Source organism: Agriterribacter sp. (assembly GCF_035497235.1).
Taxonomy (GTDB): domain Bacteria; phylum Bacteroidota; class Bacteroidia; order Chitinophagales; family Chitinophagaceae; genus Agriterribacter.
The window spans coordinates 1-115,343 of record NZ_DATJEB010000052.1; the positions used below are offsets into that span (position 1 = coordinate 1).

The following is a 115,343-nucleotide window of genomic DNA, read 5'->3' on the forward strand; positions in this document are numbered from 1 at the left end:
AACCCGGAGGTTTGGCAGTTTCACTGGAAGAAAGTCCGCTGTAATATTTTTCTTCATTGGTGCGGTTAGCTGTTTCCATGGTAGCGGCAGGGTACTGGTCGTCTTTTTGTTCTTCGGTCAATACCATCCGCACATTGCCCAGGTGATCTTTTATAAAATAATCATAGGCAAACCCCGTAAGCAGGTTTGAATTTACGGGGTCGGTATAGAGTGCTCTTATCCGTCCTTCTTCATGATTCACCAATTGCAGCTTGTCTTTACAGTCTAACGGGTTAAGAGTGCTCAGGTCATAGTCCTTTGTTTCATAAATAAAGCTGCCCAAATAAGTGGTGGTGGTGGTAAGCTTGCTGCTGTAACTGCTGCCCATATAGGGAACGGTGGCACTGTTTTCTACTACTTTTTTGGCAAGCGTGGTACCGGAGGCTTCCCGGAAGAATTCTATATTGCCTTTGTTGTTGGCGAACGTTACCGTATAAGGCAGGTTAATGGTGGTATGATGTACAATGCTGCTGATGCCTTTGTTGAGGTCTTTGGTAATGCTGCCGTTGCCGTTATAGCCGTAATCATCTGTGGTATTGGCGCCATCTGTAAAATCGCCCAGCCCGCTGCCGGGGTCTGCGGCTGCATAATCCTTTACCTTCGAAAGCTTGGTGCTGACACCATTTTCATATGTGTACTCCAGGTCATCTATCAATGCCGAACCCGTGGGCTTGTATCCATAGCGTTTGAGCCGCACAATATTACCAATCGCATCGTATTCATTAATTTCTTCTGTAAAATCCAGCCCTGCTGTTGTTTTGTCGAAGAGGGCCGATTGGGCGCTTCCTGACACATATTGCCCGAAGTTTCCTTTGGTGAACCGGTTAAGGGCATCGTAGCTGAAATCGTATTTGCGCCGCTGACCATCGCCTGCCGACTTCCACAGCACAGCGCTGATATTGCCGTTGTATTGTTTGCCATTAAAGCTGCCCAGGCTCACATCTTTGTCGTAGCCCAGTTCCTGGGCAAAGTACCGGTCGGCATCGTTATTATCTATGTACTCCCTATTGATGCCGGTCAGCCAGCCGCGGACATTATAGCTGTACTCAAGGTTGGCCAGGGCTTCCGTAGTATAGTTCCCGTTGTTATCTTTTTTAAGGCCTATTTTCTTTTTGGCTAATTGGCCCAGGGCATCATATTCATTGACCGCAATAGTGGTCCAGGGTGTGGGGAGGTCGCCAACACTGACCAGGCTGTTGCTGATTTTTTTACGGGTGGTGACCAGCCGGCCCAGGTCATCATATATCATATCGGTTACTACTACACTGCTTTGGGCGGGCGTACCGGCTTTTTGATGTTTTTGGATGATCCTTAGTGGCTGACCTGCCCAGTTGTATTGCGTAGTGGTTATATCTATGCCTCCGCTGTAGTTCGTGCCTTTTACCTGTATAAGCCTTCCTTTGTCATCGTAAAAATTAAGGCTGTATAAAAACTGGCTGAAGCCTATAACTACCGACTTTGTCCAGGTTACCATGCCCCTGGTTTGATTGGAGGCGGTTACAGGCTGTGCGTATTCGGGGCTGGCATTGTAAGTGGTATGAATATAATCCCCTGTAAGCCAGGTATTGTCGAATGCTGTGGTAAGTCCGGTGGGTAATGTGCCAATGCCATCAAAATTATCATAACCCGTGGTAATGCGCTCCGCCCAGTCGGATGAAGCGGGAGCAGAAGCAAAGGGATAACTTGTGCTTTGGGCAGCCTCTGTTAAAAGTGTGGTAAAAGGTTTATTAAGATAGGAGTGTTTGAGAGAACCATTTATTATCGGTCGGTTGAGCTCATCGTATAAGGTTACCATCCAGATGGGCGCTGATATCTCCCGGTTACGGCCATCCTGGGTCATCACCAGCCGGTCGCGGGCGTCATATACCATATACACCGGGTCGGCTCCGGGTACTTTTTTCATGATCATACGGTTGCGCTGATCGTATTCATAGCGGAAGCAGAGCCTCGTTAACGTTGATGTGCCATTGAGCACCCAGTTGGTTTTGATAAAATCTACCCCCTTGGGTTGTATCACGCAGCGCAGGTTACCCAGGTCGTCATAAATATAATAGGTACATATCCAGTTGGCATAACCCGTTCCCGCTCCATCATCGGCGGTTGCATTATCAGTCTGTACTTTTTTGAGTATTACTTTGCCTTCCTTGTCCTTAAATTCAATGACCTGTTTGTCATGCTCATCTATACTGATGGTTTTATACAGTTCCCCTGCGGGGTAAGCGCCCGGGCTGGCATAGCCGCCAAAGCTACCCTGTGCCGCATCGGTTACATTCCATATCCTAACCCCATCGGTGGTGGTGTTGACATAGTATTTGATATTTATACCATGCCTGCCGGCTTCGTTGACAGCCCCTTCACTTCCCACCCACGCGGCGCCGGGCGCATAGGTATTATCAATACGGTTCAGCGGTGAAGGCTCAAAATTGGTTTTACTGTAGGCCCAGTTCAGATTGTTTGTTCCTACATGGGTTTCTCCTGTCTGACCGGCAAGCTGCGTATTGTAAAAATCGACTTGTTGGGTAAAAGGAGTAAGCTTAAAATTACCATCATTTTTAGTAGCGTCATTTGCCGTGGATGCAAAGGGCAGGTATTTGATGGTCTCCCGTCCGAAGGCATCGTATACTACCGGGCTGATCATATCAACAGGACTGTTACCCGTAACCATTGAGCCTTCTTTTACAACGGTCTGCAAGGGTCTGCCCAGCCCGTCAAAGTATTGAGTAGCCTGCTGCACATCGCGCAACGGGCGGGTTATAAGATTATTAGCATCCTGCTCCGGCGCACGGGCATCCCAGGTGCGGATGTAGTTGACCTTGATGGTGGAAGAATTGTAAGGATCGGGAAGCGGGCTTTGAGCACACAATACAACAGGGAGTATGGCATATAGTGCAATCGTTAAAAGCTGCACCGGGCGTTTGTGATATAAAATGATTTTCATAAAAGCGCTTCTGGGTTAAGATGGTTGACGTTCTTCAATGATAAAATCCTTGTTATATTGTTATTCCTTTATTTTTCGGGTCATGGCTTTCCGTATGGCTGAGGCCGGCAACTGTTTTTCATGTATCCCATACAGTACACCATTCTCACTGATCATGAACACCTGCCCATCCTTTTCTACATCCCGGTTAAAATGGCCATTCGCGGACAGATCAGTTAACCATTGTAACAGGACATGCTGATCTGTTTTGCTTTCCTTTTTTACCTTTCCCGGTTTACTGACAATAACCCCTTTTTTCTCTAAAGCTGAAAACAGGGTGATGAGCTTGTTTGAGCTGAAGACGTTTTTATCTGCACTAAGGTCAATGGCTGGAATAATGATCACTTTTGTAATTACCTGGTCTGCTTTGATAATGGAATCTGTAATGGATAGATGCCTGATATCTGGATTGGTGCCATCGGTTATAAAAACAAGCACTCTTTGTCCTTTAAATGATGACATGCTAATAGTGTTCCCTTCGAGGCTTTCAAAACTGATATTATAAAAGGAACTGTCAAACAGAAAAAACGTCCTGATAAAAATTATATATAGTAGTATTTGCATGGTAATGGGTTTTAATTAATCTCTACCGTTGCCGTTCCGCTGATGGGGATATTGTTAAAATTAACCGGTATACTGCTCGTCTGGGAGTAGCTGTTGATATAATAAGTGTGTGTACCTGCTGCAGACATATCTACCCTATAGGTGCCGGCCGGTATAGGTCCAAATGTTGTGGAACTATACGGATCAATGTTATAGAAGTAGGATACATGCGAGCAATTGTCGGTAAAAGTTACTGAAGCGCTTGAAAAGGATGTATTGGTAACAGAAATGTTTGCATTTGATGGTGCAGTGCAGGTGCCGTTGGCATTGGCATAAGCCTGCCCGTTTGTATTTACGTCATTTTGAGCAAGCGCATCAGCCTCTGTTTGGGTTTGAGCGGTATATCTTCCCTCCGGAACAGTATAGGTAACCGCAGATCCTATATCGCAACCGCTGCACGCTTTGCTGAACACACCGCTTTTGGCGGCACTTGGATAACTAAGGCAACCCTCGGGTTGTCCGGCATAATTATAACATAGCTTTTTAATGATATTTTTATCCTGGTCCCTTACCAGCGCCAGCCTTCCAAAACCATCGTATTCATAGTATGTTATCCTGTTATTCACATCGCACTGGCTGGTCATGCCGATCAATGGTTCGTAAGTGTAGGTGGTTATCAGAGCGCTGGCGGGATAAAGCCTCAGCTCATCAATGTTGCCGCTGCCGCTGATAGTAGCTGTGTTTTGAGCACTGATCTTATGCTCGTAATACTTCCAGCCATTTACGGTTCTACCGCTGATGGGGTAGCCCGTTATTGTTCCCGAAATGGTAAGCGTAGGTAAACCGGTTGGTCTCCAGTAGGAAATAATATAAGTTGTTGCACTGTTGATTGATTTGGTGATGTTGCCTGAAGAAAGATCATATATTTTTTTGCCGGTAGGCGCAGTAACATCAGGAGCAGGCGAGCCGGAATACGTCCAGTTGCCTTTGCCATCGGATTCAAAGGAGGTGTAGGCGATGTCGGCAACATCTGCATTTGTTGCTTCCGTAACAGAATATGTGCTGTTGTAATCCCATATGAAGCTTTGCGTTACATCGTTGGTTTTTTGTTGTTGAAGGATATTGCCGGTGTTGTCAAAGTTGAGAAACTCAGTTATCTTCTCTATAAGATTTGTTTTGATTTGCTCATAGATCTCATGTTGAGTTACAATTTTAGAATTTTGCAACTTATATGCTATTAAAACTTTTCTCTTTAAAGTGTTATTCAAAAATTCCTCGCTCTGCACATTAGCTAAAATATTCCTTGATACCATAGAATCTAATGCCTCAGAGGCTGTAGAAGAAAGCGGAGTACTTGCATGAATGATGCTTTTGTCTAGTGGAGTTCTGTTTAACAGCACTAAAGAATCTCCTTTGCTGCCGTAGCGTACTGTTCGCGTTGGTTCTAAATAGTCGGTGTTAGTATAGTAAAAAAGGGTAACAGTCTTTACAGAATCGGTTCCGGAGTATTGAATATTCTCCGATTTATACAATTTTTTATCACCAGATTCAATATAATAAAATCCAAATTGATAATTAGGATAAATGTCTGTTAAGGAATAATTTACTATATATTCAGACATATCATTGGATCCTTGTGAAGAATAGCAATATCTTCTCAATCTGAGACCGCGTATCTCCTCTTTTTTAAAATCAAGATATGTATTCCTTAAGCGTTGGACTTCAGTATAACTTCCGTTTTGTTCTCTTTTATAATCAACCTTTTCAATCAACTTTCCAAAGCTCCATCCATTATGTTTATCCAGATATAAGTTATAGGTATTGTCCTCGCTATTTTGAGGACTGTAGATCCCATGTGTAGGATTTTGGTAATTGTATTTATAGACGGTCTTACCTATGTTATTGGTAGGATCGCGTGTATACTCCGTAACCTGTTCATAACATACCGGACTGGATAATGCGCCTTGAAGCTCAGTTGAGAATCGTGCATTATAGGAAGTGCCTCTATAACTGGTGGGTTGAAATATTTCGTCAACTGAAACATATAGGTTGCTAAAAGAAAAATGCGGCAACTGTCCCACTTTTAACACAGCAATTCCATATCCATTTTCACCTATTCCATATTTGTAGGACTTAAAGCCAATTAGCGTGTCGTTGTTATAATTGGAAATCTTTGTTATTCTTAATCCTCCAGCATCTTTCACCCCATTATCATAATATTTATTCAACTCATATTCAAATTTGGTTTTTCCTCCTGTGGGGTATCGGATGCTTTCCAGCATATAGTTCTTTGTGTGTAACTCCGAAGGAGACCGATTCGCATTCGGACCTCCAATTGAATACGTATATGTCCCTGCCGTTGTACCCTGAATAGTGATATTCATCGAAGGAAGAATACTGGAATAAGTTGATTGATTGTAGAACCCCCACCAGTCTGTCATTTTCTCAATTTCAGCATTATTAGGTAACGAAAGATTGTTGTAGTAAGTAAATAGATATTTTTGGCTGCTATCCGTCTCAGAGCCATTAAGAATTTTAAGTGAATCCAGTTTTACAAAATTTGTAAAATTGTCATATCGTGAAGAGCTGAAACTGAATACCTTTATGGGCGTAGTTACGACTTCCGGATATACTTTTATTTTCAAAAGTTTGCTTTTATCCGTATTGTATTCAAATGAAACGCGCCCATTCTTAAATTTTATTTCGTTGATTACCATTATATCACTTAGCTGCATACCGTAGGTGGAGTAAGAATTTTCAACAGAGGCAGATAGTGTTAAATCTTTTGCCACAATCTTATCTCCAACCGCTCGCTTGGACTCTACTGAACTTTGAACGTAATTAAAACTAACAGTATCGCTTCGGTCGCTCGAAATGATTTCGGTTAGCAACCAGCTTGAAACAAATCCTCTCACAGTACCGCCTTGACTAGTTTGGGATAATTCGTGATACTCCGTTCCATTCCTAAGCGATTTGCCAAATCGGAAAATGGTTCCTTCCTCATTAATGATTGTAAAGGCAATAAATTTATCCCCTGTACTGTTTTTCTCATAAGTGATTTTTAATGGTCTGTATGTGGTAGTAAGGGGTGTTTTGACAGGAGTAGAATTTTTTAACACAAAATTCCCTGCATCGGTACTCACATCGAAAGAGAATAAATCATATTCTGTATCCTTAGCTCCTTCATCAATACTCTTTAGATATTCGTAGTCTGAATAATTGTCAAATCCAACTCTTTGAGCAAACCCATTTGGAAAAGTGGCTTGGTCATCCGGCGCGCCATAAACAGTTCTTGTTAACCGGCCTCCTGCTTTTAAAGTCCAGGCTACTCCTACACTTCCATTAAACATAGTTGGCTTAAACCCTGATGGGTGATTTTGTAACTCGATAGGCAAAGTAATGCGAGGCGTTTTAATTTCATACAGTGGTATCTTAATGTCAGGAATGCCAGTAAAATGCCCAATAGGATATTCTCCATATTTCTGCATTTCCATTGCTGCCGGAGAAGGGTATCCTACTTTTATTAAACTTGCGTTTATCTGGGCTTTCGTATCATTGATACTAACAAGCAGAAAGAATGCAATAAGAACTAAAACAGAAATTGATGCCTCACTCTTTTTCATTATTTCGATTTGATATGGTGTACGTTTTCTAAAAATTATACCCCACTCTCCACACAAAAGCATCGGTTGGTGGTGTATGTTGTTAATTGTCGGAATCACGGATTTGCCGGATTAAAAGATTTCACTGAATTGTTTTGTTATCTCAATCCGTGTAATCCTTTCATCTGTAATTCAGGCTTATTCTACATTACAACTCTTTTAAATTCCATGCTCTTACTTCCGAAATTGATCAATAGCCCCACTTCCAGACGATACGTTTTCAAATAATTTAGCGCCTGTGCCAGATGCACATCATCCAAAACCGTTACCGCTTTTAATTCCACCAGCACCTTTCCTTCTACCACAAAATCTGCTCTTCTTGTTCCGATTGCTTCTTTTAATTCCTTGTAATAAATGGGCTGCTCTATTTCTCTGGCAAATACCAAACCTGCCACTTTCATTTCATACGCAAGTGCACGCTGATAAATCACTTCCTGAAAACCATTCCCTAAAAATTTGTGCACTTCAAATGCAGATCCTATGATCTTTTCTGTTATATCGGCGTATTTCAATTTTTCCATAGTCGTTTGCTTTTATTGTTAGCCTCTTCTCTGTGTCATTCGTGTAATCCTTTCATCCGTGATGCAGACATTCTTTCTAAAAATTATACCCCACTCTCCACACAAAAGCATCGGTTGGGGGGGTATGTTGTTTGTGCAAAAAATCATAGAGTATCTGCATATTGCCTTTGAGCTTTTTGCCAATCTTGTATTTCCTGCTTATGCCTGCCAGTGCACTCCTGTTCCAGTTGCTGTAGTTCTTAAAAACAGCCAGACTTTCCACGGGCTTCAGGTAGTTCAGTTCTGCACCTGCGGTTAACCATATATTGCCTCTTGCTTTCCAATCCACAAAAAAGCGCATACCCACACCTTCGCCGGTTAGTTTAATGTGCTTCCAGTTCTTTCCCCAGCCAGCCTTTCCAGAAATTCCTATGCCCACCACACTTTTGTCATTGATCTTATATCCAATGGTTGCGGCAATATCCGTTGTGACCGGGAAGTAATTGTTACTGCGCTGCGACTGAAGACTGCTGCCGTATTCGAGACGCTGGAGAAAAGTTTTTGTTTTTTGCTGGTTCGGTTTAAAGTCGGGCATACTCATATCATCTCCCGGACTTATGCCCAGCTCGCTGAATTTATCTTTGAGCTTTGCCATTTCACCCTGCGCCTGCTGCAATTGCCGGGCAAACGCTTGTTGCCCGTTTTGCCCGCCTGCTGCAATTCTTTGTTGTGCAACCTGCATTACCTGGCTGCGGGTGGGAAGCGAAGGATCTAAAGCCGCCGTTATTCCCGGAGCAGGGATCGGTGCAAATATGCCTGCCAGCATAGAATGTTTGCTCATGAACTTTTTGAAAGCCGGCAGGGTTTGAAGCGTAGCCAATACTTTTTTAAACAGCTTATCCGGGTCATTTAAAGTTTCCCGGTATTCCTGCACCTGCCTTCCGTAATAGTAAACTTCATGTTGATATTTGCTCAGGTGCTTAGTAATGCTTTTGGGCAGGTTGGTATAGCTGCTCAACAGGGTTTTGAGCTGTTCCTGCCGTTGCTGCACATAACGCTTGATCTCATCTGCCTGCTGCAATTTGTTTTGCAGTTGCTTTACCTGCTGCAGGGAACTGCCTAATTTCTCCTGAATGTCTTTTGATTTGGAGACTATATTCTTTGCATCTTTTAAAAAGCCTAACGAGCCCTGAAGAGAATCTAAGTAGGGGAGGTACTGACCCGAAAAAGCCTTGTCCAACTTTCCGTTGGCGGCATTGAGCTTTTGGGAAAGCTGCTCATAGGCTGCTTTGCTATCGCCTAATATTTCTTTGGCTCGTGATGAATCTAATTTTTTAAGCTTCCGGAAAATCTTTTTTTCCTGTTTGGATAAGCTGTTTAAATATTTATCAGATTGGCGGGTGAGTTGTTTATCTAAGCCTTCTACTTTTTTATCAACGCTGCTGATGTATTTGCCGGGGATTTGAACAACGCTGTTGCTTATGCTATCCTGGGCGTATAACCCAATAGTAAAGACTAAAAGCAAAATGGATAAGGTAAGCCTCATATCGGCGTAAAGGTTTAAGGGATGGCACCGTAGTACAAACCGAATGTAGAAAAGTTTTTAACATAAGATAACACTGCCAGAAAATCTATTACAACGTAAAGGCATTGGCTATTTTAACTAACCCATTGATTATGAAAGATTTTTTGGGAAAAGTCAATGCCCTGCATTTTAAAATACCGTTGTTTATAGGAGAAAAAACGTTGTTTTAACGGTAGTAAAACACCGTTTTTTAACGGTAGCAAAATACCGTTAAAAGACGGTAGCGGGATATATTGAAGGGAAGTAGCTTGCCTGCAGCGGGACAAAATAAATGATTGTACTGCCACCGGCCTGCCGTTGGCGATATGCGCACCGCCCGCTTTCATTGGCAATACGATATTGTGAAATACGCCCCTACCCCTGCACTGTCTCATAATTTATCGGTATTTTGGAAACAATTCATCTAATAACACTGAATGACACCGAATGTTCAATCTATCACCCATTCGCCGCTTACGTGGAAAGAAGAGCTGCCCCCGGACTTCCCGGGTGTGCGGCTGCCGGGTGGTAAAGCGTATGCCGCAACGGGACGTTTTGGATCGGTTTGCATTCAGCTTTACCAGGCAGGTGATTTTATTTTCGGTTATGCAGTGCTGAGCACGAAAGAACATTTTGTTTTAAAAAACAAGCCTTACGGTAAAGGACTTTACCTGCAAATTATTTTAGATGGTGATCTTGTATTGGAAACCGGCGATACAAAGAGAAAGTTTACGGAAGGACAATGGATAGTGACCAAAGGCATCCCGGAAACCAGGACAATACCGGATAAGGAAAAATTTACTGCGCTTTTTACCGCCTGGTATAGTGCGGATTTTTATACAGATATACTGCGCTATTTTCCAAAGATAAGCCGGGAACTGGCGGAATTACCTGAGGGTAACATGCTTGTGGAAACCCCGCAATATATGGAACATGCTACAAGGGAACTGGTGGAAAAAATTCTGCGGTGTCGCTACCCCAAAGCATGGCTGGCCCCTTATTTCAGGTTCCGGGCCGGCGACCTTTTATTCAGCTACCTGGTGGCCATCAGCCTGTATAACCCGGTAAACGCGCCGTATACGCCTGAAGAGAAAGAAAAAGCGTATTACGCGGAACGCCTCATAACAAAAGATATATCTGCCCACTACCTTATTCCGCAATTGGCAAAAATAACCGGCATGAATGAGTATCGTTTTAAGATGGTTTTTAAAATGGTTTTTGGAAAAGGACCCTACGAATACCTGAGGGAAAAACGGTTAGAAAGGGCAATTGAATTATTAGACCTTGGCAAATCGGTAAAATACACGGCTATTGAAACGGGCTGGCGCACAGAAGACCTTACCCATGCCTATAACGCGCGTTTTGGTACCACGCCGGGCAGGAAGCGAAAACGGAAGTAACCGGGGCTCAACCATCCTCCCGAATACCGTATAACTATTCCCGAAAAGCGGATGGATGCATTTGCATGGTTAAAGAAGTAGTTGGAACTTAGCATTGCACAATGGTAATAAATCTCTCCGGTTAATGATAAAGCAAATGATAACCGTTGTGGCATATCCAACCCGGTCAACTTTTTAATCATTATTCCTGTTCCCCCGTTTCAGCTTGCTGAAAAAAGCGATGCTGAAATGCTGAAAACAGCGCTTTAAGCTGTATCCCTGTTACTAATCATTTTATTGCAATAATCATATCGCTGTGTCCCGGCCAGGCTGCAGCGGCAGGAAGGAAGCTGAAAACCTGTAACAGAGTAAGCCTTATCTTTTTATCAAAGCAATGCATAAGGGCATTGCGTTGTATACCCAATTCATTAACTGACTTAAAGTTTTTATTGCTTTTTGAGATTATAAAAGCATACTTTTTTATGCGTAAAATGAAATTGATATTGCCCATTCTGGGAGTATTCGCGATAGTAGTATTTGCATTCGGGAACAAGGCGTTTCCTAAAAAAAATACGGAGATAGAAAAAACGTATAGTAACGAAAAATTTGCTGATACTTATTTTGTATTTAATGGTACATCTACAACACAGTACACTGATTCAACAAAATGGACACGTCATGAAACTAATCCATCTGTTTCATGTGATGGAGGTTCGCTAGCATGTAAGATTAAATCCGCCACAATTTCTACAAAATCTGGTTTAGTAACTTATATTGGTTCGAACGGAATCAATGGTAGTTCTATTACTGTAATGGAGCAAAAACCTTAAGCAGGCTTACCCTTTAACAAGGTGGTTATCAAAACGCCACCTTGTTGACCATCTGTTATCTAGGGTTTTGAGGCATCCCTGACCTTGCTATTATGTCTTCTGGTATCGCAAGTGCGTATCGCAGATCATTAGGAGAGAGAGCATAAATCTTTCCGTGAACTACTCTTTTCAACTCAATATTCCAATCTTCTTTATTGAGACGTTTGATATCCATCCAGCGAAGTTCCCGATATATAAGTTCTTTTCTTCTTTCAACAAGAATAGTATCAATGGCTACCTGTGTACTGAGAATAGGGATGGGAGTAAATGTTCCTTGCCTATACCTATGTTCCAACAAGTAGTTTAAGTCTTCTATGGCCTTCGCTGGATTTCCATTCCTAGCAAAACACTCAGCACGTGTCAAATACATTTCGTCAGACGCTAATCCGGTAAATGGTGCCCTACTTTTATTATAACTGCCTTTAAAACCAATATTATTATTTCCATCATCAGTAAAAAAAAGTGTCCTTCTCCAATCACCATTGCCAAAACTTTTATATAAGGAAGTATCAATATTCCCATAGTACACGGGCCGGGGTGATGCCATCCTACAGAAATACACTGTTTCCTTATTAAACTGGGGAATAGGGTAAAAGCTGTTGGTATCGGGTATATCAACATTAAAGTCCATTAGCTCTGGATATAGCTGCAGACATGAATCAGCATATTTACCAGCATTCACATAATCACGCATAGACAAATAACAGCGGGACAAATAGCCATATGCTGCCGCCCTAGAAGGGCGAAGTGTATGGAGGGGTGTTTCAGGCAATAAGGCTACCGCAATTTTTAAGTCAGTAATAATCTGATCATAGCTTTGTTGAAGAGTAGCTCTTACAGACTGTTCATTAAAATCCGGAGTCAATCTCAATGGTATTCCCAAGTCAGTTTCCGCACTGGAGTGGTCATACGCCAAGCACCAGACCCAAGCCAATTCAAGATTGAATTTTGCTCTTAAAAAATGAGCCTGACCTCGAATGTTATCATAATCTGCCGTATTATTCGGCGTTTTCAGTATTGTGTTGATATTGAAAAGAACGGTGTTTGCCCGATAAATAACATTAAAGCAATTTGCCCATGCATTTGTTTGGAATACTGAAAAAGGTGGTATAACATTGTAATCCTTCCATATATATTGATTACGATCATATTCATCCAAACCTTCCCATATGTCCTCAGTCAAATAATAATTATCTGCGCTCACTTCCCCTGCACCTGGATCTACAAAGTTTATCTGGCTTGATGCATCAAGCAGGCTCTGTAAATCAATTAAGTTGGTGATTACTACTAATTTTTTATCCGTTGTTACCTCAAGATATTTTTTACAAGATGATACTATAAGAAGAATACAAACAGATAGTATATACATTGATAATCGTTGCATTTGCTGTAATTTAAATAGCTTAAAATATTGCCCTTATCCCAAAACAATAGGTTTTTCCAAGGAGGATTGAATTGTCTGAAAAATCCGGATCAATCTGTTTTTTATTAGCCCGCCACATTATCCCAACATTACTCATGAATGCATAACATTGTAGTTGTTGCATTCCTAAATATTTCACCAAACTGTTTTTTAGGCTATAAGTAATATTGACATATTGCAGCCGTAGGTGATCGCCCTTTTCTACCAGTACCTTAGAACCGTTATAAAAATCATCTCTACTCAGAACTGCCGGATACTTTAAGGAAGGAACAGATGTATGCAGCTCATCTCCTGGATTTTGCCAACGCCGCTCAAAATCCGAATGCCCTGCATACGAACTGAAAAGACTACTATAGTATATTGAAGATATTCGGAAGTAATATCCTATTTTATATGTAACCTGAAAAGAAAGAGAGATACCTTTAAAAGTAAACGTATTACCCATATTGCCGAAAAACTTAGGCATTATGCTTCCACTATAGTAAAGATCATTTATCGTTGAATTCCCTCCTGTAAGTGCGTTATAATCGGATGAAATTTCCTTTTCTACGAAACCCTGCGGGTCTCCATTCTGAGGGTTCAGACCGGCCCATTGATATGAAAACATGGCGTACACGGACTTGCCTTCCAGTCCGGAGATACTCAATAATCCATTTCTTGTTATATAATTTCGTGCTTGAAGATTTATTATGTAGTACTTCACTATTTTATCGCTGTAGAGATTTAAGTTGACATTAGTTGTCCATTGAAGCTGACCAGTTGTATTAATGGAGGTAAGGTCAATGTCCATACCCCCAGCCTTCATAGAAGCAACATTTTTTATTACTATATCCGGTCCTAATCCTGCCGAGTAATCTATTGGAACAAGTCCATATAAGTCGTTACCCCGTTTTGCATAATATTCAACACTCCCAAAAACTCTTCCCTGAATAGTTCTAAAATCCAACCCAATATTTGTTATTCCAACTTTCTCCCATCTCAGGTCAGGATTATAAAAATTCGCTACTTTTGCAATTGGAGTATTTAAGTACTGATTGGTACCATCATATTGAATAGTCACTACGCCGGTCATCGAAGGATCCACATTCCCACTAAAACCATAAGTAGCTCTTAGTTTCAGGTACGGAAGGAATGAAAATTTATAAAATCTTTCTTTAGATATTTCCCAACCTGCTCCTGCCGACCATAAGGGTCTCCATTTATTATTGGTAGATACGCCAAAAAGATTAGAAGCATCCCTGCGAGCGCTACCGGAAACAGTGTACCTGTCAAGGTAAGTATATGCCGCATTTCCGTAAAAAGAAACAAACCGGTTCATGGTTTCATTAATAGAAATACCATCGGGAATAAAACTTCCCCAGCCAGTAATAAAAGTGGGCTTTACATTACTATAATCAACCGGTGTATAGGTGAGTATATCATTGTTGTAACCATAGATAGTGTTGCCATTGGATTTATTTACGATCTGCCGGGTTTCGGTCCCGGCAATTGCGGTAATGGCATGCTTGCCCCACCGGTTGTCATAATTGAGCTGCCCTCTGAAGTTGTGTGATGTAACGGAGCTATGAGATAACCCCAGCATCGCACCCGGGGGAACGCCGTAAGTGGCCGCGCCATCATTAATTTGTGTGAAGGTATTAATAAGATTGCGGGCATAATAGCTCTCCATATCATGCAAAGATTGCCCGTTAACCTGCTGCTGTTCGTATTGGCATTTAACATCCGCAGAAAACCCCTTCAGGAAGCTATACCTGACACCGATATTAAGCAAAATATCCTGCAGTTTTGATTCGCTGCGACTGTGCTTATAGTCTTCCGTGGGATGATATTTCCAGTCAAGCAGTTGACTCTCTCCCACTGTGTCAATATAGGGTTGGCGGTAAAAATCAAGCGGCTCATTTAATGAAGTATAAGGTGGAAGGGCAGAATAACCCGGCTGCTGAATAGCATAATAATCCGGCCGGCCGCTGGTGCTTTTGCTCTGCGTAAAGTAAATGCCCGCATTCAATTGCAAACCTTTCAGCGGCACAAAGGTATTTTCGGAGCTAATGTTTATACGATCATAGCCGGCTGAAAGCTCCGACAGATTTTTATCAAACCCCGCAGCAAAAGCATAGGCAATGTGCTCAGCACCTCCCCTCACATTTAATGCATATTGCTGATTCACTGCCTTTCGGTACAGGTAACGGTTAAAATCATCTCTTACGTCTCTTGTGCGCAGCGCATTGATCTTTGCAGCGGCCGCGGCAGGGTCTGTCAGTCCGTCTCTTTCCGCAATCAGAGTTTCTACTACTGGAGAAAGTGGCGGTCGTGTAAAATCGTTCTCCCTCCCGCTATAAAACCCTTTTTCAAACAGTATCTTTTCCACGTCAATAAAATCACTTGCCGACATCTGCTTGAGGTAACCCAGGTTGGGCTTTTGAGCGATGGATATATTGCTGTTCAGCTCCAACCGTAACGGCTGGTTGAATTTTCCTTTTTTAGTAGTGATCACGATCACGCCATTACCGGCCCTTGCTCCCCATATAGATGCTGCAGCCGCATCTTTAAGAATGGTAATGGATTCAATATTGTTGGGATTGATATTATTCAGGTCACCCGCGTAAGGGAAGTTGTCCACAATGATCAGCGGATCTTTAGGGCCTTTGATTGTGCTTAAGCCACGGATGCTCATTTGACCTCCGGCATTGATCTTCCGGTTTACCGATAATCCATTGGCAATATATTCCAGCCTGCTCAGCACATCCGTTCCCACCTGCTCGTTGAAAAGCTTATTATCAATAAATGTAAACGATCCGGTTGCCCTTTCCTTAGGCAGTTGCTGGAAGCCGGTGTTTAGCTCAATATTCACATTGCCCAGTTCACTAACATTTGCCCGCAAACGCAGCAAAATTATCTTCTCTCCTTCCATTTGATATTCACGCGGGAAATAGCCAATGCTGCTCACCACAAGTATAACATTAGCGTTTACCCGTTCTAAGAAAAACTCGCCCTTTTCATTGGTAATGGTTGTACGGTTGGCGCCCTTAACCGTAACTGTTGCGCCTGCCAGCGGCTCGCCGTTCTCCTCCGTAACTTTTCCTTTTATATTAACCAGGGTATCGGGCTTAATGGCATCGGGGGGGTGGAACTTTCTTTTCACGATGATGTACCTGCCTGAAATGGCATAAGTAAGCGGTTGCTCACTAAAGCAATAATTCAATACGGCTTCAACCGGCGCTTCATTAACAGACAGGCTTACCGCTTTGCTTTCCAGCAATTCCTCTTTTGTATAAATAAAACGGTAATCGCTTTGTTTGCTGATTTCCTGGAATACTTTTTCCAGGGAAGCGTGTTCCAGGTTAAGCGTTAGAGTTTGAGCGGCTGGATGGCTCCATACCTGCAGGCAGGCTACGGTTGTAAGCAGTATCACCATTTTCATGATCAGTATGATTTTCCTGTTAATACCATACCTAATGGGCAATAAACGAGCAGCATCAGCATGGATGTTGCCGGGAATGCTGAATTCCATATCTTTGAACTGTTTTGGTTTAATTAATACATTTATTTCCTGCAAGGGAACAATCCGCACAGATTGTGTTATTAATTGACCCAATTTCATTTACCGCTTCGTCCGCAAAACGAAGCGGTTTTTTGGGCCTCCATAGCATGTATTATATCATCGGCAATTTTTTAAGGGTTTACAATAATGGTTTTGTCTTGTACGGTAAAATGCACCCTGTCAGTCATTTCCAGCAATTGAAAAAGTTTTGACACCGGTACATTTCTTTCTATTTCTGCATTAAAATGGTAATTTACTTTTCCTGCGTAGCTGATGTCCACATTGTACCACCGGCCTACCTGGCGCATGATGGTTTCTATTGATGCATTATTAAAATCAAACCACCCGTTCTTCCAAGCCAATACTTCTTCGGTATTGATGTTATTGGCTACACTTAGTTTCCCGTCTTTGTCAACTTGTGCCTGTTGACCTGGTTTTAAAATTGCTGATCGGCCATTGTTCTGCGAAATTTTTACACTGCCTTCTAGCAGGGTTATTTTCATACCCGCTTCATCATCGTACGCATTCACATTAAAATGGGTGCCCAAAACCTCCGTGGTCGTTTGATTGGCAGACACAATGAATTTCTTGTTTGCGTAATGCTTCACTTCAAAATAGGCTTCACCGGTTACCTCTACTGTTCTTCTTTGCGAACCGGCGAAGGCCGTTGGATAGGTAATGCTGCTTGCCGCGTTAAGCCAAACCATTGAGCCGTCTGGTAAAACCAGCCGGTACTGTCCGCCTTTGGGGGTGGTTAAGGTATGCCATTCTTCTTTGCTGCTGTTTCCTTCATATAGTAGTTGTCCCCCGGCATTGGTTACCTGCACGTTTCCGGCCTGCACAATATTCTTTTGTGTGCTGTCTAATGCAATCGTTCTTCCATCGGCAAGCGTAAGCGTGGCTTTATCGCCACCGGGTTTAAGGTCTGGTTTTTCACTAATTATATGTTTGGGTAATGGTGGTGTATTTGTATACCGGAATACCATAAATAAAGCAGCTATCAGTAGTATGGTGGCGGCAGTTGCATATAAAAACACGCTGCTTTTACGAACAGTTTTTCGCATTTGTTCTGCTCTTATTTTTTGCTTCAGCTTTTCTATGGCGGCCTCACTATCAAAAACGTGGCGCTGCTTCAGGCTGTCTTCTATGTTTTTTTCATCCGTTAACCTGGCAAACAGGCGCATATTATCATCGCTGGCGCATATCCAGTCGTCTAACTCATCTTTCTCTTCTTCCGTAAGCGTACTGCGAATGTACCCTGCTATTAGCCGGGCGGTGCGGTAGGCGCCTTCAAAATCATCCTTATTGATATGGGGTTCGTTTTTCATTTCAGTAAGATAAAAATATTTTGGCGTAGCATCACCGCTCCTTTTGTATAAGGATACAAAAAGAGAAGAAAAGGACTAACGGATAAGTAAAAATTTGTAAAAAAATACCGGTTTGCCTGTACATCTACGATTTTACGCCTGTGGGCGTGTGTTGTCAACCGGGGATAGGTGACGCTCAAGCTATAATGCTCCTGAAGAGATTGGCAACCTCGCAATTTATCAGCTTCCCTGCACAGCAATAACGAGAATGAGCAGCGCAGCAGGTGAGATCATACTCCGCAGAAGGGTGATCCCGTTTTTTTTATGCGATTTTATGGTGGATACCGCAAGCTTCATTTCCTGTGCGGTTTCGGCAACTGTTTTACCTTCAATATACAATTTGGTGAACACTATGCTGCTTTGGGGCGGCAGCTTTTTAATGGCGGTATACAATTCTTCTATTACTTCGGCTTGAATAATCTTTTCCAGCACACACGATTCTGTTATATCTTCAGCCTGTACCCTGTTCCATTCCTGTTCGGCGCCGCGTTGCTGCACTTCCAGCCATCGCAGGCAGGCGTTGCGGACAGCGGTATAGCAATAGCTTTTCAGGGCTGCCGCATGTTCCATGGCATTTCTTTTCTCCCAAACCTTCAGCAATGATTCGCTCACAATATCTTCCGCGGCAGCGGTATCATGAACAAAACGAGTGGCAAAATAACAAAGCATAGAAAAGTTATTTTTAAAAAACTCTTCTAAAAGATGAATATCCTTATTCGGAAATTTAGTAGTATTTAAAAATCTCCCGGCCATAGCAATAATCCTAAAGATAATAAATAATGACGAATACGTCATTGTTAAAGCGTTGCCTACTTCCCACCTTCATTCACGAATGGCACAGCTTAGAGATAAAATATTACTTAAAAGGATTGCAATTGTAATAAAAGAACTCCGTGAAAACGAAGGACTCACCCAGGAAGCTGTGTACAATGATACCAATATTCATATTGGCCGGATTGAAACAGCGAAGGCAAACCTGAGCGTTAGCACCTTATCCGCCATATGTAAGTATTTTAAAATTTCCTTGTCAGATTTTCTCAAAAAAGCAGAAAGGTTGTAAAATCTATCAGCACAAAAGGTTGATTATGGCTGTACATGTGCGTACCATATTATATACATTTCGGACTCACCGCAATTGGTCTCAGCAGGAGGTTGCCGGTGAACTGGAGATATCTCCGGGTGAATATGAAGCCATTGAAGCCGGAGCAGAAAACGTAGATAATGATATAGCGCAAAAGCTTTCTCAATTATATAATGCACCTTCTGCGTTGTTTTTCCCGAACAATTCATCTTCTCACATTAATTTTGAATATACGCATACCACGCTTAACAGCAGCAATGCCTATGTGCATAACCTGTACCAGAATGACATCCGGGTAGTTGAAATGCTAATGACAGCCAAGGAGGACGAAATTAAGTTCCTGAAAAAAGAAATCAAACGGCTTCAGGATCAGAACAGTCAATTATTAGTCCGCTTACTGGGATCGGAATAAGCGTTATATCCCGCCAAAACTTTTTTTTGCAAAATGAGCCGACAATATCCACACTATTTGAATGATTATTTACAGCGCGTACAGCTTATACCATTATTTTCTTCCTAAAGCTTTAATCAACTCTTTATTCTGCTGGCGCAGGTATTCAATCTCTTCCTTAAGTGAATTAATTTCAGACATATTCCCGGGCTGCCGGTAATCATTTTCAACCTGATTAAGATACGCGATATTAGAATTGTCGAATTTAGGCTGATGGAATGTAATAACAGGTATTGCCTCAGACAGCAAATCACCAATACCAACATTATAAAATTCCGCCAATTTCTGCGCCTGTTCAGCAGTAAGGCTTTTGGGATCACGCTCCAGGCGGCTATAGGTATTTTGACTTATGCCCAGCACATCTGCAATTTCTTCCTGCTTGTAGCCTTTTACTTCTCTTAATATTTTTAAAGTGGTGGTTGCCATATAAAATTATTGGATAAAGATATAAAAAAACGAATACGTCAACCAGGATAAAATATTTAACTGTTTGACAGCACCGGTTCCTAACAACCGGCAACCACAGGATAACAGCCTTAAATTACGGATACAAAATCCTTTATTAAATTTTTGTAATCAGGCAATTGGCGCCATCTTCGTTTTCCGCAATACAGGTCTGCACAAACCATCATCCCCGTTCTTCCGCATACCGGGGGCATTACGCTACTTTTTCAACTTAATTAACTATGCCAGTTAAATTTATATGGGGTATGGCATGCCTGCTGTGCAGCAGCCTGTATGCTCAAACCTTACGCCCGCTTCAATTAAATGAAACCATTCCCGTTGTTCAATATACCTATGCTTTTAATGATATGGTGGGTGCCGCCCTCCTTCCCGATAACAGCGGCAGGCTTACCATCCTCGATTTCTGGGCCACCTGGTGCAGCTCCTGCATTAAAGCTTTCCCCAAAATGGAAACGCTTCAGGATGAATTTAAAGACAGGTTGCAGGTGGTACTGGTCAACACCAGGAATTCGGGAGATGATACGATAAAGGTCAACCGCTTTTTTAAAAAATGGCAAGAACGAACCGGAAAGCCCCTACGCCTGCGTTCGGTGGTGAACGACAGCATATTTGGCGCGCTGTTCCCGCATAACCTTATTCCGCATTATGTATGGATCAACAGTACTGGCAAAGTGATCGCTACCACTTCCGCCGAACAGGTTACTGCTGCCAGTATAAGGGCGGTGCTTGATGGTGTGGAAGTAGCCTTTCCGATGAAAAGAGACCAGGACAGAGATAGACCTTTGTTTACCAATACTGATTTGCCTGTTGGGCAGATGCTTCGGTATTCGATATTGCTGAAAGGAAGATTTGACGGGCTGGGCAGCGGCAATCGCCTGCATCGAACGGGTAATCTACTACACGGTCATGCCATTACCAACACACCACTGGTAGAAATGTATAAAACAATTTTCCGGGAGATGTTCAGGGAGTTTACCAATAACAAACTCATGCTTGATGTAAAAGACCCTAGCCTATTGATTGCTCCACCACCCAGCGAACAGCGCGATAAATGGAACAGAGTAAATATGTACAGCCTTGATGTAATTGTGCCGGTAAATCAATCAGACAGTCTTTATCCTTATATGTTGCATGAATTGAACCGTTATTCAGAGTATTATGGTCAAATGGAAAAAAGAAAGCTTACCTGTATGGCATTGGTTTCTACTGACAAAAACAATAAACTTAAAACCAAGGGTGGAAAAACAGAAAGCAGGCTGTTTAGTGAAGACAATCCTTATTTAAAAAATGCTGAGATCCGCTATCTTATATCAAGGCTGAACAATTGCCCCGCGATAACGTTGCCTGTGCTCAATGAAACCGGGTACACGGGTAATGTTGATATTGATTTCCTCGATGGGTTCACCGACATTAAAAAGATACGCAAAAGACTTCAGCAGTTTGGACTGGATCTACAGGAAGCAGAACGAACGATAGAGGTGTTTGTGATAAAGGATAAGTGAGCGGTGAATTCAGTAAAGTACCTGAGAGCTTTTGAGTCGAGGCGAAGTCTTCATATAAAGGACATGTGTGCTGCTACGACTCCTCCGGGTCTCGCCGGGGGCTCAGCTTGCACGGGATAACAAAATTATTAAGGCCCGTCGGAACAATAAAATACCAGTATCATGTAACCAAACAGCCCGGATATTTTACCCGGGCTGTTTGACAAAGCTTTACTATATCTTTCAACTCTTATTGCTTGATCAATTTTATTACACGCACATGTTTTCTTCCAACTATTAATTGTATTGTGTAATACCCAGCAGGCAGATTAGCTATATTTATAACTCTACTCATAGGGCTTTCCCCATCCTTATTGAAAAATTGTTGTGATAGTCTTTGTCCCTGCATATTACGCAGGGTTAAACTTGACCATCCCTTTTCCCTGCCTGTGATCCATACCTTAACTTGATTATTTGCTGGATTAGGACTAAGTGTTATGTCAAGTGAAGTATTCGATGTATCAGGTTTGGGAATAGTAGTATTGTTTCCTGTTTTTTGCATTATCCTTGGGGAGTATGGGATTCTCGTGTATGACAACATCCATTCGTATACATTAACGCTGTCCATTTTGAAAGAAGGATCGTAAGTTCGTGTCCATGAATCACGACCATACAGTCCACCGCTGTCGAGAATGTTTAGTTTCGCAAGAGGAGTGGGGTTGTGTGAATTCACATAATTTGTTATTGTCTTTAATGTAGACGGTTGAGATGTAGTTGTATCGTTATAATTACCGAGTATCCATAATGGCAGGTTTGAAGCAGCTATGACTGCTGCTCTCGGACTAAATGGACTAACGATATTTGGACTAACCAAAAGCATTGCTGCTAAACGATCTGCGTAGTTCAAAGAATCTCCTGCATATTGCCAGGCAAATTTTCCTCCCATGCTCAATGCGGTAAGATATATTCTTTGGGTATCAACTCTATATTTGGTGATACATGAGTCAATTAAGGCTTTAATTTGATTCGAATTAATGGCTCCCGCCCCACTTTTAAGTTGGGGAGAAATTACTATAAATGAGAACTTTTCTCCGTTTACCTCAACACTGGCAGGAAATGTTCCATTTGCTATACGCTCTGGTAAAGTGGTGCCGCTTTCATTATTCAGTATTCTGGGTAACTGTGCAAGAGACCCATCTCCAAGAGCTGCCGAACCGTGAATAAATATCAGAAGTGGGAATTTCTTACTGCTATCCTTATTATAGAGTACGGGCAATGACTCATAATATCCTCCAATATTGCTGTGAATATTTTGTACTACAGGTGTTTGGGTTTGCGTACTGATTACAACAGTATCTTTCGCTGTCGTAGCATTGGTATGTGTAACAGTTAATTCAAACGTATAAGTACCGGCAGTGATTCCGGTAATGGTAGTTATTGGATTTGTTGCCGAAACAATAGTGCAGGAGGGACCGGAAAGCTTTACCCAACTGTAACCTGAAATTCTTCCACTTCTTGCCATGGATTTTTCTCCGCTAAGCGTAATCGTACTGTCCTGAGGTAAGGTAATTGCCTGGTCCTGACCTGCATTTGCTATCAGTTTCCTGTTAGTATACTGAAGCATCCATTGATATACATTTAACCCCCGTACACTATCAATGATATTTACAGGATTATACGCCTTAGTCCACGCATCATGGCCGGATGCATTAAAAATAGTTAATTTAGCCAGCGGAGAGGGTGGCGTACTGGCACTATTTAATAAATTTACAAGATTAATGGACCTGCTGGATGGCACTGTTGGATCTGAAATATTGTGAATAGCCCAGGTGGGAAGGTTTGATGCAGCCACCCTGTTTGCTTCACTTTGTGTTGCTGTTGCAGCCTGGGAAACTAATACTACAGCAGCGAGGCTATCGGCAGTTGTTGTTGCTGCCGATGCTTCGTACCAACTCATTCTACCACCAAAACTTAACCCTGTTAAATAAATACGTTCTTCATCAATCCTGTATAGAGCTTTACAGCGATTGATTAAAGCTGCAATAGCACGGTTAATAACAGGAACCGATGTTTGATTATTTGTTACCGAAGAACTTATCTGTGGTGAAATAACAATAAAGGAGTATTCTTTTTCATCCATTAAGAATGAAGCAGGGAAATTTCCTTCATTAATTAATTTAGGTACGCCGCTAGTTAAAAGCTTTGGAAGGACAGACGAAGATCCATTACCTTTTTCACCAGCTCCGTGTAAAAAAATGATGAGAGGAAATTTTCTAGTTGTATCTATGTTGTAATTAACAGGTAAAGATTCATAATAACCTCCTATTGCGCTGTCTAAATAAGGAGACAATGGCGCATATCTTGGCGTTTGAGTTTGTTGCGAATATGAATAGGATGATAATAAAGTGCAGGAAATGAAAATTAAATAATTCGATACCCTAAAGCGAATCAGAGGATAAAAAAAGTGTCTCATAAATTTGAATTGATAAGGTTATAAAAAGTATTAATATCAAAACGGTTTTCGTTATCCGCGGTATTTCTTCCAGAAAAATCTTGTGAGCGGAAGAGGAGCATTGCGGGTTATCAGAGGGACGAAATATTAAGGTGAATAAATATAATACTTTTTTAAGCAATATGATCTTTAATGCTTAGAAGTTCTTTAAGATCAGCTTTTAAATGCTGTGCTGAGCTATTTCACGGCAATCTCAACTGTACATCTTTTTTATTTCATGCGGCGCGGCCTGGTCTTTACGGAAATAACATGCACGCTGCTATGGCACGTTCACCCATCCGATCGTAGTGAAAACAGACTCCTCCTTCATCAGAGTGACTGATAGAAAAATAAAAGTTCGACAATGTTGTTGTACTCAGTATTGATTCTACAGCTTGTTACGCTGAAGTATGAATCGTCTGCCTGTAGTAACATAGTATAATTTGTTCTTTATGGTTTTAAGCACACAATAGCACTCAACCCTTCTTTGCGCTTTGTACTCATTCAAGATTGGCTTACCTGCTAAAGCTGTACACCAACGACATACCTGCTTCATGATTTTGATAATAAGGTGTTATCAATGTATTAACGGCCTTATGCTTAAGCAGGTTTCTTTTAATAATGGGGTATATCCAGTAGCATACTTTGGCTGACAGCATACCGATACCGCGCCGGGTAAAATAATCCTGAACCAATGCCGGTTATTATACATCCGTAAAATGGCTGTTGCGGTAGCCGGGCAGCAGGGTTTGCACCAGCTTAACGAGTTCCTTTTCATCGTATCGTGAAATAAAGGAAGGCGCTTCACCGGCATCCTGGCTGTTGGCATCGAATGTTGCTACCACCTATAGTTTCGATGATTTGTTACATAAATAAGATATACATCCTCTAAAAATGGTTGGGCAACTCCTGCCTTTTCAGAACAATAGTTTAGCTACAAGATTGCGTACAAACACTGAAGACATTCTGAATCAAACCCTAAAATGAACAGCAACAGGAAAGATACTTATAGCTGTTTCGCGTTAGTTCCGTTTTTTCCATGTATATCATAAGATAAAAAGGCTTTGGATGTTTCATATTGTGCATCACAGCGATGCTGTGGTAGATGTGTCTACAATATTTAGGGAACATCCCGGAGAAAATATTATCCGCCTGGGTTTTACCCTGCTATGGGTTTTTCTGAGATGATACCAACACCTTCCTGCCGCTGCTTAAGCTTCCATTTGGCCGCTACGGGAAAACGCGTACAAGTGAATGGTGAAATTGTTATTCTTTTTTTAGCGCCTTACCCGGGCAAGTATGATAGGCGCCTTTTGGAAAAACCAATATAGCAGATTTGTAATTACGGCAGGCTTTGATTGCCTGTTGAATACACTTGGTAACATCAGGCGTACTATCAGGCACTTCTCCAAAATGAGCTATGGAAACTTTTTGCTGCGCCGGTAAATAATTACAACAGCCCGGCAACAGCAGGAAAAAGAATACAGGCTGGTTTTTCCATTTTATTTTTTTATTAGTTTTTCATTTTCATACACTCCTTCATACGTTTTCTTCCCGGGAATATTCAGTTTAAAATGCACATCCCATTCTTTTGGCCAGGCAGGCAGCAATATAATATTTTCATCTTCATATTGCAGCAACATTCTCTGCAGCGCTATCATTGCTACACTACCGTGGCATTGATCCGGTGTCCAGTCATAATTAGGGCCCCAGAATGCGGGGAAGCGAAAATTTTCATCATAAGTGGAAAAGCTTTCCACAATCATTTTTTTAGCTTCTTTCGTTAACCCCAGGTAAGCCGACTGTATGGAATTTTGCTGCCAGCCTCCGTTTTCAAAATGTACTTTCGATGTAAAGGTTCTTTTGGCCATATCCAAACCAGGCTTGCCTAATCCATAAACCCTGTAAGGAAATACTGCATACATTTCAGGATTTTCTACATTGGCTTTGTTGCTGTATTCATGAGCAGGCGCCAACAGGGGTTTTCCTTCAATTGTGCGAAGCGGAACTGAAGGAAGATCATTAATCAAATTTTTCCACTCCACTCTTCTTTCACTGTTTACAAATAGCGCTGGCAATGCCAGCATTTTTTCAGCCACCTTACGGATACCCACTATCTCAGGCAACGGATTCACCGCTGTGTGATAAGTTTCAAGTGAATGAGAAGGATCAAACAATATTTTGCCATCGCTGCCCCGCTTCCAGTGCTGGTTATAAAAGGTGAGTATCTCCGATACAAAAGGAATTAAAGTATCCTCAGCGAACGCATTGCTTTTGGTGAAGGAATAATAATCGGCCATCATCAGCGAAAGCTCTAACCCGCTTTGCCAGTAATACCGGATATAGGGATTGTTGGTATATCCATCGGGCACACTGTCCCGGTTACAACCGTAATCGCTGTCGGCGTAGGTGCCCCAGAAATTCATGGTCTCTGGAAAAAACGCCCCATCGTGGTTATAATATTTTTTAGTGGCTGCTTTTCGCAGTGGCAAAGCCTCCATATACATGTTAAACAAAGGCCGCATCAAATCAAAATCGCCGGAGGCAATCATGCTCCAATACGGTAATCTTGTATTCTGCCACCAGTAACATCCTCCCCAGTTACGAAAATCGGCATCGTATCCGCTGTACTGGCCTTTTCGATTATAGGTATCTGTGGTAAAAATGCTTCCGTTGAACTTAATGGGCGAATGACCCCGCCCGGAACAGGCATTAATGAACCGCTGAAGAATGTATCCCTGTGTTACGATTTGAGCTTCTTTATCAGCAGCCGCATCTTTCGATGAAATAAAAACGTAAGAACGATCCCAAAAATCTTTCCACCATTTTTTATGTGCAGCCATCCGCTTTTGCATATTCATTACCTGTATAAATGATGCCTGATTTTCCACCTGTTGCCGCCAACTATCAACCGTACCCGTTTGTGTAAGCGGGAAAACCTGTATCTGCAAATTTTTAGCAGCATTGCCGCTTACCAATACCGTATCGGAAAGATTGCGCAAACCCGTGCCCGCAACCATCACACCATAATTGCGGTGCAGGAGCGGGTCGGCCATTCCATTTTTAAAACCGGAAAGCGACTGTACCCTCAGCCCTTCTTCAAAAATAGAATAGGTATTGTGATGAAGAGACAAAATTTTATTTCGATTTCCTTCGATAATCATATCGGCATCCTGGAAAACATCTTCCCGGCAATCTTTCGACCACTGATTGGGACCTAATCCCCAAACCGAATTTCCCTCCTGGCCCGGAATGGGACGTTTTTCTTTTCTCCAGTTTTCATAAGTCACTTTTACCTGCACGGGTGTTTTGCTGGTAATACCGGTCTGTATCACGGGGTGATTGGCATCTATCCAAAACCGGATTTTGGTATCGCCGTAGCTTACAAGTATTTCTCCATTTTCCAGTTTCAATTCCTGTGAAAATGTTTTTTCATTGTAAGGGTTGGGCGTAAGGGATACCACCACTTTACCGAGTTTCAGCAGGCGGCCTATTTCGCTCCATGCATCGGTCTTCGAAATATAAAACGCCAGGTCGCCGTTTTTCTCTACCCACACATTAGCGCCAATATCGCCGTTGCCGATAGGCATGGAGCCTTGTGCATTAACGCCGGGAGTAGTCCAGCGAACATTGTAATCGTTTAGTTTACTTTTCTGTGCTGATAACAATTGCGGAATGAACAAGGCGCTCAGCATTATCAGGAAAAAGGAGTTTTTTACTTTCATATCAATGAGATTAATCAATTAAAGAATCTGAAACTATCCAGCAGTATATCCTGGCGGAATACAAAAAATATTGTATGAACGCCTGTAACAGGTTTTATGTTTGCCTGGATTTCTCCGGCGTTAATGCTGCCTATCAGCTCTCCGTCTGGAGCGTTCAAACGTATTTCAAACAAAACTTTTCCGCCCATACCAGGGTTAGCCGGTGTTACGCTGCATAGAAACTTACTGAATCCTTTCTTCCCAAAATCAATATTCTCATATTTTGCCCAGGCACCCCACTTCATTTTATAAATTCCGGTGGAACCCGAAGAACGCAAATCTTTCATCCGGTTGTAATCCTCGGCCTGTATCAGCGAACCGGCATCAATAGGTAATTGCGTTTCAAAGGGAAAACCGGGAAGCAAACCGATACTGTCATAATTGACAGAAGAAAAACCAATAGCAGCAACAGGCGAATTGGCTTTAAAGCGATAATCTTTATAAGTAATATTCCATTGTTCATTTTTTTTATCGAATAAGGGGTCGGCTCCTACAGAATGAATATCCCATCCATATTTTTTTATTGTATCCAACTGACGGTAGCCGGGATAAATAAGATTAGAATCCACTTGTGCAAATACTTTTTGATTACTCACCATTTGCTCATTGAAGGCATTTTTATAATATCCGTGGAAACTTTTTCCAAATGAATTTTTATCCACATCATACAGCATCTCGCCGGAATGATAAAAGATGTTCTTCCGCATAATGTTGTTCATTGCCGGTTCTGCATAAGGCGTCATAGTAGCCGCCCTGCCAATGGCATTGTCTGCAAAAATATTATTTGATACCTCTTGCTGTATGGACTTTACCATGACGGCTCCTGTTGCCATTCCTCCCTTCAGTTCAAAAACAATGTTGTTTTTTAGTGTAACGAAATCGCTGGCATCATCTGTAAAAAGGCCGTGCGCCCAGCCGTCCCAGTCCACACTCTGGTCAATATCATGAATAGCATTATTATCCCATACATTTCCACTTCCGCCTCCCCAGGATTCTATGGCACCAAAATCGAAACTGCTGCGGCATACATTGTAAATTTCATTAAAACCTATATAATTATTGCGGCAGTGAATAACATCGTAATGATTACTGTAGTTAAATCCTTTTCCAAAAAGTTGCGGGTTGGCAACAAGGATACTGTTGCAAATACCTTTGTAAGAAATTCCATAACGGGGCATATCCCTGATTACATTGTGCGTAATGCGGTTGTCGCCACTTTGAAAAAGCTGGATGCCGCAACCTCCACCAACAGAAATACCGCACTGGAAAATATAATTGTTAGAGAAATTATGCTGCTTGTTAATATATGCATTCACGCCATCTGCCCCGCCTTCGCCAGGCATATAACTGTTGGCATAAATACCGCAAAAACCGGCATAAGAAATACGACAGCCCCATACTGTACAGGATTCACTTTTGTTGTTGATATAAACAGCACTGTGCCCTGCCCCGTTGATGTCGCAATACTTTATGGAAATATTTTTAGCGTTTTCAATATAGATCAATCCTTCCTGCAAATGCGTTGGCATGGTGGCATGTTTCTCACCTTCAAAAATGCGCCAGGCATTGGTAAAGTTTGAACCGCAGAAATATAAATTTTCAAATGAAAGGTTTTGTATCAATTCCCTTGTTGAACGTCCTTTTACTTCAATGACTCTTTCGGTTGCAGGGGCAAGTATTAAACGCCTGTTGATGTCAGACCTGGAAGAGGGATAATAATAAACGGAATCGTTTTTTACACACCATTCATTTTCTGCATCTAACAATTCCGGTACACCCTGTATGTAAACCCGGCCGTTAAGCCCTCCAAAATTTTTTGAACCGGGATCAACAGTAAGCAGCAGTTTGTCTTTATTAAAATCTTCAACAGCTCTCAACTCGGCAAACCAGTTGCTGCCAATCCAGCCATAAATCTGCGCATTGGAGAAATCGTAATTCTTCCAGTATGCGGGTACTTGTAAACTGGTATTGCTAACCGTTTTTAATCCTTTCCCAAATCCTTCGCCGGCGTTCGGATAGCGGGCAAGTACAGCACTTTGTCCATTATCAAAAAGGCGGTAAAATTTTTTTCCCAGCAACTGCCGGGGAAGCTTTGCCCGGTAAATATTGCCTTTATATTTCCGCCAGTCTGAAATAGGAATACCTCCATTGATAATGGCTTTTTCATTTTGATACCCGGCATATTTTACCATCGCATTCGCCGCTCCATCACGGTCATCGAATGCGATGGTCTTGTCTGCAAAATAATTACCGCCTCTCAGAAACACCGTAATATGGCCTGCCGAATTTTTTGATAAGATTATCCTGACAGCATCTCTTGCCTTTTCAATGGTTCGGAAAGGTTTTGCTATTGTACCTGCATTGGCATCATTACCGTTGGAGGAAACGAAATACTCAATTGACTGAGCCTGCACGGCCATGGGGCTTAACATGAAAAGCGGTAATAAAAAAACTATCGCTCTCCCGATCTTATTTAATTGTAGTAACATAGTCATAACTTATTTGAGCATTATTTATTCTAATCGAACAACGGAAGCTTTTCTTTTAACACGCTATGGCATACCAGACAAACAATTCAATAACCTGTAAATACCCGTTGTTATAAACCCAATTCATAGTTTTTGTTCCTTACTTTAATGCCGGCAGTTTAACGGTTTTTGTTTCTCCTGCTTTTACCTGCACCAGCGGGCAACGGGAAATAAATCCCTGCGGATAGCTTTTTGCAGGATTATTGTCTATAAATACCCGCACAGAAGCATCAAACTTTGTAGGGTTGGTAACAATCAGGTGCTCTCCAGACAGTTTTGCCTGCACATGATCAAAAGTCACTATTTCTTTTTTTGCAGGATTAATGTAGATGCCGGGTATCTCTGCAACCGTAAGCATAGCGGCTACCTGCGCCCATGTGTTACCATAAAAAATATTGCCAATATCTTCTTTCCCTTCCCAGTCGCTCAGATTCACCCTTTCATTAATCCATCCTACATGCTGATCCTTAATAGGCCGGTCGGCACGGGCAATGTATTGCATGATATTATGCGCCACATCGTAAAGCATGCCGAGATATAATTTATTACCTGTAGCGCGGTACAGTTTTAACAGGCAATCACCCGATGCCGTACAAATCCCCGGCCCGCCATGCTTGTTTTGCGTATTGGCCCATACGGCTCCGGTAGTTTTCATATCCAATTGTCCAAACAAAGCAGCAGATGGAAATTGATAATCGTATGTTACCATCCATGTGGAACATAACCCGGCTGCATCTTCGGCATATTTTAGCCATTCTTTTTCTTTAGTGATTTCGTAAAGCGTTACAAACGACTCAAGCATGGCAAAAGCAGATTCGGCATCGTTGTTTTGCAGAATTTCCCCTGGTCCGCCGCAGGAAATGCCTTTCACCGTAAAGTTGTTGTAATAATAACGCGCCGCTTCTTTTGCCACTGCCAGCCATTGCTGCTTATTTTCAAATTTTGATGCCAATGCCAGACCGGCTATTGCCATTGCAGCGCTATTGCTTCCGCCTACTTTAATTTCACCGGTTTCAATATCCACAAACTGGCCAAACTGGTGATATTCGTTCCACAACTTTATAAAAGCATCTGCCTGTTTTTGCAAAGGGGCTTTCCAGTCAGCCGGCATCTGCCAGTTGCGGTTTTTGTTTTTTTGTGAAAAAGCATATTTGTATACAAAATAAAGTGCATCGGCATTTTTGCGCAACAGGTGCAGGTTATCGGGATGTGGAGTTCCAAAACAATCGCTCACCCAATTCTTTCCATCGCCACAGCCATAGAACAAACCGCTTTTTGACTGGGTTTGCGTTAATATTTTTTGATAGTTTTTGTAGGCTCTCCCTGCGGAGCTATCACTGCCTGTTTCGCTGAGCGGCAAGGTCACCATTAATCCGCCCACCCAGCCAAGCTGCCAGTGCATGTTGATACTTTCCCCGCCCAATGTATAAATACTGTCTTTCGCATCCCACCACTCGTTCTCCTGCCTTTCCATCAACTCAAAAGCCTTGCTGAACGGAAGCTGGTCCACACGGGTTTGTGTGCCATAAGCCTTGCGGATGCTTAGGAATTTATTATTTAAATCTTTGGGTGAAGAAAGATCGTTGAATGTGTACACTTTGTAACGGATCGTAACCTTCTCTCCCGTTTTTAAATCTGCACCTGTTTCATTTGATGGAGACAGGTTAGTCATAGAATAATACAGTTTTCTTACAGAAGGGGCGGCAATTGTAAACACGGCTTCGGTACGGCTTTCATTTTCTTTAAACACAAAAACACTGTTGCCCAGTTCCGTTGCCTGCTCTGTGAGTATCCAGATACCTTTTTTCGTTTTGGGAAAATAAATACCGATGGCGGGGGTTGACATATCGCCGGTATTCAAATCCATCCTTGATTCGCCCGCATATTTATTTAAACGGGGAACGTTAGTAATGGTTACAGGAAGATGCTTGTTATAATCTTTTGATTTAAATAATGGCGCATACGGATAGTTGAGTACATCAAAACGATTGCCATTGTAAGCCGCAGAAGGCACAATGACATAGTTATCCGTTGACCAGTTATTAAATAAAAAGCTGATAGCCGCCCCTGCTTTTACAGCATTTCCTTTTGTTACATGAAAAGAATAAACCGATTCATTGCCCATTGCAGTACCGCTGCTTCTTTTACATTCCCATTCGGCGCCATCGAATGAAACAACGGAACGATTGTTTTGAAACTGAAATAATTGTTGCCTCACCGGGTTGCTGCCATTATACCTGAACACCCCGGCACTAACGGTTATGCCTATTGCCGGATTTTGTCCAAAAGACTGAAATGTAATCAGCATTCCTATGGCAAAAATCTGTATTTTATTCATAAAGTTTTATTTGAGTATTTATAGATGGAACAAGATTGTGAATCTTCAAAGCCAGGATTTCAGGGTTCTTTAAAAATAGGTGGATCTGGTGCATCAAAATGGGTGGCCGGTTTCAACGGTTCTTCCAAAGGAACACCTGTTTTCTTTTGTCGTGAAGGGGAATAGTTTTTTATCATCACGAAAAATTTTGTACAACCAATCAGGAAATAGTTTGAAACTCAAAAATGGTGGTTGCCTGATACAACTCCCCCGGCAGCAAAACCACATTCGGAAAATGAGCATGGTTGGGCGCATCGGGAAAAGCCTGTGTTTCCAGTGCAATAGCGCCGTGTTGCCGATAAAGCTTTCCCTGTGCGCCTGTCAGTGTTCCATCCCACCAGTTGGCAGTATAAATATGAACGCCGGGACTGTTTGAATAAACCTTCAACACCCGCCCGGATGAAGGATCTGACAACGCTGCTGCGCAAGCCAAATTTCCGTTTTTCGTGTTCAATACAAAATCATGGTCGTACCCTATATCTTCTGCAAGCTGCCCGATATGCTCTCCGATTCTTTTGGGCAATATAAAATCAAACACCGTATCCTTTACAGGGGCGATTTCTCCCGTAGGAATATTATTTGAATTTTTAACAAGATAGCCATCGGCGAATATCTGCAACCGGTGGTTGATTATGCTTCCATCGTCAAAACCGGAAAGATTAAAATAAGTGTGATTGGTAAGGTTCACAATCGTAGGCATATCCGTTTCGGCAAAAAAGAAAATGCACAGACCCGCATGATCCAGTAAATATTTCACCGTTACTTTCAGGTTTCCCGGATAGCCTTCTTCGCCATCCTTACTCAGATAAAATAATTCCACGCCAACTTTATCGTTTTCGCTAATGATCGCTTTTATTTCCCAAAGCTGTCTGTGAAATCCTCCCGGTCCTCCGTGCAGGTGGTTCAGCCCATCGTTGATGGACAATTGGTATTCCCTGCCATTGAGATAAAATTTGCCATTCGCAATGCGGTTGGCAAACCTGCCAATGAAGCAGCCAATGTAAGGATGATTGCTGAGATAAGGTTGCAGCGAAGAAAATCCGGCTGTAATATTTTTTTTGTTTCCCGAAACATCAGGTGTATCAATGGAAACGATCGTTGCACCGTAATTTGTAATGGTTACATCAACAACGCCATTGCTCATACAGATGAGCGAAGCAATGCCTTGCTGTGTTTTTCCAAATGCAGTAACATCAATATTAAATTTATTCATGCTTATAAGATATTAAAACGAACGGTGCTATTGATTCATAATTTCTTAAGGAACCGTAGCCTTCCTGCTTCATATAAGGCAACACTTCCCGGCTGCATAAGACAGGCGCCCTGAGACTTACGCTTAATACTTCATCAACGACTAACAAAGTCAGTAATTTCCTGCTCGTTTCGTATATCAACCATCTTACTGAACACCGCTGTTCCATGGCGCTTCAATTGAAGAGCGGTTTGGGCGAGGGTTATTCCATTGATATCACAGATGGCCAGTTTTGAACCATGCTGTGCCATTGCTTCGGCAATTCCCCGGCCGATACCTTCCCCGGCTCCTGTTACAATCGTTTTTTTATTCAATAATTTTTTCATCACACAGGAAGCTTGTAAATATTATTTCCATTTCCGAAGGACTTAACCCTTTGTATGGGATTATGTATATATGTACAAACAAATATAAGACATCTGAAACAAAGTCATAACCGCAAAAACTAAAAAATCCAAGCCCTAAACAAACACCGGCAATCGCCTGCAGGTATGTGGCGGCAGTAATACCCGGTGTTCCGGCATAGTCAGCCATTTCACCGGCAAAGCTATAGTTGTATACAGCAGTTGACTGAAAATACAACCATCCTTTACCGAAAAGACGCATTCGAAATTAGGCAGCCTGTTTTAATAAAAATATACAAACCGATACAAAAGATAGACTATCCTGTAGTTGATTTTTTAAAATTCTACCTTAATGGTACTCATGCCAAAGGGCAAAAGCGAAATATCTTCTATAATTTGTTTACCCGGGTTTTCTTCTGTATCGCATTGGTAAACAGCTTTAGGATTGCTGGTTGAAAAATCCAGCTTTACTGTTTCTGCTTTATCTGACAATGAACGCAGCCGCAATATAACTGCTTTGCTTTCATCTGTTGATTTCAAAATTGTTACTACCACTTTATCATTGTCAATATTAACAAAAGGAGAAAGCTTTGGATCTTTATTGGCCATCACATGTACCAATGGCTGTGCCTGCTCCATACCAAAGCGATTGGCCGCAGCCGCATCATAAGTGCCATGCGGCATAATGCGGTAACGAAAATCAACCGGGCCTTCCTGTGTTAAAGGAAAATTGGTATGCCAGTGATTGTTCATCACCCAGGAATAAACAGAGGAAGAAGGTTCTGTTTTTTGTACCCATGGTCCTTTGCTTCCCCAGCCTAATGCAATATTGGCTGTCATCTTTCCATATTCAAACAAAGGCGCATCTAAGGAGCACCATGTTACGCCCTGTTTATCGTTCGATACATCGAGCCAGCGCTGTAAAGCAATCCAGTTGCGGTTCCCCTGCGGCCACTGATCTTTATCTATCTCCATCACTCCCCAGGGTATATCTACCCTGGTTTTTGCATGGGGAATATTAAAGCCAAAACCAAAATGAATTCCATCTTTGGCCGGTAATGGCAGTTTATCCACTGTATTCTTAATCTCTACCCAGGGTTGCCCAGCAACGAGGCGGATTACCCGGCTCACAGACCGTACACCCCTGCCCTGCGATTGTATTTTCATTTCCACCAGCAGCGGGCCGTTTTCAGTTACCGTTACCTTAATGTTGCTATCTGCCACCGGTGCATCTATATTGGCAGGAAGCCAGTAAAAAGCATTCAATCCATTTGTTTTTTCATCGGCATAATTGTAGCCTGTTTTCAGGTTGATTAATTGAGTAATATTTCCCGTAGCCGCATTGACCGTCACTTTCAGCAATCCGTTTTCAAGCGTTGTTTGATTTACCTTACAAACTGAGGTAACATTGCTATTACCCTTTACAACCCTGAAATGCTTTGAAGCCAATGCAGGAATACCGCCCGCCCAAAAAACAAGTTCGCCGGTGCTTAATCGCTGCGAAGGCATTTCAGCGCCCAGTTCATCCGTCACTTTATCGCCCCAACTGCTCTCCAGTTTGTTGAGTGTGATAAGTCCTCCATGGTTCCAGGAATTGGTATTGAACACGGCCACTCCGCCGGCGGAAGGCCCGCCTGCAGGACCTAAGGCTCCATCCGATTTATCAGTGGCGGGCGCCAGGGCATCATCGTACAATGTTTGCGAACGTTCATCAGCCTGGTGGAAATAATCTTTTTTTACTTTAAAGATCGCATCAAGGAAATAAGGTTCCGCAGGGTTTTCATTGCACTAGGTATGTTCTGATCCTAATGCGATATAGCGCCAGGCCTCATCAAATTCTTCTCTTGGAATACTGCGGTGAGGATTAAGCATGGTCCATAATTTTTCGGCCTGTATTAACCGCTCTTTGGAATTACGATTCATGGCTGTTAAACCGGCGGCGGTGCCGAGGCCATCGGTCCAGTATTCGGTATAGTCGCCCTTTACAACCGGAAGCTGTTCGCCATAATTGGTTTCGATATACTGCATAATTTCTCTTCCGCCGGAAATGATAATTTTGGGATATGCATATTTTTCATTCCAGTCTTTCACAGCATAAGGTATATCCGCATCTATAGGATTGTTATCCCAAAGCGACCAGGACAAAGCCATAAAATCATAAGGATACTTTTCCTTTTCCATCTGCACTAACTTATCGGTAAAGTTTACGTTGGCGCTTCCCGTTTTAATAACGGCAGGCACTTTCAGCGGATCCCGCTGTCCAAACCAGGGGCGGCCTGTGGCGCCGCCTTTATTCATGCTGCCGCTGTTGGCATAACTACCCGGCTGAAAGAAAAGTACTTTGGATTTACCATCAGGCCCCAGCCACCAAAAAGGAAAGCGGTCAATGTTTTTATGCGCATTGCCCGCCCTGTCGGTATTGGGCCAGGCTATCACATAGCGGATTCCCTGCTGCGCCAATACCGGCACTATCCCCCAACTAATGCCGGGAATATCAAACTGCTGAAAAACATCAATGGGTGTGCCACTCAACTGTTGCAGTTTTCTGCTGAACTTAAAAGCATGAAACAATTCCTCATCGGCACATACGCTGGTATTCAGGTTCAGGTAACTGGCATCAATACTTAAGCGGTCATCCTTAATCGCCCGGATAATTTTCTCTCTTTGCTGCGGTTGTGTATTCCACAAACGCTCCACCGGCCAGGTTACTTCAGGGTTCCATTTAAACCTCGCACCTTCAGGAAAATGCCTGGTTTCTTCTGCCAGTTTGATTCCTTCAAGCACATTGGTTTTGTGGAGTATCTCTACATTTTTATGCGTATTGGTGTAACCAATGTCCACATGCGAATGATTGTAGAGATAGATAGTCCAATACCGCATCGGGGAAACTATAAAAGATTTTTTTATTTTTGTTTTGCCAACATTAAGGTTTATCGTTACCAGTGTTTCCTTTTCAACTCCCACTCCACCCGGCAATAACACCGTAGCAACCGTATCACCGGTAGCAGATGGTACAATTTCAGTTGATTCCTTAAACCCTTTCCCGCTTAGTTCGGCTTTTGCTTTCTGAAGAAGTTTATCGCCTGAAAATTGAATTAAAACTTCACGACCGGGTTTACCATCGGCCCGATAACGATATACAGGTTGTGGTATGCATTGGATGTTTTGTATAGCTAACTGGCAAAAACTATCAACAGATGCTGTCATTAAAACCGTTAACAGTAACAGCAATTTAAACAAGGTACTCATATTGACAAGGATGAAATTTGGGGTTAAAAAAATATTTGGTGCTATTCTAAAACAGGCTTTCTAAATCTTTTGCAATATTATACTAAAACGTTACTTCGTTAACAGGAGCTCCAATACTTCCAGCGTTTTGCCCTTTGTTTCCGGCACTTTCCATTTGAGATAAACAAAATAGACGGCGCATAAAGCCGCAAAAATAAGGAGGGCGGCAGCTACGCCCAGGGGTGCATTCCAAATTGTCGCCTTACTTTGCTTCATGTGGGCGGTGAAGACACTGCCCCGGCTGGTGACAATTTGGAATGCATCCGCGATATTATATTCCGGCTAATCAAATATATATTTGGAGACCAGGAAAATAAAACTTCCCGGAGAAATGCAGAATTATTTGGAGACCTGGTTATAGAAAACAACGGTTTGAAATACCATTACAATTACCAAACAATGTATCATATCATGAAAAGTAAACTGATCCTTTTATTTCTATTATCTTTTTGTACCAGTTATGAAAGTTATTCAAGAGAATACCACGTATCAGTTAATGGCAGCGATAGTTATATTGGCACAGTTGAGAAACCATTCCGCACTATAAATTTTGCTGCACAGGTTGCCGTGCCGGGAGACACCATCACCGTTCATGCAGGTATATACAGAGAATGGATTAATCCCAAAAATGGGGGTACAGGCAATGATAAGCGTATTACTTATCGTGCTGCTCCCGGTGAAAAAGTTGAACTAAAAGGTTCAGAAACTATTACGGGATGGAAAGAAATGCAGAAAGGAATATGGCAAGTGTCTCTGCCCAACTCTTTTTTTGAAGAGTATAACGCCTGTAATGATTTGGTGTATGGCGACTGGTGCGATAATTTCAGTAAAGTGCACACCGCCGATCTGTTTATCAATGGAAAGTCTTTATACGAAACCGACAGTCTTGAAAAAGTGATGAGGCCCGTGCCGTTTGAAAAAACAAGGGATAAGGAAGGCTCATTATATAAATGGCATTGCAAAGTAAATGGCGACAGCACTACACTCTACGCCAATTTTCAAAACCTGAATCCTACAAAAGCATTAACGGAGCTCAGTATTCGTAAAACGGTTTTTTATCCCGAAAAAACAGGTATCAATTATCTTACCATCCAGGGATTTGACATCAGCCAGGCAGCCACACAATGGGGCGCGCCTACTGCCGGTCAAATTGGCATGATTGCCACCCACTGGAACAAAGGATGGATCATTGAAAACAATACGATACATGACAGCAAATGTTCTGGAATTACACTGGGCAAAGAAAGAGGCACGGGTCAGGATGTGTGGTCAAAAGACCCAAGCTACGATGGTTCATTGCATTACATTGAAGTTACCTTCAGGGTATTAAGAAACGGATGGAATAAAGAAAACATCGGTTCACATATTGTACGAAACAATACCATTTACAATTGCGGGCAAACTGGCATTTGTGGAAGCTTTGGGGCCGCATTCAGTCTTATTCAGCACAATCACATTTACAACATACATCAGAAAAAACAATTTTCCGGTGCAGAACTGGCAGGCATCAAACTTCACGCAGCTATTGATGTGGTGTTGGAAAATAACCGCATTCATGATGCTGGCGCATTCGGCTTCTGGATGGACTGGATGGCGCAGGGTACCAGGATTTCTAAAAACTTATTATACCGTAACGACTGGCAGGACATGTTTTTTGAAGTGGACCACGGGCCTTACCTCGTGGACAATAACATTATGCTCTCGGACCAAAGCCTTGCCACGCAATCGGAAGGTGGCGCATTTGTACACAATCTTTTTGCAGGCAGTATGATCGTATGGTCGGACCCCAGCCGCTTTACGCCTTACCATTTACCACATAGCACAGCTATAGCCGGACTGGCCACTGTAGTAGCAGGCGATGACCGTTATTACAATAATGTATTTGTGGGCAAAGGCAATGATACTGTCAAATACAAAAATCAAAAGTTTGGAATGCTGGTGTATAACAAAGATCCCAACGTCCCAAAAACAAAATCGCACACCAATCTCAGTGACCGATGGCCTGTATGGATTAACAACAACGTGTACAGCCATGGCGCACAACCCTGGAATGAAGAAAAGGACTTTATACAGGAAGACAATTTCGACCCCGGATTGCAATTACTCGAAGAAGGCGCCAATGTTTATCTGCAGTTTATTTCAGACGAAAACCTGCCTTCCATGAATACCCAATTAATCACAACCGCTGTATTGGGAAAAACCAAACTGCCTAAAGCGGTTTATGAAAACCCGGACGGCACGGCGCTCAGCATTGATACGGACATTACAGGAAAGAAAAGAAATGCTGCACAACCCACACCGGGGCCCATTGAAAACCCGGGAAACGGGGTAGTGAAAATTAAAGTGTGGTGATAAAGATACCCAACATAGAAACGCCCGTATCTCCCGGGTCTGCAGTTGGAGGAGTGTTGATTATTAATACGACCAAAGCTGAAGTAGCCCGTTTGCTCACCATAGCCGGGCAGCCACCTAAAGTATTGAGTAGTGCAGCTATAGTGGGGCAGAAAGGGCTGTTCAGTTATTTGAAAGCGCTTATGATGAACATGCGCATCGCCTGGCAGCATTATATACATTTGGAGAAAAGCCGGTTTCTTTTATTCATTAATAAATACAAACGCATACAATGACAGCATTTATTAATCATCATCAAATTCCTTTACTCGCCGAAACGGATATACTGGTAATAGGCGCAGGTTCGGCTGGTTGTGTAGCTGCGTTAGCTGCAAGACAAAGCCGGAAATACGAGGTAATGCTGGTTGAACGGTACGGTTTTCCCGGCGGCACATCTACCCAGATGCTCGATACATTTTATGGTTTTTTCACCCCCGGGGAAACATCCAAAAAAATTGTGGCAGGTTTAGCGGATACGATTGTAAATACACTGAATGAAACTGGGGATATTTTTTTGCGTCCCAATACTTACGGAGCGGGAACTGGCGTCAATTATAACCCGGAGCGTTTAAAATATGTGTGGGATCAAAAAATCATGGAAGCCGGTATCCGTTTTTTGCTGCATACTACTTTGGTTGACGTGGTAAAGGAAGAGGCAGAAAAACAGAGTTGCATTTTCTGGAATAAAAGTGGGTTTTATAAAGTTAAAGCCAAAAGAGTTATTGATGCTTCCGGCGATGCTGATTTTTGTCATTTGGGAGGATTTTCTTATGAAGTTGCCGGTGAGTCAGCGCCTGCTCAAAGCATGACTACTACTTTCAGGATGAGCAATGTAAACTTAGAAAAATTTGAACAGACCGGCGGTAAAAAAATGATGAATGAAAAAATGAAAACCGCTTTTGAAACAGGAAGCTATGCATTGCCCCGGAAAGAAGGGTCGGCTCATGAAATGTGCCAAAAAGGATGTATATCCACAGTGGCGGTGAAAGTAGGCGGTTTAAATGCATTAAATGCGGAGGAGCTCACCCAGGCTGAGATAGAGGGGCGCAAACAGGCATTCGTTTTCGAGGAGTTTTTTAGAAACGAAGTTCCGGGGTATGAAGCATCAAAGATTATCGGGCTTTCACACCAGATTGGGGTTCGGGAAACCAGGCGTGTATACGGTGAATACCGCCTCAATAAGGATGATTGTCTGTCTGGCAACATTTTCCCTGACAGCATTTTTCTATGTGGGGCGCCTATTGAAGATCATCGAAAGGCCAAAAACGGGGAAAGTGAAACGTTCTGGCAATACATTCCTGACAATGGAGTATACGGAGTTCCCTATGGAACAATTGTGCCTAAAGGGAGCGAATTGGCCTGGGTGGCAGGCCGTTGTTTTTCTGCTACGCATGATGCCCATGCCTCATGCCGCTCAATGGCCCAAACGATGAGTATGGGACAGGCTGCGGGACTTGCCGCTGTACTTTCCCTGGATGAAGACATGGCTGCTCATACCCTTGAGATTTCTAAATTACAATCCAAACTGCTACAAACCGGAACCATCCTGGAGGTTCCTCAAACTTTGGCAGATACAAGCAGAAATGGCTGGAGAAATAATTTCAGGTAAAGCAATCTTTGATCATCATTCAGCCAGAAGCGATGGTTGAAAGCCATAAGTAATCTGGTGCTATGTTAATCGTGAAACGTCAGATGTTAAACGTGAAAATCTCATGTCTCACCTCTCCCGTCTCACAATTGTTTGCGGTATAATAGTCTTAACTTAACATTAAATATGCAATCAACTAATATTCCATTTGTACGTACTGTTCTGAGAGATATTTCTCCTGCTGAAATGGGACTGACCTATGCTCATGAACATATTGTTATTGAGGAAAGTTATCCTACCCTGCAAAATCCTTTGTTCCTTTTGAACGATGTAGATAAAATTTCGGAGGAGTTAAAAAACTTTTACGAAACAGGGGGACGAACGATAGTTGACACCATGCCCGCCGATTGCGGCCGTAATGTACTCAAACTGGCTGAAATTTCCCGCAGGACAGGTGTAAACATTATAGCACCTACCGGCATTCATCTTGAAAAGTATTACTTACCCAATCACTGGCGATATTCTTATACCGAAGAACAATTGACCCGTTTATTTATAGATGATGTAATGATTGGAATTGACGCCAATGATTATAACGGTCCCTTTGTTAACCGCACCACGCATAAAGCCGGTATGATCAAACTGGCCACCGGTGATGAAAAGATTACTGCCCACCAGGAGAAAATATTTCATGCGGTAGTGAACACCCACCTGGAAACCGGCGTGCCTATTTTAACCCATTCCAATTTTGGCAAACATGCCATTGACCAGGTGAATATATTTGAAAGGCTGGGCGCTCATTTAGCGCATGTGGTGATTTCACATGTTGATCGCTGCGAGGATATTGAATACAACCGGGCCTTACTTGAAACCGGCGTAAAAGTAGAATACGACAGTGCTTTCAGATGGAAAGAAAAAGAGAACCGGACCTACAAACTACTGCAAGCTTTATTGCCTGACTTTCCTGATCAGATAACGATGGGAATGGATGCCGCTAAAAGCAGCTATTGGTTATCTTACGGCGGCAAGCCCGGATTGAATTTTTTGCTCACTACCTTTAAAGATGATCTCCAAAAGATGGGCTTGGGCGAGTATTACGAAAATATTTTTTTTAAAAACCCGGCGCAGTTGTATTCATTTTCTTAATAACAACACTAAAAGGGATATTAAGAAATGCTACGGAAGAAAGCCTGAATCATGAGAAATACATCTGCTATTCATATTTAAAGATGAGCCTGTCTTTAAAAGGTTGGTATAGAAGATATGCTACTAATATCTTTTTAAAAGCCACGAATATACGAATGTGCCTTTGGTACAATGGGTTATTAAATTCGGGCATAGATTTTTCGACAAAACGGTGGCAGGTAGAACTAATGTTTAAGACATGAACCGGGGTACCCAACCGCTTTTCAGTGATATGCCAGCATCATGGCATAAATACAAACCACCGCTGGCTTTTAGCAGGTATGGTTACCCGTAAGTTCGTTGTTGTGCCGTTTAACGTTATTTTTTTAGCCGCCCCGTCATTTTCACTTATAGTAGCCCGGTTTTTTAACCCGGTATAATACAGGTCTACCTTTATTTCCCTGGTAATGGGTTCGTTCAACGGGTTATATATCATTAGCAAGCCTTTTTCTTTACCATGCGGATCGGCATGCAGTATGGCATCATAATCCCTTCCATCGGGCCTGCGCAGATGAATAATATCGGCGTCTAATATCCGCCTGTGCTTCTTATAAAAATCAACCCATTTTTTTACCAGGGTCTTGGTTTGAGGCGCATCATATAATTGCGGGCCACGGTAACAGGCCTGCACACCCGCTCCAAACAAATTGGCCAAACGCTGTTCATAATGCGGGAGGTGTTCTTTCAATGGTTCTATAGTAGCCGCAGCACCTCCGCCATGATACTGTACCAATGGCACAAACATCCAGCCCATAGAAGGTGCTTTTTCCCAGGTGCCATCGTATATATTCTGACGCTCAATAACTTCCTGCAGTTCCCGCGGCAATGACCAGTTCGTTTCGCGATAGCCCATAGCTATTTTGGTGCTGCCGTTTAAAAAATACCAGTCGGGCACATTAAGGTAAATGCCTTTGCTCCTGCACCATTGGTAAAATTCCTGTACTTCCCTGAACTGTTTCCAGCGCGAATCTTCCAGGCCTCTGTGACCCGGATGATCAGTGGAAGCACAAACATCACCCGGATAAGAGCCATCATGTTCCAGCAGATCCTGCCCCGTAGTTTCATAAAAACGGTACAGTTTTTTAAAATAATCCTGTCCCCATTTGCTTTCTAAGCAGGGTGAGCTGCCAAATGCAGGCTTCATGCCTTCGGGCATTACCACATCGTTTGCTGCGTTGATGGAACGGCTGGCCAACAACGAATATCCGCCAAGGGCCACGCCTTTTGATTTCGCGTACTCCTTCAGCGCTTTCATACGCTGCAGGTTGTGCTGCGAAGTATCTTCAATATTAAATCCGCTGCCAAAAGTCATGATCACCATTTCAAACCCTACTTCCGCGCATTGATCTATTGCTTTTTTAACAGGCTCATCCGCAGCGCTGCTTACATGCATGATGACGGGATTTTCGGTTACCCACGGTGCGATGGTCCGGTATAGCTTTCTTTCGCTTAATCCTCTCCGCTCCCTGTCGTAGCTGTCGTATACCAGCTCCCACAGCCGCATGCTCTCAAAAGATTCTCCCATAGCCAGCTCCTGCCCCATCCCGGTTTTGGGCATGCACACCAGCAGTGAAGGGGTTTGCAGTGCATAGTTTACCTGGGTGGTGTAGGAAGAATCGGTTTGCCATTCTACGCAGGCGTTTTGCGCCGCATTGGGCGACATGGAGCCAAACGCAAAATCACTTTCTGTAAATATAGGGGGCAGTTCCCAGCGCTCTTTATGTTCTACCGCGCTTTCTGCCTCTGTTACTGCCAGGTGCTCGCTTTTTATATTATTTACTATAATTTCCTGCTTGCTGTTGTTTTCCACACTCACCCATTTGCTCAGCAGGGGTAATCCATCGTATAACTCGTAATGCACTTTTACGGTGAGTCCGCTCAGAAAATCAAAATCCGCATGCGTTTCGCCGGATTCGCCCAACAGCAATACCTGCTCTATTTTACTGCGCCCCGTTGCCCCGGCTTCACCACGTACCATTTTGCCACCGCGGGGATCAGTCTTACCCACACGGATATGCGCAGGCATATTTGCATAGGGCAATTCAGTAAGTGTTGTATAGTTTTTACCATCGGCTGATATGCTGCATATCATTTTGCCGGTAGCCAGCAGCACTTTCAAATAATAAGATTTGCCGGGGTCAAAGCCTTCGAAGCTTTGGCTTTTACCTTCATGAAATATTCCAAATTTTTTGTTGCGGGGAGAAAGATAGAATTTGGATGATTTTTCCTCTTCAAACTGGAGCGCAATACCAGGACCATACCCGCTGCTTTGATCCGTGCCTGTATTCAGCTTGCATATGATCACTCTTGTGCCGGCAGGTAAAGGCTGTTCGCCAAACACCACTGCATTAGCAGGCGCCATTATTTCGCCGGCCTTACCTTCGTTATTAAAAGCATTTGCGGCTGCATTGATCGTAACGATATTCCAATTGGGCGACAGTGTAATAAAATCATCTTTCATTAAAACTTCTCTTTGGGCATCACCCGCATTCAGGTTTTGAAAATTGCGGATAACGGCTTCATCGGCTTTGTAGGTAAAGGCAACCTCTGTTCCTTTGGGCGGCCATGGCAGTTGCTGCGATGACCATTCGGTACGGCGGTTCCATTCAAAACGTGCTTTGATGGGAGATGTGGCGTATGATACCAGCTTTAAACTGTAAGGGTCGGCTTTCATTTCAGGTATCCATTCGGGTAAGAGATAGTTGCCAATAGGCTGACCTGTTAACCCGCCCGCTTTTATTTCATGGCCGTTTATCCACAATACCGCTTCAGGCGATACCGCCCGAACCAGCGCTTCATTGGTAACTAAATTATCCAGCCCTATGGTTGCACCGTTAGGCGTCATGGTAAAAGTTCTTGTTATTAGTCCGTTGCTCAGCGCCATATGGCCTTCGGGTGTTTTGTATACCGCGGATTGCCGGCCGGCATTACTTACCAGCCAGTCGGCTTTGCTGCGTAGTTGCGCTTTGTTATACAGTGGAAGGGTATCAACACGAATAGGCTGTGCATCCACATTGAAACACGAACAAGCGGCAATCAGGAACAATACATATCTGAGCATATTTACATTTGATTTCGTGTATAAATGCTGAAAAGCTTCTGTTGCTCTTGCGGCTTAATGAACAAATTAGGTAATTTTTCTTGTCTGACCATAGCCTATGCCAAACGGGAAGGTATTACGCTCATTATTCATGATTTATTTTCGTTTACCCGTTATCGTAAGTATTAAAATTAAGCCCCAAAACAAAATATACCTGTATCATCTGCGTTTCGGTTACAATCTTAACGTTTAATTTAATTATCATGAAAAAAAATCTCGTATCCATTATTGCGTTTATGCTGTTAACCTTAGGGATGATTGCATGTAAAAAAGACAACACCGAATCCGTGGACCCTGAAAAACAAAATGAAGAAATAAAAACGGCTCTTACCGGCAAATGGCAAAGAGAGCATCTTTCGGTTAAGGGGTATAAAGACGGGCAACTCATCGAAGAAAACATTACCAATGAAGTAATACTTACAGAACTGCAAAAAGAAATTCCTTACTATTTCGAATTTACAAAAAACAAATTCATTCTTATTGGCTTAGATGGGGATGGCCCCAAGGAACAGTCTTATACCGTGGATGCTAAAACACACACTATTGTTTTAACTGATGACAGTAAAGAAGAAATTACAGAAGATGACATTACACGCATCAGGTATGAATTATCAAAAAACAACAATGAACTTATTATAATAGTGATTTTTGAGGAGGATTTTGGAAATTATAATACCCTGCATGTTACTGTAAAGCTAAAAAGAGTTTCGGCGTTCGGCTAATTATATATATCCTCTCATCCAGAAATTACCGCAGATGTGCAGATTATATCTGCGCATCTGCGGCTAAAAATCCAGGGTATATCCTTATGTTTTGCTGCCATGCAGCCCGGTTAATCTGGAATGCACCTCATTGCCATCCTTTAGCCCGCTTTTCAATATCTTCCCTGTCAGTGATTAAAAATTCTATTTTATATAGAGGAGACCGGATAAAACACCGGCATCCTATTTAGCCTGTACTTTTTCTGTACCATCCAAAAGCTTAAGCGTTATTTTCACTTTTATATCGGCGCTTTCCGTAAATGTGCCGTCAAACAATAAATGATGATTGCCTTCTGATAGTTCGGGTAGTGCCTGGGTTAAAACCACTTTCTTAACAAATTTGCCTTTCTGATCGTATAATGTGGCAGTATCCGAGTGATCAATAACCAGGCTTTGCCCGGCTTTTAAGTTTAAGGGCGGCTGTATCCGCAGGGAGTTATCCAGCTCAATAACCGGGTTGCTGATTTCTCCTTTATCACCCGCGGCCAGCAATACCAATTGTACATTTTGCTTACCTGTTTTATTTTCAAAAGTCCATTCAGACGAAGTGGGTTCGCCCGGTTGTAATACTTTGGGAAGATGTTCGAAAGTGATTTTTTTATACCGGTACATTTTCCAGGCATTGCTGCCGTCCCTTTGCAAGTGCACATCATTTTCCGGAATCTTCAGCCATTGCTTCTGGGCCGGTGAAAATGCATTTTTTTGTTGTGCCTCCGTCCAGCTATTCACCTGCTCAACGATTTCGTGAATAAAAGGGTTGTTCTTTACCGCGTCATAACGTACTACCAGTGCATAGCCCGCATGATAGCCTGCCGCTCTTGCCAGCATCCAGTCCACATCTTCCGGTTTTGTTTGGCTGGTAATTAAAAACCAGCCCAGCATATTAGGCATATAATTATTTTCATAATACACCTGGTTGTCTATGCGGTAATCTGACTGGCTTTCGCGGAAACCGCCATACCAGGGCTCTCCCCAGTTCAGGTAATCATTCATGTGCCAGAAATAATGACCAGACCTGCTTGATCCAAAAACAACAGGATGTTTTATTGCCTTATACACATCTTCCGCAAAACCCTCCAGCGACAGGTTGCCCATGCCGGTAGCATAGGTTCCTTCATGCCCGTCAAAGTCTAATTGATCAGCCCCGGTATCATTAATAAAACGGGCGATGTTTCCGGCGATTTCTTTTTGCAATATCCAGTCGGGGAAAAAAACTTTATAGGGATGATCTATCAGCCTGCTCACCGCCGCGCCTTTAGGATGGTTTGATTTTTGTGTGCCAAAAGCTCCGCGCACACAGTCCAGCAACTGATAAGGTGCATTGTTAGAAACCGCTCTGAAACGAATGATTTCATCTCCAATACGAATGCTGTTCAGATCGCTTCGCATTTCAAAATATGCAGGCGACAGAATATTTATTACGGTTGCATGCTCATCAATAGCTTCCTGCAAAAGGCTGCTTCCTGCAGTTGCCAGGTGCGGATGAGGTTTGGGAGTTACATACGCATCGTTTGTAGTAATGAAAGTAGTAAGGGTGTGAAACCCAAGCCGCAGGTCCAATGCATGCGCTTTCTGCACACATTTGGCAAAGCCTTTTATGCCATTGGGGAATAATTTTTTGTCCAGTTCAAAGTTACCCCAGGTGCTAAAAGGCCCTTCATGATATATGCCTTCAAGCCCCATGCTTTTAGCGTAACGCAGCAGGGTATCAATAGTCTCCTCGGAAAAAGAGGTGATCATATAGGGACGTCCTGTAAGTGCCGATTGCCTGATCCATTCCTTCTTCCACAATGGATGAGGTAATCCTTCTGTCTGTTCAATGGCAGATATGATGGAAAGCACATCCGAAGGCTTACCGCCAAAAATGGCGATGGCAGAGCCTTCCGGCTTACCTTCAGGTATTCCTTTCACCGGAACATTTTTCCAACTGTTCCATACGGTAATCACACGATCACGGGAACGATTAACCGTAAATGCCTGCAAAGCCGAACCAAAATCCTTTTTAACCGCTGTAGTTCCCCTTTCATACACGGCGCCTTCGTCATTAACCAGTTCGCCACCGGTAGTTTTTGTGTTAAGCGCCAGCATGCCGATAGCAAACGCAGAGGAACGAACAACGCCAACGGTATTACCAATAGTGCCGGCAAGTGAAGTATTGAAAGGCCCCCAAATAACCGCATCGGCCTCCTTACTTATTTCAATCAATTCAAAACGAAGAAATGCTTTTTTAGAAGTTACGCTGATTTTTGCCATTTGTTTGTCCGGGTAATGCAACGCGATAGTATTTTTAGTAAAAACGGCAGCCAGGGGTTTATAGCGTTTCCCTTCTTTTACCAATTGCAATAATACACCTGTACTATCCCTGGGCGCCAGGTTTTTACCTGCGGGTAACGATTCCATCGAAGTGATATTTCCCTTACCATCTATAGAAACAGAAAGCGCTCCGGATGAAAATTTTTGCTGGGCAAACAACAGGTTTACGCTAATGATCAGCAAGCCGGAGATGATCATCTTTTTTACACAGGTGCTATACATATTCCTTCATTTATTTTTTTGACATACTGTCTATCCATAATAATCTTCTGTGCCTGTTCCAAAATGCGTAGGAAATTTTTTATCCCATGCTTCATCCATCAGTGGCAGGGACTGCATGACCGGAAATAACTTTCCCTGATAGCAGGAAGTGTTTTCACCATCAAGATCAATATTAATGGTTTGCGCATTGCCCGTTGCATAATGTACTACTATAACAGCACAGATAAAAAACTTCAGATGTCTCATATCCATTACTGGTTTTCCTTAACAACAATCATATATCCTTTTTTACCTGGAATACTTACTGAACTCAATGATTGCAGCGGCTGTTCATCCTGGAAATCTTTTACAAAGGGTATACTGATCGTGCATTTGGATGGATCATAACCAAGCGCACTCCAATCTATGATCACTGAACTCACCTGGTCTTCTTTACTCCAGTTGGCTACCGCAATAATGCTTTCTTTATTTCCTTTAAATACAGATGCTTTGATGTGCTCATTGTTGGTAGTAACCGCACAGGTTTTATCCCAATAGCCGGTCAGTTCCTTTTCTTCAAAGTTGTGCTGATCCCAGAACTTCCATAATTCATCCGGCGTATTGCCTGTCCAGCCCGCTCGGTTGGTGATGCCGTATACCATTCCCCGCCATGGATTTCCTCCGCCTTCCAGCATTTGCCCGGGCAAGCCAAAAGGGATACCCGACACTTCAACCAGCCAATGATCGGGCAGGCGGTTATAATCTCTTCCTTCGCCTATCCATACCAGGTCGAAATAGGGAAGCAGGTCCATATACAGGTTCAAACAGTTGGCATACCCGGCCCACTTATTAAAATGATTCCAGCTATGCAAATCCATCCTGCCTTCCGGGCGGTACTGGTCAATCAGTTTCCTTGCGCGGCGCAATGTAAACCGGTCGAGCGCTGCATCATCAATGTACACACCATCAATTTTCAAATTTTTCAGCATCCAGTCAAGCCCGCCTATATAAAAATTATTCAGCCTGCTGTTGGGTGTAGTAATAACAGAAAGATCCAGTTCTCCTTTAAATTTTCCTTCTTTCACAACATTGTACCATGCGGGAATATATTTCTCCCTGAGGTTTTTAATGAGCCATTCATTGGGCCCCTTGGGATGCAATGCTTCTGTACGACTGGCATTGCCCGGGCCGGGAAACAGCACCTCCCCGTTCAAACTGTAAAAAGCCTGAAACTCGGGAATGTTTTTAGTGAGCTCACGGGTGGTATAATACAGTTTCAGCCGCTGTTTTTCTTCATGCGCCTTATCAACCAAAGCTTTTAATTCCGCAGTATTTTCATCTAAGTATGGATAATTAATAAAAGGATAGATGTTTTCGGCATGATGGATATTGACGATATTGGCGCCTGCTTTTTTAGCCTTTTCAATTTTACTGAATGCATCCGTTCCCCCGCCGTGAAAATATCTGTCGCCATATTTTACTTCATTGCTGATCGTTCTGAAAGGAGTGATCAATAATTCAAAGTCATAATTTAATATACTGCCTGTGGCCATCTGGCGGTTTCCTGAATAGGCATTGATCCATACCGCATTATCTTTTTCATCTACATACACACCGCCTTTGTTGTGATTGCCCCATGACGGGGGAAGATGTAATTGTCCAAACTTGTAGTAAATATTAACCAACGGCAGGGTATAATTCTCCGCTTTTAGCTTAAGCCTCAGTCCGCCATTAACTGCTCCAAGCCATAAAGCGTCCTGGTTTTTTGTGGTATCCCACTGCCATTGCCAGGAAGCGGGACGCAAGCCACCTTCGCGGTTCAGCCCCATCATATACTCAGCTTTTTCTTTATTTACCGGTACTTCCAGGCGAATATCCCTGATCTTCAAAGGCTTCAGCGCTTTTAATGCGAGCCTGTAATCCACAAAGCCATCGAACTCAAGTTTGCCCGAGCAAATCAATTCACATTCGGCCGAGCTGTTTTTTACCTGCCACGCTATATACCCGGGAGCCTGTGCTGTAAACTGCAATGGACCGGGTTGCAAAGCGATGGTATCACCATTTTCCTTTTCAATTACAAAGCGGAATGCTTCGCTAAGTATGGGCTCGCCTTTTTGTGCTATGCTTTGATTGGAAGCGGTGAAATAACTGGCAATTGCCGCCGGCAAACCATTGGCAGCAATATCCACCGACCGTCCTAAAATATGCAGCGTATTGCCTTGACGGCTAACGGGATTGTATCCTTTGGTAACCTCATCATTAATACCGAGTGTACTATTCAGCCAGTACATCCGCGATAAGCGTTTGCCCTCGTTGAAGCCGTGATCTTCCACCACCTCACCATCAATCTCCAACTGTATTTTTATCGTTTGCGCTTTATTGTTAGCCGATACCGTTGCAGTACCATAATAGGTTCCTTTTGCTATGCCCGAAAGATCCATGCCAATCCACAAAGGCTGTACCTTATCTTTTTGAATAGCTATCTTTTTTGTAAACGGATTTCCGAGGTAATCAATGCCACCCGCGTTAAAGCAACTCACCTTCCGGGAAGAAATTGTTTTCCCATTTTTGGTTTTCAGATCGGAAAAACGGAGTTGTATGTTTTTCAACTCATTTTTTATGGCCCATACGCCCACCTGGTAAACAAAGTATTCACCCGGCTGCGCCTGTAAAACGAAGTCATTTTTTGAAGAGTTCTTTTCCAACCACGATACCTCCAAAGAATCATTCCACCTGATGGGATGTTCTCTTGTTTCGGGAAAAATGTAAAACGGCTGCTTGGATAACGCCGTATATGTTTTTGCTGCGGTTTCCGCTGAAATGTAATTTTCCGTTCCGGATTGGCTATAAACGCTTACGCTAATGAATAGCGAAAGGCATAAAAAAATATTTCTCATCTTATATAGTATTCATTATTTTACTATGACAGCTATATTTTCTGAAGACGGTTCATTAACATTACCTGAGCAGAGTTATTTAGTTTCTTTTAGCCGGCGTGAGATGCCTTTAAGACATTCAAGATGTGATGTTTCTATACTACCGTCTCTAAACAAGCATACATCAATGCTCACAACACCACCATTCGCATTACATTTACGGATGTAATCCGCCATAAAATCAGGAGTATACCGCAAACCCGGTGCGGCCCACTCATTACCCAGGTAAGACAAAATATGCCACTGCACACCATCGCGCCAGCGGGAAAGCGGCACTTCACCAAACTTGTTCTGCTCACCCGTAGTATAATCATCTTCCGGCGTTGATGAGTTGGAGCTTGTCATTTTAGGGTTGTTCAATGCAATGATCCTTTTTGCATTGCCTGCCCGGAGACCTTTTGCGAGGATAGCCCACTTTTCTTTGTTGTACCCAATATATTCATAACATCCATCTGTCCACCATCCCGCCACTTTATCCTTATAACGTTCGCCATATTCCGCTGCTACGTTCGCCCATTGCTGCACATAATGTTCGGAAACCTTCTCCGTATAGCCCATAGCTTTAGCGGCTTTTTCATCATCACGCGGGCCATCACCCGTCCAGTACAGCATTAATTTAATACCCCTTTTATGGAGCGATGTATACAGGTCTTCCACCAGGTCGCGCTTAGCACAGGCCTCACCCGGTTTATACCCGGTTATTTTATCGAAGGTTTTATTCGGTGCTATAAGGTGACGGGTTCTTTGCATCATGGTAAAGATTACATACGAGGCACCTGTGGATTGTATTTGCGCTGCAAATTTTTCCGTATCAAATTCATTCACGCAGGCATCCCAACCGGTTGTGCCATCCATGGCATTAATACGGTTACCCGCACACTGCACACTATACAGGTAATGTACAAAAACGCCCCAGCCGGCTGCTTTAAACCAATCTGTATTACCCGCTCTTTCAGCAGGAATTTTACTGCTGGTTTCAGGCAGGGTATCTTTTAATGATGCCAAATGTTGTACGTAACCGTCATTAACAGCCATAGATTGCATGTCTATAGTTGATACATCCTGTTTTTTAGTTGAAAAAAGGAACAGGGCCAAGAATGGTATGTATAGGGCAGGCAAGTAAATTCTCATTATTATTCGCATGATGCACAATAAGCGAAAATACCAATTTTAGCGGACAGCCGGTTTTTAATCAACTGCTATTTTGGGGATAACCCCGGCACAAAAGCAAAGGGAAGTCAGCATAATTCGGAACGGTATATACAGAAATTCAATACCTGCAATCATATAGCGGTAATACTGTTTGTAGCATTTGAAATGCTACTATTCCATCAGAGAAGTAATAGTGAGCCTATTACCCAATGCCCGCAAGCTTTCTCATTTGGGGTTACTATATTGGGTAAAATGCAGTACTTTTTTCAAAGCTAACTGATAATGATTGCTGACTTTAAAGGTATAAGAATTTAAAAGGCGCATTTGCGTTTTTCTTTTTCGGTTGCGCAAAAAATACCAAAAGGCACACGAAAACCATACCTGCAGGATGTGCAGGGATTACTGCCCGTTTTCGTGTGCCTTCCGCGATGTAACTTTTTCACTACGGCAAGGCTGATAGTAACTATTACTCAAATAAAATCACTATTTGTAAAGTATTTTCACGTGGGGAGTACAATGCCATCGGTCCAGTTTTCACTATACATTAGGTTAGTAATATTACCCGCACTATTTGCTATTCGTTTGCCCTTGCAAAAACGCCATGTATTTTTCTAAATATTCTTTAGGTGGCGTATGCCACTCCGCGGTTCTGCTTACATTGGTACGCAGACAGTGATAGACAAACTCGTATAATATGTTTACTATTTTTGGATTGGGGATTAAAGCTCCATCTTCTCCCGTAACAAATGCCCCCCTGCTCCCGGTTTTAACGGCTTTTGCTATCTCAAGCATGGCATAGTATACCGGAAGGCGTGCAGATTTGACCCTTACCAGATATTCCGGCTGATGTCGCACTTTCTTTTCCGCTCTGTCAAAAATCCGGTTGTATTCAGCAATTAATTTTTCCGATAAAAAGCTTTCTTGTTCCTGCACAGGAGAGCCGAATATGGACATTTTTACACCTTTACCAGATTGGTTATTATCGTGCAGCAGTTTGATATATTCTTTTATACCGGCAGCGGCAGGACCGTAACAGGCATTGATAAATTCATTCTTTTCTTTTTCTATATCAATGTCCGGGTTCCACAACATTTTAGCGATCATATAGGCTCTTAACGGCGCAAAATCACCACCGGACTGGATATTGCCCTGTTCAAATAATGCAGATACATTATTATCCCTGAGAAACCGGATGTTGGGTTGTAATACACGCAGGTTGGGAAATGGAGCGAACAAGTTTGAAAAACGAATGACATAATCCCATACTAATATATTATCGGTAAGTTTTCCCCAGCCTATTAAATCTTCGCTAAAGGCTTTATCGCCCGTTTCCATAGGATCATTGCGGGAGCTCTCAATACTACACAGCATAATGTTTACATTCCTGCGGAGTACAATGTCTTTAGGTGGTACACGTGAATACTGGTAGGCCAAAGTTGAAATAATTTTATCGGGGAAGCGCTCTGCCACCTTATTCACAAAAGCGATAATTGAACCTGAACCTAATGCAGGATATTTTTCTCCGCCATGAGTAGAAAGTAATTTTTCTTCCGGTGCAAAGGCAGCATACTTTTTATCCAGCGCAGCACAGTTATCGCATCGGCAATAATTCACATTATCGTTTTGGCTAACAGACCAGTATAATGCCTCCGGCTTCTTATCCATGGCAGCTTTTAGATTTTCACAAACGATCTCAAGCACATCAGGATTTGTTAAGCATAACTGCGCTTCGGGCTGGTAGCTGGAACCGTCCCACGAAGGAATTGTGCCTGCATGTCTTTTGCCGTCATAGAAGCTAAAATATTCAGGATGTGCTTCGCCATATTCTTTGGGATCAAGGAGGCTGTGAAACGTGTGTACCCAATAGCCCCACTGCGTTTTATCGCCGCCTCTTCCTTCAAAGGAATGCAGTTTATGCCAGTTCATAAACTCCGGATCGTACACATCATTATAATAGGTTTCCCGGAAACTGAAAGCCGGCAATTGTACATCATTTATTGATGAAAGTACTATAGATTTCTGTTGAGGAACATGCGTAAAATCTGAGGTGTATTTTCTGCAGCCCAGGTATTTATCCAGGAAGGTATACACACTGTATATCACTCCTTTTTTATCGCCTCCTGTTAAGATTAATTTAGTGTTATCGGTTTTAATTAATAAGCCGTCTTGCTTTAACTTAGTATAATCTATTTTATTTTGTTCCGGCCTGTTTACATGGCCAATCAAAATTTCAGTAGCTGTGCTTTTTACATTATCAGCAACTACCGGTAAACTCACGCCCGTGATCCTGAACAAATAATCCTGCAGCACTTTAGCCGCCTGGATTTCTACTATAGTGGCTTTTTCGGGCATTACAATGCTGTAAGCGGATTTTCCATTTTGCACCAGGGTTATTTTTTGGGCTACAATCGTTTTCAAACAGAAAGTTAAGAAAACTGCCAGGTAAAACATTTTTTTCATATACCAGAATTATTGATTAAAGTGTACAATATTTTTATTCACAATACTTTCCTTTTTGCAGGGTTATAAACAAGGCAATAGCTCAAAAGACAATAAAAAGGCGTAGGTAGAAACAAACGCCTGTTTAACCTTAGTGGACATTAAAAATAAAATCACTAATAACTATCTTTTTTCAGGCGCTGCGCACTGATCGCCGTCAAAGCCTGTTGGCAACAATGCTCCTGTAATTCTGTAAAGGCAGTCCTGCAACACCTTAGTTGCCTGTATTTCTATAATCGTAGCGTTTTTAGATTATTCTCTATTTTTTTCCCAGGTATATATCATCGCATCTCCCGGATCAACCGCTATCGTATTTGTATATGCGCTTGCCGCAATGATCGTCCCATCTTTTAATACTTTCTTCACCGATTTATCGGCTACAATAGTCAGCTTCATAGCGTTTTGAAAATCGCGGTTAACGGCAATCAAAAACCTGCGGTCTCCTTTTTCTAAGACTGATACTATTGCGCCGCCATCACTTGTTTCCAGCACTTTAACCGGAGCAGGAAGTTTGTCTATTCGCTTGGTACCGTCAGGAATCCGGCTACCTGTATGGGATACAGAAATCAGTTTCGCACCAAGAAAGACGCCTGAAAGGTCTTGTATCTCCTGGTTGATTAACTTGATATAATCATATATACTGGTCCGTTTACCATCGAGACCGATTGGGGCGTGATGGAAATCCCAGTTTGGATTTATGCCAGGCGTCCAATAGGTAAAATACTGTAATGCCTGGGCGCCATACGCCAGGTTGCTGTATAGTTGAAGTTTGATCTCGCCAATCGTAGGTATAGGGTAAGAGGTATGCGCAACCGAAAGTGCAAATGCCCAGAAAGGAAGCCCGCTTTTTTGAGAAGCTGCTAAAAAAATTTCCAGATTCTTATACCACTCCGGCCGGAGTGTTCTGACACTATTTTTATCTATTACAGGATAATGATCAAAGGAAATAAACGGAACAGGTACTTCTCTAAGAAACGCTTCTATATGTTCCGCATAAATATCTTTTCCAGGTTGTATCTGAACGCCTTTACCGAATAGTTGTTCCGCTCCTGCGTAATTAGGGAAGAGATTAATATAACAGTAATGTTGTTTATCTACGGACTGTATTCTTTTTACCCATGTTCCCAATTCGGGGAATTCTGTGGCGTTAGGCTCATCCCTTAAATGATAACCGGAAAGTGCAGGATGTTTCATTAATCGTTTTGCCGTTTTTTCGGGATCCGATTTAAGCTCAGGACAGGTAAATAGCAATTTCACTCCTGTTTTTTGTGCAATATCCAAAGCCTTTTCTACAGCTTCAATATTGGAGTACCATGAAAAATTAATGTTGATACCCGATTCTTTCAGTTCCCTGAACCGTTCGATCGTTGTTTCTTCTTCAGGAACACCTACCCATGCCAAAATAGGCATTACACCATCCGTCTTAAGTTTCTCCTGAGAAAAAGCATAGAAAGCGGGTAGTATAGTTAATTCTATAGCTAAAAAAAACTTATATAATGCGTTCATTGGTTTTAATTAATATAATTTCAACCTGTTTTAACATCCAATTTATTAATGCCGTCCCGTTTCTCTTCCTTCCCACCCCGTTTTACCTTTTTCTATATACAACTCGGTAACAGTTTTAGACACCCTATCGTCTACCTCTTCTACCAGTTGAATACGTAATGGAGAAGTTAGCTTCTTTTGCCAGTTTAATACAGGTGCATACGGCTGTTTTGTTTTATCTGTTTCAAATACCAGGTATGCCCATTTTTCATGAAAGAAATTACCTTTTAAAGCCGGAACCATCTGCTGCATATTGGATGATAAAAACGGGAGTGATAAAGCTCTTGCCCAATATATCCATGGGCCGCCAGTTATATAAAAAAAAGGGTTTAACAACCGGCTTCTGTTTTCCAAACCTGTATTGGAATAACCTAACTGAATACCGGCAAAACCCACACCTGTTTCTTTATTATAAAAACTAATCCACGGAACATCATCCAGCATTTTTACATCTGTTAATTCCGGCATATTGGTAACATCATACTCTACAATAGAATCTCTCAAAGCGTCATACCAGGCAGCATGCGTTATCAATTCTCTTTTGAGTACTATTTCAGCATTTCTCAAAGCAATTACCTGCACTGTTTCATTAATGCGTAAATTAGTCGTACTAATAAAATACGGTTTTCCGGGGTAAAATTCATATCTAACGGAAGCGTCTACCTGAGGGATTTCGCGCAGGTTACCCCAAACATCGCTAAAAGAAATTATCGGTCCGATTACAGATTTTACATTTTGTGGTGGTCTCCAGTCAGAGGTATGTGTCCAGGGTACCGGCGGTGCATATACTTCCGGATTCCAGTGAATGGCGCCATTGGTTTCTTTACGGTGATACAGCGGATATTCTGGTTTGCTTTTAAGTGTTAACTGATCAAAATGGCCCGAATGGGGATGTAAGCCTACCGTAAAAAAATCATTATCAATTCTTAAACCCGGCGCTTCGCCCTGCACTCTTAAATCGGTAGTATAATTTTTAATCATTGCGCCTTTATTGCCATAATAAACCAGGTATATTCTACTGCTTCTGGCTGGCACATCGGCCAGAAAAGCAACTCTTGCCGAAACCGAAGGCATCCATACAGGTACATCTCTGGTAACCTTGCCATCTTTGCCGGGGGCCAGATCATCTTCAACCAGGTACTCTTGTATATCGTACACCTGAGAAGCAATTTCTTTTACCGTTTTTGTTACGGGGTCAAAAGCTGCTACCCTGATTTCTCTTTTCAAATCATCCACTTCATCGGGATAAAAAGGCAGCAATACTTCTACCGGTTCAGCTTTTCTTTCTTCACCTGCACTTTCACTTAGCACTACAGATTTGTATTTTTGCCATGCGGTATCAAAAACTGCGGATGCTGAAGGTGCAGCAACTTTTTGGGTATGCGTTAAAATCACATCACTCTTATCATGTTTTAGGTTTTTCTTCATCCTAACGGTTATTTTTATATCATAACTCGTTCCTGGTTTCCATTTTACCCAACCTATTACAGACGGCGTATTATACAGCTTATGATCCTGAGATAAGCCTGCACCGGATGGTGGTCTGTTGGTAAGGTGAGGGTGTGAAAGATCACCCAAATTGTGCTCAGGTCTAAGGTCTGTGTACCGCAATGTTCTTCCATTTACTGCCATTTCTACTTCAATCATAGAACTGGCCGGCAAACTCAAGTCTGCTTTCACATGATAATAGGGAATAGCCGGAACCGGATAATTTATTTCCAATTTAGAAACGTTGAGCTTCTGACTCATTGCATTAAGCCCTATTACTAATGCAAAAAATAAGCCTATTGATTTTTTTAATTTCACCATTTGTATACTTCGTTCTTTAAATATTGAAAGTTAAACTATATTAATGTTGTATTATCAGCTTCCATTCTGCTATAATACTTTCATTGTATTGCACGTTTCAGCGTTTTACGCGCTATGCTGTAATTAACGTACAGTAATTAAATTTCTATCTCTTAATGCTTTTACACTTTGCTCCCAACCACCTCCGGCGCCCCACATATAATAAGAAAAATATGTAGTTGTGTTTTGAAACAATGGTGTCCATGGTTGAAATTCTGCATAATAATAGTGAGATCCCGGATTAACCGGATGGTTCATCCACATGTGTAAAAAAATGGGTTGCTTAACCGGAAATGCGCCCGCAAAAGATATATCTTCTTTAGTATCATAACCGGCATTCCAGCCTTCATTAATAAAGAATGCCCGTCCATAATATTTATCCTGCATCATTCTATACTCCTTTAATCCATCCATTTCAGGAATAATAAATTTATCTTCCGGTCCATGCACTTTGCCAATTTCAAGTATAGGCTGTGGCCCTAACATACTTAATTCTGCATTCTTCATACTCAATGCAAACCGTATTTCCAGTAATGGCGAATTACCATATAATGTAAATATTTTTTCTATTACATTGCCATAATAGGAAGCTTTCATTTTTACCTGCACATACGCTCCTTCTTTCTTTACCACTTCTGCATCGTACACTTTATGCGTTTCTATACTTGGTTGTCCCAGAAAATCTTCAAATCCGCCATAGGGATAAAATTCCCTGTTTCTGTAGGGTCGCCTGTCATCAACAGGCTTTTCCGGCCAGAGCTTAAACAGAAGGTTATCGTTTTTTGATTTAACAATGTATTCAATAACACGAGCGCCTGTGGTAAGCAATGTCACTCTAACATGGTCGTTTTCCATGTTATATTCACTAATGCCGTCATTATTCAAATCAACTTCATTTGCTTTTGCTGCACCATTTGAAGATTCTATACCTAACTGCGTTGCTTCGGTAACGCCAAGTGCAGAAACATTCACTGTATAACTTCCCGGAGGCAGTTTCAAATCCAGCTCCCATGTTTTATAAGTACTAACAGGAACAGTAAGTGTTTGTTCTTTTTCAAAAACAATATTGCTGCTGTTATTTTTTTCTGCAACCGCTACTTTTACAGCAACAGCATCTTTAGCAGAAAAATTATATACGCTTATAGGATAAGTAACACCCGAACTGCTCCCATATAATAATTCATGCACAGATATAGCGGGAGGCGGCTCCATTAAAGCTACCGTTAATTTTGATTTCCCACCCCAGTTATACTCAAAATAAATAGCATTGGGTCTGCCTAATGCTTTCGTTGAAGGTTCAATATCAAATACAAGCTCTTTAGTATTGCCCGCAGTAATATTTACAGGCGTTGTGCTATCACCCCGTAAACTTAATTGTTTGGGAAGACGTACAGTTAGATTGCCATCTATATTTTTTAATCCGGTATTGATTATTGTTATATACGCCTTGTTGCCTTTTGTAAATGCATTTATATTTACCCGGTCATTAAAATACGTTTCAAGATAAATTCTGTCGAGTAGTAATAGCTGTAATGCATTGCGATACAATGCAGGTCCCATCATTTTACCTTCTTCCAAAACAGCTACTTCTCTTTTATTGATTATAGCATTCCACAATGCAGCTTTGGTAAAAGGTTCGTTTTTTTTATTAAAAACCACCATGCTGGTGGTGGCGCCATTAATAAGCGAACCGGTACTGGCAATAAAGGGTTTGTTATCATTATTTATTTGGTCAATATTGCCGGCATGAGCAATATAACCATCATACTGTAAATCTTTAGCCTCGGGGTTGTAAACAGGTGTGAACACGTATCCTTTCTTTTCTTTAGCATATTTTATCCATGCGTCTGGGGTAAACATACTTTGCACCTGTAATTCATCGTAATTTTCACAACCATATATGGGTGAAAAACCTACATCTGTTACTACAGGTAAGTTAACCTCACTTACCCAGTTTTCAATTTCCTTTTGTGCCAAAAATTCCATATATCCGTCAAAAACAAACCAGGAGTTACCTTCGTTCATTCCTTTACCTATTAATTCAATAGGTGTTCCGGGTGTGCAGGTCACACTTTTAATAAGTGTTTGTGCACCAAACCAACCTTTTTTTAAATCATACTCAGCTAAAATCTTTTCTGTATTGCTTACCATTAATTTAAAGTTGTCCAGGTATTTTTTTTCTTTCGAAGCAACTACATACAGCTTTTTTTTACTGTTACTCAGTATAAAAGCATGTACACGAGTAAAATCTTCTGCTTGCGCCTGATAGCTTGACAGCGCTTCTGCAAACGATTGCGGATTATAATTTCCCAGCAATTTCTTACCTGTTTCAGTTTCACTATCTACTATTACAAATATGTTTTTCTCGCTTTTAATAGCTGCGTTTAATGATGCTGCTGAAGGATTTTCAATTAACTCGTATGCTGTATTAAACAGTCCGTTTAAAAATCCCTCCTGCATTTGTAAACCCGGAATACCTAAATCTTCTGCTACGCTAACCTTTGCTTTAAGAATTGATTTATCAAGTTCTCTGACATTTATCCTGAAAAGATTACCATAACTGATCCTGTTTTCATACAGGTTTTGCCAGTACTCTGTAAACCCATTAAACTGAAATTTGCTGTTAACAGGTTGCATAATGTCTTCACCTTTGGTTTGGGCAAAGCTTTCTAATGAAGATTTGTTCGAACAACCTGTAGCCAGGAGACTTAACATTATGATTGGCAGTAATTTTAGCATAACATAAAAATAATTAGAGCTTATACGTTTGATTCAATTGAAAATAATGCATAACCCTTAGCAAGTACTTATTTCGCTTCCTTATTTCGCTTCTTCAACATGCTTTTTAAACCTTTCTACACTCGTGCTGTTTTCTGCCAGAAAGGTTACGCCCTCTTTCTGCATAATTGTAAGTGCTTTATTGTATAAGCCTGACTCCCGGGCTTCTACAGGATTGCGCATGCATTTTAAGTAATATACAGGTAATGCCGATAAGGCTACTCTTGATGAAATCTCCTGATTATCTGCAACTTTTCCAGCTTCATCAAACAGATAAAGCGCTTTGCTTACAAATTCATCTGTAAACATTATATCATTGGGTTTAATACCAATTTTCATATGTGTATCGGGTTTCACCAAACTCTGTGTTAAATCAAAATATTGCTTAACATATACGCCCGATCTTCCATAATATCCATATATAAAATCTGCTATCACCTTGTTTGTACTGGTATCAGGATTCCATAGTAGTTTAGCAATAAGATATGCTTTTAGCTCAGAGAACTCCCTACCACGGCTTTGATAGGCTGCCTGCTCCATAATACCAATACTTTTATTTTTTTTAAAAGTTTTAATATTGGGCTGCAATACCGCAAAGTTGGGATAGGGCATTACATAATGAGCAAAATTTACTACGTAATCCCATATGTATAATTGCGGAGAAATACTTGCCCATGTTTTCATGTCATCCAAAAGGATTTATTGCGTTCACATGATTTTAAATCGTGCGCTACGCAAGCTTCAATAGGGCATAGCCTAACTACTACATTCTTCCTTGGCTTTATATTCCTGGGAGGGGTACGCGTATATCGATAAGCTAAGGTACCAATATATTTATCTGGAAAATCTTTTTATATTGCTTCTGCCACCTGGTTAACAAACCATATCATGAGACCTGATTCTTCTCCTTCTTTTTTAACAATGGCCTGACATTTGTCGCACTCACAGGGATTGTAATAGTCATTTTGAGAAACATCATATATCAGATGTTCTGGATAAACGCGAATCTTATCTTTGATACGCTTCGTAACAATTTTTAAAACATTTTTATTACTTAAACATAGCTGAGCTAATTCCTTTCTGTTATTTTTATTTACCTGGTGCACTCTTTTACCATTAATAAGACTATAGTATTCCGGATGTTTATCAAAAAATTCAGCAGGGGGCATTAATGGGTAAAAGGTATGCACAGCCCAAAACCCTTCAACGCCTCCGGGTTGTTGAACAAAATTCATTCTGCCGTTCATTTTGTTTCTTGCGGCCCAAGTTGGATCGAAAGCTTCAAAATAGAAATCATTTCTTACTTGTATTCCGGGAGCACTTTTATAATTATACTGACCAAAAATTAGTTTATTCTTTTTAGGTATTACTTTAATCTGTGGCGCAAGTCTATATGTTCATGGCGATTACTACGGCTCTCCGCAATACTAACGATAATGACATCGCGAAGATGAAATACAACCAGGTTTGTTTACTTTTAAATCCGGGTATTTAATTCTCTTGCCTACTTGAAAGCCTCATGTTTGGGATCGCCGCCGGATCGCAGGTACGCCATCAGGCTTCTCAATTCATCCGCATTGAGTGAATTAATCAGTCCGGGTGGCATTTGCGAAACAGAAACCGGTTCGATAGATGCTACCTCGGAAGAGGGCACAATATCCGGCGCCCGGTTAGGATCCCGGCTGTATACCTTAATGAAAGCTTCCTCTTTTACCAATAGTCCTTCCAGGCTACGACCGCTTTTCAATGTAACGCGGGAGCTTCCGTACAAATCAGCAATGGTTTCACTGGGATGAATAATATCTTCCAATATTTTTTGAATAGAAAAACGATTCCCCACAGCGCCCAGGTCTGGCCCTATATTACCTCCCAACCCATCGAAACGATGGCAGGATGCACAACCTATGGCAAAGAAGGCATTGCGTCCCTGCTCAAAGCTTTTTGTTCCCGAAGGCTTATTCACCGCCTGCAAAGCATTGTCCACTGTCCAGTTCTTTCCCGGGCCTTTCACCGGCTTTATTTCAAAGGGTGGTGCTTTTGCAATAGGCTTTGAAATAACATCACCCAGTGCAATACGATCTGCTTCCGAAACGCCCAGTAATGCTTCGTTGCGCATACGCTCTAAAAATCCCCAATAGCTTTCACCACCCATAGCATCTGCTGCGTTATTGATCATACTGAAATAAGTTTTTCGCTGATCAATCGTCCAACCCTCTTTTAAATCTCTCAGCATGAACAGGTATTCGAGCTTATTCGCCGGGGGTGGATTATCAAGCATTTGTTGAACAGTGCCACCATAACTGTTATTTCGCTTAACGGTTGTTCCCCAGTCGGGCGCTGGCGGGGTCTTACTGTTTCGTATCAAATCCAGTGCCGTTGCAATTATACGGGCGTCTTTCAGATAAATCAATACCCGTACTAACTCTACATTTACCCTTTCATCTTCATCGGGCAAAAACTTCACTAACCGGTCAGCGATTTTTTGACATATAGCCTGATCTGGTTTTCCCAGTCGCATAAAACTCAGTGATAATGCGCGCAGATAGCCCAGTTTTTTCAAATTATCCAGGCTGGTGAAGTCTAATTTTTCCAGGAGGGTTAAAGCATCATCCAGGTTAGTTGAATTTCCGGCGCGTGCCAATGCAACCGTGCTGGTAATAACAGCCTGAGGCCGTGCTTCAGCTTTTGCACGTGATATCCAGCCCGATACTGGTTGAAACTCAATGGCAACACGTGCTGCATTCCTGATAAACCGGTCTTCATCTGCAAGATAGGGCCAAGCCGCAGAAACCGCCCCGGCATCACGGCGCCCGTGGAACGCTTCGAGGCGGTGCCTGATCTTCCGGAACGCAAGTCCTTCCTGATCTTCCCTGTATTGTACCGGCTCAGTAGACGCTTCACCGGTATAGGTTACACGGTATAATTTGGTGTCATTACTCCACCCGCCGGTAATAAAATACATCGCTCCGTCTTTTCCAATCACGGCATCAACAACAGCTAAAGGATGTCCCGATAAAAATTCTTCTGCCGTAGCAGTATAACTTGCTCCTTTCGGTTTCAGATGGAAAGCATAAATAGTGCCGTAGGTCCAGTCTAAAGCAAACAATGCTTTCTGGTATTTTTCCGGGAACCGGGCTCCTGTTCCAAACAATACCCCGGTGGGGGAGGCTGGTCCTACATCTAATAAAGAGGGATGGCTGTCTTCGTAAAAATCCTTCCATTTTCCGCTTCCGCTGCGCCAGCCGTAATCACTGCCGCTCACCACATGCAGGATCCTGGTAGGACGGTACCAGGGCATTCCCATGTCCCATTCCATATCCGAGTCAAAAGTAAACAGCTCTCCATTAGGATAAACAGCCATATCGTAGGTGTTACGATAACCCACACTCAGGATATCCCAGTTGTGTGCATCGCCGTCTATCCGGGCAACATATCCACCGGGTGCTAAGATACCCATCGCATGACCTCTGGCATCCCACTGCCGGGTAAGTAAAATATCTTCTTTCCAATTGAGTACACGACTGGTATATTTTTCAGGCAGCGGGGTATGATTTCCATTCACTACAAAAAGGCCGCTGCCATCGGGTGTCGGCACTAAAGCATGGTTACCATGATCACTGGAACTTTGAGGCCCGCCCATAAATTTCATTTCATCTAAAATACCATCATTTTGGCTTGATGACATACGAAACAAACCACTTCCGTTTACATTAGCGTATAAACTTTTTTTAAACCAGGCAAGTCCCTGGGCGCCTGTAGCAGGCAGCACCATTTTGGAAACCTGCACTTTCGGTTTTCCGTCTTCGTTTTGCTGTACATCAATCCGGTACATTCCCTGCTGATATTCATCAGAAGCAACCATGCTACCCTGTTCATCTATAGCCAGGCTAACCCAGGTTCCCTGTGACTTCCGGGGAACTTCATATAATAATTCCGCTTTAAAACCCGGTAAAATACGAAGATCACCGGATGGCGCCTCATTCAACTTATCCATAGCCAATTCCGTTGTCGAATTATCCTTTGTCTGGTTCTGCTCCTTATTCTGACTGCAGCTAAAAAGAAACACCACAAGAAATATTGTTGGTATTACAGAAGACCATCCGTTTTTTCTAAGAATGGAAAAGAATGTCTTTGCACTTGCGTATATCATATCATTTATTGATTATTCGGTTATAGTAATGCTGTTAAATATTGAACCTGTTTGCAAAATATAATGTTGCGGTAATCAATTGTATTCCTGTATTTGAGCTAAGGACTTAAATCTCTAAACCGGGCATCTTTGAATTCTACTTTCATGGGTGGACCCTGGTGCAGTTGAAATCCAAACAATCCTTTCTTCATTCGATCCTTTGCTCTGTCTTCCACCATAGACACCAGGTGTCCGTTTAGTTTTTGAACAATCAGTGTGCCTTTTACAATCAGTTCATATTCATTCCATGCATTGTCTTTTACATATTCTTTGATGGATTGGTCTTTAGTAAAGAAGGGAAAAGAAAGTACACTATCTATTTCCGAAATGCGAACCATCTGTCCCTGTGCAGCCAATATCTTATGATGCCTGTTGATAAAATTTTCATACACTATCCCGGTATAGGTATTTTGTCCGTCAATATCTGCCTGGTAGCCGAGCAAATTATCATAGCCATCGGGCCCCTGTTCACACCGGTAATAAATACCGCTATTTCCTTTGGAAGAAATGCGAAAGGAGATGTTTAGGATGAAATCTTCTACTTCCCGGTTCCAGACCAGGAAAGCGCTTTGTTTGACCGGATTGTTTTGGGTAGTTTCACCTGTCAGTAAACCATTTTCCCAGCGCCAGTGATCCGGCGATCCCTTCCACTGGTTTTGGTATACTTCGCTGAAAATGTATTCGGCGTCAACACCTGACGGATCATTATCCTTCCGGTTACAAGCCCCCATTAAAAAAAGAAAACCTACAGATATAAGTAAAGTATGTTTCATTTTAATTTGTTTGTCGCGGTTGCTGCCCGGCTTCAGCCCTCCATCATCCTTCCATTTATTTATGCATATAGTTACAGGTACTAAGCGTTTGCGTTTCGAAAGGCTTAGTAGCATGGAGTGGAAAATAACTCATATATCTATCGGGTTAATCACTGCTCTTAGCGTTAGCGGAAAATGAATTTTTATTTATAAACATCCTTATAAGTGCCGGATTGATATTCGGAACGGCCATAATAAGAAGTATTGTAACAAATGCTGCTGTCAACATTTGTTACAATACAAAGTAATGCGTAATCTATATTGGGCATTAATACAAACGAAGCCTGATAAACAGGAATATGCGATGTACAGCTATTCTTACTAAAACGTGACCATCAGGGTGTATTTCAAATTGTCGCATTACTTTGCTTCATGTGGGCGGTGTCTTCACCGCCCACGACAATTTGAAATGCATCCCATCATCGTTGCTCAATACCATTTACTAATTATACCCGGGGTTTTGTACCAACTTTGGATTCTTATTCATTTCATCCCTCGATATTGGCAAAAAATATGCCTTATCCTCCCACTTTCCAGTCGTTATTTCTACCGGGGTAATAATTGGAATAGTGGCAGTTGTACGATCGGGATTTAGCTTGTAAACAACATCAACTCCATGCATTGGGTGATACGCTTCGGGGCCTATCATCCAACGGCGTACATCGAAAAACCGATGATCCTCAAACACCAATTCAATACGCCTTTCATTTTGATAGCGTTCTTTTAACGCATCGCCAGATTCTGTAACATCAGGCATGGCCGCTTTTTTTCTTATCATGTTAATATAAGTACGGGCCTCAACATCCTCACCCAATCCAATACATGCTTCAGCATAATTAAGGATTATTTCGCTATACCGGATATAGCGCCACGTTAAATCATCCTGGTGATTTACATACATATCGGTTCTGCGGTTGATATACTTGAGCATGGACGTGCCGGCGTTATTATAGCCCCCTCCATAAACAGCACTGTTCCGGCTATCCAATCCATACACATAAGTAACTTTACCTGCTTCAGCATCCCACTTTTCCCATGTGCCAACCTGCAAAACACCAACAGGATCAATTCCCTGTAAGTTGGCAGGACGTGGTCTGAACTTCGCGCCCTCATATAGTATTGTAGCGTAAAAACGTGGATCCCTGTTCTTGTAGGGCTCTATATTCTGAGCAGGATTGGCCCGGGAGAATACAGTACCGTCAGACATTTCATAAGCGTCTACCAGTTCACTGGTAGGTCCATTTGTTTCTATCCCGCCAAATCCATTGGGGAACACACCCCAAAAATCAGCACCCTGATTTACGGAGGCACTGAAGTAACGTATGAAAATGTCTTCCTCGCTTTGTTTTGAGGTAAAGAGTTCCTCGTAATTTTTTGTGGCTTCTTCGGCAGATGCGGGATTGGGCTGGTATAAGCCATATATGCCAAGATCAATCACAGCTTTAGCCGCATCTTTGGCAGCCTGCCAGCGTTGGTCTCTGTTGCCGTCAACATAGCCAAGCAGTTCAGGATTGGAAAAACCGGGGAATGCCGTGTTGTAAAGATCACTGGCTGCATGAAGCAGTATTCTCGATTTAAGTGCCAAAGCGGCACCCTTGGTTGCTCTTCCTTTGTTTTCACCCGTATTTTCCAGGGGCAATAACGCCGCCGCCTTATCGCATTCATCGGAAATAAACTGAACACACTCAGCAAAGCTGTTTCGGGGCGCCGTGAAATCATCTGTTAAAGTATAAGATTTTGTAATTAGCGGCACTCCGCCAAAATATTTGATCAGCAAATGATAGTACCAGGCTCTTAAAAAAGTAGCTTCCCCTTTCAATCTATCCTTTAATGTAACGCCATCAATTAATGCCTGATCGTCTCCTAACTTGTCTATATTTTCCAGGAATACATTACAATCCCTGATGGCCCTGTACCTTCCGTTCCAGTCGCCCCAGCCCGCATTATCAGGCGTCATCAGCATATTGCTCATGTTATAGTCATTACCACCATCGTAGCACCGGGCCTCATCTACACTTAAGGAAGTCCAGCTGAACGACCATGGATTCTGAGTGTAAATACTATTCATATTTAGCTGTATGAGATTGGCATCAGACCATACATCCGACTCTGCAAATTGTGTGGAAGGTTTTGTATCAAGAAAACTTTTATTACACGATAATAGCAGCGTGAAGGTGAACCCAAGAAATATATATAATAAGTTTGAATTTTTATAATTCATATACTTTGATTTTAGAATGTCACTGTCAATCCAATATTGGTTGTTTTGTTTAACGGATAAACCTGGCTGTTTACCCAAATAGAGCCTGGAGCATCATCCGGTGATTCAGGATCGAAATCCTTCATCTTTGTAAAAGTCAGGAAGTTGAGGGCGCTTACATAAACCCTTAAAGACTGTATGCCTATTTTTTCAGTGTACCCGGATGGCAGGCTATAGCCAATTTCAAAATTTTTCAGCCTTAAATAATCACTGCTTCTAACGAAGTAGGTATTATTAGGCTCTCCATCGGTCATCCAGTATGCACCACCCCGTTCCCATGCTCTTGGATTTTCAGCACTTGGATTGTCGGGTGTCCAGCGGTCTTTCACCAGGTTATACATAAAATTTCCTACGCCTGGACCTCCTGAAAAAGTTCTGTACGATCTTTCGGCGCCTGCTGCTCCCTGGAAAAGTATGGTTGCATAAAAACGCTTATATTCCAAATCTATAGTAAACCCTCCGGTAAATGTTGGTATGGTGGTTTTGTTGCTTCTTACCCGATCCAGTCCATCAATCTTTCCATCATCATTTACATCTTTAAATATAATATCGCCTGGCCGGGCGCCATTCCAATGAGGGTACTTATCTATTGCCGCCGCATCTATAAATACGCCTATTGCCTGGTAATACAATCTTGCGTTCATCTGGTTGCCGGTAGATTTTTGATATTCAGGATTACCTGGCGTTTCATCCCAGAATTTAATATGATTTTTTGAATAAGCGCCATTAACAGATACCTGATAACTCAGATCGCCAGTGTTATCAAGGTATGAGACCTGAAACTCAAAGCCTTTATTAACCACTTTACCAATATTTTCCCGTGGCAGGTTCAGCCCCGCAGAGCCCGGCACAGAAGCATTTCTGTATGCCAGGATGTTTGTACGCAGGTTATTGAAATAATCAGCACTAATCGTTAATTTATTATTGAGCAGTTGGGCATCGAATCCAATATTAGATTGATTGGCTATTTCCCAGGTAACTCCTTCATTTGGAATACGCAATGCGCGCAGCGCCTGTTCTGAAACGCTTTCGTTAAATACATAGCTGCCATTGTAACCATAAGTTGTAAGGTATTGATAGGGGGCTATCCGGTCGTTACCTGTTTTTCCCCAGGAACCCCGTATTTTCATTTCATTGATAAAAGAGATATTATCTTTCCAGAAATTTTCTTTAGAAATTCTATATCCTAAAGAAATACCTGGAAAAAATCCAAATTGTTTACCAACCGGGTCGAAAATATAGGAGCCATCATACCTCCAAACAAATTCAGCGAGGTATTTTGAATCGTAGGCATAACTTACCCTTCCAAAATAATTTAACCTGCGGACTACACTTGATGATCCGCCATTGTCTTTTAATGCATTACTTCCCAGGTCCAGTTCATCAAGAATCTCACTCGTATAAGATCTTCTGAAAGCCCAAAAGTTCATATTATCGCCAGCGATACGTTCTGTAGCAAAAAGCGCTTTAACATCATGTTTATTAAAAGTACGGTCATAATTGAGCAGCGCATTGAGGGTTATATTAGAGCTGTTATCCATCCACTGACGCAACCGGGGATCCGTATTTCCTTTTTTGGAAGGTAAAAGAAGCGGCTGGCCGCTGTCATCGTAAGTTTGTTTATCCCAGGTATATAAATAAATACCATGGCTTTCTGAATTGCTTAGCGCTCAGGAAATTCTTATCTACTGCGGCATTGGCCGTTAGGGATAACCCGCTTACCCAGGGAATTGTAACGAGGAGCTTCATGTTACTCTGCAAAACATAATTTCTTGGTTTGGTATATCCGGTTGCATCAGTAACCAACACTACCGGGTTGGCGCCATACTCAATATCCGGTCCGGGTAATCCATTAGGCCACCTTGCAGGCCAGGTAGGAAAAGACCTGTTCAAAGCCCAGAAAATATTTTGCGCCCCATCGGCGCTGCCACCGTTAGATCCGCCGCCCGGATAGTTCCTGTTTTCCTGGCGCCCCACTATATCAAAACTTAAACGGATGGCGTTACTTACCTTTGCATCTATATTACTTTGAAAATTAGTTTGGGAATAATTTACAGCGCTGTTGCGATAAATCCCATCCGTAAAATTGTTTCCTAAAGAAATAAAATATTTAATTGCTTCCGCGCCTCCGGACAGTGTCAGGTTTCCATAACGTTGTGGTGAATTTTTCTTTATTGTTTCTTTAAACCAATCCGTGTTAGGATACAGCCAGGGATCGGAACCATCCTTATATTTTTGAATGTCCTCTTCTGAATAGGGCAATGGGGCGGCAGGATGATAGGTAGCGGAAATTTCATTTTGTATTTGTGCGTAAAGTGGCGCATCCACCATCTTTGGCAAAACGGTTGGCGTATTCCATCCCTGGTTCAGGGAAAGTTGAAGAGTAGGCTTTCCCGATGCACCGCGCTTAGTGGTAACAAGAATAACGCCATTGGCAGTCTGTGCTCCATAAATTGCAGCAGACGCGTCTTTTAAGACGGTTACAGATTCAATGGTAGCAGGATCCAGCCTTTCCAAACTCCGGCCCGCAATACCATCAACTACAACAAGCGGGGAATTATCACCGAGTGTGTTCGCGCCGCGTATCCTTAACGTAGACCCATCATTACCGGGCTCGCCTGTTCTGGTGATAGCCACCAACCCCGGTAGCCGGCCTGCTAATGAATTTGAAAAATTACCTGCCGGTGATTTTGCAAGTTCACTGCCTTTAACAGATGCTACCGATCCTGTTAGCGTTGCTTTTTTACGGGTTCCATATCCAACCACCACTACTTCATTCAACCCCGAATCTGCTATTTTTAATACAATATTGTTTAACTGGTTTCTTCCGTTTACCGGTATTTCTATGGTTTCGTATCCTACCATACTTATTTCCAGCACAGCTTTTGCATTCACAGCAATGGAAAAAGAACCATCCGCTTCAGTAGTTACACCAGCGCTTTGACCTTTTACTTTTACAGAGGCTCCCTGCAGTGGCTCGCCGGCATCGTCTGTTACCCTGCCACGTACATCTATCTGGTTAACAAGGTCTGCCTGGCTGGGGGAAATTACCACCATGTAATTGTTCAAAATTTTATAGGCCAGGGTATTACCCAGCACTTTCTGCATGATTTCCGGTATGGTGGCATCCGTTACATGAATATTTACTTTACCAATTTTTTTGATATCATGCTGCAGATAGAAAAAGCGGTAAGCGCTTGTTTTCTGGATATTCGCGAAAACCTTTGTCGCTTCAACCTGGTCTAAATTCAGTGAAAATTTCTCCTGGCTATATCCCTTAGCGGATAGTTGCAGCAAAGGAACAAGGAGGAACAATGAAGTTATTTTCATAAACAGTAAAAACTTAAATACCTGGCGCAAAAAAATACCATGCAGCCTGTACCTGCTTTTTTTCATATATTTGAATTGAAAAGTTAATAAAGGGGAATAAGCAGACTCTACAGTCTGGCTGATTCCGCTGTTCAATACATTAGCTTTTTTGGGGAAGAGCTTCAACCTCTTCCCTTCTTTATAAATTATTTTATGGGGAACTACAATAAATCATAAGCAAGTTTTTGGGTTTATAATATGCATGTATAAGCATTACCTGATAAAAACATCGTTGCCATTTATATCATACTCAAATCCCACCATAATCTTCAATACGTGCATCGCCTCACTAAGGCTTACATTATCAAAATCTCCGGTCATAAGTAAATTCTTCATTTTCTCATTTTTAAAATGAATATGCACATTATACCAGCGTTCCATTTTCAACGCAACTATCTCAAGCGGCTCCTGGGTAAAAACCAATTTTTCTTTTACCCATACCGCTTCTTCAGGCATGGTTGTTTCCTTTTTATCGGGCTTTACAGCCTGAACTTCATAACTAAGTGGCACAGTTAGAGCATACGCACCCTCTTTTGGTATACTACTATTTCTGAGGGAAATTTTTTCATTGGGTAATAAGATCACTTTTTTCTCGGCATCTTCTTTCAGGCTAACTTCCACTTTGCCTTCCACTACCGTTGTTTCTATATCTTCCCTGGTATCGTACGCCTTTACATTAAAAACAGTACCCAATACCTTCACTGTCATCCGGCTGGTATTAACCCAAAAAGGATGTACGGCATCTTTGGTTACTTCAAAAAAGCCCTCCCCCTTTAACCATACCTCACGGTTATTATTGCCGAAGTCTTTATTATATACCAGGCTGCTGCCACTATTTAAATGAACATTGGTGCTATCCGGCAGCATTATTATTTTTCGTTCACCGCGCGGAACTACTGTTACAGAATCTTTCGTTTCAATAACTGCAGCAACGGCATGCTGTTGTTTCCCGGCAGGCTGCAACAGCCATACAGATAATAACATAAGCCCGGTTAACCCGGCGGCTGCAACCGCTGCCCTGCGTGAAAACAATTTAAATATTTTACCGGAAGGCAGTGGTGCGGTTACATTACTTATTTCAGATTCCATTACCATGCGATGGGCGGCCCGCTCCCATTTCTCATCCAGCTCCGATTCACGTATCCTTGCTTTCTTTTGCCAAACCTCCCGCAACAACTCCACCAGGTAAGGCTCAACATGCTTATCCTGCAACAGTTGTTCTAATTCAGCCAGATCATCCTGCGTTGCTTCATTACTTAATTTTTTTCCTAATAAAATATAAATCCTGGCTTCCTTCATTTTGTGTGTTATATTATGAAGGACACAATAATGAGCCCCGCCCCCTAGTAGGTAATGAAATATTTTTAGTTGCGGGCAAATGGAAAACCCGAACCTTACTCCCGCCCGCCCGACTAAACATCGTTCGGGCGGGCCCGTCCGAACCTGTCATCCTGACGGGCCCTTTTCCTCTCCACACGGTGGAGCAAGACGGCGCTTTAGAATAGCTTCAAACTTATAGTTCTTCCATTTCAACTATTGAATAAAATTGAACATTGCTGAGGCCGACAAGTAATTGATGAAAAGTGAAAAAATCCTTTGCGCTCATTGCTCCTCCCCACCCTTTGCGTGAAACAATCTGAAGCGAAATGAATTTCAGCTTTGAAGTTCTACATTCATTATTTGGATAAAAATGAAGAAGTTTTATTATAAGCGGAGAAATCAATATTAAGCGATGCGGCAATTTTCCTGACTGCCACCGCAATATGGTTTTCTACGGTACGGGGAGAAATATTCAGCACTTCTGCAACTTCTTTATAGGTAAGTCCATCCTCCTTAACAAGCTTATATACAATCCGGCACCTGGGCGGCAATTCATGAATAGACTTATTTATTAATTGCAAAAGTTCAGAAGCAACCATTAAATCTTCCGGGTTAGGCACCAGTTCACCGCATATTACATCAAGCTGGTTCAGGTCCATTATACTGGCATCACCCTGCCGGCTAACATAATTCAAGCATTGATTTTTGACAGAAACGTAGAGGTATACGCTCAGGTTGGAAATATTAGCGATAGTGGAACGCTTATTCCAGATTTTAACGAAAACGTCTCCCACTATTTCTTCCGCTACTTCTTTTACTTTCACTATAGCGGCCGCAAACTGGAAAAGCCCGGTATAATAATGACGGAACAACTGCTTAAAAGCTTGTTGATCATTAAAAAAAGCAACCTGTTCCTGTAGTGCAAATATCTCTTTTCCCGTCATTACAGATAGTTTTGGACTTATTTGGCCTGATGAAGTTATTGTTATTTTTTCTAAAAAACATAACATCATTTTTCTTATACCACCTTCTACTCACATCTTCCCCTCTGGTAATCGTTTGCGCATTTACGTAAAGCTGCACATCACCCATTCCTAAAGGACAAAAGATTTTATTCTTTTATTGAAAGAAAGCATAATATCCTACCTTCCAATCACCGGAAACTGGGAAATCCGCAACCGGGTGGCGCCATAAGGTATTAAAATAATTTCTTCTTCTTCTTTTGCCGTCTCCAACTGGTAAGTGACGCTGTATGGAACAGGCCCCGTCATTTCATTGTACAATTGCCACGATGGAATGCGCCTGGCTTTGGTTTTTATGGAAACGGGCACACTGCCCGCATTCCAGGGAAAGTTTGCAATTGCTTTCTCTTTCTCAAACACATAATGTTCATCCAGCTTATTATCTGCTATGTCATTTAGTCCGTAATTCCATGGCGTGGTGGGCCGCACTTCAAAATAACTGTTTCCATAGGCTACCGGATCTTTGTCATTTTTAACCTCCTTCACTTCTTCACCGATTTTTAATGCGTATACAATCGGCCCGCGTTCAATGGAAACCGAATTTTCATGCCAGGTGTTTTTAAAGATATGCATCGGCAGCGCTAATTCAACCCTGTCACCCGATTTCCATTCACGGTTAATTTTAATAACCTGGTTTCCCACGGCTTCCTGCCAAATTTTATCATTGATCTTTATGACAGCTTTTTTGCACCATGCGGGTATACGCAGGTGAAAAGGAAAAGTAACCGGTTTATTTTTGTTATCCACCTGTAAAGTAAATTTTACAGACTCCCCGAACGGGTAATCGGTTTCTTCATTGAATGATATGGCTGTTCCTCCTGCAACAATGGCCTTTACTGAACTTGGTGAATAAATCAGCGCTGCAAGTCCTCCATCGGGCGTTGCATACCACAGGTTTTGGGTGAATTTTGGCCAGCCCTGGTGCATATTCGATGTACAGCAGGGATATCCCGTGAGCAAACCATAGCATACATCTGTTCCGCCATGGTTAACATCAAAATTACGGATATGCCTTGTTATCATTACCTGGTTAGCCTGCTGAAAATACTGCCTGCTCATAAAATCATCCGATACCTGGGTGGGCAAAGCATTAAAGGCTATTTTCTCCAGGTGATCTGCATAACGCACCTCCCCGGTAATGCCGAGTATTTTTTCAAGACTGAACATCATTTCAACAGCAGAACATAATTCTGAGCCCTGTGTTGGATTATTTCCATGCAAAGCTTCGTCGCCGCCATAAAGTCCGTGTGCCATCCCGTTGTATTTCCGGATATCTTCAAAACCTTTCTCCGTTGCATCTAAGTATTTTTGTTCAGGATGATGCTGGTAATAAATGATGGGCTCTTTTATTCCCTGGGCAAGGTTTACACAATGAATGCTTCCCGGATTGGAAAGCATATCGGTATGTAAAAATGCATTTGTATAATCAAAGGTCTGCCTGTGAAGCAGATCGCCCAATTCAAGCAGAAATTTGTCGCCTGTTATATTATAAAGCCAGTAAACAATCATTAAATTATCACCTCCCCGGTAACGTGCCCAAAAAGTCCAGTGATCAAGCGGTTTTTGGGGAAGTTCTTTCAATTGGTATTTAAAATAGTTCGTCATGAGTGTAATCACTCTTTGATCATGAGTTGCACTATAATACTGCTTCAAAATTTTAAGCATTACCATTTTTGGCCACCAGTCACGGCTATTGTCTCTTTGAAGGCCCGGCTCAGCGCTATAGTCTTTAGCAGGCCCAAAATATCCATCTGGCTGCTGACTGTTTATAGCCCACTCAATCCAGGGCTTTGTTTTTGCGATCAGCGCCTTATCACCCAAAATATAGGCAAGCGGCAAAAGTCCGTCTATCCAGTATGGGCCGCGCTCCCATTGATCTCCGTCACCACCCAGCCAGCCATTCCTGTGGTTCATTACCAGCGGATAAAGGGTATCCAGGTTTCCTGTTGCGCCATTTTTTTGCCTGGTCAGCATCTCTTTTAACCATCCCTGCGGTTTAATGGCTCCCAATGCAAGTTCTGTATATGGGTTTTGCCGGAGTGGCGCACGGCTATGAGTATAATCTCCGGAACTATTTTTCTTGTTTAGCTGCCCAAAAGCATGAAGCATGAAACTTATAAAAAGAAATGGCAGTAATATTTTTTTCATATGCTGTTTTAAAAGGCTTTAAATAATTAATTTGGGTTAGCATCTTAAACAATAAAAAATTAAGGTAACGATTTTATATCTACCTCCCTATTTGATGCGGGACGATAAGAAATATTTGACCTAAATATATGGACTCATTATTGCATTTGTCTTAATTTCAAATAAAACATTCAGGTTAAACCACAAAACCATCGGCAATGCATAGGCGTCAATTTATAAAACATAATTCGCTGACGGCACTGGGGCTGGCCTTCAGCCCTTTGCAGTTTGCCGGCGAAACAGGAGGCGGGGGCAACCTCCATTTTATTAGCCCCATTGACGGAGACATGCTGCATAAACATGATGGTATAGTAATGGGCGGAACATTACAAGCCCTGGTAAAAATTGCGGCGCCTGCCAACAGTTCTATTACCGTGAATGGTATACAGGCAAAAAAACGTAATGGAATTTTTACGGCTGAAATAGCTTTGGCTGATTTTAAAAATGTAATTGAACTGAGCGATAAAAAAACCGGAATACAAAAAAACATCACGGTATACTGGCTTAAAAACCTGGCAGATAATTACAGGCTTTCTATTGATGATGCGGTATGGTTTTTAAAAGACATCAACGCCAATACATCCACGTATAGTTCAATCTTCAACAACCCCTTTCTCGGATTTTTAAAAGAGGTACATGATGCGTATGACACTAAAGTGCATATCAATATCTTTTACGAAACCGATGGCTTCAACCTTTCTCAAATGACCGATCAGTTTAAAAATGAATGGCGGGCTAATGCCAGTTGGTTGCAGCTTAGCTTTCATGCAAAAGCGGAGTTTCCCGACAATCCTTATATACAAGCCGGTTATGACCAGGTAAAAACAGAATGCGATGCGGTAATCCAACAGATCAGGCGTTTTGCAGGAGATGAATTAACGGGACCAGTTACCACCCTGCATTGGGGCGAAGTGCCGGTTGAAGTATCCAGGGCACTGAGAGACGCGGGGTATACGGGACAACTATGCGACTTTAATGTAGACGATAATCTGTCTCCTTGTTCCTATTACTTAAATGTGGAGCAAAGAAGACATATTAATAAACGATTTTTATGGAGAGACAATAAAGAAGCGATTAGTTTTATAAAAAGCAGTATCATTATAGACACAAAAAAAACAGAGCAGATTATTCCTTATTTAGATCAATATGAACAACAAGGCCGTAAACCACCTTATGCAGATTTACTGATACATGAACAATACTTTTATCCGGGTTACCATAACTATCAACCCAATTACCGGCAAAAAGTATTAACCGCGGTAAAATGGGCGGTGGAAAAAGGATATACGCCTGCATTTTTAAAAGACTGTATATATGAATAATATCCCATTCACCTTAAACTATATAATCAAACGCATGATGGCGGCCTCCGGGGTTAGTGTCTTCGCTAACCCCATAATCACAAAATCTAAATGGAATGCTTATACACCGGTAATATTAATTATCCTACTGGGAACAAGTAGCCTTTTCACTTCCTGCAAACAAAAACCGCCGGCAGTAACAGATGGGTTAAGGGTTCCGGAAGGATATACGATAGAACGGGTAGCGGGGCCAGACCTGCTCTCCTACCCCATGTTTGCCAGTTTTGATAACCAGGGCCGGCTTTTTGTAATCGAGTCGAGCGGAAAAACAACGTCTACTGAAGATGTATTAGAGAATCCAACTTTTCAAATCCGGCTTTTGGAAGATATGGATGACGATGGAGTTTTTGATAAGAGCATCGTATACGCAGATCATATTTCCTATCCAATGGGCGCCTATTTTTACCGGGGAAGCTTATATGTAGCCGCACCGCCCAACCTCATGCGCTTTACGGATGCAGATGGAGATGGCATAGCCGAAAAGCGGGAAGCAGTATTGAGCGGATGGGTGCTGCATCATAATGCGGCCACGCTGAGCGGACCTTTTATGGGGCCCGATGGCTGGTTGTATTTAGCCGACGCCCGGCGCGGATTTAGCATTACAACAAAAGAAGGCGACTCCCTAACGGGAAAGGGCGCACGAATTTGGCGATGCCGGCCGGATGGAACGGGATTGGAATCTGTTTCGGGCGGAGGCTTCGACAACTCCGTAGAGATTGCTTTTATGCCTTCGGGCGAAACAATAGGAACAATGACCTATTTCACCGATCCTAAAGACGGGTTTCGTGATGCCGTGATGCATTGGGTGGAAGGCGGCGTGTATCCCAAACCCAACAGCGTTATTGAAGAAGACCACCTGAAGTTAACGGGTGAACTGATGCCTGTGATGACAAAGCTGGCGCGGATATCTCATGCGGGTATAATGCGCTATCGCGGATCGGCGTTTGGCGCCGCATTCAAAGGCAATTTATTTACCGCCCAGTTTAATACGGGGCGAATTATGCGGCATATTATTACCCCGGAAGGCGCTACGTTTAAAACTGCAGACGAACCTTTTATGCAATCCGATAGTTTGGATATGCATCCAACGGATATACTGGAAGATGCGGATGGCAGTTTGCTGATGGTGAATACCGGCGGCTGGTTTATTGCGGGCTGCCCACTTTCTGTGGTGGCTAAAACCAACGTATTGGGTGGCATTTACCGCATTCGCAAAACGGGTGCGCCGGTTGTAAACGATCCCTGGGGAAGGAAATTGAATTTTAAAGAGATGCCCGTACCTGATCTTGTTAAATATATGATGGATGATCGGCCTTTTGTTCGCGACAATGCTATAGAACAAATTGTTATAACCGGCGAACCCGCTGTTGATGCACTTAAAAATGCAATACCCACTATTAAAGATGAAGAACTGCGTGCGGCAGCAGTGTTTGCCCTTTCGCGCATAAACACCGCATCCGCAAAAGAGGGCGTGCGTAAAGCATTGGATGATCAAAGCGTTATTGTACGTACCGCTGCAGCCCGCATGGCGGGTATAGCAAAAGACAAAGAGGCACTGAATAAGTTAATGCAAATGGTGCGGCAAGATGAAGCCCCCGCCCGGCGGCAGGCCGCAACAGCGCTTGGCCAAATTGGCGATGAAAAGGCGGTAGCGGCACTTATAAGCGCTTCCAAAAACCCTGATGGCCGTTTTGTAGAACATGCAATAATTTATTCGCTCATCACCCTGAAAAAAGTGGCACCCCTGACACTTGCATTAAACAATAGCTCTGTTAATATGCGTAAGGCGGCATTGGTGGCGCTCGATCAGATGGACGGTTCACCACTGCAAAAAAATCAGTTAGCTGCTGCTCTGTCCGATGGAAATAAAACAATCCGTAATACAGGTATATGGGTTGCAATGCATCACCCTAACTGGAGCGACATTGTAACCAACTTCCTGCAAAAGCAATTAAATACAGCGGCATTGCCGGAGGAAGAACGATCATCATTACGTGAGCTCATGGCAGCCTTCAGCGATGACAAGACGTTGCAAAAATTCATTGGAGCCCAGTTATCAAGTTCAGCAACACCGGTTGAAAAGAAAATGTTTTTGATGGATGTAATTGGCCGCAGTGCGGTTCAAAACATTCCTTCTGCATGGATAAATCCATTGGGTAATCTATTAAAAGGCGATAATACAACACTCCGTTCCGCGGTATTAGATTTAATTGAATCGCATGGCATTAATACATTGAACAAAGAACTCAACCAAATTATACAGGATACAAAGCCTCCCACTGCTTTCAGGCTTAAAGCTTTCAGTGCACGATTAAAGTCGGAGAAATTACTTTCCGATTCGGAATTTCAATTGCTGTTTCATTTCTTAGATAAAGATCAGGAATCGCCCGTCAGGCAATCTGCAGTGCGTTTGCTTGCCCAGTCTAATGTAAGCGACACGCAATTGCTATCCCTGGCAAAAGAACAAGTGGCGCAGGCGGATGTTTTTTTACTGCCTTCGCTTATTACTGCGTTTGAAAAAAGCAAAAGTGAAGAAGTAGGCAAGGCACTGATAACAGCACTGCAATCTTCCACCAACGGGTTGGGCAGCCTGTCTGTAAAGGACATGCAAAAATTGTTTGACGCATACCCGTCATCCGTGCAGGCATTGGCCGAACCCCTTATGAAAACACTGCAAGATCAGCAGGCGTCACGTTTATCGCAGTTGGAACAATTAGAGGCCTCGCTCAAAAGAGGCGATGTGGGAGAAGGGCGCAATCTTTTCTTTGGCAAAGCCACCTGTTTCACCTGCCACTCTGTAGAAAAGAATGGGGGGCAGTTTGGGCCTGACCTGACAAATATCGGTGAAATCAGATCGCGGCACGATTTGCTGGAAGCCATTGTATACCCCAATGCCAGCTTTGCACGGGAGCATGAAACATCAAAAATAATAACCAAAACCAATACGTACACAGGCATCATCACCGAACAATTGCCGGATGCCATCATAGTAGCAACCGGCCCCGGTTCCATCATGCGGGTACCGCGCAGCGAAATCAGTTCCATTGAACTGCAAAATGTTTCTATGATGCCACCCGGATTAGACAAAATATTAGACAAACAGGAACTGGCTAACCTGATGGCCTACCTGGTTTCTTTACCTGACGGACTGGGACAAATAAAAAGTCACTAAACTTTGAATACAATGGAAAAAAGAATCCTTATTTTTCTGGCATTCCTTTCCTCCCTGACATTTATTGCAGAAGGCAGTTTTGCACAAACCAATACAGCCTTATTAAGTGCCACAGACATAAAAACCAGCAAAACGATTGAGCTCTTCAATGGCAAAAATCTAAAAGGCTGGTACACTTTTATTAAAGGGCGGGGAAGAGGCAGCGATCCCCAAAAAGTATTTACGGTTAACGATAAGATGATTAGGGTATCGGGTGAGGAATGGGGTTGCATTACTACCAACAAAGAATATGAAAACTTCACGCTAACTGTTGAATTTAAATGGGGAACAAAAACATGGGAACCACGTGTAAAGAATGCAAGAGATAATGGTATACTGGTACATTCTACCGGAATGGATGGCGGTTATGATGGTACCTGGATGCACGGAATTGAATGCCAGATTATAGAAGGCGGCACAGGCGACTTACTGGTGGTTGGCGATAAAACTGAAAACTTTGCTATTACCTGCCCGGTAGCAACTGAAAAACAGGGAGGCAGTTATCTTTTTCAGCCGGATGGCAAGCCTGTTACTATTCATGGCGGGCGCATTAACTGGTACGGCCGCGATGCTGACTGGGAGGATGTAATTGATTTTAGGGGAAAAAGCGATGTTGAAAAACCGGTGGGGGAATGGAACAGGATGGAAGTTGTTGCCAAAGGAAATGATATCTCTATATTTTTAAATGGCGTGCTGGTAAATCAGGCGATGCAGGTTAAACCCGCAAAAGGACGGATACAAATTCAATCCGAAGGCGCGGAAATGCTGATAAGACGGATCGAACTCACGCCAATAAGTACACAATAGCGGGGATAGCCTGCTAAAAAAAGTATCCCGCTAATACTGCGGTTACCGGACACGGTGAGTATAGAATCTGACATTATCTTACTTCAATGACCAGGAAAATGAAACTTAAAATCTGTAATAAAAAACAAATGTTGCATAAGCTGCCGCTGAAACCGATTGTGCTTGGATTGTTTATTTTTTTTATTGGTGCAGGCGCAGCTTTTACCCAGCAAATACGCATTGGGATTTTTAATGCGAATGTTACGCCACCAATCGGCAGCCCGGTGGCGTATGCTACAGCCCGATCCGTTATGGATTCGCTCAGCGCCAGGGGAATCGTTATTCTTTCGGATGAAAAGCCCATTGTATTATGCGCTGTAGACTGGATAGGTATTGGAAATGAAGGGCTGGAAGTATGGCGCCGGCGTTTGGCGGCAGCGGCTAATACCAGCATTGACCGGGTGTCGGTACACGCACTGCATCAGCACGATGGTATTCATTGCGATTTTACCATGGCAAGGATTATGGATGAATATGGTATGGGCGGCATCCGCTTTGATACCGCATTTTTATACGCGGCTATTCAGCATGTATCCGATGCCGTTAGTATAGCTGTAAAAAATACACAGCCCGTTACGCATCTTGGTTTTGGACAGGCAAAGGTTGATAAGGTAGCTTCCAACCGCCGCATATTAGACGAAGACGGTAAGGTGAAAATTATTCGCTGGAGCGCCACTACCGATTCCGCCGCTATAGCCGCTCCGGAAGGGCTGATTGACCCCTGGTTGAAATGCGTGAGTTTTTGGAATAATGAAAATCCGTTAGCCGTAATGACCTATTATACTACACATCCTCAAAGTTATTATGGAGACGGTGATGTAACCTGCGAATTTATTGGCATAGCCCGTAATGCAAGAGAGAAAGAAACGGGGGGCATTCCACATATTCATTTTAACGGCGCCAGCGGTAATATTGCAGCCGGCAAATATAACGATGGCTCTAAAGCCATGCGACCAGCGCTGGCAAAACGGGTAGAAACAGCGATGACTGAAGCCTGGCATCAAACTAAAAAAACAGCAATAAGCCAAAAAGATATGAGCTGGAAAAATACGGAGGTAAAACTTCCCCTTGGAAAAAACATATTGGAGGCGGAATTGAGAACCACCTTATCGGATGAAAAAAAATCAGCAGCGGAAAAAGTGGCGGCGGCAGAAAAATTAGCCTGGTACCAGCGGTCTGTAGCAGGCCAAAAAATAAATATATCCGCTCTGCGGTTAGGCAAGGTGTGGTTGCTGAATTTGCCGGGCGAACTGTTTGTAGAATATCAGTTAGCGGCCCAAAAAATAAAACCGGGTGCACAGGTATGCACAGCTGCCTATGAAGATTACGGTCCAGGTTATATTGGTACTAAAATATCCTATACCCAGGGCGGTTACGAAACCAGTGGTATTGTTTCGGGTACGGCGCCCGAAGTTGAAAAGGTATTAATGAAAGCTATCAAAAAAGTGTTGAAATAAACGATAAACTCCCAATTGGAACGGATATTCCCCTGTAACTTGTAACCTGCAACCTGAATCAATCTTAAAATTCACCTCCTCCTTCCTCAATAATCTCCCAAAGTTTCCGGTAACTGGGCCAGCGCTTTTTGCAACTGCCCGTCATTGGGCGCAATACCGTGCCACTCGTGCGTTCCTTCCATAAAATCTACCCCTTTTCCCATGGCAGTATGCATCATTATAGCAACGGGTTTACCTTTGCCGGTAAGTGTTTTTGCTTTATGTAAAGCGGCAACCAGGTCATCCATATCGTTACCATTGGTCTGAAGGGTTGTCCAGCCAAAAACTTCAAATTTTTTACCGATATCGCCCAGATCCATCACCTTTTTTGTAGGACCGTCAATTTGCTGACCGTTCCAGTCTATAGTGGAAATAAGGTTATCTACTTTATTATGAGCGGCAAACATAATGGCTTCCCAGTTTTGTCCTTCATCTAATTCCCCGTCTCCGTGCAGGGAAAAAACCAACTTATCGTCATTATTTAATTTTTTAGCCAGCGCCGCTCCTATAGCCACACTCATACCCTGCCCCAGCGATCCCGAAGCTACTCTTATACCCGGCAAGTGCTCGTGGGTGGCGGGATGTCCCTGGAGCCTCGAATTGAGTTTTCGAAAGCTGGACAGTTCGCTCACCGGAAAATAGCCCGACCTGGCCAGTGTAGCGTAAAACACCGGTGAAATATGCCCGTTTGAAAGAAAGAACAGGTCTTCACCCCTGCCATCCATATTAAAGGAAGGGTCGTGTTGCATCACATCAAAATAAAGCGCGGTAAAAAAGTCGGCACATCCTAAAGACCCTCCCGGGTGTCCGCTCTGGCAGGCATGTACCATTCTTACGATGTCTCTTCTGATCTGGGTGGCTATGTTTTTTAATTCTGGCATAATTTTTAGCTTTTAAAATGGTGCCAAAGCTAAATAAACTGTTGGATATAAGTAGATACGATTACACTTTTCGGGAAATATAGTTTTATTTCCCAATACTAACAGATTACACCAACCGTTCTATACAGGCTGTACGTATCATATAGTATAATATCTAATCGTCATTCTTTGCATTGTATTTATGCAAATAAAATAATTATCATATTTTCGCACCTTTAAAGCGAACCGGATGGAAATCATTTTGCTGGCAACCATATTAGCTTTCGTTATTACATTTACTGCCATTCCTGTAATTATTAATGTATCTGAAATAAAGAAGCTGTATGATCTGCCCAATGCGAGAAAGATTCATGCTATACCGGTTCCGTCGCTTGGCGGACTGGGCATATTTGCAGGCTTTATCATTTCATGCCTGATGACTATTTCTTTTAGTTCCGCTCCGGGTTTTCAATATTATTTTGCCGCAGCATTGGTTATTTTTTTCCTCGGACTTAAGGATGATATCCTGATCCTTACGCCCATGAAAAAGATCATCGGGCAAATTATAGCTGCTTTTATTATCATATACAAGGGCGGTATTGTTATTAAAAGCATGCACGGCTTTCTTGGCGTAAACGAGCTGCCCGAAATCATTAGTTTAATTTTAACCTATCTTACGGTAATTGTAATTATTAACTCCTTTAACCTTATTGATGGTGTTGACGGGCTTGCAGCGGGGCTGGGGATATTTACCACTTTAACCTTTGGCGTATATTTTTATGTTGCCGCTCATGCGGAATATGCGGCGCTTGCTTTTGCCATGTGCGGCAGCCTGCTGGCGTTTTTAATTTTCAACCGCTCTCCCGCCCGTATTTTTATGGGTGATACGGGTTCTTTGTTAATAGGATTGATTAACGCCATTCTGGTGGTGCAGTTTATTAATATCACTGATTCTCCCGGTAGCCTTGTGCCATTGCAGGCATCTCCGGCTATTGCCATTGCCATACTGATTATTCCTTTGTTTGATACCTTAAGGGTTTTCTCTATACGCATTTTTAACCGGCGTTCACCATTCAGTCCCGACCGCAATCATATTCATCACATTTTGTTAGACAGGGGCATGAGTCACAAGGCCATTAGTTTTGCCTTAATTGTAGTCAATATTTTTTTTGTAGCCATCGCCTATGGCTTCAGTTTTCTGAGCATTAATATACTTATCCCCATTTTAGTAGCACTGGCATTCGGTGGTTTTGCATTGGTATATTTGCATAAGCCCACGCTTATGCTAGTTACCGGGGGAGATACGGAAGATATTCTGCGGCTTACCAAACCTTCCCGTATTATGCCTTTAACTCCCGCTAAAAAAGCGGCCGAGCACAACTAACTTCCATATTCTTTTTATTCTTTCCATTTGTTAGCTTTGCAACGCATTTAATTTTTTAAATTATGTCAGAAGAAGTATCATTTGTATTAGACGTAGGTGAAGATACCATGAAAAAAGCCATCAGCCACCTGGAAGCCGAACTGGTAAAAATAAGGGCGGGAAGGGCTACCCCCCAGATGCTCGATGGACTGGTGGTTGATTATTACGGATCGCCAACGCCCATTAGCCAGGTAGGTAATATTTCGGTAGCCGATGCCCGAACTATAACCATTCAGCCCTGGGAAAAAAATATGCTGCAACCCATTGAGCGTTCCATTATTGCCGCCAATATAGGCGTAACTCCGCAAAACGATGGTATGATTATACGCCTCTTTCTTCCCCCACTAACAGAAGAAAGAAGAAAAGAGCTGGTTAAAAAAGTACATGCCGAAGGAGAACAATCGAAAGTAGCAGTGCGCAGCATACGCCGCGATGCGATAGAAGATATTAAAAAGCTGCAGAAAAACGGATTAAGCGAAGATGCCGGTAAAGATGCGGAAAAAGAAATTCAGCAATTAACCGATAAATACATCACACTCATAGATACTTATCTTGCCTCTAAAGAGAAAGAGATGATGGCGGTGTGAGATGGTGAGTAGTGAGTGGCAAGAAGAGAAGTACCAGGCTCATCGTTAGTGACTTTTAGCTGATTGCTAACGGCTGACTGCTGAGTGCGAAGTGAATACCAATACAGGATATGAGATTGATTTTAACCAGGTAATTATGGCTGCCATCAAATTAAAGAACATCAGTACCCGTGCACCAAAAGCGTACGATAAAGAAGCTACCAAAATAAAAACGGAAAAAATATTACAGGAGTTGGATGAACTGCAGAATCTCCTGTTTGCTGAAGGTAAACATGCTGTGCTGGTAGTAATACAGGGTATGGACGCCAGCGGAAAAGACGGTACCATCCGCAATGTTTTTGGGCAACTCAACCCACAGGGTGTAACAGTTAAGTCATTTAAAGTACCTACCCCCGAAGAATTATCGCACGATTTTTTATGGAGAGTACACATGGCCGCGCCGGCAAAAGGAAGCATACAAATATTCAACAGGTCGCACTATGAAGATATACTGGTAACCAGGGTACACAAGTGGTGCGATGATGAAACGGCTAAAAAAAGGATGCGGGCTATTAACAATCTCGAATCCTTACTTGCTGAACACAATAATACCCATATTCTGAAATTCTATCTGCATGTTTCTCCCGAAGCGCAGCAGGAAAGATTAAATGAAAGAATACATGATCCGGCAAAAATGTGGAAGTATAATGAGAAAGACTTTGAAGAAGCCAGGCACTGGAACACGTATATGAAAATGTATGAGGATTGTTTCGCGCATTGCAATGCCGTACCCTGGCATATTGTTCCGGCAGATCAAAACTGGTATAAGGAACACGTGATCGCTACTGCGCTGCACAGCACTTTAAAGCAGCTTAACATGCAATATCCCGGTTTAAAAAAATAACAGTACCGCCACCGGTGCATTATTTGTGCATAAATCGCTGTGCATTTACACTGATATAAATTATCAGTTAAAATATATAGTATTAATTTGAGCGGGAAATTATTTTTTATATCTTAAAAATCAACACTATGGGCTTACTTAAAGACTTTAAAGATTTTGCGTTAAAGGGCAATGTGGTAGATTTGGCCGTTGCCGTAATTATTGGCGGCGCCTTCGGTGCAATTGTTTCATCACTGGTGGATGATGTTATTACCCCGCTATTGCTCACACCCGCATTAAAGGCTGCCCATGCCGAAAACCTGGACCAGTTGATGTGGGGCGCCGTAAAGTATGGTAAATTTTTATCGGCGATTATTAAGTTCCTTATTATCGCATTCATACTCTTCCTGATCATTAAAGCCATGAAAAGCCTGCAGAAAGCAGAACCCCCCGCTCCTCCGGCCGGTCCTTCTTCTACAGACCAGTTACTAATGGAGATACGCGATGCATTAAAAAAATAATTTCCTGCAATAATGCCGGTGCATTATTTGCACAAATACCTGGTGCTTTTGTATAAGTACCAGGTATTAATATGTTATCCAAGCAAGTCTTTTTTTATACTTTCGCGAAAAAATCAGAACCATGAAAAAAAACTTATTCAGTGCTTTCCTTATTTCATTCGCTTTCTCTACCCTGCTTTACGCCCAGGATCCTACCGTATCAGCAATGCGGGATGCTGCCGGAAAAACCATAACCAAAGATCCGAATGATACCATTCCCCAGGTTTGGAAAAAAGGCGGGTTATTCAGTATTAATGTAAACCAGGGCGCTTTAAGCAACTGGGCCGCCGGTGGCGACAAGTCGTCTCTTTCTGTTGCTTCATTACTTAACTTATACGCTTTTTATAAAAAAGACAGGCAAATCTGGGACAATACCTTAGACATTGCCTATGGCTTCGTAAATACAACCAGCCTGGGCAGCAGGAAAGCAGACGATCGTTTTGATTTTCTTTCCAGGTATGGATACCAGCTCGGTAAAGGCCACTGGTACGCCAGCGCAATATTTAACTTCAGAACGCAGCTTACAAAAGGATACGCCTACCCTGCTAATGATCCCAAAGTGCTTACATCCAACTTCCTTTCACCCGCTTATGTATTGCTTTCACCCGGCATAACGTATCAGCCCAACGATAATTTTTCAGTATCGCTCTCTCCCGCTACAGGAAGATGGACGATCGTAAATGACGGTCTATTATCCGCCGCAGGCGCATTTGGAGTTGATCCGGGCAAAAAAATAAAAACGGAATTCGGCGCATTTGGCTCTATCAATTATAAAGCAAATATCAGTGAAAGCGCCTCTTATGCGGGACGGCTTGATTTGTTCTCTAATTATTTGCATAATCCGCAGAATATTGACCTTTATATGACTAATATGCTGCTGGTAAAAGTAACTAAACTGATTACCGTAAGTCTTTCCCTGGATATGATTTACGATGATGATGTAAAAACCGTTGATGCAAACAGCAACCCTGCCGGTCCAAAACTTCAGCTCAAAGAACTGATGGGCATAGGTTTAGCTTATCGTTTTAAAAACTGATTTTCGTTGCTTACATTTGTTGCGTCCCGTTTCGGTTTCAATATGGAAACCCGGCGGGACGCAGTTTTTAAATATATTGCATAGTGAATACAGAATCATACCAGATTAAGCTCCCGCAATTTGAAGGTCCGTTTGACCTTTTACTATTCTTTATTGAAAGGGACGAATTGGATATTTACGATATACAAATCACTAAAATCATCAATGATTTTGTAACCTATATGCACAGCATGGAAGATTTAAGTATAGAACTCAGCAGCGAGTTCATACTTTTTGTTTCCACACTTATGCGCATAAAAGCAAAAATGCTGCTGCCCCGAAAAGAAATTGATGAACAGGGTAATGAAGTTGATCCGCGACAGGAATTGATTGACAAGCTGCTTGAATACAAACGGTTTAAGGAAGCCTCTGTAAAAATGGCAGAAATGGAAGCCATCCGCATGCTGATGGTTAAAAGGGGAAATATACAAAAGGAAATGACGCAGGTAGGGGAAGACGCGGGTGAAGGCACCGAAATACAAACCATTACCACATTTAAGCTAATGAAGGCTTTTGAGCGGGTAATGCAACGCCTGCATGAGCGCAATAACAAACCCCAGCATGTGGTATACAACTACCACTATACCATGGAAGACAGCAGGGAATATATGCTGCACACACTACAGTCCGAAAAGACGGTAACCTTTGAAAACCTATTTAAAATTTGCGATAACCGTATTCATGCCATCTTCCTTTTTCTTTCTATGCTTGAACTGATACAGCAAAAATATATGAGCATTATTACCGGTGAAGGCAGAAACAATTTCATTATAGAATGGAATGAGGATAGAGAAGAACTGTTACCCGTTGAAGAAATTGGAGAATAAGGTGTCAGATTTTAGTTAACAGCCGTCAGCTAAAGTATACTAACGATGAGCGGATAGTTCCTTTTTTCACCTTTCACCACTTACTGCTGACCGCTCACTGCTAACCATTATCTTTGCCAAATCATTTTACAACCCAACGGCTACCATATTGCATGAAACAAAAAGCTATCCTTCTTCTTTTTTTCCTGTTGCCTCTTTTCTGCATTGCCCAGGAAAGCCCTTTGCATTGGGAGGTAAACAGTACAAAGAACAACAGCAGCTCCTACACTATTATTATAAAAGCTACGCTTGACCGTCAATGGCATGTATATGCAGATTCCATTGCCGAAATTGAGATGGAAGGTTTACATATAACCTGGGATGATGATAAAGTACAAAAAAACGGAAAGTTTACTGTTGATCCCCAGGCGGCAATAATAAAGGATCCTGTTTTTGATAACCGGGAACTCCATGTATACACCGGTAATTTTACGCTTACTCAAAAAATAAATATTACAGGAGAAGTACCGGCCGCACTTAAAATAAAACTACAGGGTTTCGCGTCTAACAATGAAGCATTCACCCCGGTTGATGAGGCCAAAACCGTGCATTTTGAAGGCGGTATAACCCCTGTTGCAGCCAGCCAGATCAGGTTGCAGCGCGTTGATTTAAAAAACCCCGTATCACCCTGCGGAGATGAAACCCAGTCCGGACAAGGTTTGCTCACGATCTTCTTCCTGGGTTTTATTGGTGGCATTATTGCCCTGCTTACCCCCTGTGTATTTCCAATGATACCCGTTACCGTTTCCTTTTTTACCAACAGGGCATCCCATAAAAAACAGGCCATACGCAACGGCATCATATATGGCTTTTTTATTTTTCTCATTTATGTTTTAGCCAGTATTCCATTTCATATTATTGGTAATGTGCAGCCCGAAATATTTAATAATATTTCCACCAATGCCTGGCTCAATGTTTTTTTCTTTGCTGTTTTTATATTTTTCGCCATTTCCTTTTTTGGCTATTTCGAAATAACACTGCCCGCGGGTATTGCCGGTAAGGCAGATGCTAAAAGCAGCCTGGGCAGCATCAGCGGCATTTTCTTTATGGCACTCACTTTGGTCATTGTGTCATTTTCCTGCACCGGTGTAATTTTAGGAACCCTGCTGGTGGGTACCGCGTCTGAGGGCGCCTGGTCGCTTACCAGTGGTATGGCAGGATTTGGAACAGCCCTGGCATTGCCTTTCGCGCTTTTTGCCATGTTTCCCAACTGGTTAAAATCGTTGCCCAAAAGCGGCGGCTGGCTCGATACCGTAAAAAAAATCCTGGCATTTGTGGAACTGGCACTTGCTTTCAAGTTTCTTTCCAATGCCGACCTCGTGGAGCATTGGGGTTTATTGAAACGGGAAGTATTTATAGGCATTTGGTTGCTGATTGCAATAGGTTTGGGTTGCTATCTTTTTGGCTGGCTAAAGCTGCCCCACGATTATAAAGGCCAAAAAATACCGGTAACCCGAAAAGTGCTGGGCGTATTATCTTTTATCTTCGCAGTATATCTTGTACCCGGTCTCACCGCTTCGCCTTATGCCAATCTAAAATTACTAAGCGGCTTTCCACCTCCTTTAAGCTATAGTGTTTACGGCGAATCTAATGTACAGGGCAAAGGCGTTGAACCACATGTAATCAATGATTTTGAAAAAGCAATGCAGCTATCTGCCGCGCAAAACAAACCTATCCTTATTGATTTTACAGGCTGGGCCTGTGTAAACTGCCGCAAAATGGAAGAGCAGGTTTGGACCGATCCTGAAATTTCATCTTTACTGAATGAAAAATTCATCCTCCTTTCATTATATGTTGATGACCGCAAAAAACTCCCCCCGGCAGAGCGGTTTACCTATACCTTTGCCGATGGAAAAGAGAAAGACATAGAAACGATTGGCGACAAATGGGCCACTTTTCAAACCGAAAATTTCGGAAAATCCACACAGCCGCTGTATGTTATTTTAAACCACGAAGGTAAACTACTGACAAACCCTGTTGGTTATACGCCCGATGTTAAAAAGTACGGAGATTGGTTGAAATGCGGGTTGAAGGCCTACGCAGCAAATCAATAAAAATCGCTTACATTTAGGCTAATTAAAATTATCATGGTATGCCCATACGGATGACGGATGACCCGCAGGATCAGCAGGAACAATTTAATGATGAAGGGGGCGGCAGACAAAGTGGAGGCGGTGGTTCACGCGGGGGCGGCGGGTTGCTGGCACTTTTGCCTTTTTTATTGCGGATTTTTGGAATTAAGGGAATACTGGTAATAGCAGCCATAAGTGCAGGAGGCTATTTTTTACTTGGGCGCAGCGGTTGCGGAAACATACTAAACCAGGCCGGGCTACTGGCTACAGGCGGTATACTGGATCCCCAACAATTTCAGAAAGCCAGCATATACGAGGCATTAGAAGATGACAATACAAAAAACCCATTACCGGAAGCTACTAACCTTCAACGCTATGCGCCGCAGGTGGGCAACCAGGGTAAACAGGGCAGTTGCGTAGCCTGGAGCAGCGCTTATGCGGCAAGAAGCATATTAGAAGCATCACGTACCGGTCAAAATGCCGGGCAGGTAACATTCAGTCCCGCTTTTTTATATAACCAGATCGGGCTCGATGGCTGCCAGGGTTCTTATATTTTAAGAGCAATGGAATATATGACCAAACAAGGCGCTTTACTGTATGAACAATTTCCTTATACCGACCAGGATTGCAGCCGGCAGCCTTCCGGCAATTTAATTCAGGAAGCAGCCCAATTTAAAATGCGTGGCTTTAACAGGCTAACCAAAGGCGATAATACGGAAGAACTGGATATGCGTGCCATTAAGGAAAACCTGGTTCAGGGAGCGCCGGTTGTTATAGGCATGATGGTGGGGGAAAGCTATATGCAAAACATGCTGGGCAAAGATGTTTGGGTTCCTGAGCCGGGAGATGCCGGCATGATGGGCTTCGGCGGGCATGCCCAATGCGTGGTAGGTTATGATGATACAAAATATGGCGGGTCTTTTTTGATCATGAATAGCTGGGGTCCCGAATGGGGAAACAACGGGTTTGCCTGGGTTCGCTATCCCGATTTTAAAAGATATGTAAGAGAAGCCTATGGTTTGGAGCCAATGGTTAAAACAGGCGATGCCGCCAGCACTCCTTTTGCCTGTGAAATTGGGCTGATGGAAGTACAATACGATGGCAAAAAAACAAGCCCGAAAGGCTATATACCACTACGGATAAGTTCAGGCAATCACTTTGAAACCACAGCCCCTGTTAAACCGGGCATGAAGTTCAAAATAGAAGTAAAGAACAGTACGGAATGTTACACTTATGTATTTGGCAAAGAAACAGACGGTACCAGCTACACCTTATTTCCCTACCCGGATGCTTCAGACCCTTCTAAAACAAAATACGCTCCTTTTTGCGGCATCACAGGCTACCGGCTGTTTCCAAAAGATAAAAGCATGACGCCTGATAGTATTGGTACCAAAGATATGATAGTGGTAGTGGTAAGCAAGCAACCACTCGACTGGTATAAGCTTAATCAAACAATCAGCCGGCAACCCCAATCCGATTTTGCCGCGCGGGTAAATAACACTTTACGTACGCAGGCTTCAGCTAACATCCGCTACGAGCGTACCGCAACGGGCGTCATTAGGTTCCGGGGTGCAGCGGCAGATAACCAGGTAGCGGCATGCGTGGTAGAAATCAGCAAACAATAACCCATAAAGCATTCCCCGGCAATATTCCCCTCAAAAAAAACCGCCTGCATGAACTCTTTTATAAAACTGGCCCGTAATCCGCTAAAATTCCGGTTGTTCCTGCTTTTCAGGCTACCCAGCGCTTATTTTGCAGGAGTAAGAATAAAATCCATTTCCGAAGAAAAATGCGTGGTAACGGTGCCGTATAAGTGGTTTTCTAAAAACCCTTTCCGCTCCACCTATTTTGCCTGCCTGGCAATGGCTGCCGAAATGAGCACCGGCGCTTTAGCGCTGGCCAGTGTTTACAAACGCAGTCCCTCCGTTTCCATGCTGGTAACAGAAATGAACGGAGAATATTATAAAAAAGCTACAGGTATTACCTCCTTTATATGCCGGGATGGTATAGCCTTGCGGGATGCAGTGGAGGAGGCTATTTCCGCTAACGGCGATAATATAATTACCGTACAAACCGCGGGTACCAACGAAGCCGGTGAGATAGTGGCCGTATTTAATTTTACCTGGTCATTTAAAGTCAGGCGCAAATAAGTGATGCAAACAGACCCGGAGAATGCATCTTCTGAATTTGTTAAACGGCTGGCGCGCTATCGTAAAAACACAGGATAACAGTTGATATGACACAGGCTGAAACATTTTATCATGAAAACAAAACAGGTACTTAATAATTCCCTTATTGCCAAAGAACCGGTATCTGCCGATAACTTTACAGTAGGCGTGTCGGTAGACTGCGTAATCTTCGGCTTTGAAGCATGCAAACTAAAAGTTTTACTTATTAAAAGTGATATGCCTTCCTACAAAGACCGCTGGTCGCTGCTGGGAGATATTGTTAAACCCGGTGAAGATATTGACGAAGCGGTTTCCCGCATTGTAAAAAACCGAACGGGGCTTAATGATGTGTATATGGAGCAGGTACGCACTTTTGGTAAAGTTAACAGGCACCCCGAAGGCCGGGTGATAACCATAGCTTACTGCTCGCTTATTAATATCAGGCATAACGAATTAAAAATTTATGACAACGAATTACACTGGCACGATGTAAATGAAATTAAGGAAATGGCCTTCGATCATAAGGAAATATTAGATGCCTGCTATTACTGGCTGCAGTACCGCATGCAGGAGCACCCGCTGGGACTGCGGTTACTGGGAACGGAATTTTCATTACGCGATCTCCAACTGCTGTATGAAAATATTTTGGATGAAAAAATGGACAGGAGAAATTTCCGGAAAAAATTTTTCAGCATGGGGCTTCTTATAGATACCGGCATATTGGAAAGTAATGTTCCCCATCGCCCGGGAAAACTCTACCGGTTTGATTATGAGAAGTATGGAAGTATGAAAAGGAAGAAATGGCTGGGGATTGATTTCTGAAACAATAAAAATTAATTTAAAGACCGGATCCTAAAGCCCGGTCTTTATAAAACCCCTAAACTAACTTCCTGAATATAACATTCCTGTACCAAATAAATATGCCAGTATTTATGCAAGCTAATTTTAAAGCTTAACTTTACTGCTATTACCCTTTTCACAGGGAGATATTCCACAGGGTGGGGAATTAATTGCGCATCAGGAAATACAGAAACCGCTGCCAGCCCATGTTTATGCAGTTAAAGCAGGTATTTATTTCTGGCAGGAAAATGTATTACTATACCAGTAATAAATAAATGATTATTATCACTATTAAAATCAACTATTATGAAAGCAGATTCTAAAATTGTGCTGGGTTTATTAGCAGGCGCGGCTATTGGCGCCATAGCAGGTATTCTTTTCGCCCCCGACAAAGGTTCTGAAACCAGGAAAAAAATAACACAGAATACGTCTGATATGGGCGACCAGTTAAAGCATACTTTCAATGATTTTGTTGATACGGTAAAAGACAAATACCGTAGTGCAAAAAATGAAGTGGAAGAGGTAGCCGAAAAAGGAAAGGTGAGTACATTTACTAACCAGGCAAAAAACTCAGTGGTTTAAAAGCAGGAAAATAAACAAAGTGCTAATAACCATTCCGGCGGCATAAAAATACTTCTATAATGAAAGAAACGATTTCTGAAAATATAACAACGCTGGTGGATGACGCGGGCCGTTACATAGAAGCAAAAACGGAATTATGGAAACTGAAAGCGGTTGATAAAACCACGGAAATAGCCACAGCGCTTATATTAAAGCTTCTTTTTATCCTTATTGGTTTTATTGCAGTTATTGCGTTAAATACCGGTATCGCCCTGTTAATCGGGAAATGGCTGGGCGAGGCGTATTATGGATTTTTTATTGTCGCCGGTTTTTATTTATTACTGGGCCTTGTAGTGTATGCGGCAAGAGACAGCCTCATCAAAAAACCATTTTATAAAACTGTTATCAATAAAATATTGAAATGAACAATCCTTTGCAACCGGAAGATGTAAAAGCCAGGATTGCATTGCTGGAAGCGCAAACGCGTGTTATGGAGGATGAACTCAAAGAAAAAATAAGGGTAACTTATCACAGCATCACACCTGTCAAGCTGCTCAAAAGCGCTTTCAGTGAAATAACCGCCGATTCCGGGCTAAAAAGCGGTATACTTAATATGGCGCTTCAATTAGGGCTCGGATATGTAGGCGGCCGCCTGTTCTGGAACCCCACCGGCAGTATCGCTAAAAAAGTGATAGGAGCGGCATTGCAATTAGGAACAAGTAAGGAAGTGAGTAAAAAACTGTCTGTATGGAAAAAATTTGCAGGCAACCTTTTCACTAAAGGTAAATAAGCAGTATAATATTCCTTTTCCACACATTTTCATCGCTGTTTTCACGGGTTCTTCTGCTTATCGTTAATAATTCTATATCTTTCATACCTGAACAGCCTCTATTTATGAAAGATTTATTGTTCGTTCTTCCTTTTTTATTGCTCTGCAGAAGCGCAAACGCGCAAGGCTGCGCGTTGTTTTATTTGTTGCAGGATAATAAAACAACACAGCTTGCGGTATATAACAAAAAAGGCAACTTAAACGGAACAATCATATACAAAACCTCCGGTCAGCCTGTTAAAGGCAGCACCGTTTCAGCAATCCTGCATACCACTTTGCTTGATAAAGAAGGAAAACCGGTGAATAAAGGAATAAGTAATGTAAAATGCAGCAACGGTGCGCTGCTGATGGACATGAACCTGTTTCTTCCGCAGCAACAAACGGAACAATTTAACAAGGCGAACGCTAAAGTAAAAAATGCATTCCTGGAATACCCCGCAGCAATGCAAACCGGCGACAGGTTAAAAGACGGTATATTTAATATGGAAATTGATAATAACGGGGTAAAACAAATTTTAAAAATGCAAATTTTTAACAGGAAAGTAACCGGCGCAGAAAAAGTAAGCACAAAAGCCGGCGCCTGGGATTGCATCACAATAACCTACCTGGTAAAGTTAAATATTCAAACAGGTCCTATTGACATACCCTTAAATTTTGAAGCAACGGAATGGTTTGCCCCCGGGTTTGGTATTGTGAAAACGGAGAGTGAAGCCGGATCTGCAGAAATAGTTTCCATACAATAGATATCCATATCATCCGCCCCTCCTTTCTGTTTAAGGCTTATTATCTATCGCATCTAATATCAATTCTCCATCTTTAGATGGCCTTATTTCTATCTTTGCCGGCACAATAAATACGCCCGAAGGATAAATTTTTTTAACCTGCTGCATCAGTTGTTCCGCATCCTCCCTTGTTCTGAAATTACCCATCTGAATTTTGAAGTAGGGAGAGTGGTAAATAAAATAGGTTTTTTCATCCGGGAAGTCGCTTAGCATGCGTGTTTTAACAGAAAGTGCGGTGTTGCGGTCATTGGTATTAATAACCTGCAGGCGAAACCCCTGTATATTCCGGAGCGTTTTTAAATAAACGTCTTCATTAACCTCCCTGTTCTTCTTAATAAGTGCATTAAGCCTGGGATCTTTATGTACGGAAACATTGTGCAGCGTATCGCTTGCGGTATCCTGGGCCGTTAGGCCGGCTATAAAGAAAAATAGGATAACTGAGATGCCTGCTTTTTTCATACCGGGTTATTTAATTATGGGTGTGTGCCGGACGCTAATATACATGCTCTTTTACATACTTAAAGCATGGTGAAAACACACTTTAGCTTTATATAATGTTAAACATATCAATCATACCGGTTTTTGGCCATACGCTTTTACCATATCAACACTGCCGCTGCATCCAATACGGCTTGCGCCGGCAGCAAGGAGTTCGCCGGCAAATGCAAAACTGCGTATTCCTCCTGATGCCTTTATTTGAACATGCGGCGGCAAATGCTGTCGCATAAGGCGCACCGCTTCAACAGTAGCGCCTTTCCCTGCATATCCCGTAGATGTTTTTAAAAAATCCACCCCGGCCGCACCATATAGTTCACAGCATTTGATGATCTCATCCGTAGTGAGCATACCGGTTTCAATAATAACCTTTAATACCCGGTTCTTATTCCTGATAACAGGCAGTATAGTATTAATTTCAGCGGCAATAAACTGCCAGTCGCTATTTTTTACCGCGGCAATATTTGCTACCATATCCAGCTCATCTGCACCGTCTACAATAGCTAATACCACTTCCGCCAGCTTGGCTTCAATGGCTGAATAGCCAAACGGAAATCCAATTACGGTAGCCGTTTTTACGGTTGATCCCGCAAGCAGCCCTGCTGCTTTTTTTACATATAAAGGGGGAACGCATACCGCGGCGAAATGATATTGAAGCGCTTCACTGCAAAGCCGCTCAACATCTGCTATAGTAGTATCGGGCTTTACAATAGTGTGATCAATATAAGCGGCGATATCCAAATTTGAGATTTGAAATTTAAGATTTGAGGTTTAGTACCTGTTTGCCGGCAGGCAGGTTTGAAATTTGAGCGGATAGCGCTTTGAACACTGCTGTTACCGGCTTCACGCTTCCTTTCCATGACACTGTTTATATTTTTTACCACTGCCGCATGGACAAGGATCATTTCGTCCAATCTTGGGACCAACTTTCACAGGTTCCTGTTTTACTGCCGCGCCGGAAGGATCAAAATAGTCATTTTCATTTGCCGCGTAATCATCGCCACGTGCGTCAATCTCATCTTTATTGGCCTTCATCCTGCTCATATCTGTTTTTTGTTCCTTGCCTTCCCTTATCTGGCCGGCGTTTTGCTGTTCAACGGGTATGGCGGCGTGACTAAGGAAAGAAACGATATCCCTGTTCACTTCTCCGTCCATATTACGGAACATTTCAAAAGCAGTAGTTTTATATATAATTAAAGGATCTTTTTGTTCGTATACCGCCGTTTGAACGCTATGCTTCAGATCATCCATTGCCCTCAGGTGTTCTTTCCATGCATCGTCAATTAAGGCAAGCGTAATGGTTCTTTCCAGCGCATTCGCTAATTCCGTTCCTTTAGACGATAAGGTTTTTTTCATGTTCGTGAGTACCTGGATACTTTTTTTACCATCAGAAAACGGTACTACCACATTTTCAATATGATTGCCCTGCATGAGTTTAATATTCTGAAAGACGGGCATAGACTGTTTCGTTAAGTTCTCCTTGCGTTCCTGGTAATGCGCAGAGGCTTCATTGTATAAATGATCCGCTATTTTATTGATATCGCCCTTCATAAACTCGTCATGGCTAATCGTAGTATCAATACCAAAATGAATGATTGCAGACAGCTTAAAGCCTTCATAATCTTCCTGCTCGCGGAAAGAATTGATCAATCCTTCCGACACACTATAAAACGCGTTATCCAGGTCAAGCGCCAGGCGGTCGCCAAACAAGGCGTGTTCCCGTTTGGTATATACCACATTGCGCTGCTTATTCATCACATCGTCATATTCCAGCAAACGCTTACGAATACCAAAGTTATTTTCCTCTACTTTTTTTTGCGCTCTTTCAATGCTTTTAGTGATCATGCTGTGCTGAATCACCTCTCCTTCCTTATATCCCATCCTGTCCATCAGGGAAGCTATACGCTCGCTGCCAAACATACGCATCAGGTCATCTTCCAGCGATACGTAAAACTGTGAGTTACCGGGATCGCCCTGGCGTCCGGCACGACCACGCAACTGCCTGTCTACACGCCGCGACTCATGTCTTTCGGTACCAATAATAGCCAGTCCTCCCGCTTCCTTTACACCCGGCCCTAATTTTATATCCGTTCCACGGCCTGCCATGTTGGTAGCTATGGTAACGGCTCCGCTTAAACCCGCTTCCAGTACTACCTGCGCTTCACGGGCATGCTGTTTTGCATTCAGTACATTATGCGGTACTTTTCTGGCATGCAGCATTTTACTCAGTAATTCACTTACTTCAACTGAAGTAGTACCTACCAGTGTAGGGCGCCCGCTGTTACGTAACTTTTCAATTTCTTCAATTACCGCTTTATATTTTTCGCGTTTGGTTTTATATACCAGGTCCTGCTCATCTTTACGGGTAACAGGTATATTGGTAGGAACCGAAATCACATCTAATTTGTATATGCTCCAGAATTCACCCGCTTCTGTTTCTGCTGTACCCGTCATACCGGCCAGCTTATGGTACATGCGGAAGAAATTCTGTAACGTAACGGTAGCATAGGTTTGTGTGGCAGCTTCTACCTTTACATTCTCTTTGGCTTCAATAGCCTGGTGCAGTCCATCACTATACCGGCGGCCTTCCATGATACGCCCGGTTTGCTCATCAACAATTTTCACCTGCCCGTCTATTACAATATATTCTATATCTTTTTCAAATAAAGCATATGCCTTCAGTAACTGTTGTACCGTATGTATACGATCGGCTTTTTGCGCATACTCACTTAATATTTCTTCCTTGCGCTGCAGTTTAACCTCCGCAGTATCGGCTCCTTTTTCAATATCCGATAATTGCGTACTCAAATCGGGCAGCACAAAAAAATTGGGGTCTTCGCCGCCTTTTGTAATGTATTGTAATCCTTTATCTGTAAGCTCTACCTGGTTATTCTTTTCGTCAATGTGAAAGAACAGTTCCTCATCCACAACATGCATGTTCTTTCCCTGGTCGGCCATGTAAAAGTTCTCCACCTTTTGTAATTTCACACGAATACCGGGTTCACTGAGGTATTTGATCAGCGCGGTATTTTTGGGTAACCCCCGGAAAGCGCGCAGCAGTGCAAGTCCGCCCTCACGAATATCATCTTTACCTTCCCCTATTAACTTTTTGGCATCAATCAGCGATTTATTCACCACCTGTTTTTGCGCTTCCACTAACTGGTTTACACGCGGCCTTAACTGAATATACTGCTGATCATCGCCGCCTTTTGATATGGGCCCCGAAATGATCAGTGGCGTACGGGCATCATCAATTAATACGCTATCTACTTCATCCACCATAGCGTAATGATGCTTGCGCTGTACCATTTCATCCGGATTATGCACCATGTTATCGCGCAGGTAATCGAAACCAAATTCGTTATTGGTTCCGTAGGTTATACTGGCCTGGTATGCTTTACGCCGGTCAGCGCTATTGGGGTAATGCCGGTCAATACAATCTACCGTTAGTCCAAGAAACTCATATAAAGTACCATTCCATTCCGAGTCGCGTTTGGCGAGATAATCATTTACCGTAACAATATGCACACCCTGGTCGGCCAGCGCATTAAGATAGGCCGGTAAGGTAGATACCAGCGTTTTACCTTCACCGGTAGCCATCTCGGCTATCTTCCCCTCGTGTAACACAACGCCGCCCAGCAACTGCACATCATAATGCACCATGTTCCAGGTAATAAGGTTACCACCTGCCAGCCAGCTATTTTTATATGTTACCGTATCGCCGTCAATGGTAATATGGGCTTTTTTAACACTCAGTTCCCTGTCGAGTTCGGTTGCCGTTGCCACCAGTTCCGTATTATTTGTAAAACGGCGCGCTGTTTCTTTTACAACTGCAAAAGCTTCGGGCAAAATTTCTTTAAGCGCCTCTTCAATTTTTTCATTGCGCTGCCTGCTCAGCTTATCTATTTGCTGGTATATTTCATCTTTTTGTATGATTTCGGAAAATGCCAGGTCTTCCGCCTTTTGCTTGAGTTCTGTTATTTCATTTTCAACAGTTGAGATATGTTGTTTGATACGGGATTTGAATTCATTGGTTTTGTTTCTCAGTTCATCGTTGGAAAGCGATGCATAGGAAGTAAAATACCCGTTGATCTCTTCTACGTAATGTGAAATATTCTTAATATCTTTTTGAGACTTGTTTCCTCCAAATATTTTAGAGATAAATTGCAACATATTGAGCGTATATTAATGAGATGTATTTGTGACCTGGTTATCTTTTTTTCTGACAAATATAATGCTGCTTTTGAGGGCAGTTATAATGGCAGAAGGAGGGCAAAGGTAAGAAAACTAAGAAAAAGGCGAAGAAATTTGAATATGCAGGAATCTGCTATGCTTTAACCGTTAACAACCCCTTAGCAAGTTCTAAAAACAACCCCCGCTACTCATCTTGTAATAAAAGGTGCTGCAGATGCGCAAACTAAATTTGTTCATACGCGATAAAAAAATAAAACACATCATTTGAAAATTATACCTAAAAGTGGAGGTGGTGACACCTGCCACGGCGGCGCGCCGTTCGTGTACCCCGAACAGCTTATATGGTAAAGCAAAATTCTATATTTAGACAGATTTCTATATTTTTCCCGGAGCCTCATTTGTTTTCAGGTTCTGCTCTTCCTATAGCTCCGCTAATTCTGATTGCTTAAAGCTGATGACGCTACCCTAATCCCATTTCAAAATGTCTTTCCGGTATCTGCACATCCAAAAAGCCTTTTTTCAACAGGCGATTCCTGAAATCCTGCTGTACATCGTATTCGCCATGAACAAGAAATAAAGTTTTTACTTCCCGCGGATTTTGACAGGCGAGGAACTGGGAAAGATCTTCATAATCGCCATGTGCACTCATGCTGCGGATAGAACCAATTTCGGCGTTCACCTGGTGGTATACGCCAAAAATAGTTACTTCGGTTGCACCTGCTATTAACCTGCCACCCAAAGAATGCGGTTCGCAATAGCCGGTAAACAAAATGGTGTTGCGGCTGTTTTCAATAGTATTACTGATATGATGTTTTACCCTGCCCCCTTCTGCCATGCCACTGGCGGAAATAATTACGCAGGGTTCATTGCGAAAATTGAGGAGCTTTGATTCTTCCACCGTTTTAATGAGCTTCAATCCTTTAAACCCAAAAGGATCCTGGTCTGATTGTAATATTTTCTGAATTGTGTTGTTAAAGTATTGGGGATAATTTTTTATGATCTCTGTAGCTTTTACGCTCAGCGGACTGTCTACAAAATAATCCAGGTCCGGCAATCTTCTTTCTAATTCCAACTGGTTAAGCGCAAATAAAATTTCCTGTGTGCGCCCTACACTAAACGCAGGTACTACCAATTTACCTTTTTTCTGCAGGCAGGCTTTTTCAATCCATTGCAATATCTGGTCGGGTGTAGTAGTATGCAGGTCGTGCAGGCTGTTGCCGTAGGTAGACTCCAGCAAAATATAATCTGCCTGGGGAAATATTTGGGGCGAACGCAGAATAACATCCCTGTAACGCCCTACATCACCACTAAAGCTGATGCGGGTAGTTTTGTCATTCTCTTTTATTTTTAAATGCACCGCGGCACTGCCAATAATATGTCCCACATCGGTATACAGCAGCTCAATACCTTCTTCTATAGCAAACCAATTGCCATATTCAACCGTAATAAAAAAGCCGCTGGCCTTTTTTGCATCTTCCGTGTTGTATAAGGGCTGCAAATATCCCTGCCCTGCCGCAGCTCTTCGCTTATTAATATATTTTACTTCATCTTCCTGTATGCCGGCCGAATCTTCCAGCAGCACTTCTGTTAATTCGCGGGTACCCGGTGTGCAAAATATTTTTCCCCTGAAACCATCTTTCACTAATTTAGGTATTAACCCGCTATGATCAATATGTGCATGTGACAATACTAAGTAGTCCACTTCGGGCGGATAAAATCCCCAATCCCTGTTCAGCACATCCGTTTCTTTGCCTAAGCCCTGGAACATGCCACAATCCAGTAAAATTTTTTTTCCACTTTTTAAAGTAATCAGGTGCTTTGAGCCGGTTACGGTACGGGCGGCGCCGTGAAATGCTATTTTCATATAGAGGGACAAATTAAGACAAAGATTTAAATAATAAGAACCAAAAAAAATCAAATGCGAAGCCGGAAATCCGAAGGAGGCTATCAGTAATCAGCCATCAGACTTGAGCTATCAGCAAAAGCAACCTGCTCCCCATCTCAAATTTTAGATCTCAAATTTTAAATCCCCTACTTCGACAAAATAGTTAATTCTGTTCTCCTGTTTGCCGCTTTTCCTTCATCGGTAGCATTATCGCTTACCGGTTGGGCTGCGCCAAAGCCTTTGTATTGCAGTCGTGAACTTTCTATACCCCTGGTAATCAGATAATCCACTACTGCTTTTGCCCGGTTATTGGAGAGCGTAAGGTTGTCGGCTGCTTTACCCGTATTATCGGTATGCCCGCCGATGAGTATGGTAATGTCCGGATTATCATTCAGCAATTCTATTACACGATTTAATTCGGCAATGGATTGCTGTTTCAACTGAAACCGGTTAACATCAAAAAAAATATTGTTCAGCACAACAGATGCATTAGCTGCTATGGGCTGCAGACCAATATCAATAGTATAAGTAGAGTCCGGCGTTTTTTGGCTGAAGGGAAAATTTTTAGAATAAAATAAATAGCCTTTCCGGTTCACATTAAACGCATAATCCTTGCCCAATGGCAGTGTAATGAGGTAATCGCCGCTTTCATTGGTTTGCACTTTTACCAGGATTTGCCCCGAACCTATATCAATTAATTCTACCGCAGAAGGTAACCCTTGCTTGGTTATACTGTCAAACACTTTTCCCTGCACCCATAATGTTTTGTTGGGGCGTATATCTTCCCGCATTTCAAATGTATAAATATCCAACCCTCCGCGGGTATCCGCCCTGTCGCTGGCATAATAGGCCGTTTTACCATCTGCCGCCACCACCAGGCTGCCTTCATTTTCGGTAGTATTAATAGGATAACCCAGGTTCTCTACATTGCCCCAGGTACCATCACTTTGCTTTCGCGTAACAAACAAATCATCGCCTCCATATCCTGTCAGTCCGTTTGAAGTAAAATACATGGTTTGATTATCCGCATGAATAAAAGGGCAGCTTTCATCGCCTGCAGTATTTATTTTAGAACCCAGGTTTTCAGGTTCGCTCCAGCGCCCGCTGGGCATACGTTTGGAAACATACATATCTTTACCGCCATACCCGCCCGGGCGGTTACTGGAAAAATACAGCTCCCGTTTATCGGGCGACAGGCAGGGCGAAGATTCCCAGAATTCCGTGTTTACCGGTTCCCCTATATTTTCCGGGGTGCTCCATCCTTTTTTAGTAAGCGATGAAAAAAACAGGTCGCAGCTTCCCAAACCTTCAGGAAAATTGCAGCCTGTAAAAACAAGCCATTCCCCATCCTGCGAAATATTTTGTGCTCCTTCATTAAAATTACTATTGATATCTCCGTCAATTCCTTTAGCTTTTGACCACTGATCGTCTTTACGGTCGCTAACGAAAAAATCTTCATTGCGTCCCTTTACCCGCCTGGTAAATACCAGGGTTTTGTCATCTATGGTAACAGAAGGGTAATATTCCAGATCGGCAGTGTTGATGCTGTCGCCAACATTAGCCGGAGCAAAAACATAGTTTGTAGTATTGTGCGCTTTATCGTATTGTACGGCAAATTCAAATGACCGCTTCCGGTATGCCCCTGCTTTGCGGCTGGACTCATTAAGATTGGGATTCGTTAAAAATTCATTCACCGCATGCAGGGCATATTCAAACCGCCCCGCTCCCGCCAGGTTAATGGCGTAGGGTAATTTATAATCCTTTGTATATTCAATGTCCATTGCAAAGGCCTGTTCATACGCTGCGGTGCAACTGTCATAAAATTTCATCTCCCCGTATATGCCCGCTTTGGTGAGCCAGGCATCTACAAAGCGTTTGTCTGTTTCAAGCGCACGGTTTATAAATTGGATAGCTTCCCTGTAATCGCCATTTTGTGCCTTGTCGAGTCCAAGGTTATAGAAGTTCACCGCTTTTTTATTTATTTTCCCGGGATTATACTGCTGGGCGAAAGCCGCAGTGCAACACAGGCAGATACTAACCAATATAGCTATACGATTCATCATTATTACAGGTAAGAAATGATAACGAAGCTATTCAAAATTTATTCCGCAGTATAGAAGAAAATGTTAATGGCAGTTTTATCGCCGGGAGGCGATAGAATAACGTGTGGGGTGAACCTGCCTGGTAGTCAGAGACAGATTGTATAACAACTTTTTCTGTTGGTCACTTTTTTTGCGGAAAAAAAGTGACCAAAAAAGCCCCGCCCGCCTGAACGATGCTTAGCCGGGCAGGGGTGAGGGACAAAAAACCTGTAAGCATGCCGGAATGTGTATTCCATGCAAATCTTACAGGTTCTGAAAAAATATATGAAACTTTATTATTTTTTCTTTTTCTGACTTTTAGGAGCGAAAATAATCATCATACGTTTGCCCTCCAGCTTAGGCAATCCTTCGGGAGCACCTGTATCTGAAAGCCTTTCCGCAAACTTCAGCAATAGCAGTTCTCCCCTTTCTTTAAACATAATAGCACGTCCTTTAAACTGCACGTATGCTTTTACCTTATTGCCATCTTTTAAAAAATCCTCAGCATGCTTGGCTTTAAAATTAAAGTCATGCTCATCTGTATTAGGCGTAAACCGGATTTCCTTTACTTCAGAAACTTTGGAGTTGGCTTTCATTTCCTTCTCCTTTTTCTTCTTTTCGTAGAGGAACTTATTATAATCAATGATCCTGCATACAGGAGGGTCCGCATTGGGAGAAATTTCTACAAGATCCAGTCCCTGCTCATTGGCAAGCTTTAAAGCATCCTGGATGGAAAACACGCCTACTTCCACATTATCACCCACCAGCCTTACCTGGGGTACCCTGATCATGTGGTTAGTGCGATGCTCCTGCTGTTGTTCTTTTCTGAAACGGGGGTTGAAATTACCCCTGGTAAATTGCGGTCGTGGTGGAAATGCCATTTACGATTTTTAAAGTGATACTCCTTTTCAGGGAGGTTTTAATTGTTATTGTTAAAATTTGAAATAATCTGTTTAACTGATATTCAATGAGCCCTTATGCCCAGGTTATTTCTGCCTTCTTACCCCTTACCTCTTACTTCTCTATTCCGACACCCTGTTCTTTATTTCAATAATGGTTTCTTTAATAAAATCATCCACTGCTTTTGTACCTGTATCGCCTTTGCCCTGCCTCCTTACCGCTACTTTATTTTCATTTACTTCCTTCTCTCCCACCACCAGCATATAAGGTACTTTGGCCAGTTCGGTATCGCGTATTTTTCTACCTATTTTTTCAGGCCTGTCGTCAATCTCTGCACGAATATCTGCATTTTTCAATGATTCTAAAATATTTTGTGCGTATTCCATAAACTTATCACTAATGGGTAAAATCTTTACCTGCAGCGGCGCCAGCCACACCGGAAATTTGCCCGCATAATGTTCCAGCAAAAACCCGATAAAACGTTCATGGGTACCCAGTGGCGCCCGGTGAATGATAAGGGGTATTTCAGGAGCATTGTCTTTATTGGTAAATTCAAGTTTAAACCGCCTGCCCTGTGCAAAATCTACCTGGTTGGTTGCCAAAGTAAATTCACGCCCGATAGTGCTCCATATCTGCACATCAATTTTAGGGCCGTAAAAAGCGGCTTCATCCTGTACTTCTACAAAGGGGGTATTGGTACGCACCAGCACATCTCTTACCAAAGCCTCCGTTTCTATCCATAGTTCCGCTTCGTCCACATATTTTTTTCCCAGTTTGGAAGGATCATGCAGGCTGAGGCGCATAACATATTTTTCTATACCAAAAATCTTAAAATATTTCAGGTACATTTCATTTACGGCCTTAAACTCATCATAAAACTGTTCCTTGGTGCAGTAAATATGCGCGTCATTCATATGCAGGCAACGCACTCTCATCAGGCCAAACAGTTCACCACTCTGCTCATAGCGGTAACAGGTTCCGTATTCTGCCAACCGATAGGGCAGGTCTTTATAACTCTTGGGTTCCGCCGAAAATATTTTATGGTGATGCGGGCAATTCATCGCCTTCAGGTAGTATTTGGTACCATCTAATTCCATAGGCGGGTACATGCTATCCTGGTAATAGGGCAAATGCCCGCTGGTAAGATACAGGCTTTCTTTAGCAATATGCGGCGTAACCACTCTTTTATAACCCGCTCTTTCTTCCGTGTCTTTAGCTAATTTTTCAAGCGCCTCAATAACAATAGCACCATTGGGCAGCCACAAAGGCAGTCCGGGCCCAATATCATCATCAAAAGCAAAAATGCCTAATTCTTTTCCCAGCTTGCGATGATCCCGCTTTTTTGCTTCTTCCAGCATGTGCAGGTATTCATCCAATTCTTTTTGATTGGGAAAAGTAATACCATATATGCGGGTAAGCTGTTTGTTTTTTTCATCGCCTTTCCAGTAGGCGCCGGCAATATTGGTAAGCTTAATAGCTTTTATTAAACCGGTTTGAGGAATATGCGGACCGCGGCACAGATCGGTAAACCCGCCCTGGCTGTAAAAAGTGATGTTGCCGTCTTCGAGGTTCTGCAGGAGATCGAGCTTGTATTCATCACCCTTCTCTTCAAAATATTGTACAGCATCCGCTTTTGAAATTTCCTTACGGATAAACGGGTTACCCTGCTTTGCCAGTTCCGTCATTTTTTTTTCGATGGCAGCCAGGTCTTCTTCACTTACTTTTCTGTCGCCCAAATCCATATCATAGTAAAAGCCATTTTCAACCGGCGGACCTACCCAAAATTTTACACCGGGAAATTGGGCTTCCACGGCTTCGGCTAATAAGTGCGCGGAGGAATGCCAGAAAGTAGCTTTACCATCTGTTTCATTCCAGGTAAGTAATTGCAACGTGCTGTCGTTGTAAACAGGGCGTTCGGCATCCCACACCTGCCCGTTAACCCTGGCGGCCAGCACTTTCTTTGCCAATCCCTCACTGATAGACTTTGCAATATCCAATGCAGTAGTGCCCGGTTGATATTCACGTACCGCGCCATCCGGAAAAGTAATTTTTACCATATTTTATTCCTCCTGTTCCTGAAAAAGAGTGCAAATTTAACGAACTATTGGCGTATCATTTCATTTCACAGGGCTATTTCCTTAGTATTGGGGGTATTTTTGCTGAATAAAAGTTTTATATGCAATGAAAGACTGGTTTCTGCTGATTTTTTTATTGATGGGTTATCACGGTATAAGTCAGGATATCAACGGACAATGGAGGGGAACATTCAATTCGGTCAATAACAATATTGTTGCCGGAGAGGGAGACACGGAATATGTGCTGGAACTGTATATTAAAGGAGAAAAGGTTACCGGCTATTCGTATTCTTATTTTAATTACCCGGAGAAGCGATACTATGTGATATGCAGGCTGGATGGCACTTATGACCCTTCCAGTAAATCGGTAATCGTAAATGAAGAAGAAAGGATCAAAGGCAATACGCCGCCAACCTGGGGCGACTGCCTGCAAACCCATATCCTTACTTTTTTAAAGCAGGGCAGCACTGAAAAGTTAGTAGGCAGATGGCGAGGATACCGGCCGAATGACTGCGGCACAGGCAGTACCGAACTGGAAAGAAAAACCCTGACCAGGGTTACCACACCAAAAACTTCGCCACCAACGGCAAAAAGAACCACTCCGTCCACCACAAAAAGTAAAACTATCCCACAGCAAAGTCTTACACAAAAACCTAAGACCGGTTCTCCTTCCACTCACAAACCGGCTCCCCGAAAAGATCCCCCGGTTGTAAAAAAACAACCCGTAAAGCCTGCACCTGTAACACCCGGTAAAGCAGTTATACCTCATACACCGCAAAAGGTAGAAGACGCTGCCCGGTTGGGCTTACCCGATATTAGTACGCCCGTTCTTCCGGGATACGCCAAAAGAAGTAAAAATATACTGAAGACCGTGGATATCCCTGCAGATGAAGAATTTAAGGTAGACTTTTATGATAACGGAGAAATTGACGGCGATACCATATCTGTTTTTTATAATAATAAATTACTATTGTCGCGCCAGCGTTTAACAGATAAACCGCTTTCTCTAAAAATAAAATTAGATACTACCCGCGAAGAAAATGAACTGGTAATGTATGCGGATAATTTCGGAGCCATCCCTCCCAATACTGCTTTAATGGTGGTAACTGCAGGCGGCAAACGTTATGAAGTATATATTACCTCAACGGAAAAATCAAGCGGAACCATACTTTTTAGAAGAAAGGAGTGATGGGGGATCACCTATTTGAGATTTGAGATTTTAAATTTAATATCTAAGATTTTAGATTGCATTTATCTTCGGATCTCGATATTCCCTCTCTTTTCACTTCTCACCTTTCACCTGGTTGCTTTCTCCTTCAGATTTCATTACAGATGCCACAATAACATGAACCGGAGTTTATTTCTAATAAAACAATAATAGCCCATATCATTACGTTGAAATAAAACAATTTTTGAATTAAATTGTCGTAACAAGCACCCATTGTATCAATTCCTAACTATTATGAAAAAAATCTTCCTTATCACCGCCTGCCTGCTGGTTACCATTGCTTACGGACAAAGTAAAAAATTTCAATTCAAGATGGGTACCGAATATGGTTTACCCAAAAAAGCAGCGGACCTTTCTTTTTTTGGAAACGAGAAGGACGGAATTGTAAACCTGTCATTAAAAAAGGATGAGCTTTATATTACCCGCTTTAACCCCAAAAACCTGGTACAAACCGGGGAAAAGGTGATAGAACTATCTGATGCCACCAAAAACATGAACAGTGAAACGGTAGTGGACTTTAACCAAAAATATTTTTGGCTAAGAAGCGACTGGGACAAGAACACTCAAAAAGAAATATTATATGCCACTTCAATAGATGTAAAAAATGGAAAAATAAGCGATCAGAATCAAAAAATAATAGAGACGCCTAAACTAGCCGGGGATGCGGTAATGACGGGTTTGTACAGGTATAAGAAAGTAAATAAATTTGATTTTAATTTTGATGCAGACCATTCTAAGTTATTAGTAAGCTACAGGGTAGCTCCGGAATCAAAAAATGACAAAACCAGTTTTGATAAAATAGGCATCCATGTTTTTGACGAGAACCTGCAGAAAATATGGGGTAACGAATTTACCATGCCCTATACAGAGGCGAGAATGGACAATGCGGATTTTTCCATTGATGCTAAAGGCAATGCCTACCTGCTGGCTAAAGTATACGACTCGGAGACCAGGAAGGAAATTGATAAAGCCACCGGTAACCCCGGCTATCATTTAGAAGTATTTAAGTTTACGAAGGATAACAAACAGGTTATCCATGCAACAGTGTCTGTTGATGCGTTTTTTATACGTGAATCAACGCTTATTGAAAACGCTCTGCATGATATGATCATAGCCTGTACGTATAGCAAAAACGCCAAAAACAAAGGAACGGAAGGCGTTTTCCTGGGCATACTCAATACAGAAGGAAAAGTTGATGGCTATCTGAAAGGTCATTATAAATTTCCCCTATCAGAACTGGAAAAATTTGAATCAGCCCGGAAACGCCGGAAAATGGAGAAGAAGGATGATTATGAAATCCCAAACTTAACGGTAAGGGACGTAGTAGTTGAAAAGGATGGCAGTGTGTTTTTGGCTTGTGAGGAATATTACATTATGCAAAAATCCAGGATGGATGGAAACGGCCGTTTTACCTACTATACTACCTATCACTATGAAGATATACTAGCCACCAAAATAGATGCTTCCGGAAATTTTCAATGGATAAAAAAAATACCCAAACGCCAGGAAGGCAGCAGAGGCAGGGGAACAATGGGTTTTAAGCTAATCAGCGATGCTACAGGATATTATTTTTTATACCTTGATAATTTAAAGAATCTGCGTCTTGCCGAAGACGAAACGCCAGCCAAACATGTTGACGGACTGGGCGGACAGGTGTTTGTAAGCAAGCTGGATAATAATGGTAACATATCCAAAGAGCTTGTATTTAACACGCGGGAAGAAGATATCATGATCTTTCCTTCTGAGTTCAGCAAAATTAACGACAAGCAATTTATAGGCAGGGCAAAACTTAAAAAAACGCTTTTTAAACCCCTGCTCATTACGGTAAACTAAGCCTGCTCCCCCGCAACTTGTAACTTGTACCCCCAGGTATTACTTTAGCCTTTCCAAAGCCTCCTTTGCGGCTGTAAAATTTTTATCCATTCCCAGTGTTTTTTGATAATACAGTGTCGCTTCCGCTTTATTTCCCAGCGCTTCCTGGCATCTGCCCGACTGGTAATAGGCTTCTGCAAAAGTGTTGCTCACCTGTATAGCACGCTCAAATACCTGTAACGCTTCAGTATAACTTTGCTGGTCGTACAGCAGCAAGCCTTTTTCAATATACGCCTCTAAAAAAGTGTAATCATTTTTAATGCATTCATCAAACGCTTCAAGGGCTTTTGCTTTATTATTGATATTGGAATAATACAGCCCTTTAATGAATCTTGCCTGCGAAGCCACCCGGGGTTCTTCCGCCAGGTTAATGATTTTATCGGCAATGGTAAGCGCTTCCGGCTTTAGCTGGCTGGCATACACTGCAGCCAGTTGTAATAAAGGTTCCGCAAACATGGGCGCTTGCTGAACAGATTTTTTTAATGCAGTAATGCCGCTAACCGTATCGCCACCCTGCAAAAAAATGGCTCCGCGCCTGTACCACAACCCGGCATTTGAACTGTCAATACCCAGCAGGGTATCATTCTGTGTAAGCGCTTCTTTAAACCGGTTGTTCTTTAACAGTTCATCCATTAAAAGATAACGAAGCCCGGCAGAGTCGGGTTTTGCCCTTACCGCCTGCTGTAATTTCGCTATGGTTACCGATGGACCTTCATCCTTAGCTTCAGCATTATTGTTATTTCCGGGAGCAGTATTGCATGCAGAGAAAAAAATTGAAAGTAATAAGACTAATATACCAATAGAATTAGACGTATAACTCGAAAACATAAATGTAGCTTTTGTTAAAGCTAACTTATAATTATTATTCATTTTAAAACGAGGTTTAAAGGATATTTTTCTTTTTTGCTTGCCCAAAAAAGAAACAAAAAAAGGCACACGAAAACCCAGCCTGCCGCCTGTCCGGATGAGCCGTTCGGACGGGGCTGGCAAGGATTACTGCCCGTTTTCGTGCTTGTTCCCTGATGTAGCTTTTGCACTTCTGTAACTTCAACAGTACCAAGTTTGTTGCAGGCATCAGGTACAACCAGCCAACTTAAACCAATTCCTTTTTACGTGGTATAGAAGAAGACAATGAATAAATTAACGATGCAGTGCCACTGCAACACTGATAATAACAATTGTTCAAACAAAACCACTATCTATAAAAACAATTTCACTACTTAAACAACCAATCCTACATACTAAACCACCTGGTCTTCATATTGCATGTATTTTTCAATAGCCGTGTCGTATTTTTCCTTCCATACTTTTATTTCGCCCCAGCTTTTTCCATCCACTACTACTTCACTTCCGGTAACCGCACCAATTTTGCTAAATGCCGTACCAGCGGCTTTCAGCTTTGCTTCCAATGCAGGAGCCTGCGCCTCGCTAACGGAAACCACTACCCTGCTTTGCGCTTCGCCAAACCAGAAGGCATCGGGCCGTACTGCTTTATCTGTGTTCACGCTAAATCCTATATCGCGGTTAAACCCGCTCTCGCAAAGCGTAACAAACAACCCGCCTTCGCTAATGTCGTGCGCCGATGCAATGAGCCTGCTTTTAATCAGTTCGCTAACAGACTGCTGTAAACGATACTCTTCCTCCAGGTTAAAATGCGGTGCGGGCGAATATTCCACGCCATGCAGCTTGTGTATGTATTCGGAAGAATTAATGTCGTTGCGGCTTTGTCCTACTAAGTAAATCAAATCACCGGGCTGTTTAAAGTTGAGCGTCATTTTATCGCTAAGGTTATCCAGCAATCCCACCATACCAATGGTTGGCGTAGGATATACCGCGCCTTCAGGACTTTGATTGTAAAAACTCACGTTGCCACCGGTTACAGGCGTATCAAATTTTATACAGGCTTCACTCATACCCTTAACAGCATACACAAACTGGTAATATACTTCCGGATCATAAGGATTGCCGAAATTAAGGCAGTTGGTAACGCCTAAGGGCGTACCGCCGCTGCATACAATATTTCGTGCCGCTTCGCTTACCGCAATCATACAACCTACAAACGGATCGGCAAAAACATAGCGGCTGTTGCAGTCTGTAGTAACCGCCAGGCCCTTGGTAGTTCCCTTTACTTTAACTACCGGCGCATCGCTGGGCGCATTGGTGGAGGTATTACCCGTACCCACCATGCTGTCGTACTGGGTATATATCCAGCGCTTGGACGCGATATTGGGAATGGTAATTATTTTTTCAGCCACGGCTTTCAAATCGGCAGGAACCGGTATGGTAGCGGCATCAAAAGCTTTCACCTTACTCAAATAAGCCGGCTCACGGTATTCCCTTTCATATACCGGGGCGCCGCCACCCAATACTAAGCTTTCGGCAGGGAGCTCGGCTTCTAACTGATCATGCATATAAAAGCGGAGCATACCATCGGTAGTTACTTCTCCTATCTGCGAACAGGGCAGATCCCATTTATCAAAAATGGCCAGCACCTCTTCTTCCCTTCCTTTTTTAACGATCAGCAACATGCGCTCCTGGCTTTCACTCAGCAGTAGTTCCCAGGCTTTCATGCCCGATTGCCGCGTAGGTACATTATCTAAGTTAATGCGCATACCCACGCCGCCTTTGGCGCTGGTTTCGGCGGTAGAACAAATGATGCCGGCCGCGCCCATGTCCTGCATACCCACTAAGACGCCGGTTGGAATAAGTTCTAAGCAGGCTTCTAATAATTTTTTCTCCTGGAAGGGATCACCCACCTGCACAGCGGGGAGGTCTTCCACACTGCTTTCTGTAATATCAGCCGAAGCGAAAGCCGCTCCGCCCATTCCATCTTTGCCGGTTGCCGAACCTACAATAAATACAGGATTGCCTTCGCCTTCCGCGGTGGCGCTTACGGTTTGTCCGGCCCGCACCACGCCCACGCTCATGGCATTTACCAGCGGGTTGGTATGATAGCAATCTTCAAAATATATTTCGCCGCCTACGGTAGGCACGCCAAAGCAGTTGCCATAATGGCCGATGCCGTGTACCACGCCGTTAACTAAGTGCTGTGTTTTTTCTTCCTCAATATTGCCAAAGCGCAGCGAATTGAGCGCCGCGATAGGCCTTGCGCCCATCGTAAAAATATCGCGGTGGATACCCCCCACGCCGGTAGCTGCACCCTGGAAGGGTTCAATAGCCGATGGGTGGTTATGGCTTTCAATTTTAAACACGATGCCCCAGCCATCGCCAATATCTACCAGGCCGGCATTTTCCTCCCCTGCCTTTACCAGCAGCTTAGCGCCCTCGCGGGGGAGCGTTTTTAGCCACTTAATAGAGTTTTTATAGCTGCAATGCTCGCTCCACATCACAGAGTAAGCGCTTAGTTCGGTA

General features: G+C 42.5%; 79 protein-coding genes and 1 pseudogene (1 of these 80 running past the window's edge). 30 read left to right on the forward strand and 50 right to left on the reverse strand.

The window, feature by feature from the left end:
* The 5 genes from VL121_RS18320 to VL121_RS18340 form a co-directional block, all read right to left on the reverse strand.
* The coding region (locus tag VL121_RS18320) for a DUF6443 domain-containing protein (RefSeq protein WP_325408057.1) at positions 1–2,977 on the reverse strand (2,977 nt) is incomplete at its 3' end.
* Positions 2,978–3,037: 60 nt separating this feature from the next.
* Entirely contained in the window at positions 3,038–3,580 is a 543-nt protein-coding gene (locus VL121_RS18325; protein WP_325408058.1) for a hypothetical protein, read from the reverse strand.
* Positions 3,581–3,591: 11 nt separating this feature from the next.
* On the reverse strand, positions 3,592–7,182 hold the full coding sequence (locus VL121_RS18330) for a DUF5977 domain-containing protein (RefSeq protein WP_325408059.1): 3,591 nt from the start codon (positions 7,180–7,182) through the stop codon (positions 3,592–3,594).
* A gap of 182 nt (positions 7,183–7,364) precedes the next feature.
* Positions 7,365–7,742, reverse strand: a complete 378-nt coding sequence (locus VL121_RS18335; protein ID WP_325408060.1) for a GxxExxY protein — start codon at positions 7,740–7,742, stop codon at positions 7,365–7,367.
* 76 nt (positions 7,743–7,818) lie between these two features.
* Positions 7,819–9,267: an AAA family ATPase gene (locus VL121_RS18340; RefSeq protein ID WP_325408061.1), complete on the reverse strand. Its 1,449-nt coding sequence runs from the start codon at positions 9,265–9,267 to the stop codon at positions 7,819–7,821.
* A 455-nt stretch (positions 9,268–9,722) separates the two neighbouring features.
* Between VL121_RS18340 and VL121_RS18345 the strand changes: the two genes are divergently transcribed.
* Together VL121_RS18345 and VL121_RS18350 are read left to right on the forward strand one after the other, a co-directional pair.
* A complete protein-coding gene (locus VL121_RS18345; protein WP_325408062.1) occupies positions 9,723–10,685 on the forward strand; it encodes an AraC family transcriptional regulator in 963 nt (320 codons plus the stop codon).
* A gap of 461 nt (positions 10,686–11,146) precedes the next feature.
* On the forward strand, positions 11,147–11,494 hold the full coding sequence (locus VL121_RS18350; protein WP_325408063.1) for a hypothetical protein: 348 nt from the start codon (positions 11,147–11,149) through the stop codon (positions 11,492–11,494).
* 55 nt (positions 11,495–11,549) lie between these two features.
* Here the strand turns inward: VL121_RS18350 and VL121_RS18355 are convergent, their stop codons facing one another.
* From VL121_RS18355 to VL121_RS18370, 4 genes are all read right to left on the reverse strand, one after another.
* Positions 11,550–12,917: a RagB/SusD family nutrient uptake outer membrane protein gene (locus tag VL121_RS18355; protein WP_325408064.1), complete on the reverse strand. Its 1,368-nt coding sequence runs from the start codon at positions 12,915–12,917 to the stop codon at positions 11,550–11,552.
* 19 nt (positions 12,918–12,936) lie between these two features.
* On the reverse strand, positions 12,937–16,467 hold the full coding sequence (locus tag VL121_RS18360) for a SusC/RagA family TonB-linked outer membrane protein (RefSeq protein ID WP_325408065.1): 3,531 nt from the start codon (positions 16,465–16,467) through the stop codon (positions 12,937–12,939).
* A 161-nt stretch (positions 16,468–16,628) separates the two neighbouring features.
* Positions 16,629–17,825 (reverse strand): FecR family protein, encoded by a 1,197-nt coding sequence (locus VL121_RS18365; protein ID WP_325408066.1) that lies wholly within the window; start codon positions 17,823–17,825, stop codon positions 16,629–16,631.
* A 219-nt stretch (positions 17,826–18,044) separates the two neighbouring features.
* Positions 18,045–18,659: a sigma-70 family RNA polymerase sigma factor gene (locus VL121_RS18370; protein WP_325408067.1), complete on the reverse strand. Its 615-nt coding sequence runs from the start codon at positions 18,657–18,659 to the stop codon at positions 18,045–18,047.
* 37 nt (positions 18,660–18,696) lie between these two features.
* On the opposite strand from VL121_RS18370, the gene VL121_RS21760 reads away from it, so the two are divergent.
* Both VL121_RS21760 and VL121_RS18375 read left to right on the forward strand, forming a co-directional pair.
* On the forward strand, positions 18,697–18,924 hold the full coding sequence (locus VL121_RS21760) for a helix-turn-helix domain-containing protein (RefSeq protein WP_414635430.1): 228 nt from the start codon (positions 18,697–18,699) through the stop codon (positions 18,922–18,924).
* A gap of 25 nt (positions 18,925–18,949) precedes the next feature.
* Positions 18,950–19,357 (forward strand): helix-turn-helix transcriptional regulator, encoded by a 408-nt coding sequence (locus VL121_RS18375; RefSeq protein ID WP_325408068.1) that lies wholly within the window; start codon positions 18,950–18,952, stop codon positions 19,355–19,357.
* 93 nt (positions 19,358–19,450) lie between these two features.
* Here the strand turns inward: VL121_RS18375 and VL121_RS18380 are convergent, their stop codons facing one another.
* The gene (locus VL121_RS18380) at positions 19,451–19,822 is read right to left on the reverse strand and encodes a helix-turn-helix domain-containing protein (RefSeq protein ID WP_325408069.1); all 372 of its coding nucleotides are present in this window, start codon (positions 19,820–19,822) and stop codon (positions 19,451–19,453) included.
* Between the two features lie 260 nt (positions 19,823–20,082).
* On the opposite strand from VL121_RS18380, the gene VL121_RS18385 reads away from it, so the two are divergent.
* Positions 20,083–21,363: a TlpA family protein disulfide reductase gene (locus VL121_RS18385; RefSeq protein WP_325408070.1), complete on the forward strand. Its 1,281-nt coding sequence runs from the start codon at positions 20,083–20,085 to the stop codon at positions 21,361–21,363.
* A 229-nt stretch (positions 21,364–21,592) separates the two neighbouring features.
* Here the strand turns inward: VL121_RS18385 and VL121_RS18390 are convergent, their stop codons facing one another.
* The 11 genes from VL121_RS18390 to VL121_RS18440 all read right to left on the reverse strand — a co-directional run bounded on the left by VL121_RS18390 (position 21,593) and on the right by VL121_RS18440 (position 37,602).
* Positions 21,593–23,815, reverse strand: coding sequence for a PKD domain-containing protein (locus VL121_RS18390; protein ID WP_325408071.1), 2,223 nt, complete (start codon positions 23,813–23,815; stop codon positions 21,593–21,595).
* 722 nt (positions 23,816–24,537) lie between these two features.
* Positions 24,538–24,678: a hypothetical protein gene (locus VL121_RS18395; RefSeq protein WP_325408072.1), complete on the reverse strand. Its 141-nt coding sequence runs from the start codon at positions 24,676–24,678 to the stop codon at positions 24,538–24,540.
* Positions 24,679–25,335: 657 nt separating this feature from the next.
* Positions 25,336–27,558 (reverse strand): DUF5703 domain-containing protein, encoded by a 2,223-nt coding sequence (locus VL121_RS18400; RefSeq protein ID WP_325408073.1) that lies wholly within the window; start codon positions 27,556–27,558, stop codon positions 25,336–25,338.
* Positions 27,559–27,572: 14 nt separating this feature from the next.
* The gene (locus tag VL121_RS18405; RefSeq protein ID WP_325408074.1) at positions 27,573–30,086 is read right to left on the reverse strand and encodes a right-handed parallel beta-helix repeat-containing protein; all 2,514 of its coding nucleotides are present in this window, start codon (positions 30,084–30,086) and stop codon (positions 27,573–27,575) included.
* A 139-nt stretch (positions 30,087–30,225) separates the two neighbouring features.
* Entirely contained in the window at positions 30,226–32,463 is a 2,238-nt protein-coding gene (locus VL121_RS18410; RefSeq protein WP_325408075.1) for an AGE family epimerase/isomerase, read from the reverse strand.
* A gap of 199 nt (positions 32,464–32,662) precedes the next feature.
* Complete coding sequence (locus VL121_RS18415) at positions 32,663–33,715, reverse strand: aldose epimerase family protein (RefSeq protein WP_325408076.1); 1,053 nt, start codon at positions 33,713–33,715, stop codon at positions 32,663–32,665.
* A gap of 134 nt (positions 33,716–33,849) precedes the next feature.
* Positions 33,850–34,080 carry an SDR family NAD(P)-dependent oxidoreductase gene (locus VL121_RS18420; protein WP_325408193.1) on the reverse strand — a complete coding sequence of 77 codons (231 nt, stop codon included), beginning with the start codon at positions 34,078–34,080 and terminating at the stop codon, positions 33,850–33,852.
* The gene (locus VL121_RS18425) at positions 34,061–34,360 is read right to left on the reverse strand and encodes a hypothetical protein (protein WP_325408077.1); all 300 of its coding nucleotides are present in this window, start codon (positions 34,358–34,360) and stop codon (positions 34,061–34,063) included. Before VL121_RS18425 ends, VL121_RS18420 begins: the two co-directional genes overlap by 20 nt.
* 74 nt (positions 34,361–34,434) lie before the next feature.
* On the reverse strand, positions 34,435–35,793 hold the full coding sequence (locus VL121_RS18430) for a glycoside hydrolase family 38 C-terminal domain-containing protein (protein WP_325408078.1): 1,359 nt from the start codon (positions 35,791–35,793) through the stop codon (positions 34,435–34,437).
* Between the two features lie 93 nt (positions 35,794–35,886).
* The gene (locus tag VL121_RS18435; protein ID WP_325408079.1) at positions 35,887–37,347 is read right to left on the reverse strand and encodes a glycoside hydrolase family 38 N-terminal domain-containing protein; all 1,461 of its coding nucleotides are present in this window, start codon (positions 37,345–37,347) and stop codon (positions 35,887–35,889) included.
* A 90-nt stretch (positions 37,348–37,437) separates the two neighbouring features.
* The gene (locus VL121_RS18440) at positions 37,438–37,602 is read right to left on the reverse strand and encodes a hypothetical protein (protein ID WP_325408080.1); all 165 of its coding nucleotides are present in this window, start codon (positions 37,600–37,602) and stop codon (positions 37,438–37,440) included.
* Here VL121_RS18440 and VL121_RS18445 point away from each other — a divergent pair, their 5' ends adjacent.
* The 4 genes from VL121_RS18445 to VL121_RS18460 all read left to right on the forward strand — a co-directional run bounded on the left by VL121_RS18445 (position 37,603) and on the right by VL121_RS18460 (position 42,511).
* On the forward strand, positions 37,603–39,738 hold the full coding sequence (locus VL121_RS18445; RefSeq protein ID WP_325408194.1) for a right-handed parallel beta-helix repeat-containing protein: 2,136 nt from the start codon (positions 37,603–37,605) through the stop codon (positions 39,736–39,738).
* Positions 39,732–40,013: a phosphoheptose isomerase family protein gene (locus VL121_RS18450; RefSeq protein ID WP_325408081.1), complete on the forward strand. Its 282-nt coding sequence runs from the start codon at positions 39,732–39,734 to the stop codon at positions 40,011–40,013. Before VL121_RS18445 ends, VL121_RS18450 begins: the two co-directional genes overlap by 7 nt.
* Positions 40,010–41,386, forward strand: coding sequence for an FAD-dependent oxidoreductase (locus VL121_RS18455; protein WP_325408082.1), 1,377 nt, complete (start codon positions 40,010–40,012; stop codon positions 41,384–41,386). Before VL121_RS18450 ends, VL121_RS18455 begins: the two co-directional genes overlap by 4 nt.
* 165 nt (positions 41,387–41,551) lie before the next feature.
* Positions 41,552–42,511 (forward strand): phosphotriesterase family protein, encoded by a 960-nt coding sequence (locus tag VL121_RS18460; RefSeq protein WP_325408083.1) that lies wholly within the window; start codon positions 41,552–41,554, stop codon positions 42,509–42,511.
* A gap of 280 nt (positions 42,512–42,791) precedes the next feature.
* Here VL121_RS18460 and VL121_RS18465 read toward each other — a convergent pair whose 3' ends face one another.
* The gene (locus tag VL121_RS18465) at positions 42,792–45,611 is read right to left on the reverse strand and encodes a hypothetical protein (protein WP_325408084.1); all 2,820 of its coding nucleotides are present in this window, start codon (positions 45,609–45,611) and stop codon (positions 42,792–42,794) included.
* Between the two features lie 242 nt (positions 45,612–45,853).
* On the opposite strand from VL121_RS18465, the gene VL121_RS18470 reads away from it, so the two are divergent.
* On the forward strand, positions 45,854–46,372 hold the full coding sequence (locus VL121_RS18470; RefSeq protein WP_325408085.1) for a hypothetical protein: 519 nt from the start codon (positions 45,854–45,856) through the stop codon (positions 46,370–46,372).
* A 222-nt stretch (positions 46,373–46,594) separates the two neighbouring features.
* Here the strand turns inward: VL121_RS18470 and VL121_RS18475 are convergent, their stop codons facing one another.
* The 18 genes and pseudogenes from VL121_RS18475 to VL121_RS18560 form a co-directional block, all read right to left on the reverse strand.
* Entirely contained in the window at positions 46,595–48,946 is a 2,352-nt protein-coding gene (locus VL121_RS18475) for an alpha-amylase family protein (RefSeq protein ID WP_325408086.1), read from the reverse strand.
* 30 nt (positions 48,947–48,976) lie between these two features.
* Complete coding sequence (locus VL121_RS18480) at positions 48,977–49,192, reverse strand: hypothetical protein (RefSeq protein ID WP_325408087.1); 216 nt, start codon at positions 49,190–49,192, stop codon at positions 48,977–48,979.
* A gap of 5 nt (positions 49,193–49,197) precedes the next feature.
* Positions 49,198–51,822 (reverse strand): glycoside hydrolase domain-containing protein, encoded by a 2,625-nt coding sequence (locus VL121_RS18485; protein ID WP_325408088.1) that lies wholly within the window; start codon positions 51,820–51,822, stop codon positions 49,198–49,200.
* 75 nt (positions 51,823–51,897) lie between these two features.
* Positions 51,898–52,956, reverse strand: coding sequence for an alpha-L-fucosidase (locus VL121_RS18490; RefSeq protein WP_325408089.1), 1,059 nt, complete (start codon positions 52,954–52,956; stop codon positions 51,898–51,900).
* 624 nt (positions 52,957–53,580) lie between these two features.
* Positions 53,581–55,473 carry a DUF4838 domain-containing protein gene (locus tag VL121_RS18495; protein ID WP_325408090.1) on the reverse strand — a complete coding sequence of 631 codons (1,893 nt, stop codon included), beginning with the start codon at positions 55,471–55,473 and terminating at the stop codon, positions 53,581–53,583.
* Between the two features lie 291 nt (positions 55,474–55,764).
* Positions 55,765–57,018: an alpha-amylase family protein gene (locus VL121_RS18500; protein ID WP_325408091.1), complete on the reverse strand. Its 1,254-nt coding sequence runs from the start codon at positions 57,016–57,018 to the stop codon at positions 55,765–55,767.
* Positions 57,019–57,063: 45 nt separating this feature from the next.
* The gene (locus VL121_RS18505; protein ID WP_325408092.1) at positions 57,064–58,866 is read right to left on the reverse strand and encodes a hypothetical protein; all 1,803 of its coding nucleotides are present in this window, start codon (positions 58,864–58,866) and stop codon (positions 57,064–57,066) included.
* 123 nt (positions 58,867–58,989) lie between these two features.
* Positions 58,990–61,620, reverse strand: a complete 2,631-nt coding sequence (locus VL121_RS18510; RefSeq protein ID WP_325408093.1) for a COG1470 family protein — start codon at positions 61,618–61,620, stop codon at positions 58,990–58,992.
* Between the two features lie 105 nt (positions 61,621–61,725).
* Entirely contained in the window at positions 61,726–62,367 is a 642-nt protein-coding gene (locus VL121_RS18515) for a DUF4838 domain-containing protein (RefSeq protein WP_325408094.1), read from the reverse strand.
* A pseudogene (locus VL121_RS18520) lies at positions 62,364–63,059 on the reverse strand (DUF4838 domain-containing protein). The gene VL121_RS18515 and the pseudogene VL121_RS18520 overlap by 4 nt, the downstream one beginning before the upstream one ends.
* 128 nt (positions 63,060–63,187) lie before the next feature.
* Positions 63,188–65,833: a hypothetical protein gene (locus VL121_RS18525; RefSeq protein ID WP_325408095.1), complete on the reverse strand. Its 2,646-nt coding sequence runs from the start codon at positions 65,831–65,833 to the stop codon at positions 63,188–63,190.
* Positions 65,834–65,931: 98 nt separating this feature from the next.
* Positions 65,932–66,759, reverse strand: a complete 828-nt coding sequence (locus VL121_RS18530) for a 3-keto-disaccharide hydrolase (RefSeq protein ID WP_325408096.1) — start codon at positions 66,757–66,759, stop codon at positions 65,932–65,934.
* Positions 66,760–67,126: 367 nt separating this feature from the next.
* Complete coding sequence (locus VL121_RS18535) at positions 67,127–68,905, reverse strand: RagB/SusD family nutrient uptake outer membrane protein (protein ID WP_325408097.1); 1,779 nt, start codon at positions 68,903–68,905, stop codon at positions 67,127–67,129.
* 11 nt (positions 68,906–68,916) lie between these two features.
* Positions 68,917–70,497, reverse strand: a complete 1,581-nt coding sequence (locus tag VL121_RS18540) for a SusC/RagA family TonB-linked outer membrane protein (protein ID WP_325408098.1) — start codon at positions 70,495–70,497, stop codon at positions 68,917–68,919.
* 67 nt (positions 70,498–70,564) lie between these two features.
* Entirely contained in the window at positions 70,565–72,340 is a 1,776-nt protein-coding gene (locus VL121_RS18545; RefSeq protein WP_325408099.1) for a SusC/RagA family TonB-linked outer membrane protein, read from the reverse strand.
* Between the two features lie 186 nt (positions 72,341–72,526).
* Entirely contained in the window at positions 72,527–73,612 is a 1,086-nt protein-coding gene (locus VL121_RS18550) for a FecR family protein (RefSeq protein ID WP_325408100.1), read from the reverse strand.
* A 377-nt stretch (positions 73,613–73,989) separates the two neighbouring features.
* Positions 73,990–74,577, reverse strand: coding sequence for an RNA polymerase sigma-70 factor (locus VL121_RS18555; RefSeq protein ID WP_325408101.1), 588 nt, complete (start codon positions 74,575–74,577; stop codon positions 73,990–73,992).
* A 198-nt stretch (positions 74,578–74,775) separates the two neighbouring features.
* Positions 74,776–76,803 (reverse strand): beta-L-arabinofuranosidase domain-containing protein, encoded by a 2,028-nt coding sequence (locus tag VL121_RS18560; RefSeq protein WP_325408102.1) that lies wholly within the window; start codon positions 76,801–76,803, stop codon positions 74,776–74,778.
* A 197-nt stretch (positions 76,804–77,000) separates the two neighbouring features.
* On the opposite strand from VL121_RS18560, the gene VL121_RS18565 reads away from it, so the two are divergent.
* The 4 genes from VL121_RS18565 to VL121_RS18580 all read left to right on the forward strand — a co-directional run bounded on the left by VL121_RS18565 (position 77,001) and on the right by VL121_RS18580 (position 83,717).
* Positions 77,001–78,164, forward strand: coding sequence for a hypothetical protein (locus VL121_RS18565; protein ID WP_325408103.1), 1,164 nt, complete (start codon positions 77,001–77,003; stop codon positions 78,162–78,164).
* Positions 78,157–81,375, forward strand: a complete 3,219-nt coding sequence (locus VL121_RS18570; RefSeq protein WP_325408104.1) for a PVC-type heme-binding CxxCH protein — start codon at positions 78,157–78,159, stop codon at positions 81,373–81,375. The genes VL121_RS18565 and VL121_RS18570 overlap by 8 nt, the downstream gene beginning before the upstream one ends.
* Before the next feature lie 12 nt (positions 81,376–81,387).
* Positions 81,388–82,221, forward strand: coding sequence for a 3-keto-disaccharide hydrolase (locus tag VL121_RS18575; protein WP_325408105.1), 834 nt, complete (start codon positions 81,388–81,390; stop codon positions 82,219–82,221).
* A 98-nt stretch (positions 82,222–82,319) separates the two neighbouring features.
* A complete protein-coding gene (locus VL121_RS18580; protein WP_325408106.1) occupies positions 82,320–83,717 on the forward strand; it encodes a hypothetical protein in 1,398 nt (465 codons plus the stop codon).
* Between the two features lie 86 nt (positions 83,718–83,803).
* On the opposite strand, the gene VL121_RS18585 is transcribed toward VL121_RS18580, so the two are convergent.
* A complete protein-coding gene (locus VL121_RS18585; RefSeq protein WP_325408107.1) occupies positions 83,804–84,637 on the reverse strand; it encodes a transketolase in 834 nt (277 codons plus the stop codon).
* A 229-nt stretch (positions 84,638–84,866) separates the two neighbouring features.
* Here VL121_RS18585 and VL121_RS18590 point away from each other — a divergent pair, with 229 nt between their 5' ends.
* The 14 genes from VL121_RS18590 to VL121_RS18655 all read left to right on the forward strand — a co-directional run bounded on the left by VL121_RS18590 (position 84,867) and on the right by VL121_RS18655 (position 97,202).
* Positions 84,867–86,000 carry a glycosyltransferase family 4 protein gene (locus VL121_RS18590; protein WP_325408108.1) on the forward strand — a complete coding sequence of 378 codons (1,134 nt, stop codon included), beginning with the start codon at positions 84,867–84,869 and terminating at the stop codon, positions 85,998–86,000.
* A 62-nt stretch (positions 86,001–86,062) separates the two neighbouring features.
* Entirely contained in the window at positions 86,063–86,626 is a 564-nt protein-coding gene (gene frr / locus VL121_RS18595; RefSeq protein WP_325408109.1) for a ribosome recycling factor, read from the forward strand.
* Between the two features lie 136 nt (positions 86,627–86,762).
* A complete protein-coding gene (locus VL121_RS18600; RefSeq protein ID WP_325408110.1) occupies positions 86,763–87,509 on the forward strand; it encodes a PPK2 family polyphosphate kinase in 747 nt (248 codons plus the stop codon).
* A gap of 128 nt (positions 87,510–87,637) precedes the next feature.
* On the forward strand, positions 87,638–88,009 hold the full coding sequence (gene mscL / locus VL121_RS18605; protein ID WP_325408111.1) for a large conductance mechanosensitive channel protein MscL: 372 nt from the start codon (positions 87,638–87,640) through the stop codon (positions 88,007–88,009).
* Positions 88,010–88,130: 121 nt separating this feature from the next.
* A complete protein-coding gene (locus VL121_RS18610) occupies positions 88,131–89,084 on the forward strand; it encodes a DUF3078 domain-containing protein (protein WP_325408112.1) in 954 nt (317 codons plus the stop codon).
* Between the two features lie 83 nt (positions 89,085–89,167).
* Complete coding sequence (locus tag VL121_RS18615) at positions 89,168–89,950, forward strand: segregation and condensation protein A (RefSeq protein ID WP_325408113.1); 783 nt, start codon at positions 89,168–89,170, stop codon at positions 89,948–89,950.
* A 152-nt stretch (positions 89,951–90,102) separates the two neighbouring features.
* Complete coding sequence (locus VL121_RS18620; RefSeq protein WP_325408114.1) at positions 90,103–92,043, forward strand: protein-disulfide reductase DsbD family protein; 1,941 nt, start codon at positions 90,103–90,105, stop codon at positions 92,041–92,043.
* Between the two features lie 38 nt (positions 92,044–92,081).
* Positions 92,082–93,686, forward strand: coding sequence for a C1 family peptidase (locus VL121_RS18625; RefSeq protein WP_325408115.1), 1,605 nt, complete (start codon positions 92,082–92,084; stop codon positions 93,684–93,686).
* A 48-nt stretch (positions 93,687–93,734) separates the two neighbouring features.
* Complete coding sequence (locus VL121_RS18630) at positions 93,735–94,211, forward strand: DUF4442 domain-containing protein (protein ID WP_325408116.1); 477 nt, start codon at positions 93,735–93,737, stop codon at positions 94,209–94,211.
* Positions 94,212–94,322: 111 nt separating this feature from the next.
* Positions 94,323–95,051, forward strand: coding sequence for an NUDIX hydrolase (locus tag VL121_RS18635; protein WP_325408117.1), 729 nt, complete (start codon positions 94,323–94,325; stop codon positions 95,049–95,051).
* 324 nt (positions 95,052–95,375) lie between these two features.
* Positions 95,376–95,651, forward strand: a complete 276-nt coding sequence (locus tag VL121_RS18640; RefSeq protein WP_325408118.1) for a YtxH domain-containing protein — start codon at positions 95,376–95,378, stop codon at positions 95,649–95,651.
* Between the two features lie 59 nt (positions 95,652–95,710).
* Complete coding sequence (locus VL121_RS18645) at positions 95,711–96,055, forward strand: phage holin family protein (RefSeq protein WP_325408119.1); 345 nt, start codon at positions 95,711–95,713, stop codon at positions 96,053–96,055.
* Complete coding sequence (locus VL121_RS18650) at positions 96,052–96,420, forward strand: hypothetical protein (RefSeq protein WP_325408120.1); 369 nt, start codon at positions 96,052–96,054, stop codon at positions 96,418–96,420. Before VL121_RS18645 ends, VL121_RS18650 begins: the two co-directional genes overlap by 4 nt.
* 104 nt (positions 96,421–96,524) lie before the next feature.
* Entirely contained in the window at positions 96,525–97,202 is a 678-nt protein-coding gene (locus VL121_RS18655; RefSeq protein WP_325408121.1) for a TapB family protein, read from the forward strand.
* A 30-nt stretch (positions 97,203–97,232) separates the two neighbouring features.
* Here the strand turns inward: VL121_RS18655 and VL121_RS18660 are convergent, their stop codons facing one another.
* The 7 genes from VL121_RS18660 to thrS form a co-directional block, all read right to left on the reverse strand.
* Positions 97,233–97,700: an SPOR domain-containing protein gene (locus VL121_RS18660; RefSeq protein WP_325408122.1), complete on the reverse strand. Its 468-nt coding sequence runs from the start codon at positions 97,698–97,700 to the stop codon at positions 97,233–97,235.
* A 111-nt stretch (positions 97,701–97,811) separates the two neighbouring features.
* Entirely contained in the window at positions 97,812–98,477 is a 666-nt protein-coding gene (gene deoC, locus VL121_RS18665; protein WP_325408123.1) for a deoxyribose-phosphate aldolase, read from the reverse strand.
* Between the two features lie 102 nt (positions 98,478–98,579).
* Positions 98,580–101,909 (reverse strand): preprotein translocase subunit SecA, encoded by a 3,330-nt coding sequence (gene secA, locus VL121_RS18670; RefSeq protein WP_325408124.1) that lies wholly within the window; start codon positions 101,907–101,909, stop codon positions 98,580–98,582.
* Between the two features lie 481 nt (positions 101,910–102,390).
* Complete coding sequence (locus VL121_RS18675; protein ID WP_325408125.1) at positions 102,391–103,794, reverse strand: MBL fold metallo-hydrolase; 1,404 nt, start codon at positions 103,792–103,794, stop codon at positions 102,391–102,393.
* 167 nt (positions 103,795–103,961) lie between these two features.
* Entirely contained in the window at positions 103,962–105,878 is a 1,917-nt protein-coding gene (locus tag VL121_RS18680; RefSeq protein WP_325408126.1) for an OmpA family protein, read from the reverse strand.
* Between the two features lie 314 nt (positions 105,879–106,192).
* The gene (infC, locus tag VL121_RS18685; protein ID WP_325408127.1) at positions 106,193–106,777 is read right to left on the reverse strand and encodes a translation initiation factor IF-3; all 585 of its coding nucleotides are present in this window, start codon (positions 106,775–106,777) and stop codon (positions 106,193–106,195) included.
* A gap of 141 nt (positions 106,778–106,918) precedes the next feature.
* Entirely contained in the window at positions 106,919–108,853 is a 1,935-nt protein-coding gene (gene thrS, locus VL121_RS18690) for a threonine--tRNA ligase (protein ID WP_325408128.1), read from the reverse strand.
* A 124-nt stretch (positions 108,854–108,977) separates the two neighbouring features.
* Between thrS and VL121_RS18695 the strand changes: the two genes are divergently transcribed.
* Both VL121_RS18695 and VL121_RS18700 read left to right on the forward strand, forming a co-directional pair.
* Positions 108,978–110,060 carry a hypothetical protein gene (locus tag VL121_RS18695; RefSeq protein WP_325408129.1) on the forward strand — a complete coding sequence of 361 codons (1,083 nt, stop codon included), beginning with the start codon at positions 108,978–108,980 and terminating at the stop codon, positions 110,058–110,060.
* Positions 110,061–110,333: 273 nt separating this feature from the next.
* Positions 110,334–111,932, forward strand: coding sequence for a hypothetical protein (locus tag VL121_RS18700; RefSeq protein WP_325408130.1), 1,599 nt, complete (start codon positions 110,334–110,336; stop codon positions 111,930–111,932).
* 39 nt (positions 111,933–111,971) lie between these two features.
* Here VL121_RS18700 and VL121_RS18705 read toward each other — a convergent pair whose 3' ends face one another.
* On the reverse strand, positions 111,972–112,961 hold the full coding sequence (locus tag VL121_RS18705) for a tetratricopeptide repeat protein (RefSeq protein WP_325408131.1): 990 nt from the start codon (positions 112,959–112,961) through the stop codon (positions 111,972–111,974).
* Positions 112,962–113,212: 251 nt separating this feature from the next.
* Positions 113,213–115,343, reverse strand: partial view of a phosphoribosylformylglycinamidine synthase subunit PurL gene (gene purL, locus VL121_RS18710; RefSeq protein ID WP_325408132.1) — the 3' portion only. The gene runs 92 nt beyond the window's last position; only the last 2,131 of its 2,223 coding nucleotides appear in the window; its start codon lies off the right edge, out of view — the gene reads right to left on this strand; the stop codon is at positions 113,213–113,215.

Coding starts and splice junctions, on each gene's coding strand:
- VL121_RS18655 (WP_325408121.1), top strand. CDS start 96,525: ATGAAAGATTTATTGTTCGTTCTTCCTTTTTTATTGCTCTGCAGAAGC.
- VL121_RS18420 (WP_325408193.1), bottom strand. CDS start 34,080: ATGAAAAAATTATTGAATAAAAAAACGATTGTAACAGGAGCCGGGGAA.
- VL121_RS18440 (WP_325408080.1), bottom strand. CDS start 37,602: ATGAAGCAAAGTAAGGCGACAATTTGGAATGCACCCCTGGGCGTAGCT.
- VL121_RS18505 (WP_325408092.1), bottom strand. CDS start 58,866: ATGGTGAAATTAAAAAAATCAATAGGCTTATTTTTTGCATTAGTAATA.
- VL121_RS18500 (WP_325408091.1), bottom strand. CDS start 57,018: ATGAACGCATTATATAAGTTTTTTTTAGCTATAGAATTAACTATACTA.
- secA (WP_325408124.1), bottom strand. CDS start 101,909: ATGTTGCAATTTATCTCTAAAATATTTGGAGGAAACAAGTCTCAAAAA.
- VL121_RS18475 (WP_325408086.1), bottom strand. CDS start 48,946: ATGTATAGCACCTGTGTAAAAAAGATGATCATCTCCGGCTTGCTGATC.
- VL121_RS18700 (WP_325408130.1), top strand. CDS start 110,334: ATGAAAAAAATCTTCCTTATCACCGCCTGCCTGCTGGTTACCATTGCT.
- VL121_RS18640 (WP_325408118.1), top strand. CDS start 95,376: ATGAAAGCAGATTCTAAAATTGTGCTGGGTTTATTAGCAGGCGCGGCT.
- VL121_RS18325 (WP_325408058.1), bottom strand. CDS start 3,580: ATGCAAATACTACTATATATAATTTTTATCAGGACGTTTTTTCTGTTT.
- VL121_RS18570 (WP_325408104.1), top strand. CDS start 78,157: ATGAATAATATCCCATTCACCTTAAACTATATAATCAAACGCATGATG.
- VL121_RS18465 (WP_325408084.1), bottom strand. CDS start 45,611: ATGCTCAGATATGTATTGTTCCTGATTGCCGCTTGTTCGTGTTTCAAT.
- VL121_RS18530 (WP_325408096.1), bottom strand. CDS start 66,759: ATGCTACTAAGCCTTTCGAAACGCAAACGCTTAGTACCTGTAACTATA.
- VL121_RS18645 (WP_325408119.1), top strand. CDS start 95,711: ATGAAAGAAACGATTTCTGAAAATATAACAACGCTGGTGGATGACGCG.
- VL121_RS18345 (WP_325408062.1), top strand. CDS start 9,723: ATGACACCGAATGTTCAATCTATCACCCATTCGCCGCTTACGTGGAAA.
- VL121_RS18350 (WP_325408063.1), top strand. CDS start 11,147: ATGCGTAAAATGAAATTGATATTGCCCATTCTGGGAGTATTCGCGATA.
- VL121_RS18435 (WP_325408079.1), bottom strand. CDS start 37,347: ATGAGTACCTTGTTTAAATTGCTGTTACTGTTAACGGTTTTAATGACA.
- VL121_RS18330 (WP_325408059.1), bottom strand. CDS start 7,182: ATGAAAAAGAGTGAGGCATCAATTTCTGTTTTAGTTCTTATTGCATTC.
- mscL (WP_325408111.1), top strand. CDS start 87,638: ATGGGCTTACTTAAAGACTTTAAAGATTTTGCGTTAAAGGGCAATGTG.
- infC (WP_325408127.1), bottom strand. CDS start 106,777: ATGGCATTTCCACCACGACCGCAATTTACCAGGGGTAATTTCAACCCC.
- VL121_RS18515 (WP_325408094.1), bottom strand. CDS start 62,367: ATGAAAACATGGGCAAGTATTTCTCCGCAATTATACATATGGGATTAC.
- VL121_RS18455 (WP_325408082.1), top strand. CDS start 40,010: ATGACAGCATTTATTAATCATCATCAAATTCCTTTACTCGCCGAAACG.
- VL121_RS18545 (WP_325408099.1), bottom strand. CDS start 72,340: ATGAAAAAAAGCAGGTACAGGCTGCATGGTATTTTTTTGCGCCAGGTA.
- VL121_RS18385 (WP_325408070.1), top strand. CDS start 20,083: ATGCCAGTTAAATTTATATGGGGTATGGCATGCCTGCTGTGCAGCAGC.
- VL121_RS18535 (WP_325408097.1), bottom strand. CDS start 68,905: ATGAATTATAAAAATTCAAACTTATTATATATATTTCTTGGGTTCACC.
- thrS (WP_325408128.1), bottom strand. CDS start 108,853: ATGGTAAAAATTACTTTTCCGGATGGCGCGGTACGTGAATATCAACCG.
- VL121_RS18485 (WP_325408088.1), bottom strand. CDS start 51,822: ATGAGAAATATTTTTTTATGCCTTTCGCTATTCATTAGCGTAAGCGTT.
- VL121_RS18625 (WP_325408115.1), top strand. CDS start 92,082: ATGCCCATACGGATGACGGATGACCCGCAGGATCAGCAGGAACAATTT.
- VL121_RS18565 (WP_325408103.1), top strand. CDS start 77,001: ATGCATAGGCGTCAATTTATAAAACATAATTCGCTGACGGCACTGGGG.
- VL121_RS18675 (WP_325408125.1), bottom strand. CDS start 103,794: ATGAAAATAGCATTTCACGGCGCCGCCCGTACCGTAACCGGCTCAAAG.
- VL121_RS18415 (WP_325408076.1), bottom strand. CDS start 33,715: ATGAATAAATTTAATATTGATGTTACTGCATTTGGAAAAACACAGCAA.
- VL121_RS18525 (WP_325408095.1), bottom strand. CDS start 65,833: ATGATATACGCAAGTGCAAAGACATTCTTTTCCATTCTTAGAAAAAAC.
- VL121_RS18495 (WP_325408090.1), bottom strand. CDS start 55,473: ATGAAAAAAATGTTTTACCTGGCAGTTTTCTTAACTTTCTGTTTGAAA.
- VL121_RS18600 (WP_325408110.1), top strand. CDS start 86,763: ATGGCTGCCATCAAATTAAAGAACATCAGTACCCGTGCACCAAAAGCG.
- VL121_RS18680 (WP_325408126.1), bottom strand. CDS start 105,878: ATGATGAATCGTATAGCTATATTGGTTAGTATCTGCCTGTGTTGCACT.
- VL121_RS18585 (WP_325408107.1), bottom strand. CDS start 84,637: ATGCCAGAATTAAAAAACATAGCCACCCAGATCAGAAGAGACATCGTA.
- VL121_RS18555 (WP_325408101.1), bottom strand. CDS start 74,577: ATGACGGGAAAAGAGATATTTGCACTACAGGAACAGGTTGCTTTTTTT.
- VL121_RS18380 (WP_325408069.1), bottom strand. CDS start 19,822: ATGGCAACCACCACTTTAAAAATATTAAGAGAAGTAAAAGGCTACAAG.
- VL121_RS18460 (WP_325408083.1), top strand. CDS start 41,552: ATGCAATCAACTAATATTCCATTTGTACGTACTGTTCTGAGAGATATT.
- VL121_RS18340 (WP_325408061.1), bottom strand. CDS start 9,267: ATGAGGCTTACCTTATCCATTTTGCTTTTAGTCTTTACTATTGGGTTA.
- VL121_RS21760 (WP_414635430.1), top strand. CDS start 18,697: ATGGCACAGCTTAGAGATAAAATATTACTTAAAAGGATTGCAATTGTA.
- VL121_RS18560 (WP_325408102.1), bottom strand. CDS start 76,803: ATGAAAAAAATATTACTGCCATTTCTTTTTATAAGTTTCATGCTTCAT.
- VL121_RS18375 (WP_325408068.1), top strand. CDS start 18,950: ATGGCTGTACATGTGCGTACCATATTATATACATTTCGGACTCACCGC.
- VL121_RS18365 (WP_325408066.1), bottom strand. CDS start 17,825: ATGAAAAACGAACCCCATATCAATAAGGATGATTTTGAAGGCGCCTAC.
- VL121_RS18405 (WP_325408074.1), bottom strand. CDS start 30,086: ATGTTACTACAATTAAATAAGATCGGGAGAGCGATAGTTTTTTTATTA.
- VL121_RS18575 (WP_325408105.1), top strand. CDS start 81,388: ATGGAAAAAAGAATCCTTATTTTTCTGGCATTCCTTTCCTCCCTGACA.
- VL121_RS18635 (WP_325408117.1), top strand. CDS start 94,323: ATGAAAACAAAACAGGTACTTAATAATTCCCTTATTGCCAAAGAACCG.
- VL121_RS18425 (WP_325408077.1), bottom strand. CDS start 34,360: ATGCGTCTTTTCGGTAAAGGATGGTTGTATTTTCAGTCAACTGCTGTA.
- VL121_RS18695 (WP_325408129.1), top strand. CDS start 108,978: ATGAAAGACTGGTTTCTGCTGATTTTTTTATTGATGGGTTATCACGGT.
- VL121_RS18590 (WP_325408108.1), top strand. CDS start 84,867: ATGGAAATCATTTTGCTGGCAACCATATTAGCTTTCGTTATTACATTT.
- VL121_RS18610 (WP_325408112.1), top strand. CDS start 88,131: ATGAAAAAAAACTTATTCAGTGCTTTCCTTATTTCATTCGCTTTCTCT.
- VL121_RS18630 (WP_325408116.1), top strand. CDS start 93,735: ATGAACTCTTTTATAAAACTGGCCCGTAATCCGCTAAAATTCCGGTTG.
- VL121_RS18370 (WP_325408067.1), bottom strand. CDS start 18,659: ATGACGTATTCGTCATTATTTATTATCTTTAGGATTATTGCTATGGCC.
- VL121_RS18400 (WP_325408073.1), bottom strand. CDS start 27,558: ATGAAAGTAAAAAACTCCTTTTTCCTGATAATGCTGAGCGCCTTGTTC.
- VL121_RS18620 (WP_325408114.1), top strand. CDS start 90,103: ATGAAACAAAAAGCTATCCTTCTTCTTTTTTTCCTGTTGCCTCTTTTC.
- frr (WP_325408109.1), top strand. CDS start 86,063: ATGTCAGAAGAAGTATCATTTGTATTAGACGTAGGTGAAGATACCATG.
- VL121_RS18355 (WP_325408064.1), bottom strand. CDS start 12,917: ATGCAACGATTATCAATGTATATACTATCTGTTTGTATTCTTCTTATA.
- VL121_RS18360 (WP_325408065.1), bottom strand. CDS start 16,467: ATGGAATTCAGCATTCCCGGCAACATCCATGCTGATGCTGCTCGTTTA.
- VL121_RS18390 (WP_325408071.1), bottom strand. CDS start 23,815: ATGAGACACTTTTTTTATCCTCTGATTCGCTTTAGGGTATCGAATTAT.
- VL121_RS18660 (WP_325408122.1), bottom strand. CDS start 97,700: ATGAAAAAAGCAGGCATCTCAGTTATCCTATTTTTCTTTATAGCCGGC.
- VL121_RS18470 (WP_325408085.1), top strand. CDS start 45,854: ATGAAAAAAAATCTCGTATCCATTATTGCGTTTATGCTGTTAACCTTA.
- VL121_RS18335 (WP_325408060.1), bottom strand. CDS start 7,742: ATGGAAAAATTGAAATACGCCGATATAACAGAAAAGATCATAGGATCT.
- VL121_RS18480 (WP_325408087.1), bottom strand. CDS start 49,192: ATGAGACATCTGAAGTTTTTTATCTGTGCTGTTATAGTAGTACATTAT.
- VL121_RS18410 (WP_325408075.1), bottom strand. CDS start 32,463: ATGAATAAAATACAGATTTTTGCCATAGGAATGCTGATTACATTTCAG.
- VL121_RS18510 (WP_325408093.1), bottom strand. CDS start 61,620: ATGTTAAGTCTCCTGGCTACAGGTTGTTCGAACAAATCTTCATTAGAA.
- VL121_RS18550 (WP_325408100.1), bottom strand. CDS start 73,612: ATGAAGGAAGCCAGGATTTATATTTTATTAGGAAAAAAATTAAGTAAT.
- VL121_RS18650 (WP_325408120.1), top strand. CDS start 96,052: ATGAACAATCCTTTGCAACCGGAAGATGTAAAAGCCAGGATTGCATTG.
- VL121_RS18580 (WP_325408106.1), top strand. CDS start 82,320: ATGAAACTTAAAATCTGTAATAAAAAACAAATGTTGCATAAGCTGCCG.